This window comes from Phycisphaerales bacterium (genome assembly GCA_016716475.1).
GTDB lineage: Bacteria > Planctomycetota > Phycisphaerae > UBA1845 > Fen-1342 > JADJWG01.
Genome location: JADJWG010000001.1, coordinates 1672473 through 1787815, shown reverse-complemented (window position 1 = coordinate 1787815; position 115343 = coordinate 1672473). Strand labels below are relative to the sequence as shown.

Genomic DNA, 115343 nt, shown 5'->3' with positions numbered 1-115343 from the left:
TGGCGCAGTCTCGCGGAACATTTCGGCACCGCCGGCCCACTGACCGCCCTGCAGGCGGAATTTCCCGGTTACGACCCACGGGCGGTCCGTGGCCTGCCGCGCCGCGGCTTCCTGAAGCTCATGGCCGCATCGCTTGCGCTCGGTGCCCTGGGGTGCCGCCGCTGGCCTGAACGTGACCTGGTGCCATTCTCTCGCCGCCCCGAAGGGCACCGACCCGGTGTCGCCGAATATTACGCGACACTCAGCACACGCTCCGGCGTTGCCACCGGCATCGTCGTGAAAAGCGTTGACGGTCGACCGATCAAGATCGAAGGTAACGCGCTGCACCCGTTTTCCGGCGGCGCGGCGGATGTGTTCGCTCAGGCCACCGTGTTGTCACTGTATGATCCCGATCGCAGCCGCACTCCGATCCAGCGACTTCCTACCCAGAACGGGCGCGACACCCGCACCGTCGCACGCACCTGGAAAGACTTCGACAGCTTCGCACGGGTCCATTTTGACGCGCTTCGGCAGCAAGGGGGGCGCGCGTTCGCGGTCTTGGCCGAGCCCACCGCAAGCCCCACGGTGCTGCGACTCAAAGCCGAATTCCTCCGACTCTTTCCCGCGGCGCGGTGGTACACCTGGGAACCGCTGCACCGGGACTTCGAAATCGAAGGCACCCGCCTCGCATTCGGTCGGCCGCTGCGCCCGCAATACCACCTGGACCGCGCCGCTGTCGTTGCGTGTTTCGGGGCGGATTTGCTCGGTTCGCATCCGGCGCACCAACGTCACGCGCGGGATTGGGCACAACAAAGACGTAGTGCCGATCGTGGCAGGATGAGTCGGCTTTACATGATCGAGCCGCACTATTCCATCACCGGGTCGGTTGCGGATGTGCGACTGCCCGTGCGGCCCGCGCGCGTTGGTGAAATGCTGCGCGCTGTCGCCAGCCGGCTCGGGGTACCGGGTCACGTACCCATTCCTCTCAGTGAGGCAGAAGCGCAGTTCGTCGACCGGTTGTGCACGGACCTGCAAGCCCAGCGCGGCGCCGCGCTCCTCGCCGTCGGCCCATGCCAGCCGCCACACGTGCATGCCCGCGCGCACGCCGTGAACTGCGCACTCGACGCCTGTGGACAGACACTGACTTTCACGCCGGAACCCCTGGGCGATGAACCCGGCTGCGTCGCCGGACTCGAATCCCTGGCCGAAGCCCTCCCGCGCGGTGATGTCCAGACGCTACTGATCCTCGGCGGCAACCCGATGTACGACGCTCCCGCCGACCTGGCACTCAACCTCTCCGGCCGCGTCGCCCGCGACATCACCCGTATCCACCTGAGCCCATACCACAATGAAACCTCGGCGCAGTGCCGCTGGCATCTGCCGATGGCTCACGAGCTGGAGTGCTGGGGTGACGGTCGGGCCTGGGATGGTACCTACGGCGTACAGCAGCCCCTGATTCTGCCCCTGTTCGAAGGGCGGTCGACGGCCGAGCTTCTTACGCTGCTTGTAGCAGACCCCTGCCAGACCGGCCGGGACCTCGTGCGCGCGACGTGCCGGGAATTGCTGCCTACCGACGATTACGAGTCTGCGTGGCAAACGCTCCTTCACAACGGCGTGCTCGCCGGAAGCGTCTGGCCGAGCGTCACACCACCGGCCCCGGCAATCCCACCCTGGCCCGAACCGGTCATCGAACCGGCGCACGGCTTCGAAGCCCTGTTTGTCCCCGATACGAAGCTGTATGACGGGCGCTTCGCCAACAGCGGCTGGCTGCAGGAACTGCCCGACCCTCTCACCAAGTTGACATGGGACAATGCGGTGCTCATCAGCAAGGCCGACGCCGATGCGGCTCACGTTCGCACCGGCGATCTCGTCACCCTGGAGCGTGCCGCTGGCAACGGTCACCGTACACGCCTTGAAATCGCCGCATTAATCGCCCCCGGCCTCGCATCCGGGACATTGGTTCTGCCGCTGGGTTACGGTCGTACGATGGCCGGCCGCATTGGCAACGGGGTGGGCTTCGACACCTACGCCCTCCGCACCAGCTCGGCCTCTTATATTGCCGCCGGCATGGTGTTGTCGCGCACCCGTCGCCGCCACCGCCTCGCCATGACGCAGGAACATCACCTGATCGACGCGGTCGGCATGTGGGGCCGTGAAAAACGCATCGGCAAACAGGGCAGCTCGGGCTACTTGATCCACGAGGCGCCACTGGACGAGTATCGCGCCGACCGCAACCTGTTCCGGCGAAACACGCATGGCGGGGCGGCGCTCCCACTTTTCAACCCCCCGCACGCGTTCAATGAACCACACGCCTGGGGCATGGCGATCGACCTCAACACCTGTACGGGCTGCGGCGCCTGCGCGGTCGCCTGCCAGGCCGAGAACAACGTGCCCATCGTCGGGCGCCAACAGGTCGCGAATCGGCGTGAAATGCACTGGCTCCGCATTGATCGCTACTTCAAGGGCCCCGTAGAGAACCCCGACGTGGTGCATGTGCCGCTGGCCTGTGCGCATTGCGAAACCGCCCCCTGTGAACAGGTCTGTCCCGTCGCCGCCACCGTACACGACACCGAAGGCCTCAACGTGATGGTCTACAACCGCTGCGTAGGCACGCGCTACTGCTCCAACAATTGCCCGTTCAAGGTGCGCCGCTTCAATTACTTCGATTACCACGCGACCGACCCGCGCGGCCGGCCGCAGCCCTGGCTCAACATCCCGGATGCGCAGCAGCGCGGCGCCATCGACGAGATCAGCCGTTCGCGTTTCAACCCGGCGGTGACCGTGCGGATGCGCGGCGTAATGGAGAAGTGCACCTACTGCTCGCACCGCATTCAGGAGGCCCGTGTACGCGCCAAGACCGAGTGGGCCGCGGGCCGGCGGGCCAGCGAGCGCGTGCTGGACGGCGAGGTGCAACCCGCCTGCGCCGCGGCCTGTCCCACCGGGGCCATCGTCTTCGGCGACCTCAACGATCCCGAGAGCCGGGTTTCGAAGCTGCGCGCCGCCCATCGTGCGTACGCGATGCTCGACGACTTGGGCTTGCGGGCCCGCACCCAGTACCTGGCCAAGATCCGCAACCCCGCTTCAACCGCGAAGGATGCATGATGGCCACGATCCCGACGTCGGGAAACGTCCCCCCCGCGGATGCCGCCGCGAACCTCTCCGAGGATCCGCGCAGCCGTGCACCACTCGTGCTGGGCGGGCACGACTTCACGACGCTGACGGACAAGGTGGTCGGACTCACGTTCCGACCGACTCCCCCGGCGTGGTATCTCGCCTTCGCCGTAGCCCTCGCCCTGCTGTCGCTGCTGTTCGTCACCGTGGGCTACCTGCTTACTACCGGCGTCGGTGTGTGGGGCAACAACAACACCGTCGGCTGGGGCTTCGACATCGTGAACTTCGTCTTCTGGGTCGGCATTGGCCACGCCGGCACGCTGATCTCGGCGATCCTGTTTCTGCTGCGGCAAAACTGGCGCACCGGCGTCAATCGGCTGGCAGAGGCGATGACGATCTTCGCTGTGATGTGCGCCGGCCTGTTTCCCGCGCTGCACGTCGGACGCGTCTGGCTGGTGTACTGGCTGGCGCCGTATCCGAACCAGATGGCGGTCTGGCCCCAGGCCCGCAGCCCGCTGTGGTGGGACGTGTTCGCGGTAACAACCTACGCACTTGTGTCGGCGATGTTCTGGTACGTCGGCATGATCCCGGATCTTGCGACACTGCGCGACCGCGCCCGGCGGCGCCTCCCGCAAATCATCTACGGCCTGCTCGCGGTCGGCTGGACCGGCTCAAACCGCCACTGGCTGCGCTTCGAGCGCGCCTACCTGATCCTCGCCGCACTCGCCACGCCACTGGTTCTTTCGGTGCATAGCGTGGTGTCGTTCGACTTCGCCGTGTCCCTGCTCCCCGGATGGCACACGACGATCTTCCCGCCCTACTTCGTTGCCGGTGCCGTCTTCGGCGGCTTCGCGATGGTGCTCACGCTGGCGATCCCCGCCCGGTTGTGGTTCGGCCTCCAGGATCTGATCACCATGCGGCACCTGGAGAACATGTGCAAGATCATGCTCGGCACAGGGCTGATCGTCGCCTCGGCCTACGCAGTCGAGTTCTTCACCGCCTGGTATAGCCAGCACCACTTCGAGCAGTTCGCGTTCCTCAACCGCGCGCTCGGACCCTATGCCTGGGCATTCTGGACCATGATTGCCTGCAACGTCTGCATCCCGCAGTTGCTCTGGTTCCGTCGCATCCGTACCAACGTCTGGACCATCCTGTGCGTCGCAATGGCCGTGAACATCGGCATGTGGTTCGAGCGCTTCGTGATCGTGGTCACCTCGCTGCACCGCGATTTCGTGCCGTCCAGCTGGGCGCTGTTCAGCCCCACCTGGGTCGACATCGGCATGTTTGCCGGCAGTTTCGGCCTGTTTTTCACCCTTTTCCTGCTGTTCTGCCGCTTCCTCCCGGTGGTGGCCATGGCAGAAGTCAAGACTGTTATGCCACAGGCCCGCCCCACGCACGGGCCGCAGCGTTTCGACTATCAGCCCGACCCCGATACACCACCCGAATTGCGCCGCGGTAGCCCGTGGACGTAACACCACCACCATGAGGTGCCAGCGATGACCGCCGGTCCGAGCCCCCCGACATCTGCCGCCCCCGCAACCTCACTACCGCGCCCCTTCGCCATCGTCGCAGAGTTCTCCAACGTTGACGGTGTGATGACCGCCGCCGAACAGATTCGTGATCTGGGGTTCGAGGTGTGGGACGTTCACAGCCCCTTCCCGATCCACGGCATCAATAAGTCGATGGGGCTGCGCCCAACCATCCTGCCCTGGATCGCCCTCGTCCACGGGGGGATCGGTGCCTTGCTCGGATTGCTGCTGGTCGGGTGGACGAACGCCACAACCTTCCCCGGCGTACCGACCCCTTTCCAGGGTTATGAGTACCTGGTCAGTGGCAAGCCACGCTTCAGTCTCGCGGCGAACATCCCCATCATCTTTGAAACCGCCGTCCTGCTCGCCGCATTCGGTACCGTACTGGGGCTTTTCGGCCTGAACAAACAGCCCATGCTCAGCAATCCGCTGCTGAAAAGTACGCGTTTCCTGCGGGCCACCGCGGACGGCTTCTTCGTGGTCATTGAGGCGGAGGATCCTAGGTTCGATCCGGTCGAGAACCGTGCTCTGCTCGAATCCCTGGGCGCAATCCACATCGAGGTGGTGACGGACTGAGGGTGACGCTACCGAAACGCTGAGGAATCCATCGTGCGACGTTATCACGAAGAACGCTTCCCTTTTCCCTCACCTTTGCGGTTGCAGCGCGAGTTGCGTCTCCCGCGCCCCCCGGCTTGGATGATCGCCGCGCTGCTCGTCCTCCTCATCGTCGCCGCAATTCCGCCTGTCATCCTCCTTGTCCAGCGCGGGCGCATTTCGCCTTTTCCGCGCATCCAGCCCCTCCAGGATATGGCTAACCAGCCGCGCTATGGCCCGCAGGCCGCCAGTACCGCATTCGCTGACGGCCGCGCCATGCGCCTGCCGCCACCCGGTACCGTCGCGCGTGGCCGGCTCGCCATCGACGACCATTACTTCCGTGGTTTCGCAATCCGGGCCCAGCCGCAGTCCGGGACGCAGGAACTCCACTTTTTCGACGGCCTCCCCGCCCAGATCAAGCCCGACCTCGAACTACTCGAGCGCGGCCGTATCGCTTTCAACATCGCCTGTGTCGTCTGCCACGGCGAAGACGGGACCGGCCGCGGCCCGCTCCATGTGTGGGCAGTGCAGAACAACCAGGCCCGTTGGGTACCGCCCACCTCACTGCTGAGTAACGAGGTGCGCGAGCGACCCGACGGTCACCTGTACAACACGATCCGGCAAGGCATCCGCAACATGCCGCCACACGCAGACCAACTCGACGTCCACGACCGCTGGGCCACGGTCGCCTATATCCGCCATTTGCAGGCAACCGTCGCCCCCGGGCCGCCAACCTCACCCGCTTCCGGGGAGTAACCCGATGGATCACACCACGCAGGGTGACCGGTCTCTCGCTTCGCTGCCGCCCGCCGCACCGCCTGGCCGCCGCACTGTGTTCGCGCTCATGCTGCTTGGTGCCGCGGGGTTCACGGCCGCCGGCCTGCACGCCGCGTTTGTCTCCGACCCCTGGCCGCGCGTCATGATGGCCTACCTCGTCGCCTTCGCGTTCGTCCTCAGTCTGTCATTGGGCGGGCTCTTCTTCGTCATCATGCAGCACCTGACGCGCGCCGGATGGTCTGTGTTGATCCGCCGCCCCGCCGAGATCCTGGCGGCGAATGTCGTAACCGTCGGTATTCTGTTTATCCCGATCGCGGTCTCCGTGCTGCGTGGTGGAGGCGAAATTTACCCCTGGGCACAACCCGACTCCACCGCCATCGTCCACGACCACACACCCATACCACTTCTTGCTGACGACAGCGGAGGCCACGCGGAGATTGATCCGGCCCAGACGGCCAACACGGCTGCCGCACCGGGATACGAACATCGCCAGCTCGACGCCTTCACGCTCAAGAAGCGCCCGTGGCTGAACACGCCGTTCTTCCTGTTGCGCTGGGCGCTGCTGCTGGCGGTGTGGAGCTGGCTGGGACTGCGCTACTACCGCGACTCGCTGCGGCAGGACGCAACCGGCGACATCGCGATCACCCAGCGCATGGAGCGGTCCGCCGGTGGCGGCGCTCTGCTCCTCGGTCTCACGCTCATGGTCGGCGCCTTCGACTTGCTGATGTCCCTCAACCCCCACTGGTACAGCACCATTTATGGCGTCTACTACTTCGCTGGCGCCGCCGTCGGCACCCTCGCCACTCTCGTACTGGCCGTCTTCCTGCTCCAGCGCCGCGGCCTGCTCCCGCCCGCCATCGGTACCGAGCACTACCTCGACCTCGGCCGGCTGCTGTTCGCCTTCCTGTTCTTCTGGGGCTACATCGCCTTCAGCCAATACCTGCTGCTGTGGTACGCCCATATCCCCGAGATGGTCGGCTGGCTCCGCATCCGCGGCGCGAGCACCGTTCCCGCAGACTTCGGCCCCTGGACCGTCGTCCTCCTGGTCCTGCTGCTGGGCCACTTCCTGATCCCCTTCCTCGGCCTCATGACACGGCATACCAAGCGCCGGCCGGCAGTGCTTGCCTGCTGGGCACTGTGGCTGCTGGCGATGCACTACCTCGACATCGTCTGGCTGGTGATGCCCGAACTCGGTCCGACACTCAAGCTCGGCGTGATCGAGCTCGGCCTGCTACTCACCGTCGGCAGCATCTATTTCCTCGGCGCCCTTTTGCTGACTGCCGGGCACCGGCTCGTACCGATTGGTGATCCGCGGCTGCCACAATCCATCCAGCACGAACCCGCATACTGATTGTGAAATGCTGCGTTAACATCATTGAAACTCGAGATCGGTGAGTTACCGATGCTCCCCATGAATCACCCCCATGCCAGAGTGTGGATTGCGCCCCCGAGGGGCCGACTGGTCAAGGTGGCCCGAGAGCGGTTGCGCGGCACCTGTTCACGACCCGCCGAGCACGCTCCGTACACATCCGGCAGAATTTCGTCGACACCTACAGGTTGGGCGACTATTCTCTCCACACTTCGGGTCGCGCTTCGTCCTGGCCGCCCTGGCGGTGTGAGCGGATATGCGGATCACAGAGCGCGTGATTCATACCTTGGTCGTGGGGCTGGTGCTCGCGGTCTGCTCGCATTGGTTGTGTTTCACCCACGGTCATGCGGACGATGGGCATGGCCACCTGCACCTGCATATCGGCTTCTGGCACTCCCACGCCCACGTGCCATGCCCCGGCAGTTCCACGGATTGGCGCGAGCAGCCGTTGCCTTGCGATCAGCATGCCTGCTGCGTGGCATATGGCGGCCACACCCATGTGATCTTTGCTCCCCCGCCGCGTGAATCGCGCCGGTCCACCGTCGGCCCGCAACCGGCATTCGGATTCGCGTTGACTTTGGCGGCGAGTCCGACGGATGGACACTGCACCGCGCTTGAACGACCACCTCGGGTAGCGCCTCACCACGACTCCTGCCCACTCCTCCGGACGATCGTGCTGTTGATCTAATCGACGGGTAGCAAACCCGTTGTGTCGTCGCTGCGCGGTGACAGATCTATTGGCACACGTTTCCGGAGTTTCACAACTTGCACATCATGGCTTGGCCTGCTGCGCGCGCCGCGCGGTCGCTGCGACCCCGGGCGGCAAGATCTATCCCCTTATTCCCGAGCCGACGGCGGTTGGCGCCCGGTACTGGGGTGCTGACGACTCTGGTGCTTGTCGGCCTGACCGGTGGTTGTGTTTCGCTCGATACCGGGCCTGACATTCAACGCTCAGCGGCAGAAGTCGAGCGCGCGGTTGGGATACCGGCGGAATTCCTCCTGCACGACGTGGCGACTGCGGCTGAAACTACCGAGGAGCTGCTCGCCGACGGTTTGACTGATGGCGAGGCCGTCCAGGTTGCCCTGCTCAACAACCCGAACGTGCGCGCGGCGATGCTGTCGATCGGCGTCTCCCGCGCGGAATTCGTCCAGTCAGCGTTGTACTCCAATCCGACTTTGTTCCTGTCGCTGCGGTTCCCCGACAGTGGCGGCTTACCTGATTTCGAAGTGAACCTGGCGCAGAACATTGCCGAGTTGTGGTTGGTACCCGCACGCCAGGAAGCCGCCCAGCGGGATCTCGACCGGGTGGTGCTTGAAGCTGCACGCTCGACGGCGTTAGTCGTCCTCGACGTGCGGCAGGCCTACGTGCGGGCTGCTCTGGCACCACTGCGGGTCGAATTGGCAGCGGACGGGGTCGAAAGCGCGACCCAACTGGTGGAAATCGCCGAGCTGCGTCAGCAGGCCGGATCCGGGTCGGAGGTGGACCTGAACCTGGCACGGGCCACGAAGCTGCAGGCGGTGGCGGACCTGCGGAACGCGCGGCTCGCTGCGGTGGAAGCCAACGCGGCGCGCTGTGTGAACTGCTCGGCCTAACCCGGGATCCCGCCGGACTGGTGCTCGCTGATGTTCTGAAAGTCCCCGCCGCGTGGGATGTACCTGCGGAGCGGCTGCAAGCGATCGCGCACTCGGCACGGCTCGACTTGCGCATGATGGAAGATTCCGTCGCAATGGCCGAAGCGCTGGCCAAGCTCGAACGCGTTCGCTTCCTACGATCCGTAGAGGTCGGTTTCGCGTTCGAACTGGCGGAACGACGCTCCCGCGGCGACCGGAAATGGCTGGCCGAAGCGTTCTTCGACTCGCTGCAATCAGGGGCTCCGACGCCGCCCAACTTCCTGCCGCGTGAACCGCAGGGCATCGACACGTTGGCCGGGCCGACGCTGTCGGTGGAGTTGCCGCTCTGGGACCAGAACCAGGCACAGATCGCCAAAGCGGATTACCTGCTCGAGCAGGCCCGGCAGCGTCGTGATGCGTTGCGGGTGACCGCGGCACAGGACATTTACGCGTCTCTGGCGCGCGTCCGGACAGCGACGGAGAATGCCGAGTTCTATCGCCGGGAGTTCGTTCCGACCGCCGAGCGCAACGTAGCACTCGCTCAGGAGGGCTACCGCATCGGTCGCGTGGCATTCCTGTCGTTGCTGGAGGCGCAGCGGGCCTACCTGGCGACGCGGGCGAGCGAGCTCGATGCGTTACAAGCCGCCGCCCTGGCCGAAATAGAACTAGAACGCGTCACGGGACGACCGGCGGACGTGTTGCGCAACACGGCGCGAACGACGGTTGAATCCACTGAAGAATTGACACCTGGTTCGAGGACCGAGGAGTGTGCCTCATGAGCCGCATCCTACTGCTCTCGTTACTCATCACTGCGTTCCCACTGGGTGGCTGCCGCAATTCACCCGACGCCGATCCGGAACATGCCCGCGCCGCAGCGGATAGCCCGACGGCTTCGACCAACCGCGTGGAGATTCCTCCGACCGTGCGCAGCAACCTGGGCATCACCTTCGCCCCGGTCGAAGTGCGGGATGTCGCCCGCACCATCCGGGTGCCGGGCAGTTTCGAACTGTCGCCCGAGGCGCGGCGTGAGTACCGCACCATGGCGAGCGGCCGGATCGAGCTGCATGTCGCACAATACGAGGAGGTGGAGCCCGGGCAGGCGATTTACACGCTCGACTCGCCGGATTGGCGGGAGTTGCAGCAGCGGCTCAATGAGACTGAACTGCAGTTGGAGCAGGCGCGCGCAACCGCCGACGCCATGGGCCCGTTGCTCACCGCACACCAGCAGCATCACGCCGAGCTTGAGCAGTCAGTGGCCATATGGACCGAGCGCGTCACGCAGCTCGAAGCGAGCCGCGCAACCGGCGTGGTGACCGACGAGGACTTCGCCCAGGCCCGCGCCACGCTGGCGGCTACGCGGGCGGCGCTGGCGGAGGCCCTGGAGAAAACCGCCGAGCTGAAGCTGCGCGCCGCGCAGAACCGCACAGAACTCAATGCACAGCAGGAGCGGCTCGATTTATCGTTGGCCAATGCGAGCTCCCTGCTCGCGCTGCCCGTCGAGACGCTGACGGAGATCGATCCCCAATCGCCGCAGGGGCACCCGATTTGGCGTGGCATCCGTCGCGTGGCGGTGCGGGCCGAGGACGTCGGCGTGGTGGAGCTGCTGGCGCTGACCAACGGCGCCTGGGCCGATCCGCGTGCGCTGGTACTCACCACCGTGCAACCCGCTCGGCTGCGCTTCCGAGCCCTGGGCCTCCAGGCGGATTTACCGAAGCTCATCAACGGCGGCAGCGCCCAGATCACGCCACCGCGCATGCCGGACCTGCGAATCAATGACAGCGTGACGGCCGACCTGCAACTTGGCCTGGAGGCCAACCCGGATAACCGCACCTTCACGCTCATCGCCCGCCCGGCGGAGCTGCGTCCCTGGATGCGGCCGGGCGTGTCGGCTTTCCTGGAGGTCATGGCCGAGAGCTCCGGCGGAAAGGCACTGGCGATTCCACGTTCGGCGATCGTGAAGGACGGGATCACGCATGTGTTCTTCCGCCGCGATCCCCAGAACCCCAACCAGGCAATCCGCGTCGAGGCGGACATGGGTGTGGATGACGGCCGCTGGGTTGTGATCCACAGTGGCCTGATGCGCGGTGACGAGGTCGTGCTCGATGGCGCGTATGAGCTGAAACTGGCAACGACTCAGAGTGGGGCCACCCTGAAAGGCGGCCACTTCCACGCGGACGGCACGTTCCATGGCGAAAATCACTAGCAAAGGAGGGGCTGGACATGCTGAAGAAGCTGATCAGCTTCTCGATTGACCACGCTTTACTGGTGTTGTCGCTCGGTGCCATGTTGCTCGTGTTGGCCGCCTATCAGTTGCCGCAGACGCCGGTCGATGTATTCCCCGAGCTGAATGCGCCCACCGTCGTGGTCATGACCGAAGCGCCCGGCCTCGCAGCAGATGAAGTAGAGCAGTACGTCACTTTCCGCATCGAGACCGCCGTCAACGGCATTCCCGGCGTACGCCGCGTGCGTTCGTCCAGCGCGATCGGGCTGTCGATCGCCTATGTCGAGTTTGAATGGGGCACGGAAATCTACCGCGCCCGGCAACTGGTCTCCGAGCGTTTGGACGCGGCGCGGGAGGACCTGCCGCCCAGCGCACACGCCGAGATGACACCAATAACCTCCATCACCGGCGAAATCATGTTGCTGGCCGTGTCGGCGCCCGAGGGAAACGTCAGCGACCTTGAACTGCGGGCCTACGCCGAGTTCGACCTGCGCAACAAGTTGCTGGCGATCCCGGGCATCGCGCAAGTCACGGTCATGGGCGGCGAGTTGCCGGAGTACCAGGTGCTCGTCGAGCAGGAAAAACTGCGGCTGTATGACCTGACGATCGCCGACGTCACGGATGCCGCGCGCGAGTCGCACAGCACGCTGAGCGCCGGCTACCTCGCGGATGTCGACTCGCTGGAGATGCCGATCCGCCAGAGCGGACGTGTCCGCAGCGTTGCTGACATCGCGGGGACGGTGATCAAGTATCAAAACGGTGCGCCGGTCACGATCGGTCAAATCGCGGAAGTACGGCTGGGACCTGCGCTGAAGCGTGGTGCGGGCGCGGATGCCGGCCGGCCGGCAGTCGTCATGACGGTGCAGAAGACGCCCGGCACCAATACCTTGAAGGTCACCGAGCGCGTGGATGCGATGCTCGACGCGCTACAACCCAGCCTGCCCGCGGGGATCCGGGTCAATCGGCAGATATTCCGCCAGGCCGACTTCATCAGACTCTCAGTGAACAACGTCGTGCATGCGTTGCGTGACGCCGGTCTCATTGTGACGGTCATTCTCATCCTGTTCCTGCTGAATGTCCGTTCAACGATCATTACGCTGACCGCGATTCCGCTGTCGTTGGCCGTGGGTCTACTCACGCTCAACGGCCTGGGCATGACCATCAACGTCATGACACTGGGCGGCTTCGCCGTCGCGATCGGCAGTCTGGTCGATGATGCCATCATCGACGTGGAGAACGTCTTTCGCCGCTTGAAGCTGAATGCCGCGCAACCCGAACACGCGCGGCGCTCCAAGCTGAAAGTCATCTTCGAGGCCAGCAACGAGATTCGGCCTGCCATGGTGTTCGCCACGATCATCATCGCGCTGGTGTTTCTGCCGCTGATGTTTCTCGAGGGGATCGAGGGCCGCTTTTTCCGACCCCTCGGGGTCGCATTCGTCGTATCGATCCTGGCATCACTGCTGGTGGCACTCACGATTACACCGGCCATGTGCCGCTATCTGCTGCACGCCAGGCCGAGCCAGCGGGAATCACAGGACGGCTTCCTCGTGCGCTGGCTGAAGGCCGCGTACGAGCCGACCGTGCGGATCGCATTGCGACGGCGCGGGGTGGTCCTCGGCGGCGCGGCGGCCGTGACCATCAGCACGCTTTGGCTCGGCTCGACATTCGGCACCTCGTTCCTGCCGGCGTTCAACGAGGGCACTTTCACCTTGTATCTGATGGGTCCGCCGGGGACTTCACTGTCCGCCAGCAATCGCCTGGCTCGATCCGTCGAGCGTCAATTGATGGAGATCGAGGGCGTCCGTAGCGTGACCCGCCGTACCGGTCGGGCGGAGCGCGACGAGCACGCGGAGCCGGTGAGCAACTCGGAAATCGAAGTCACCATCCAACCCGGCTACGAGAAGGAAGATGTGCAGGCCAGAATCACCGCGGTGCTCGCACGGATTCCCGGCATCACAACCAATGTAGGTCAGCCGATCGAGCACCGGCTGAGTCACATCCTGTCGGGTACACCTGCAGCCATCGCAATCAACGTGTACGGCGATGACCTCGATAAGCTCCGCGCGATCGCCAGAGAGATCGCGGCCGCGCTCAAGCCGCTGCCGGGCGCACGCGATGTCGCCGCGAACCGGGAGGTGCTGATCCAGTCGCTGCCGGTCGAGTATCGCCCGCGCGAACTCGCCGCCTACGGGCTGACACCCGCGTCGGCGGCCGCTCAGGTGCGCAGTGCAATCTTCGGGGTGGAAGTGGCTGAAGTCCACGAAGGTATCCGTCGTTACGCCCTTACCGTCCGGCTGGCGGAGCATGAACGCGACAGTGTGCGCGCTCTGCGGAACATCGTACTGCGTGGTCGCGGCGGTGCCTTCGTCCGCCTCGAAGAAGTGGCCGACATCGGCCCCGAGATGACTTCCAACCTTATCGCCCGGGAGAACGCCCAGCGCAAAGCGGTCGTCTCCCTGAACGTGGCCGAAGGGTATAACCTCGGACATCTTATCCAGCAGGTGCAGCAGCAGGTCGATCCGCTCGTCCAGCAGCACGGCTACACGGTCAAATACGGCGGACAGTTCGAGGCCCAGCAGTCGGCCAGCCGAACGATCTGGCTCTTCGGAGGACTCGTGGCCGTGGTGATGCTGATTCTGCTGAACCTGGCCATCGGCTCGTTCCCAGTCGCCCTGCTGGTGCTGGTCAACCTGCCGCTGGCACTGATCGGCGGCATTCTGGCGATTTTTGTGCGCGAGTCTCCCGATGTGCTCGGCAACACGCTGGCCTTGTTCGGCAGCGGTCACTACACCGCGCCGGTCATCTCGATCGCCAGTCTCGTCGGCTTCATCACGCTGTTCGGCATCGCCGTGCGCAACGGCATCCTGCTGGTCAACCACTACAAGCACCTGGTGGAACAGGAAGGTGCTACGCCGTACGAGGCGATCATCCGCGGCTCGCAGGAACGGCTGGTGCCGATTCTGATGACGGCGCTGACGGCGGCACTCGCGCTGGTCCCGATCGTCCTCAAGGGCGACAAGCCCGGCAATGAGATCCTGGCCCCGCTCTCGGTCGTCATTCTCGGCGGCCTGCTCTCGTCAACTTTTCTGAACCTGGTCGTCGTACCCGCCGGGTACGCGGCCATCCATCGCGTAGCCGCACCGGGCGGTGCGCGCGCAACTGAAACGGTCGGCCGAGCAACCGCGCCGACCACCCCCTGATGACTTGAATCGGAGACCCATTCATGCGACTGGTATTCACGACACTTGCGGTGCTGGTCGGTCTGTCTTTCGTCACTGCCTGCGAGCGCTCCCCTGAGCAAGGCACTGTGAAGCCCGCCGGCACGGCGCACACCGCTCACGATACGGACATGGCCACCGGCGACGAGCACGGCCAAGAACATGCCGGCGAGTTGAGCGAGAATCACGACCACGACCACGACGAGGTCTGGCTTGGCACCGTGACGATCGGCGACCTGCGCGTTGAACTGGCCCAGGGCCACGGCAAAGTCGAAGCCGGCAAGGAAGGTCACCTCGTTGTTAAGCTCCCCTACAACGACAACGGCGCGACCGTCGTCCGCGCGTGGATCGGCACCGAAGATCGCACCGTGTCACGTGTCGGGAAGGCGGAGTACGCCCCGTCACACGATGACTACGACGTGCATACCCTCGCCCCGGACCCCTTACCCGAGAACGCGCGGTGGTGGATCGAAATTGAGAAGCCGGACGGCATGAAGGTCGTCGGTTCCGCGCAGCTCCTCCAATAGCCCCGCGGCCGGAACCGCACTGACGTGGTTTCTCAGGCAGTTCGATTTCTGGCCCGCGCTGGCGCTCGCCGCGACTGCAACTTGCGTAGTGTACGGGCTTACACTCTGGTTGCTTCGTCTCGTGCGAATGCTGGAGCGCATGGGTTAGCACCAAGGTGGTGACGGCGCGCAGCCCTTGGCCCAGATCTCGGATTCGATGCCATTGAAAGTGATGCAGGAACCTGAATTCCCCGCAGTTTACGGGAATCATACCCCGACCCCAATTCGTATCCCAGCCGTCGCGAGAGATGGGCTGTGTTCGATCCCGGGCGGGCCGCGTGGACCCAGGGAGCCGGCGGCGGACATTTACCGGCGACAGCGCCCGCTGGTAAGCTGTGGCCGGTATGAGCCGCTCGACACCCGCCGTTGATTCTTTCTCCCCGCCCGCCGGCCGCGCGCGCCCGCTGAGTGATCTCCTGCTCGTGATGGCGATGATCGCGTTGCCGCTAATCGCGATGTCGCAATTCGTCGCCTTCTGGCGCACGGACGTAGTCGACGACCAGATGTTCGCGTACTTCGGCTGGCGGATCGCGAACGGCGCGACCGTGTACCTCGACGTGTGGGACAACAAGCCGCCAGGGATCTACTGGATCAATGCGCTGGGCATGTGGCTCAGCGGCGGGCACTACCTGGGCGTCACGGCCATGTGCACGCTCGCGCTGCTCGTGAGTCTGGCGGCGTTCTTCGTGGTGGCCGCCTCGGTCTACCACCGGGGCGGCGGCGCTCGCAACGGTCCTGGCCTCGTTCTTCATTACGCACGTGCGCTATACCGGAGGTACGAACCGCACCGAAGTCTTCGTCGTCGCCTGCGAGCTGGTCGCCCTGGCGTTCTATCTGCGCGGCTGGGCACAGGATCGCTGGTGGAAGTGGTACGCGGCGGGGCTCGCGGCGGGGCTCGGCTTCCTTTTCAAGCAGGTGGGGCTCGCGGCGTGGGGCTGTATGGGGCTGCACCTGCTCATCCTGATGGGGACGCGGGAACTGGGTCTGCTGGCCGGCGTGCGGCGCGGACTGCTGCTGGTGGCTGGCGCCGTGACGACGGTGGCCGTGGCGGCGGGTGTGCTGGCGGCGCAGGGAGCACTGGGGGAAGCGCTCTACGCAACCTTCGGCTTCAACCGCGCGTACTTTGCCACGGGCGACAGCCGCTTTCCGTACAACTTCGTCAACCTGGCGCTGCTGCGCAGCCAGATCGACGACGTGCTGCTGGCGCCACTGCTGATGGCGGCCGCGGCAACCCTGCATGCGTTCCTCTGGTGGCGCGCCCCGCAACATCGCCCGCCGGAAATCGAGACCCCGCTGCGGGCCCAGCGCCCAGTGTGTCCGCGGTACTTTCTGCTGTTCTTCCTGTGGGGTGTGGTCGCATTCTACGGCGCACTTCTCAGTCCGCACGGCTTCCGGCACTACCTCGTACCGTGGTTCCCGCCCCTGCTCCTGGTGGCCGGCTATCTCATCAACGTTCTGCGCACAGAAGTCAGTCTGCTGACACGCCTGCAGCAGCGCGCGTGGGTGGCGGTGGCGTTCGTGATCCTGGGCTACTTCTCCTATGGCGCGTTGTGGTGGCAGTACACCGATACGGCGCGGGTCTGGATGGAACGCGTCGAGCAGCGGGAAGTGGCCGAATGGGAGTACGTGGGCGCGGCCGTGGCGCGTCATACCCGCCCGGATGAGCGCGTCCAGATCTGGGGCTTCCTGCCGGGGGCCTACCTGACCGCGAAACGCGTGAATGCCAGTCGCTATTTCACGACCGAGAAGGTCGGACAGGTGGGCGCTGGGGCGCAGCACATCGTCGCCGAGATCGAGGCCACGCTGCGTGCCCATCCGCCGGCCCTGATCGTGCTGAGCAACGCCGAGCGCAACCGGATGATGGGCATCGCCCTGCCGCCGTCAGAGTTCACGATCTTCCCGTGGATCGAGACGCATTACACCCTGGCCGAGGAACTGCCGAGATTCGGCACCTACTACCTGTATCGGCGAATCGAATCACCGTCGGCTCATGGTGGCGCGCTTGTGCGGGGGTATGCCGGTCCCTAGACTCCCGCCATGGCACGCGAGCTTCGCGATCAGGTCATCGTGATCACCGGCGCCAGTAGCGGTATCGGTGCGGCCACCGCCGTGGCCTGCGCCCGCGCGGGCATGGACTGCGTACTCCACGGGCGCCAGACGGACCGCTTGGAACAGGTCGCCGCCGAGGTGCGCCGCTTCGGCCGCCGGGTCACGAGTCTCACCGGGGACGTCACCGAAGCGGGACTGAACGAGCGACTGCTCGACACGGCGGAACGTGAATTCGGGCACTTCGACGTGGTGTTCGCGAACGCTGGTTACGGATTCAAGAAGGCCTCACACGAATTGACGGACGCCGAACTGCGGCAGATTTTCGAAGTGAATTTCTTCGCGGCGACGCACCTGGTCTGCACGGCGGCGCGCCGGTTGATCCAGGCGGGGCGGCCGGGACACCTTCTTCAATGCAGCAGTGCGGTTGCCCGGCTCACGTTGCGGAACTTCGCCGCTTATTCGGCGACGAAGGCCGCGCAGCACCACTTCTGCCGGGCCATGCGGATGGAGCTGCGGTCGCAGCGGATCGAGGTCGCCTCGGTTCACCCCATCACAACCGCAACGAATTTTTTCAACCGCGCCGCACAGTACGGCCGCATGACCCCCGCGCCGGACACCGCGCCGCACGGGGATGCGCCGCGCTGGCTGGTGCAGCGTCCGGAGACCGTCGCGAACGCCGTGGTGCGGTGTCTTCGGCACCCTCGTCCGGAAGTCTGGACCAGCGGGGTGACCCGCTTGGCCGCCGCGCTGATGACGTACTTTCCACGTCTCATGGATGTGGTCGGCCAGCGCGTCTGACTGCGGCCTCCGTCTCCCGTTCCCACGCGCCTCCGCTCCGGCTATCCTGCGCCCATGGCGATCGAACGGTTCTTCACCAGCGGCCCTGCGGAGGATGAACGCTTCCTCACCTCGCTGCGGCCGCGTACCCTCGCAGAATGTGTCGGCCAGGAGGTTGTGCGTACACAGCTCAGCATCTCGCTGGCCGCCGCTCGCAAACGTGGCGAGCCGCTCGATCACGTGCTGCTCGACGGTCCCCCGGGATTGGGTAAGACCACGCTCGCCCACATCATTGCCGAGGAGATGGGTGCGACGATTCGGGTGACCAGCGGACCGGCGATCGCGCGGCAGGGGGACCTGATGATGCTGCTCACGCAGCTCGATCAGGGGGATGTGCTCTTCATCGACGAAATCCACCGACTCGCCAAGGTCGTCGAGGAGTTTCTGTATCCGGCGCTGGAGGACTTCCGCGTCGACTACACGACCGAAAGCGGCATTGGCGGACGAACGGTGAACTTCGCGCTCAAGCGATTCACGCTGGTCGGCGCCACCACGCGGGCCGGTATGCTGTCGGCCGCACTGCGCGACCGCTTCGGATTGCTTTTTCACCTGGATTTTTACAGCGAACCGGAACTCATCCGCATCCTCGCGCGCAGCGCCGCACTCCTGCGTATCCCGACGGATGAGCCCGCCCTGGAACGGCTTGCGGGGCGTTCGCGGGGTACGCCGCGCATTGCGAATCGACTGCTGCGGCGGGTACGGGACTACGCCGAGGTTCGGCATGATGGCACTCTGACCGTGCCCATCGTGGATGCGGCCCTCGACATCCTGCAGATCGATCGGCAGGGCCTCGACAACCTCGATCGCGGGTACCTGCGCGCCCTGATGGACCATTACGATGGCGGTCCGGCCGGTATCGAGGCCATTGCTGCGACCATGGGACACGAGCGCGACACGCTCGAAGACGTCGTCGAACCCTACCTCCTGCAGATCGGCTTCGTGATTCGCACTCCGCGAGGGCGGGTGGCCCGGCCACGGGCCTACGAACACGTCGGAAAGTCGCCGCCGCGCCGGCTGCCCGAGGATGAATCCCTGTTCGCGGAACCCGGCGGTGCTGGCGGGCCGCCGTAGCGCTGCCCAGCACCGGGCTCAACGATTGCGTTCCAGACTTTCGAGTTCCGTACGGGTACGCACCGGGTAGTAGTCCGCCTGCACCCCTGCGGCGCGCGGACTATCGGCGAGCCACGCCCCCACATCCGATCCGCACGCGAGCAGTCGCCAGGTACCGGCATCGGTTCGGAATTCCAGCACACCAACCGCCGCGTGCGCCACACCACCGCTGGCCCGCGCCGCCCACGCGGCCCGTGCAATCGGACCGCCGGGAAGATCGGCTTCCGAACTGTGACCCGGGTCGGCGACAAGCAGTCGCCCTCCCGGGAGCAGGGCGCGCTCGGCCCGGGCCACAACTCGGCGCGCTGCCCGCACAGATAGGGGCTCAGCACCCGGCACCAGTACGATGACGTCCCAGCGCCGAGCTTCCAGGTCCAGGTACCAGGCGCTGCGTGTTTTCGTCGAACCAGGGGCGACAGTCACCCACGCCACGCGGGCGCCGAGACCGTCGATCATGGCGCGCACCCCCGTCGGCACAATCATCTCACTCGCTTGTCCCGCACCCCACCCGCGGGCGCCACCAGCGGTGCGCTCCCATTCCCATGCTGCCACCGCCATCAGCCCCAGCACCGTCAGCACAGCCAGAAGTCCGGCACCACGAACAACTGGCAACAGTCCCCTCCGCAAACACAATCCCACGCCGGTCCAACCCACCAGGCCCAGACTCACCATGAGCAGCACCGAGGCGTGCGATTGCGCATCAGGCCACAGCATCGCACCGCATCCTGCGAGCAGCACGCCTCCACACACGGCCGCCGCGCGCGCGGCGTGTGAAGCTCCCGCGCGCCACATCGCGCGGTCCGCCTGACGGGCATGGCACACCAGCACGACACCCCCGGAGGCACCCACCACGGCCAGGGCACCGACCGCCGCTCCCGACCAGACCAACGCACCGGCAGCGGCACCAAGCAACCCAGGCATCCAGACGGCCAACCCCGCCCGAGACCATCCGCGCTGCAAAACCGTCCGTGCAAGCACGGCGCCACAGCCGAGGCCACCCATGCTTGCCGCGAGCATGGCCGCCATGGTAATTCGCTCGGTCACCCAGCAAGGGGCGGCATGGAGCACTGCCGCCGTGAGTACGTAGGCGGTTGCACCAAGCAGAATCCAGCGTGCCGTCCCGCGGTTCCGAGCTCTTGCGCCCAGCGGGACCACAGGGCCTCCGCTCATGGTTGCCAAGCCATGGACCGATCCTTCGGACCACCGTTGCCATGCCACGCCCGCTGCGGCCGCGAACACTGCCAGCAGCGCACCCACGCGCAGCAGTTCGTCACGCAGCGCCGTCGCACCCAGTCCCGCAGCCCACAATGCGCCCAAGAGAAGACCCGCCCAGAACAGCCCGATACGGGTGGAATCCTGCGTCCGTTGCCAACCGTGGATGGCCAGCACCGTACGTGCCCCGAGCGCTCCCACCAGCGAGAGTGTGAGCCATAGTGGAGCGGTCACAAGGGTAAGCAACATACCCCCAGGCAGGAGGAAGGCCGCCGTCAGTGCAGCACGCCAGTTTTCCAGTTGAGCGGCTACCAGTACGAGTACCGTCAATCCCAGTGCCGTCAGCGCCAAGAATGCACTGCCCAGCGCAGTGGCGAGTTCCATCTGTGTTCTGCCATCACCGACCGGGTTCCGGCGCCAGCGGGACAGCACTCCCAGCATCCGGTGTGGCAAGACCGTACCCCCAAGCGCTCCCACGGCAAGCGCCAGCAGCAGGCCCCCCAGTGCGCCACGCAACATTCCCGTTTGCAGCATGGCCTCGGTGAGCACCGTTTGCATCGCGAGCCCGATGCCCAATGTCAACAGGAAAGCAGCTCCCACAGGGTAGCACGAAGAAACAGTGCATCCTTGCCGCCCCCCCGTGACCGTACGCTCACCAATGGCCGACGACTGGCCGACTCCCTTGTGCTGCAGCGACAACTGGCTCGGTTCGCCCCGGTTCGCGCTCGATCGCCGAGCGCCCGTCGCATGCCGCTCGGCAGCGTGCGGCTTACCAGTCCCGCGTCGTCGTTTCCGCGGCAAACACGCGCCTCCCGCCCTCATCGAGCTCAACGATGAGGTGGCCCTCGTCGGTTACGTCCACGGCCGTGCCCGTGTACGTCCGGGCATCATGGTGCAGTGTAACACGCGCGCCTACATCGGGGCACCTCATGCGCCAGGCCCGCCAGAGCGCCACAGGGCCTTCCGATGTTTGAGACACCTCGGCGATCCAGGCATCGAGTCGAGCAAGCAGCGCCGCGGCGATGGGGCCGCGCTCCACGCGTTGCGTGCACTCCAATTCGAGTGACGTCGCTTTCGTAGCCAGATCTCCGGCAAAGTGCCCACGGTGCTGCAGGCAGTTGAGCCCGATCCCCAAAACGAGAGCTCGCTTCCTGCCAAGAGGGCGCGACTCTGCCAGCACCCCCCCCAGCTTGCGCCCGTCACATACCACGTCATTGGGCCAGCGAATCTGCGGCTCACATGTCGTCGCAGCCGTGACGGCTTCACAGGCCGCAACGGCGGCGAGCAGCGCTGCCGGGGTCAGTAGCGGAGAATCCGGCGGCTCGATCAGGAGTATGCTTACAAGTAAGGAGGAGCCGCGCGGTGCTTCCCATCGCCGTCCAAGTCGGCCGCGGCCGGCGGTTTGGTACTCTGCCGCGACCACCGCGCCGTCACCGACGCTCCCGGCCTCGGCCAGCAGGAACGCATTCGTGCTCGGCAGACTGTCATGGAGGTACACATGCTGCCCCACGCGCCGCAGCGGGCCCTTGGGAAGCAGATCCGATGGCTTCAGGGGGCGGTACGGCATCGTCAGTCGAGCGGCCCCGCTGTCGGAAGGTCATAATCGAGCAACTGGTCACAGGCCAGGAGCGCATCGACTTCCGGATCAACGAATCCGCCGATGGTCAGCGGATCGAAAATCTCCGGTCGCTCACGCCCAAACCGCAGCAGTGCCTGGCGCGCCAGCCGCCGTACCTCGCGCGGTACTTGCGCCGATACGAGCACGAGCCGGGGTGGCAAGGCGACGGTCCGTGCCACCACCAGCAACTGCTCCGGACGCGGCCCGGAACCGGGCGGCCCCGCCACGAAGCGCTCCCACTCGAGTTCATCGATGAAGCCCGCGATCACAGCACCTGTGGCAACTGCCCGCAGCACCTCGGTCGCGCGCGGCAGGTGGAGCAGTTCGGCCCCACGGACACCGACGGTACGTTCCTTCGCCAGGTCAACCGCCCGCACTCCGGCATCCGCCAGCAGCATGAGGGCGGCGTGATGCGTCAGTGCGTCACCTTCAGGGCCGAAGGCCACCCGGTGTCCCCTTACGGCCGACACAGTCGAGACGGGTCCACCCTGCGCTGCGACCAATACCGCGGCTCGGGAGGGGCGGCTTTGTTTGTCCACGGCCGTCACGAGCACATCCAGCGGTACATGCGGGTGCGACGAGCGCACGAGCTCGGCATACTGCACGGGCGTCAGCACGACAAAGTCGTACCAGGCCTCCTTCAGGCCGGCAAATACCTGTTGCGGATAGCATGCCTCGATCGCGAGAGGACGGTTCAAAGCCGCAGACAAAGCTTCCTGCAGGGGTATGTACTCATCGAACGGATTGTCGGCCTCAGCGGCCTCGGCCGTGCGGGACAGCACCAATGCCACATTCAGCGGCTCGGCTTCGCCCCGCAGGCGCATACCCTGACCGTCCGGTGAATGACAGCCCCCCCCTCCAACGCAACAAACACAGAGGGTGCTCCCCGCTAGCAGCACACCGGCCAACGACCCTGTGTATCTTCGCATCCAGCCACTCGCATCCGCGCGCTGCATGAATCATGCACGCTCGGCGTCCGCGTAGTCGAGCAATTCATCGCGTTCGAAGACCGGCCCGTCGCTGCACGCCAGGGCCCAGCGCCAACCGGCCGGGTGATGTTCGTCGCGCCGGCGCACCACGCACGAGAGGCAGGTACCGACGCCGCACCCCATCGGTCGTTCAATGCACAACTGGCACGCGAATCCCAGCGCGCGCGTCTGCTTTGCGACGGCGTGCAACATGCCCTCCGGACCGCATGCGCACACCAGCGTGCCGCTGGCGGTCGCGCCACGCAGGTCGTGCCAGCGTGCCAGGCCGGTGGTCACGCGCCCTTGCAGACCGATCGAGCCGTCGTCACTCGTGATGATCGTATCGTAAGGGGCTGCACCTGGCAGCATCACACAGGGGGTGGGGGTGCCATCCTCCGCCGGTGGGGTGACAAGGTGAACCGCGAGCAAATCGCGCGCAAGCGCACCGAGCACCAGGGTTACATCGCGGTGGCCAGCCGCCCAGAGCTGCCGCGCAAAATATAGCAGCGGCGGGATACCAACACCCCCACCGATCAGCAGGAGCGGAACATCCAGAGCGGGGATTCGAAACCCGCGTCCGAGCGGACCGGTGATGTTCAACTCGTCACCTTCCGCAAGTCGGTCGAGCCAGCGTGTGCCAACTCCGATCGCGCGCGAGATAATCACCAGGTGGGTGGCACCCGCCGCTGTATCCCACCGATCCGCGATGCTGAAAGGACGTCGAAGATAGGGTCGCACCTCCGACACATCCGCGTTATGGAGCGACGGAAAACCGTCTGCGAGCCACTCCTGCTCACATTCCTGCCCCGCGCTGTCCTCCTCACGACAAAGCAACTGGAGAAATTGTCCCGGCACGCTGGGTGGAAATTCCGGCAGGGCACACTCGATCCAGACATGCTCGCGGCAAATTGCCTCGCGACGTACAACTCGCGCTCCGCGCGCACACTGCGCCGTCCCGGCATTGGGAGTGGCCTGCATGGAATCCTTCACCTGCTCAGCGCCGCCGCTGCATTCTGTGAACGCGCTGCACACGCATGCCCACACCGCACTCCACGACGCCGTGCGATCCTAAAAAAACTTCCGGGACCGAACCCGAAGGCCGGTCCCGGAAGCGCGCCACGGCTAGAACAGCCGCAAAATCGTGTCCGTTTCGGGGGGGCCTCATGGGCCGCCGACTCCCGGGACTATAACACATCGCCTACCCCCTGTCTACAAAAACCAGCGGGCGGCTCCCCGCCCACTCAATTATGCGTAACATGTTTTTAATAAAAGAGATACACATTCGTCGATTCTTGCCGATCCAGCCCGAAACAGGGTTCGTGAGCGTTCCCGTTTTCCCTCGATAATTCGTGTTTTTCCCCTCTTCACAACCGGCCGGGTATCCACAAACAGCCGCGACCCAGCCACGCACCTTCAGGCGCCGTTGCGCTGCGCATACAACTTGCCGGTGTGCATCGCTCTTGGCGACCACACGAATGTTCGCAATCATGCTCGGCACCATGGCCGACGGCAGGTACCAAGCCGGTCCCAAGTTCGTGCACCAAGTCGCACTCGCGCTGGTCCATCGTGATGACCTCTGGCTCGTCGCGAAACGACATGCCCATGCCCACCTGGGTGGCCTGTGGGAGTTTCCTGGTGGCAAGTTGCACCCCGGGGAGTCGCCCGAGGAGTGTGCCGTTCGTGAACTGGTGGAAGAATGCGGCGTGGTGGCAACCGTCGAACACACTCTGCCCACAGTCGTCTGCGAATATAACGACCGCATCGTCCACCTCGTCCCTGTCATTTGTCGCTGGGTGCGGGGCGAGGCCCAGCCGCTCGCTAGCGACGCTTGCCTGTGGGTGACGCGGGATCAACTCCTCCGGCTCGACATGCCGGCTGTGAATGCGGGCATCATTCATACTGCAATGGACGATTCCAGGTAGAGTACCCCGCATTCCAAGATTCCCGGATGCGGCGCACTATCAATTTCACCCCTCAGTCTCGCTATTACGCCGCTTCCGGCTGGTACTTCAACTCCCCGATTCCGACAGACAACCAGGAGCACAACACCGGGGTCGGACATGCCAGAAGTTATGACGCTCCTATGATCCGGACACCGTACGGGCTGGTCAGAGCCCGAGGAAGGAGTGCGCCGATGTCTCAACTGGGTGCCATGATCGTCGCCCCGGCTCGCCTGGGAATCCGCTACGCGGAACGCCTGCTTGTCGGGATCAGCCCGCAGAGCGCCGCCCGCTACCCGCGCCCCGGCGGAGAAACCATCGTCACGAACCACGCGTCGTTTGTACTGGGGCATTTGGCCCTCTATCCCGGCAAGTTGCTGGCGTTAATGGGTCAACCGGCGGGGGACGCCGCTTGCCCCGCGGAGTGGGTGGCACTGTTCGAAGCCGGGGCCGAGTGCCAGGATGATGCCGCGGGCACGGTATATCCGGGGCTCGCGACCCTGCGGGAGAAGTTCTTTGCCGGTTATCACGCAGCATTTGCGGCGGTGGCCGCGGCGCCTGATGAGCTCCTGCTGCGACCGCATCCCGACGAGGCCCGACACGAGAATTTTCCGACGCTCGGCGCAACGGCCGGTTTCTACCTGGGGGGCCACGTCATGACACATCTGGGTCAGCTCAGCGCCTGGCGCCGGGCCATGGGGCTGCCCGCGGCGTAAACCACTACCCACTGCCGCCCACAGCCGCGCTCCAGCGCGGCTGTGGGCCGGCGATCCGGTGCGCGATCCTCGGCTTACGGACAAGTGCTGCTGCACTGGGGCGGGGGATTCTTGAGCAGCGAGATGAACGGCGAAATGTCGGCGAAATTCACGGTACCGTCGCCATTCGCGTCGCTGTTGCGATAGGGACCCAGGCCCGCGGCCAGGTCGCAGGTCCAGTTGGTGGCACTGCCGGCCTTGATGGCCGCAATGAAAGGTGAGATGTCGGCGAAGTTCACGAGCGTGTCACCGTTCGAGTCGCCCGGGCAACTCGTGACCGGGCGCGCGATGAAGGTGGCCGCCGAAAACGTGCCGCTGCCGGTGAACGGGGACGGCAGCGTACCGAGCAGCGCGCCGGTGCCGACATCGTAGACGTAGAAGAACGCCTGGACGTTGTTGGGACCGTCGGTCACGTAATAGGCGATGCGGTTGTAGACGGCGAGGCCGTCTATATCGGTTTCGCCTGCGGGGTAGGGTGCCAGAAAGGTCGTCGTTTGGGCGGCGATGTCGAGCTCGTAGAGCCCGCGGACCTCCCCGGCGGGGGCGGTATCACTCAGCCCGTACAATTTGCCAGTGGCGACATCGTGTTCGAGCCCCCCGAAGTCAAAGGACGAACTGTACTGATAGACCAATGTGGCTTGCAAGGTGGCCGGATCGATCTCGTAGACCGCTTCGGTCGCGATGTTCCGCGTGCCGTAGAGTTTACCGTTGTAAAAGGAAAGTGCGACGAAGTTGATCGTGCCGGCACCGTAGGACATCGTGCCCAGGTTGGTGGGTGTCAGGGGTGTTCCAAAGGGCGAACTGAACAGCACCGAGCCGTTGTTCCAATACAACGTGTTCGTGGTGCCGTCATACGCCATGCCCCAAGGCTTCGCGCTGCTGTCACTGGCGGAATAGAGCGGCGTGGCGACCCCCGTGATAACGTTGACCTCATAAATGGTGGCAACGCCCGATTGGTCATTACCGACAACCAGTTGCGCCTGCGCCACGGAACACAGGGCGCACAGGATCCATGCCAGTGCGAGGGTTCTCATCTGTTCTCCTCCAAATCAGTCAACCCGAACCGAGCCCGAAGATGTGCGGCGCCGTCGCTTGCGCGCGACTGGCCCGAGCGCCGTTGGACGGAACGGGGCGAAACTGTCGAGCAGACGCGGCTGGGCCCGCGGTTCGGCCGTTGCGACCGAATGAACTGCGACCGTCGGACGCCCGCGCCACCAGCGTACAATGACGGCGTTTGCGCAAGCAAGACAAGTTTTGTCCAGGCAATCTCGTGCGCGGTTGCGGGGAGCGTTGCCGAAGCCGTTGCGTTGGGCAACGGCTGGGGCTATGCTACCCAATCTGTAAACCCCCCGGGAGGCCCGGTAATGTCAGTGGATCGTTCGCTACGTTTGAAAAGCAATCTGGAGCGTCACCGCAACGTGCTGAGTCGCGCGGAGCGGGTCGAGCGTCTCAAGGCGCTTGAGGTCTGGGATGAGAATGGCGACAGCCCGCTTGGGTTGCCGAAAGTCGGCCATCGCAAGCCGAAGGCCGGCGCCAAGAAGAAGGCCAAGGCCGAAACGGAAGAAGTCAAGAAGTAGGTTCACCGAAGGTCGGCGCCGCACGGTGTACCACCCGTGGGTGGTGCTGCGCGGGCGCCGGTCGGCAACGCGCGGGCCGGAAAAATCCAGCGCAGCGCGAACTCGGCCCCGCACCCAGCCGTATCAGGCACGTACTCCGGCAATTCCGTCCTGCTGCGATCGCTCGTAACCACACCATTGCAAGTGGTTTACGTTTCCGCGGCTGACCTGGAAATCGGCTGTCTCCGTGCTTGCGGAGCGCCGGCAACGCGGTGAGGCATGGGACACCAGCATCTCTCGACGCAATCGGATACCGGGCGGGCTACGACCAAACTCATCGCGACGCTGCTCGGCGGCATGCTGGTGCTGGCGTCCTTCGTGGCGGGCTGGTTGCTGGACCCGACGGATGAGCGTGGTAAAGGGTTTTACAGCCAGTCGCTTGCCTTGCTCGGAACGCTGTTTCTGGCGGTACCATTGTGGTGGCACTCCATCAAGTCGCTGATCAGCGGCAACCTGCACATGGACGAGATCGTCGCCCTGGCGATACTAGCCGCCGTTGCGGGCGGAATGTACCAGACCGCGGGCGTGGTGGCCTTCTTCCTGTTGCTCAGCATCCTGATCGAGACGCGGACGGCGCTGGGAGCTCGGACGGCCATCGAAGGGCTGATGCGGCTGACGCCGACCAAAGCGCGACGGCTGGATGAGCAGGGGAGAGAAGTGGAAGTCGAGGCCCACAACCTGCGGGCCGACGACTTGGTATTGGTACTGCCGGGCGACAACGTTCCGGCCGACGGCACGATCGTAGATGGCAACTCGACCATCAATGAGGCCAATATCACCGGTGAGTCGCTGCCCGCGGAGAAGTCTGGGGGCGACGAGGTCTACGGCGGCACCACGAACGTCACCGGTGCACTGAAGATCCGGGTGACGAAGGTGGGTGCCGACACCACGCTGGGGCGGGTGCAGGATCTCATTCTCGAAGCGGAACACACCAAGCTGCCCATCATGCGGATGATCGACCAGTACGCCGGGTGGTACACCCCGATCGTGCTGATGATCACCGCGCTGGTCTGGTTCCTCTCCGAGTACAACACGGCCAAGGCGATCGCCATGCTGGTCATCGCGTGCCCGTGCGAACTGATCGTGGCCACGCCGGCGGCAATCGTGGCTTCGCTCTCGGCGGCAGCGCGGTTGGGGGTTTACATCAAGGATGTCACGAACCTGGAAGTCGCGCGCCGTATCACGGCGGTCGTGCTGGATAAGACCGGAACACTGACCACGGGGCAGTTGTCGGTTTCGCGACTGGTACCAGCGCCGGGGATTGACGCCGCGGAATTGCTGCAGATCGCGGCCTCGGTTGAGCAAAACAGCCGGCATCCGGTGGCCCGTGCCGTGGTGGCTACGGCGCGGCGGGCCCGCGTGCCGCTCTCTGCGACGACGGGTTTCGAAGAGGTCTCCGCCAAGGGTGTGCAGGCCCACTTGGGCGGTGAGCAGATCCGCATCGGTCGGCGCATCTGGGTGGAACAGATGGGGGCGGACCTCTCACTGCTGAGCGGGCCGGAGTTCGTTGAACCCGAGGGGCTGAGCACCCTTTACGTCGTTCGTGACGGGCGTTGCATCGGCTGGATCGGGCTCGAGGATCGCACGCGGCCGGAGGCCCAGCAGGCCCTCGAAGACCTGCGCGAACTGGGGATACGGGATCTGATCATGGTCACGGGGGACCGCTGGTCGGTGGCGCGGCGCGTGGCGGCGGAAATGGGCTGCTCGGACGTGCAGGCGGAGGTCCTGCCGCAAGACAAGCTTGCGATCGTGGATGCACTCAAGAAGCGCGGGCACCGGGTGGCGGTGGTGGGCGACGGGGTGAACGATGCCCCGGCGCTGGCGGCAGGTCACCTGGGGATTGCCATGGGTGCTGCCGGCAGCGACGTGGCGTTAAATTCCGCCAGCGTGGCCCTGATGAGCAGCGACCTGCGAAAGCTGCCGTTCTTGATCGGTCTGTCGCGGGCGATGACGAACGTGATCTGGCAGAACCTGATCTTTGGGATTTCGTTCATCATCGTGATGGAGATCATCATCGTTTTCGGAGATTTGTCGCCCATGCTGGCGGCGCTGCTGCACACGGTGGCGTCGGCGATCGTCATCTTCAACAGCGCCCGGATGGTGCGCTACGGCGAGCACCTGGAATGGGAAGGTCCGGGGAAAGCGGTCGAGGCGGATGAGCCGGGAGCCGGTCAGGGCCACGTGGCATTGCAGCCGGTGGCCGGGTAGCGCGATGTCGATGCGAGTGATGCGAACCTGATGGATGGATTGCACGGAGCAGCGCGAGCGCCCCACCGAGCGAGCGCCGGTGCCCGACCGGGCCCGCGGTACTGGCGTCACCGTGTGGGCTTGCCGCTACCCAACTTCGCGGGTCTGGAAGAACGCCACGCCCACCGCCAGAATTCCGAGGGAGTAGCCGCACGCGTACAGCGCAACCTGGGCAACCTGCGCAGCCGGGATGATCTGCTCTTGCGTGAGGGCATCGCCCGTCCAGAAGAACTGGAAATTGGGCACGATGGCGTAGACCACTTCGTACCACCAGGCCGTGCCGGCGGTGGCCGGGCGGCCGAAGAAATGGTCCGACAGCAGTCCGGTGACGTACACGACACAGCACAGCAGCAGGGTGACAACCTGGGTGAAGCGCGTGGCGAGTGTCACGGCGAACGCGGTCAGGATGAGCACACCGCAGAAGGTCATCAGTACGGCGTAAAGGATCTGGCGGTCGCCGAAGTCCGTGCCGAGGGCCTGAAGTTGCCACTTGGGCGAGATGATCAGAACCAGCAGCAGTGCCACCGTGGTGAGGGGTACGACCCAGCGCAGCAGCGTGCTGGGGAAGTGAGTGCCATGGACGTAGTTGCCCCAGCCGGCCGTGGCGAGCGCGATGAGCAGACCCACGAGTCCAAACACCAGCACGGGTTGATCGGGTTCGTTCCAGGCCGCCGAGAGCACGCCGTGACGGATGGTCAGCAGGAACACGAGCACCAGAAAGTAGTAGCCCACCAGCACCGCGCCGCAGACGCCGAGGTACTTGCCGAGGAGAAAGAGCGGCCGGCTGACGGGTTTCGATACGACTGTCAGAACGGTCTGACTTTCGATCTCGCGGGTAATGACGCCGGTAGCGCTGAACACGGCGGAGAACAGGCCGTAGAGCAGCAGTGTGGCCAAACCGACGTCCATGACAATCTTGATGTCGCCCTCGGCGTTGCCGAGCGAGAAGCCTGCAATGCTGGGATTGAGGATGAGCAGCCCAACACACACCCACAGCAGCACGTTGAAAAGTGGCTGGCGGATGGTTTCGGTGAAGGTGTTGCGCGTGATGGCGAAGAGCTTGGAATACATGCTGGGCTGCATATCCGGGAGTTGGCGACGGACCGGCGTGAGCCCGTTGCTCACCGGCGCGGGATTATGGCGGTCATCGGAGCCGCAAACAAGCGATTATACGCCCGGAAGCGCGCGGGGGTTCGTCCGCGCGATGCCCGGGCCGGAGTGAGGTGAGCCGTGACCGATACCCCGTTCACCCGGGCGCGCTGGACGGCCGTCAGCGGTCTCGTGGTCCAGATAGTGGCCGCGGCAGCCCTGCTGGTGCTGGCGCTGTACACTTCCTCACGCGGGATGGCGAACGTCGCCTGGTTCGTGGTCGGGGGCTTGCCGCTGTGGTTCGTGGCCCATCTGGTCTTCCGACAGCGGGAGCAGGCCGCACTCGAAGCGGCGGATCTGGAAGCGCTGCGGCGTGAGAAGCAGTCCGTCGGGGCGGGCGACTCGATTTTCGCGGACGAGCAGGATCCGACCGGACTCGGTTACCGCGTGGCCGCGATGCGGCTGAATTGGATGCAGAAGTGGCTCGTGCCGGCGGTCGCGCTGGTGCAGGCGCTTTACCTGCTCGCGATGGGTGGACTGCTCTGGTACTTCCAGAGCCGCGCCGGGATGCGGATCGGCGGCACGGACTGGCCCGAGATCCGGTTGGCCGGTCTGAGTCTGGCGATCCTGTCGGTGCTGATGCTGGGGACCTTCCTGTTGTCGCGGTATGCCTCCGGCATGGCGCGGGTGAACGAATGGCAACTGCTGCGCGGCTGCGGCTCGTACCTGCTGGCGAGTGCGGTCGCGATCATGACCCTGGTGGCGGCATTAGGGCTGCTCGAATACGGCAAAATGCGAATTTGGGAGCAGATTCTGGCCTACGCGGCGCCGATTGCCATGGTGCTGCTCGGGCTGGAAACGCTGTTCAACTTCGTGGCGGATTTCTACCGGCCGGTGTCAGCGCGCCAGGAGCCCCGCGCGGCATTCGACAGCCGGCTGCTGGGACTGTTCGCGGAACCGGGCGGCATCGCCTCGTCCATAGCGGATGCCTTCGATTACCAGTTCGGCTTTCATGTCTCACAGACCTGGTTCTACCAGTTGCTGCAGCGTACGCTGGTGCCGTTAATCCTGATCGGGGGGGTAACGCTCTGGCTGATCACCTGCATCGTGATCGTGCGGCCGTTCGAGCATGTGATCATCGAACGCTTCGGCACCCAGTTGAACGCCGAGGCGCCGTACGGCCCCGGCCTGCGTCTCAAGCTGCCCTGGCCGATCGACGTCGCGAAGCCATACGAAACCGGGCGGCTGCACGAGGTGCATGTCGGATTCAAGGATTTTGATCCATCGCCCGACTACGACGCCTCGGTCAAGGTGCTGCAGTGGACCGACACGCAGCACATGCGGCTCGATCACTTTGATTTCCTGATCGTACCGCCTGCGGATGCGGGGCCGGTGACGGCTGAGCGAACCGTGTTCGGCGAAATCGAGTCGGAATCCCAGCGTGTCCCGGTGCACTTGCTGCGGATGGACGTCGCTGTGCAGTACACCATCCGGCCGGACCGGCTGCACATCTACACGCGGACGATGCGCGATCCGCGCCAGCACCTTGTCAACGCGGCGTGGCAGGAAGTCAGTCGCTACATGTCTTCACGCACCGCCGAGGAGCTGCTCGAAGCGCGCATCAACGAAATCGGCCGGATGCTGCGGCAGCGCATCGCGGAACGCGTCGCGGACGCCGGACTGGAGGTCGTGTTCGTGGGCATCACGAACATCCATCCCGAACGAACGGTGGCGGAGGCCTATCGCAAAGTCGTGCAGGCCGATCAAGAGCGCGTGGCGGAGATCCGCAGGGCGCTGGTCGAGGCGGATGAGCGGCTGGCGGCGGCGGCGGGCAGCGGGCGTGGTGCCCGGGCGCTCGCGATGCGAATCAAGCAGCAGACGGATGCGACGAATCTGTTGTCGTCGCGGGCGCGGCGGCTGGCCGAAGTCGATGCGACGCGGCTCGCGGCGTACCAGGCGCGGCTCGAGCTGCTTGCGCCGTATTACCGCGCGGTGGCTGAGGGGCACGCGCTGGTGTTGCAGCGCGCGGAGGAACTGCGGCAGGCGGAGCTGTACTACGAGCTGGGTCTGGATGAAACCCAGGCCTCGGTGGCGCTGCGGGGCGACGCGCTCCGGCAGGCCGAGGCCCAACTGCTCGAACGGCGCGCCGCGGCCGAGACAGCGGCGGCCGCAATACGGGACGAGGCAACGGCCGAGTTCGGCACGGACTGGGGCTATGCCTTGATCGAAACGGCCGAGGCGGCGGCGGCGAGCAAGTTCTGGTCGGAGCGTCTGGCCGAGGGCTTCGCGCTGGGACGGACGGAAGGCGAAGCGGCAGCGCTGCTGTCGGCGGCCTTCGCGGAGCGCTGGTTGACGGAGACGCGGGCCTGGTCGCTGTGGAACCGGGCGCGGTTGGAGGGCGAAGCGTTCCGGACGATTCCAGATCTGTACCACGCGCGGAACCTGGTGACTGCGCTGGTCGAGGAGCTGACACCGGCGCGAAAATTCTTCCTGGCATTCGACCCGACGGGCCGCGAAGTGCGTGTCCGGCTGGTGACGAACGATGACATGCGCGTCCGACCGGAGGACGTGGCCACGGAACGGCGGGAACAGTAACGAACGCGGCCTGTTGAGGTCGCCCTCGCGGGCGATGGTGCAGGCGCTGGTGCGAGGAGCACGTATGTCGAAAATCTCAATGCCCACGCTGCTGACGGGCCTGCTGTTCGTCGTGATCCTGGTGGCAGCCGGCACCACCTTCCAGGTGGGCTTCAACGAAGTGGCGATCCGGGTCCTGCTGGGCCGGGCGGACGAGACCAGCGTGGTGCGTGAGCCCGGGCTGAAGTTCAAGTGGATTCCGCCGATCGAAACCGTGCAGAAATACGATACGCGGCTGCGCACCCTGGATACGTTCGAGACGGAGTTCAAGACGAGCGACGGCAAGAACGTGATCATCGGCGCGTACGCCATCTGGACGATCGAGGACCCGCTCAAGTTCTATGTAAAGGTCCGCTCGGAAGGCGCCGCGGAACAGCAGATGCGTTCGCGTCTGCAGGGTGCGAAGAACGCGGTGGTGGGGCAGAGCACGCTGGCCGATTTCGTGAATCGGGACGCCGAGACGAAGGATGCAAGCTACAACCGCATGCTGCAGGAGATCGCGGACACGGTTCGGCCCGGTTTGCTCACGGATTACGGCATCCAGGTACGGCAAGTCGGATTCCGGCGCATAGCGCTGCCGGCGGAAACGACACAGCAGGTGTTCCAGAGCATGATCGCGGAGCGGAATCGCCTCGCGAGCGCGGCCCTGACGGAAGGCACTTCGCGGGCGGCCACCATCCGGCAACAGGCCGAGGCGGACGCACGCTCGATCCGGGCGTTTGCCGAAGCGATGGCGGAGGAGATCCGGGCCGCGGGGACCCAGGCCGCCACCATGATTTACCAGCAGGTCGCGCCGGAAGATCAGCCGCTGCTGGTGTACCTGCGTTGGCTCGAGGGTCTGCGGGCAATCTTCGCACCGGGTGGGACGGTGGTCATCGACCAGCAGTCTCCGCTCTTCGCCCCCTTCGTGAACCCGCCGATCGTCCGGGACGCCGATGGACAAGCCCGCATCCGGCTCCCCATTTCCACGCTGCCGAATCTGGGCGGTGCGCCGGCGCTGCGTCCCGCCGCGGAAGATGCCGTGCTGCAGAGCGGGGGCGTCTCGAACGAGGATGACGTGCAGCGCGGCGCGCGGGCCGCGGGAGAGTAAGGTATGAGCACCGATCCCAACCAGAGGCCGAGTGCGGCGGGGTCCTCCGAGGCCCCCGCGGACAAGGTCGATCCCGGGCAGGCCTCGCTGGCGGGTGCGCTGCGGGCGAGTTTTCGTGTCCTGCAAGGGCTGATGCTCGTACTGGTCGCGGTCTATGGTCTAAGCGGCCTTTTCCAGGTCGAGCAAGGCCAGCGCGGGCTGGTGACGCGTTTCGGTAAGCTGCGCGTCACCCAGATCGAGGGGCGCGAGACAACCGTGTTTCCGCCGGGTTGGCACGCAACGCTGCCACCACCGTTCGACGAGAAGCTGCGCATCGATGTCCGCACCCAGCGCTACCATGTGTTGACGTTCCTGTTCGCGCTGGAGAAGCCCGAGGAGATCGAAAGCAAGACGCTGGAAGAGTTGGGACGCAATCGCATGGCGATGCAGCTCGACCCGGCGCGCGACGGGGCGCTGTTCACCGGGGATCGGAACCTCTCCCACGGCGTCTGGACGGTGGAGTACGAAGTTGCGAACCCGGAACTGTTCGTGACGAACGTGGCGAGCCGGGTGCCCGAAGCCACCGATCCCCCGCTGCCCCTGCTGCTGCGGCTGACCGACAGCGCGGTAATGCGCGAGGTCGCGGGGCGGACCGTGGAAGAGGTGACGCGCCGCGCCGTCGAGGCGGTGGCGGACGGTGTGCGGCGGCGCCTGCAAGCGCAGCTCGATGAACTCGAGACCGGGATTCGCGTGGTCAAGGTCGTGGCGCGTACCACAGAGCCCTCCGCGGTGCGGGAAGCCTTCCTGAACGTGACCCGGGCGGAACAGGAAGCGGAACAGATCAAGCAACAGGCCCGCGAACAGGCCAACGCCACGCTCCGGACGGCAGCCGGGGATCAGGCCGAAGAGTTGATCGCGCTGATCAAAACTTATGGGGACACGCAGGCCCAGCGGGCCGAGCCCGCCGTCCAGGAGGCGGCCCGCCAACAGATTTACGCGGCCCTGCGGCAGGCCCAGACCCGGCGATCCGGGCAGGTTGCGCAGCTCTTGAACGACGCCGAGCAGCAGGCGAATGCGCTGGTGCAGGTGGCGCGCAGCGAGCTCGAACGTGTCCAACGGCTCAGCGAATTGGTGGCCCAGAACCCGAGCGTGGCCCTGCTGGATGTGTGGAACCGGACGCGCGAGGCCGTGCTCGAAAACCGGCGGGTCGAGATTTTCTATATCCCGCAGGGCACGGCGATCGAGATTTTGATTCCCAGCGACGAGCAGCGCAAACGGCAACTGGGCGAGGAGCTGATTCGCGATCGGCAACGCCGCTGAGCGCGTGCGGCTGTTTAGACCGCGCCACACTACACTCAGGCAACGCACGGGCCGCGCGGCCGCCGTGTGAGACAGACCCGTACGGCGCCCCGGCGCCCTGTTGCACCGGCCCCCGCGGGGCCATCAGGTGAGCATGCAACCGGTCATCAAGGCAGTCGGACTGACGAAGATCTTCCGCGATTTCTGGCGGCGCGCCCGTGTACGCGCCGTCAACGATGTCGATCTGGAAGTGCAGCCGGGACAGGTGTTCGGGTTGCTGGGGCCCAACGGTTCGGGCAAAAGCACGACGATCAAGATGCTGCTCGGGCTGCTCTATCCGACCCGCGGGCGGGTGACGATCTTCGGCAAACCGCCGGATGATGTGCAGACCAAGACGCGGATCGGGTACCTGCCGGAAGAATCGTACCTGTACCGATTTCTGAATGCGCGCGAAACGCTGGATTACTACGGCAAGCTGTTTCAACTCAACCGGATGGAGCGGCGGCGGCGTATCGAAGAACTGCTCGACATGGTGGGGCTGCGGTCGGCAGCCCGGCGGCCGGTGGGGGAGTATTCGAAGGGTATGGCCCGCCGCATCGGGCTGGCGCAGGCGCTGGTCAACGACCCGGACCTGCTGATTCTGGATGAACCCACCAGCGGGCTCGACCCCATCGGCTCGAAGCTGGTGAAGGACATCATCCTCCGGCTCGGGCGGGTGCACAAGAAGACGATTCTGCTGTCGAGCCACCTGTTGTCCGACGTGGAAGAAGTGGTGGACGAAGTGGCGATCCTGTACGGCGGCAAGGTGCAGGAGAGCGGCAAACTGGAAACGATTTTGAGTCGGCGGGACAAGCTCCAGCTCACGACCGATGCCCTCAGTCCGGAAACGCTCGCGGAGATTCGGCGGATCATCGAGGAACGGGAGGGCAAACAGCTCGAGATCTCGACGCCGCGCGATCGGCTCGAAGCGTTGTTCCTGCGGATTGTGGATCGGGCGCGGGAGCAGAAGGTCGAAACCTCCGGCAGCGAGCGTTCCGGCGAAATCGCCGGGTTCCTGGGCGGGCAGCAGGAGCAGGAGGCGCAGGTCTATCTCGCGTCGCTCGTGCAAAAGGAGCCCGTCGGGGCGGCGCCGCGGGTCGAACAACCGGCACCGGCGGAGCATGTCGATCAGAACCTCCTGGCGGCACTTACCCGTGAAACGCCGGCCCAACCGAAGCGGAGCGACGGCGCCCCGCCGAGCAACGCTGGGCAGCCGGAGGGCCCCGTGGACACGCCGTCGCTGGACGAGGTGGACCGCAATCTGCTGGACGGGCTGACAGGCGGTGAGGAGCGCAGGCAGCGATGAAGCAGGTGTGGGCGATCGCCCGGCTGACGCTCGCAGAAGGCATCCGCATGCGCGTGGTGCTGGTCTGCCTGATCGTACTGCTGCTGCTCATCGTGCGCATGCCCTTCGTGCTGCGCGGCGACGAGACGGTCGCGGGCCGGCTGCAGAATTTTCTCTCCTATTCACTGGCGGCGCTGGGCGCGTTCCTAAGCGTGGCGACGATCTTCTTTTCCTGCGCGACGCTGAGCAACGAATTGCGGGACAAATCGCTGCACATGGTGGTGACAAAGCCCGTCTCCCGGTTGCGGATTTTGCTCGGCAAGTGGCTGGGCGTGAACCTGCTTGCGCTGCTGGTGCTGGCGCCGTGCGGCGCGGCGATTTACGGCTTCGCCCAGTACATCCGCACGCGGCAGGTGGCCTTCGAACGCGATCGACTGCAGGTGCGCGACGTGGTCTGGACGGCCCGTACCGCGGCGAATCCGGTGAAACCCGTTGACGAGTTCATGACGCAGGCCGAGTCCTGGGTGAACGAGCGGCAGCGCACGGGCCTCGTCTCGGAGGACCAGAAGCGCAATGTGCTGATGGACCGTCTGCGGCAGATCGAGAACGAGTGGCGGGCGGTACCGAGCGGCGGCACGCGCGTGTACGAGTTCGCGCGCCTCAAGCCGCCGGAGGGCGACGATACGGTTGTCCAGATTCGCTACAAGATACGCGGCACGCCGCTGCCCGAAGAAGAACTGGTCCCGGTGTACTGGGCTTTTCTGCATCCCGAGGAGGGCTACCCCCTGCACGAGCCGGTGCTGACCCGCGAGCGCTCAGGAGACCGGCACCAGTTCCTGGTGAACGCCCGCGCGATCATCCAGGAGGGGAAAGCCATGCTGGCGGTGATTAACCCTCCGAACCCGATGCTGACGGACCCGACCCACCAAACCATCATCTATTTCGACGGCGACGACAGTCTGCAAATTCTCTACAAAGCCGGCGACTTCGGGGCGAACTTGTTCAAGGCCCTGCTCATCATCGCTTTTCAGATCGCGATGCTCAGCGCGCTGGGAATCTTCTTCAGCACATTCGTCTCGTTCCCGGTGGCATGTTTGTGCGGGTCGGTGTTCTACCTGATCTGCCTGGCGATGCCGTTCGTGCTCGAGGCGACCGGTGCCAATATGGACCCGCAGGTCGTACTGCCGAGCTATGATCCTTACGGCGTCTTCGGACCGGCGGTCCGGACGGTGCTCGTGCCACTGCTCTACTTCGGCTTCCCGGATTTCACCCGGTACAGTGGCACGAATTTCGTCGTGGACGGGCGCTACATCCCGCTGGAGATGCTCGGGGAAGCCGGCGTGCGGTTGCTGCTCTTCGGGGCAGTTCTGCTGCTGGTGCCCGGGTTGTACATCTTCCAGCGCCGCGAGATCGCCGAGGTCACGGTCTGACCCGCCACCACCGAACGCCGGCGAGCCGAGGAAAGGTGTCCGCATGAACCGCTCCCGCGGAATACAACTCGTAGCGCTGCTGGCAGCGGCCGTACTCGTGCTGGCATCGTCGCGGACGATGTCGGGGATCAATGCGGGTCGCAAACAGCTCAACATCATGGGGCAGGAGAACCCCATCGAGAACACGCCGCCGGAGTACGTGTTCTGGATCCAGGCGCTGGGCGCGTTCCGCGGCCTGATCGCTGATATCGCCTTCATCCGGGCGGATCAGCTCAAGCAGGAAGGGCGCTACTACGACGCGATGCAGCTCCACAAGTGGATCTCGGATCTGCAGCCGTACTTCCCGGCCGTATGGGAATACAACGCCTGGAACATGGCGTGGAACATCTCGGTCACGACCTTCACGCCCCAGGAACGGTGGAACTGGGTCTACGCGGGCGTGAAACTGCTGCGCGACCAGGGGATCCAGTTCAATCCGCGGGCGGTGAACCTGTACAAGCAACTCGCGTGGACGTTCAACAACAAGATGGGCGCCACCACCGACGAATTTCACTACGCCTACAAGTGCGAGTGGGCCTGGCGCATGCACCTCGTGCTCGGACCACCGCCGAACCCGTTCGAGCGCATCGACTTCGAAGCCCTGCGCGAGGCAGGCACGGACCGTGCCCGGGCGAACCGGCTGGCCGAAGCCGCCCGGCTCACCTTCCTCCAGAATGCGGAAAAACGCCGCGCCCGCGGGCAGGAGGTACGTGAGGCCGACTTTGCACTGCTGACGGCCGAGGGCCAGCCGCGCGGCCTGTCGGAGTATCGCATCGCGCAGGAGGCGAGCGCGGAGGACATGCGGGCGATCCGTGACGCCGCCCCATCGCTCGACGAGCTTTATCGTCGGCATCCGGAGACGCGCGAAATGGTGCGTGCGCTGCGGAGTCTGGGGATCGGCATCAGCGATGCGGTGCTGACCGAAGACACGTACTGGCGTGAAGATGGACTGGCGTTCACGTTCTTCAAGCCGTACCGCGCGCTGGTCGACCGCGGCGGCGCACTCCAGCGACTCATGCGGCAGCAGGCGACGAACCACGCCGATCAGGCCCGCATGCAGAACCTGGAGCAGATTCTGGGTGTATCAACGGGCAACGAGGCCGGTGCCGCCCTGGTACGTTTTCTGCAGCGGAAGGTGCTGTTGGAGGTGTACAAGAATGACCCGGCGGACATGGTTTTCCTGATCGAGGAATTCGGGCCGATCGATTGGCGCGGCGTGAACGCGCAGAGTCTCTACTGGACGAGCCGCGGGCTCACGGCCGGGGGCGAGACCGTCAATCGCTTCGATAACGACAAGACCAACACGGCCCGCATCCTGTTCTTCAGTCTGCACCAGCTCTGGGTGAACAACCGGATCAAGTTCGAACCGCAGCCCGGGGCCATTCACCGTTCCTACCTGAACACGACGCGCGATCTGAACTTCATCGAGCCGATGCAGCAGGCCTTTCTGAAGTACGCGCCCCTCTTCGATCCGTCGACCGAAGGGCCGGGCGCGGGCGACACCTTCCGCTCGGGGCATTTCAACTTCCTGTCCGAAGCGGTGCGGATGCTCTACATGGCCGGCCGGGAGGCCGATGCGCGGCACTATTACAACTACCTGCGGGAGGCCTACGCCCTCACGAAGCAGGGGGAACCGAATCCGGCGGTGCAGAAGTCGCTGGACGACTTCGTGATGGAGAGTTTCCTCGAGACGGATGATTCTCCATCGTTGCGGGACATCATGATTTCGCTCGAGGGGTGGCTGCGGATGGCTTTCATCCGGCTGGCGGATGATGATTGGCGGTCGTACGACCGGCTGATGGATGTCGCCCGGCGCTACCACCGACGTTACGTGGAGGAGAATGCGGGCATCGCGGAAGCACGCATGTGGATTCCCTCCTTTGCCGACTTCCAGCGTGACGTTTTCGGCGAACTGCTGGCCACACCGCCCGCGGCGGAAGGGCAGGTGCTCGACAACGTGCGGCTCTGGAACAACGCCGACCTGCGACTGCGCCAGGGGGTGTACGACGAGTTGCTACCCCTGTTCGAAGCGATCTGTAACGCGATGGGCTTCGACCTGGCGCGGGCCTTCCCCGAACCCGAGGGCATGGCGGAGTACCGCGCGAGCGAGGAGCTGCGCGGCCGGCCGACACGCGACCGGAGCGCGGAAACCCCCGCGCAGGTTCCGGGGGGGTAACGCTTTCCCAGAATTCCGCCGCAGGTGTTGGCGCGGTTGGGAGAGAGTCGAGATCCGCTCAAAACCGCCCCTCTCCCAACCTCTCCCCAGGGGTAAAAGGGCAGCGGTATGAAAACATATACCGCCGCACGATCATTGCGGCCGATGCCTGAGTGTGATTGCGCCCAGCGCCAACAACCCGATCAAACCCGACGGTTCTGGAATGATCGCCATCCATGCTTCACGCTGCCCGGCCGGGTTGAAGCCGGTACCTACCAATCGCAAGCCGTCGTCGGACACAGCGTGGCAAGATTCGAGTTGCCAGGCACCGATGTCGAGGCCGAAGTCGGTCAGCAGCAGTTCCCGCAACGAGCGCATCCCCGCGGCCGACGTCCAGACAAACGGTTCGGCGGCAGTACCATCGTCACTCCAACCGACCACGACTCCGCCGTCCGCCGATACCCCGTGCGCGAGACTCGCAATGGCACCACCCGGCAGGTCTCCTAACAGACGGGGCACTCCGGCTTCCCAGATTGTGGCGAACTGTCCGGTACTGGTGAGTGTACTGCCCACAATCACGGTCCCATCCGCAGAGACATCCGAAGCGTAACTGTTATGGTGTGCTGGGGCGCTGGGCAGCAACTCCACCTGCCCGTGCACCCACCGTACCGCCCGATCACGGCTGAACCAGGATGATCCGACCACCACGCTGCCATCCGCAGACACGGCCAAGCCCGTACTCTGGGAATCGCCCGTGGCCGGTGGCAGAGCCGTCACGGTCTCTGTGTGCCACACCACCGCGCGGCTACCCAGAGCACTCGACGAGGAACCCACAATGACTGTGCCGTCCGCTGAAACATCGCGTGCGAAGCTCCAGGAATTGCCGCCCTCCAGGAATCCCAAGGGCGTGAGGGTGCCTTTCGCCCAACGGAACGCCTCGAAGCGTGTGTAGCCCGATGCGAAGGAGCTGGCACCCCCGACGATGACACTGCCGTCGTCCGTGGCCGCATCCGCTTGCGCTCGACGCGCGCCGCCGGGCAAATCACCGATCTCGATGACCGACCCATCGAGCCACGCAAGGGCGACCCGGTCGCCGTTGGCTCGCAGGCCCCATCCGGTCACCACCGTGCCATGGCGGGAAATGGACACTGCGGCACTGCCGATGTGCCCAGGAAACTGGCCCAGCCCGCGAAACTCTGCCCCACGCGCCGCGAGTCCCCCCAGGATGGTGAGCGACAGCGCGACGCCACTTGCCAAACGGGACATGCTTTTTCCTCCACGACCCACCGCTGCCCCTCGCATAGATCAGACTACAAAGTGGACCAGCCGAAGTCCAGCAGTATCCGGCAACGTGGTGTCGCGGTCGGCTGCCGGGCAACTCAACTCGCCTGGGCGCGCTCGCGCTGTACGTGCAGGCGCAGCCGCTTGATGCGGCGCGGCTCGGCTTCGACGATCTGCACGTGAATGTTGCCGTGAACGAACTCCTCGCCGGCCGCTGGGATCTTTCCAAGCGTGGCGAAAACAAAGCCACCAATGGTCTCGTAGTCTTCTTCCTCCGGCAATTCAATATCGAGTTCAGCGTTGATTTCGCTGATGTGGACGCGCGCATCGACCTCCAGCGTGGTCTCGTCCAGCCGGTTCATGGCGGGTGGCGGGCTCTGGTCGTACTCGTCGTCGATTTCACCGACGAGTTCTTCAAGGATGTCCTCGATCGTGCAAAGGCCGGCCGTGCCACCGTACTCGTCAAGCACGATGGCGATCTGTACCCGCGTAGCACGGAACTCGTCCAGCAGCGCGTCGATCGTCTTGGTTTCCGGGACGTAGGGCGCCGTGCGCATGACGGTTCGCACATCGAACGGCTCATCGGAGTTGAGCCGGAGGAGATCCTTGGCGTAAACCACCCCCACGATGTGGTCGATCGTGCCCTCGTACACCGGGATCCGCGAGTGTCCGGTACTCAGGATCATTGCCCGCACGTCGTCGTAAGTCGCGTTGGCGGGCAGGGCGTGAATGTCCGTCCGCGGCGTCATGATCGCGGTAACGGGCGTCTCATCGAGTTCGAAGACGGACTCGATCATCTCCTTCTTCTCTTCATCGACCGCACCGTAGGCCTCACCCTCGGACACGGCATCGAGGATCTCCTGCTCGACGCGCTCACTTTCCTCCTCATCGTTGAAGTCGGCCTTGCCGAGCAGTCGCCGCACGACGAACTCGACGCCATCAAAGACGCGCCCCATGGGCCAGAAGATCCATCGCATCACCATCAACAGGTGCAGACTCGCCGCGAGAATGCGTTCGCCGGCATGCACGGCCAGCGCGTGCGGTACGGCGATGGAGAAGATCGCCAACACGAGCAGTGTGACGGCCCCACTCTCCACCCCCAGCCAGAAGCTGGTCTCCCGGGACAAGTGCGCGACGAAGAGATGCAGGACGAAGCCCAGCATGCCCAGGTGCAGACTGAGTCGAAACAAGCCGAGAACCGTCTGCAGTTCCCAGTCCACCCGGTCAAGCCAGGTCAGCCAGCGCTCGCGATGACCGTTGGTCAACAACGCTGCCAGCTTCGACCGTGAAAACGTTCGAATCGTGTAGACCAGCGTCGAGACATACAGCGTCAGACCCAGCAGGGCCAGCCCGAGGACGCCTATCAAGTACACACTCCCAAATCCACCCGTATCCGCCGCCCGGACCGCATTGGCCGGGCCTGGACGAACACGCGAATCTTATGCTAGCCGCAGCCGCGCGCCGGCCGCAACCGGAATTCGCACGTCGCACGTGGCCGCTTCAGCCGGAATCCTGTGACGTTAATTCTTTCTCCAATAACCAGTTAGGATCGGCTAGCCGCATGGCGACGACCTCCGAAAACGCTGCGGGCGCGTCGAGTTCCCGGGACTCCGGACACAGGACGGTGGCCAGTTGGTTCCGCAAAACCTCCAACCCCAAACCGATCTGCGCGGCCGCCACAACAGTCCGGGAGGCCCAGGCCGGCGGGAGCAAGGCATGGCAACGTGCAGCATGGTCTTGAGTCCCACACGCATCGGCCTTGTTCCAGACGACGGCGGCCGGCGGGGGGCCGGCATATTCCTGCACGAACGCGGTCGTTACCTCCGCGGCTTCGGGGCGACCATCAAGTACAACCACGACAGCGTCCGCCCGCGCCGCCAGTTCGCGGGTCCGTGCCATGGCGACCGCTTCGAGCGCATCATCCCCGGAGCGCAGTCCAGCCGTATCGATCCACTCTACCGGGAAGCCCGCCAACTCGGCCTCAAAGCCGATCCAGTCCCGGGTTGTCCCCGGGCGGTCGGATACGACCGCAACCGGCCGATCGGCCAGCGCGTTCGCGAGCGTGCTCTTGCCGGCGTTGGGGGGGCCGGCGAGGACCAGCCGCAGCGGCTGTTCGAACCGGCGAGCGATGTGCCGCCGCGCAGCAATCGCAGCCCACTCGGTTTGGGCCATGTCCGCAGGCAGTGTGCGCAGTTGATCGCGTGCCTTCCGCAGTCGGGGGGGTTGCGCGAGCAGCCAACGAACACCGCGGAGCGTGCGCATACCGGGTAAGGACCGGATGGCTTCGACCTCCAGGAAGTCGGCCGCGTTCCACAGTGCGGGGGCAACTGCAGGCCGCGCGCTGGGCAGCAAAGACCGGACGCGTGCCACCAGTACAGGGTTGCCATGCAGGTGTACGCGAATTTCCGGTGCTTCCGCCGACCCATGGAACGAGACGAGGATGTCGTCGAGTAGCTCGTCCCCTTGCACCAGCCGCGCCCGGACCACCTGGCCGGCGGGACGCCAGGCCAACGGGGTTCCAAGCGAGCTTTGGAGATGCTGCTCACGAAAACAACTCGCCGTCGGGCCCCAGATCCGGAAGATAGCGATCGCGGCCGGGCCGGCGTCGGTCAAGAGTTCAGCACCCCCGCCATCCGCATTCACGGCTGTCCCGCCGCCTGGCGATAGGCGAGTGCAATGCCCATGAGGCACAGGTCGGGGACCACCGCGTCGACAAAATCGGCGAATTCGGCGACGAGTGGCGCGTTGCCGCCGGTGATCACCAGCCGGGGCCATTCGCGCAGTTCGGTCGCATAGCGCTCCACGATCTCCCGCAACGCTCCCACGGCGCCGTAGACGATTCCGTTTACGATGGCATCGTGCGTGTTGCGACCGAAAACCGCGCCCGGTCGTCCCGGTTGGATCTGTGGCAGCTCGGCTGTGCCTTCATGGAGTGCGTCGCAGCCCATCTGGAAACCCGGCAGGATCGCTCCGCCGAGGAAATGACCGGCCGCTGACACGCAATCCACGGTAATGGCTGTTCCGAACGAGGCGACCGCGCAGGGTCCGCGGAGGCGTTCGTAGGCGGCGGCGGCGGCACAGACACGGTCGACCCCCACCTCGGTTTCGTTGTCCACGTCCACCGGCAATGGGAGGGGGAGGTCGTCCCGGACACGCCATGGCGTCTGATCGGTGAGTTCCTCCACAAGTTGTTCGACCGCGATGGCACTGCGCGGTGCGACACTGCCAAGGACGACCGCGCGCCGTTCGCCCTGCATCGTGCTCCAGGTGGCCTGGAGCGCCGTTCGGAGTGCGTCTTCATCGTGGGCGCGCACGCGCTGCGCATCGTGCAGACCGTCACCGTCCCAGATGCTCACGCCGACGCGCGAGTTGCCGATGTCGAGAACAAGCAGCGCGTCAACAGGCGCCACGATGCGGGCTTGATGCATAACATTGCTCACTGCGTGGCCGCCGACCATCGTTGCGGCCTGAACCCATCGGGACAGGTCTGTCCCTGCGACCCCCTCCGACACGATCTACGCCTGCGCACGGTACCGCGCTAGCTCTCCGCGTCAACGGTGAGGTGCTGGGCCGTGCGGCCGCTGGGAAGTTCAACGGTACGGAACTGTGGGGGGCGCAGATGCGCGCCCCCGCGCGCACGCGGCTGCATTCCGATCATCGCATCGGCTACACTGCCGCCATGAGCAAAACCGTCCGTACCCGGTTCGCCCCGTCCCCCACGGGCTACCTCCACATCGGCGGCGCGCGCACCGCGCTTTTCAACTATCTGCTTGCCCGAAATGCCGGCGGGCAGTTTCTGCTGCGCATCGAAGATACCGATCAGACCCGCAATATCGCGGCAGCCGATGCCAAGCTCCTCGACGACCTGCGCTGGCTCGGGCTGCAATGGGACGAAGGCCCGGAAGTGGGCGGTCCGTGCGGACCGTACCATCAAAGCCAGCGGCTCGACCGCTACGCGGCGGCCGCGCAGCAACTTCTCGCAACCGGCTGGGCTTACTACGCCTTCGAGACCCGCGAAGAACTCGAAACCATGCGCACTTCCGCCCAGAAAGCCGGGCAGCGCGGCTTCCGCTATCCGCGCCCGGAGCGCTTCCCCAGCGCAGCCGAGGCGGACGCTGCCCGGGCAGCCGGGCGGCCCGTGGTCGTACGGTTCAAGATGCCGCAGCGCGACATCATCGTGAACGACGCCATCCTCGGTGATGTGACGATCGCCGCGACCGAATTGAGCGATTTTGTGCTGGTCAAGGCCGACGGCTGGCCAACGTACCATTTTGCGGTCGTCGTCGACGACATCGCCATGCGCATCACGCACGTGCTCCGAGGGCAGGAGCACCTGATGAATACACCGAACCATATTGCCCTGTTCGAGGCCTTCGGCGCACCGCTGCCCGTCTTCGCGCACCTGCCGATCATTTTCAACATGTCCGGCACGAAGATGAGCAAACGCGAGAAGGACAAGGTCGTCCGCGACGCCGTCCGCCAGCGCGGCCTCTCCACGGATCAGCTTCGTACGGCCGCCGGCTTCAAACCAACCGACCGCAACGCCGACGAGACCCTCGCGTCCTGGCTGGCGGGTGAGACGCAGCTCGAGTCCGACCGCCTCCAGCGGCTCGCGGCCGCGCTGCACCTGACGCTGCCCGAGATCGACATCCACGATTTCCGCCGCAGTGGCTACCTGCCCGAGGTGCTGCTCAACTTCATCGCGCTGCTCGGCTGGTCCCCTGGCGACGACCGCGAGAAGTTCACCCTCGATGAACTCGTGCAGGCCTTCTCGCTCGAGCGCATCGGCAAGACCAACGCGCGCTTCGACCGCGACAAGCTGCTGGCCTTCAACACCGCTGCGGCCGCCGCTCTCCCGTCCCAGCGGCTCGTACCGGCCTTCCGAGACTTCGCCCAGATCAACGAACTGGCCACCCTGGCCGCGCTCGACGATGCCGCGCTCGCGCACGTTCTCGAGCTCTGCGCGGCTTCCGCACATTCGCCGATGTCGTGCTCAAGTGCGGCCCGCTGTTCGAGCCCGACGACGCCTATCCCTTCGATGACAAAGCCGTGCAGAAGTGGCTGCTCAAGGGCGATCCCAGCGGCGCCGCCGTCCTCCGTGACCTCCACCCGCGGCTCGCGGCCCTCGTCGACTGGCAGCCGGCCGCAATCGACGCGGCGATCCGCGCATTCGCCGAGGCGACCGGCCTGGGTCTCGGCAAGGTCGCCCAGCCCCTGCGCGTCGCGGTTACAGGCACAACCATCAGCCCGCAGATCTCCGACACGCTGGCCCTCCTCGGCCGCGAACGCACCCTCCGCCGCGTCGATCGTGCTCTTCAGACGGAAAAACCGTAAATGCACCCCGGGCAACATCGGTTTCCCGCCGGTGCCAAGCGCACGCGTGGGAGAGTCCCTATGATCGACACCCGCAGTCGCACCCCTTGGATCGCGCGGCCGATTGGCGGATGAGGACATCCACATTCCCCCTTACCGCTTGCCCCCACCGCCCCGGCGCGTTACACGACATCCGGCGCCGCCCCTTCGCACCGCGACGCCGCCGAGGAGCCCGCATGTTTCGTGCCACCCATCACCCCCGCACAATCTACGGATTATTCCTTGCCGGGTTGGCCGCCTGCACGGGCTGTGCCGGCGCCATCCACGGCGAATGGCACCTCGTCCGGGCCACGCCCAGCCGGCAGGTCTTCGCAGTAGACAACGCCGTCTTTCGCGCTAACGGCACTTACCAGGCGGTGGTGACGTTCGAGGGTGTTACCACTGCTCAGGAGGGGACGTACGACTTTGACGGCACGAAGCTGCGCGTGCGCTTTGCCTCCGGCGGGCAGCGCACCTGGGTGGCGAACGCCCGCCCAGGTCAGCTCCAGATCAACGACGGAGATCGCCGGGTGATTCTCCAGCGTGGCCAGCGGGGCACACGCTGAAGCCCCAGGTTAACAGGCCCCCAACTCCGGGTTGCACCCCAGAAACTAGGTCAGTCGCCACCGCACCCCTGACTGGCGCGCTACGGATGGTAAACCGTACCACTCCCGCCCCTTCTATGTGCCGCGAGACCCCCTCGCCACGTTGGGGACGAACACACAATCACAGCTTGGTCACATGGAATCCCCGCGCAGATCAACCCTCTCACCCGAAACCTCCTTGTTTCGGGTGCGGGCGGTATCCCGCACGACGCTCACCGATCGGCGACGGCTACAGGAACAGCAGCGAAATCGCCAGCGGGAGCAACAGGATGACCACGGTCGCCACATCCATGGGTGTCTGCTCGTCGGGCCGCCACCGGAAGATGGCGAGTCGACGGGCCGGGCCCGGGACCGTGCTTATCGGAACTTTTCTCCGCGCCATGGCAGAATTGTACCGGCCGGCCGCGCCCCTGTGAACCCCCGCCAGAAGATTAATTGATATTGGGGTATTGATGACCCTGCAACCCGTCGCTGGCGCAAGATCGCGGGCGGGCAACGCCACGCGTCACCCGCCCGCATCAAGATCATCCCTAGAGTGGCGGCCGGTCGCAATCAGCGCGGCGGGTCACACGTCTTGATGTTCACCTGGTAGAACCAGGGATGGGGGCGGGTCACGCCGAACTTGTACACCCAGTCGGGGTTCAGGCCAGCCCAGCCCGGACCGCAGTAGCCGCGTGTGTCGACGAAGCGATGTTCCGCATGTCCATCGATAAAGCCCATCGAGTGCCGCCCGAACTTGCCATGCCAGCCCTGTGTAACGGTCCGCGACGCCAGGCCACTGTTCATGGGCGCTTCGAGGAACATGACGTACGTGCCTGCGTACTTCGTAAGTGCCACGCGATGCAACGCCCGCACAGCGGGATCCCAAAGCGGATAATTCTGCGTCACAAGCTGGCTGGGCGTCTGGTAGTACAACTGGAAGATGGACTGCATGTTCCAGAAGTAGCTGGTGCCGACGGCCTGATACGTGCTGATGCTGTCCGGAGCGACAGGGGTGCTCTCCATGATGCTGGCCGTCCGGTCCGACGGGCAGCGCAACACCGGAACTTCCGTGTATCTCTCAATCGTGCTCCCGGTCATCACATCGGGCTCGGGATCGGCGCCCAGGAGGTAGCGGTTGAAGGGGCGCGTCTGGACCGGGGCATGGAACAGACCCTGGTTATACGTTCGCCAATACTCGTGCGAGGTGCGTCCTCCGTAGGCCCACGGGCACAGCCCAATCCAGTTCGAGGTCGTCGTCACGAGATAGGGGAACGAGTCTTTGGACTCGACGAAATACAAGTTCGCGGCCTGCATCACCGTGCGGACCTGCGCAAGGCAGGTTGCCACCTTGGCCTGTTCTCGCGCGTCACGCAGTGAGGGCAACAGAATGGAGATCAGCAGGGCAATGATCGCCACGACCACCAGCAATTCGATCAGCGTGAAACCACGCACAGCCATCGCCCGTCGACGGATCATCATTGGACTCCGTTTTAGCCCCAGCACTTCCAACTTGGCGGTCCAACCACCCAGCGTAGCCGACCGACCACACCGACCGCCGATGGGCCGGAGTGTAACGAGATCTTCATGTGTGCATTATACACCCCCCATTACTGCCCGGCACCAGATTTTGGCGTGATCCGGTTCGAATTCCTAGGTGGCTGGCCACAACCGCGCGGCGGCGAGTTTGAACCGGTTCAAGTTACCGTCTTATAACTTTTCAACGCCCTCACCAATCCCCGCGTCCGCGCATGCGCATGCGCCGCCCGCCCGCCCCACACATGCGCTCTTTCCGACCTCCACCGCCGACCCACGATACTACCGCGGGGGGTCGCAGTTCTTCCGCTCCCGCGTCGGTCCGCCATTCGAGACGCTGTACGCAATCGGCGCGGGCTTCGGCGCCTCATTCAGCCCGATCTTGTACACCCAACTCGGATTGATCGCCGTCCAGCCCGGTCCGCAGTACCCCCGCGTATCGGCGACGGTGTACGCTGCGTGCCCGTCCAGGTAGCCGGTCACATGTTTGTTGAACTTGCGGTGGTAACCAAAGCCCGGCTGCAGCGCCAACACATTGTAATTCATCGGATCTTCCAGAAACATCGTAAACGTCGAGGAGTGCCGCGCCAGCACGTCGCGCGTCAGGCGGCGGAAGAACTCCGGCCAATATGGAACTCCGGCCGAGCTGTTGAAGGCGATGTTGTTGTAGCTCGAACCGAAGAGGGCCGTCAGGTTGTAGTGGTAGCTCGTACCCACGTCGATGTAGGAGGCCACCGGATCCGGATTCGGGTCGGCCGTCGACCGGTTTGCGCTGGAGAATGTGTCCGACGGGCACCGCAACTGCGGCACCTCCGAGCGTTTCGAAATCACGCCGTTTATCACCATGTCCGGCTCCGGGTCGGCCCCGAGCAGGTACTTGTTGAACGGACGCGTCTGTACCGGCAGATAGTAGATGTTCGCTGGCACACCCGCGAAGCCGGTGCGCCAACGATCGGAGGCCGTCGCTCCGCCGAAGGCCCACGGGCAGACCGCGTAGGTATTACCGATGTTGCTCACCATCGCCGGGAAGTTGTCATTGTGCTCGAGGAAGTACTGCACCGCAGCGGTGGTGAGGTTCTTGAAGTTGCCGAGGCAGCGGGTGACCTTTCCCTGCTCGCGGGCCTCCTGCAAGGCCGGCAGGAGGATGGAGATCAGCAGGGCGATGATCGCCACGACCACGAGCAGTTCTATCAACGTAAAAGCCCCCCGCAAGTTCTGCGATTTGATCATCGTGCATACTCCTCAGGCGCGCCCAGGATCGGAAGACGCGGCGCCCCGGCCGGGCTGCGCTGTGGCTGGGTCGCCATGCATTGCATTCGCCGGGTGACCGGCAGTATTCGGGGAGAAAGCTCGCCAGAAACGGACAGTCCACGCTGCGAGCGTGTGCGGTTGCGCCTGGGCGGCAGCCCGTCCCAACACACCGGCGCAGCACCCTTCGGCCGCAGTCACTGCCGGCAACAACTCTTTGCCGGCACATCCAAACAAGAGCGTGGAAATGGGCCCCCGGTGACATGGGTGCAAGGTGGCGGTGGGATTCGAACCCACGAATAACGGATTTGCAATCCGCTCCCTTAGTCCACTCGGGCACGCCACCACGTGCAGTACCACCAGGCGCGGGTGGGAAACACCCGGCACACCAGCGTACGCAGCCGTCCCTGCCCGGCGGCCAGCCCCTCGTACGAAGGATGCTCGCCCTGTAACCACTCCGCGCCGCCTCCAGGGGATACCCCGGGCGACCAGCGCGGGCCGGATGGCACGACTGCGGCAGCCCAGAATGGTATCCCAAGGGTTGGCGCGGGTAAAGGCCCGCACTCACGCCGATTCGGGGGAGAATTCGCTGCTGGACTGTGGTTCCGTGTGCGTTGAGGTGTGTTCATGTCCGCGCTCCGATTGTGGACCGGAAAGTGCCCCCCCCCCCCCCGCACCCCTTGTCCGGCCGCGGCTTGCTCGCGGGCTGGGGTCGGTTACACTCCGCATCACTCTCGCCCGGCCGCTGGGGGCGTTGCGGGTTGCTCGCGGGCTGGGGTCGGTTACACTGTGACAGAGCGCATACAGCACGTCACACAGGTTGCGGGTTGCTCGCGGGCTGGGGTCGGTTACACTTCTGACCCAGCGCTGGGCTGACCAGTCCGAGTTGCGGGTTGCTCGCGGGCTGGGGTCGGTTACACTTCGCAACGGGGACGGGGTGGTCGATCTGCAGTTGCGGGTTGCTCGCGGGCTGGGGTCGGTTACACTGCGCGTCGCGTCGCTGACGATCACCGGCAGTTGCGGGTTGCTCGCGGGCTGGGGTCGGTTACACTTCGCCGCCCGCACGGCCGTCAATACCCGTTGTTGCGGGTTGCTCGCGGGCTGGGGTCGGTTACACTCACGGGGACGATCGAGACCGACGACTCGTAGTTGCGGGTTGCTCGCGGGCTGGGGTCGGTTACACTCTGGCGGCGATGGGGGTGATGCACCTCGCAGTTGCGGGTTGCTCGCGGGCTGGGGTCGGTTACACTCCGCGGGACTGCGGCAGTCGTCGTCGACCAGTTGCGGGTTGCTCGCGGGCTGGGGTCGGTTACACTACGACGGCCGCGACACCGACGAGGAGGAGCGTTGCGGGTTGCTCGCGGGCTGGGGTCGGTTACACTGCGCGGGCCTACGGAGCGGATGCCCGCCGAGTTGCGGGTTGCTCGCGGGCTGGGGTCGGTTACACTTCGACCACCCCGTCCCCGTTGCGATCCATAGTTGCGGGTTGCTCGCGGGCTGGGGTCGGTTACACTCGCGGCCGTCGTCCTCGTACAGCTCGGCCAGGTTGCGGGTTGCTCGCGGGCTGGGGTCGGTTACACTGCCCGCAGCGCGGACAGGTCGCAATCCGCCGTTGCGGGTTGCTCGCGGGCTGGGGTCGGTTACACTTAGATCGACTGAATTCCGGCCACGGTGACCGTTGCGGGTTGCTCGCGGGCTGGGGTCGGTTACACTGCTCGGTTGACGCGATGTTCGCTGCGAACAGTTGCGGGTTGCTCGCGGGCTGGGGTCGGTTACACTGACTGCTGCGAAGGCGCACAGAGCGCACTGGTTGCGGGTTGCTCGCGGGCTGGGGTCGGTTACACTAACGCCCCGTGTCTGTGTAACCCGCTTGGGGTTGCGGGTTGCTCGCGGGCTGGGGTCGGTTACACTGAGTGCCAATCCATGTCCTGCGATAGTTCGGTTGCGGGTTGCTCGCGGGCTGGGGTCGGTTACACTTTGCGACGGCGCCGGTACTGTGGCTGTGTAGTTGCGGGTTGCTCGCGGGCTGGGGTCGGTTACACTCGGCCCGGGAACCCGCCGCACTCGCACAAGGTTGCGGGTTGCTCGCGGGCTGGGGTCGGTTACACTCTCCGCGATGGACGCCTTGGCAGTCCTTGAGTTGCGGGTTGCTCGCGGGCTGGGGTCGGTTACACTCTGCCCCCCCGCGCCCCCGCCCCCGGTGCGGTTGCTCGCGGGCTGGGGTGGTTACACTCCCGGTTGCGATCCGACGTTTGCGGGTTGCTCGCGGGCTGGGGTCGGTTACACTCCTGACCCTGTAACTCGCGGCTTCTGCGGCAGTTGCGGTGAGAATGCGCTAGAAAAGTTCGAGTTGGGCCGGGGCCGGTTCAGCCGGCTTACGCAGTTTCCCCCAGAAAATGCGCATCCGCTCGAACTGCTTGTCGGTGATGGACAACAGGCGCACCTCCCCATGATCGGGCAAGACGCGCTGGACGCGCTGCGCATGCACCTCATTGTTCTCCTCGCTGGCACAGTGGCGAATATACACTGAGAACTGCATCCGGGTGAAACCGTCCTTCAGCAGCGCTTTGCGAAACTGGGTATATGCCCGCCGCGCCTCCCGGGTGTCGACGGGCAGGTCGAACATCGCCACCAGCCACATACAGCGGTACCCGCTAATCACAGGATGGGCTCGGTGTCCGCAGCACTCTCGGCGGCCACAGGGATTTCAAGCCGTTTCGCATTACCTTCCAAGCAGCGCACCAGCGAAGCCACGTAACCGGGCAGCGCCACCAGCAGAGGCCCGTGCTCGCCGCCCGTGCGGACCCTTTGCACGAGGACTTCGAGCAGGGCGCGCTTCGCCCCGGGGTGCAGCTCCGTTTCACCGGCGCGCACCAGTTCCCGCACGCGGGCATCGACCAGCGGGCGCAGCGGCTCGAGCAGATCATCGGCGAGGCAGAAGTAGTTCGCCCGGTGGCTGTGCTTCAGCCCGATGGCCGGGAGCAGCCCGCCCGAGACGACGGCGCGGGCCACGGCGGCGCGGACGACCGCGTAGCCGTAATTGAGCAGGTTGTTGGGCGGCGGACCGTCCCGCAGCCGGCGAAACCCGTCGGCACACTGAATGTCCGTCAACCACGCCGCCCAGTAGGCCCGGGCCGCCTGGGCCTCGACGTTGGTCGGATCGCCCGAACGCACCGCGCGGGCCTGCACCTGCAACCGGGTGCGCGCGGCCGAGCCGCGCGGCAGGTTCGCGGCCTGGGCCCGGACCTTGGCCGCCACGATCTGCTTCCACAGCCCTTTCCGCCGGGGGGCGCGGATCGCAAGCTGGAGGCGCAGGCGCCGCACCACTTCGGCGTGCTCGCTGAACGGCAACAGCATGCCGGCGGGAAGATGATCCTGGCCGCAGATCACGGTCGCGACGCCACAGCGCAGAAGCTGCACAAGCGCGGCGTGGGAGTAGGTGCAGCCAGTGTGTTCCACCAGCAGAACGCCCAGATCCTCGCAGGGGATCGCGGCCACGAGCTCGGGGGGTTGGGCGGGCAGGCGTTGGGGGGGCTCGTCCTTGCGCAGGATGAGCAACTGACCGTCGCGGACCGTCAGGTGGGCAGGGTGCTGGGAGATTTCGACGGTGCGTTTGATCATGGTGACCGCCACCCGGCGCCGGGATTATCGGCAGTCACACGCGCTTGGCTTCAGTCCCGGTTCAGAATCTGCACGTTCCCCAGCGGCGTTACCCGAACCTTCACCGCGTGGTTGTGGTCTGGTGGAGCAAGTGACTGGAGATCCGCAGGCGTTACAGCAAACTGGTTGCGTTTGGAGTCGGTAACTTTCCTACCCTCAGCGTCTTTACGTTCCGTCGCGGCACGTGCGTCCCAATGCGGTACCAGCACAATGCGATCAGAGCCTGATGCGCTCCGGTCGAGCTTGGCGACTACGAAGTAACCGACTTCGCCTGTTTGCTTGTGCTTCATGAAGAGCATCTCACCTTCGCAGAGACTCATCACGAATTGACCGCCCATGGCGTCGTCATAACGCCGGTCGACCAGCGGATGGGAGAGTTCAATTGCACGAATCTGAGATCTGAATTTCCTTCGGTCTGTTACGGACAGATTTCGAAGCTCGCACGATTTGGGGATGCCCGCATCCCGCAAAGCTTGCAACCGGGCGACATTGCGTTGTGAAGCTTCAAATGCAGAGACTACGGCACCGGACCACTTCCCCGTGGCGCTAACGCGAATTTCGATATGATGGTTGTTACCACCAACGTAGGCACGCAACGAGGAACAAGTTTCGTCCTTCACCATGTGCCCAGTCGTGTAATCCGGCCGCTTGCGAGCCACGACGACGGGATTACTCATGGTGCGCAACAGAATCACGGAACGAATGGGAACTCCTGATTTGTGGCAGAGGGGCCACTTCCTCTCATGACCTTGGTTCCTATTGTCTTCAAGAATCTTCTTCAATTGGTTAGGTGTGAAGTTGTCAGGATCGAGCTTGGCTTGTTCGAGACATTCCCGAAGTCGGGCGCGCAGGGCGCGATCTCGGATAATACCGCTCTTTTCCGGAGGCGGATCGACCAGCGCCGGACAGAAGCCGGCAGATGAAACTACGTCCCGTGCCCACTTGCGGGCCGTTCGCTCGTTAACGCCCTTCTCGCTCATTCGCCGGTTTGCGAGCCGTTTGATCGCCTCCTCTTCGGTCTCCGGCCGCGGCATACGCAAATGATCTGGCTTAAGCGCGAGCACACTCTTCCTCGCTGTGAATGTGCCCGTCAGCTTCCCTGTGCGGTCAAGGACAGGGCCGAATAGCGTTTCTTCGTGCAGAGCACCAATCAGCTTACGTTTCACTGGCCGGTGGCATACCGGTCTCTCGCTCTCATTGTTGCCGAAGACCGTCGTTCGAATGACCTCCCGCAGTTCCTCGCGGGACTTGAACGGCCTAGGCAGGTCGAGCGGACACAGGCGCCGATATTGATCCAACGCCTGCTCGTCCGCTGTATTGACCCCGTCTCGGTCGGCAGTTTTCTCGCGCTCTTCCCATGCGATCTGAACTTGGCGCGTACAGAGTGCGATGACAACGGCGTCGATCGCGTGGTGGCGGTGGTCTCCGCGATCCTTCTCCTTACGAGCATGCTCCTCGTTACTTCCAATTCCATGAGTGCGTTTGGAGTGAGGGTCAAAGAACAGCCCCCACTCACGACGCAAACGACTCGTCCAGATTCCGTCAGTCGCAAAGATTCTCCTAGCATTGTCAACCGACATGCTGCCCACACTGCGTTCCGGAAGCCCTTTTCCACCATAAAGGGCATCCGCAATATAGCTCATCATTTGGCGCGTCGCGTACTTCGTGGCGGCCTCCTGGCGAAACGTCATTTCCTGGATATCTTTAATGTCTTTCTTGAACTGCTCGATCTTGGTTACGTCATCCCTTTTTGTGAAGTAGCACAACCAGAGCGCAACTCCCGTCGTGCTCCTCAATTCGGAGTACCGGGGACGTTCGATATCCCGGTAAATTCCCTCAATCCACACCAATCCCTCATCGAGCCCGTTCGTGAGTGTGGACGCCCAGAACTCCCGCGGCGTCCGGCGACCCATGTCCCGATTGCATTTGGTATGGGCGAGTACGATGTTCGCGAGCCCGTTGTGTCCCCCGCTGCCACGAGGAATGATGTGCGCCACTTCGCAGTCATCACCAACAGATGCCTGGCGTGGCGTGAGCCCGGCCTTTCCGCAAAGGGGACATACGCCGCCCTGCTGAACACACAGGACTACTCGACTGAGTGCAGCGCGTTGCTGCGTTGATGTCTGGGCATCCAATCCGAACTCGTGGACGATCTCATTGCGTATGCGATTGCGAAGTCGGTTTCTGAAAAGAAGACGATCGGCATTCACCTTCCCCATGCGCGCCTCACGGGCAAGCTCGATGTACACCTCGTCGGGCCTCTGACGAAAAACCATCAGGTACTCGACCAAGTGTCGGCGCACCTCATGAATCGCTTTGCGTACCACCGGGTTGCTCACGAGCGGGGCAGGCGGCGGTTCAGCAAGCGGCTCGCCATTTTCGTCGCAGATGCTACGACCCTGCGCGTCTTTAAGCCAGTGCTTCTCCTGGCGAATGTAATAGCGATCGCTAGCCGTAGCCCCTTTCGCGCCCGTGGCGTAGCGGCGGCGCGTTGTGTCGTCCAATGGTTCGCCTGTCGTAACGTCCATAAAATCAGGGGCTTCCGCAATCAACATGCGAGCTTCGATCTGCGTCACCCAGCGATACCCTGTCTGGCTTCTCGGGTTCGGCCACGGCTCAGGTCGATCCATGACCTCGAGCAGATTCCGAACGGCACGGCGGCTCATGCTCAGTCGCTTGGCATCGGGTTTCGGGCGGCGTCTCCACGCCGCAACAAGTGCGTCTGCCTGGGAATGACTGAGGCCGGCCCAGTTCATTGCGCCCGCCGCAAGTCGCGTCGCGTCCTCCTCCTGAGCGGGGTCGAATTTTAGGATGGCGCGGTTCAGGCCTTCGCGTATCGTGTGCGGCATCAACGCCCACACATCTGACGTCACTACTCCATGGATGATCTCACGGCTGAACCAGTCCGTGTTGATTGTTCGCTCCTCGTCATTCTCAATGTTGAAGCGGAATTGGGCTGTCTTGGAGATCCGCCCCCAGCCCATTATATCTCGCAGGGCGGTCACGCTGACCGTCCGCTTGGGCCGGTCGGGCGGCGGCGCGGTATCGCCCTTTCTCTTACGGCCCTTCTCCGTTCCCAGCGGGCCGCTGAGATACGCCTTGATCTTCTCGCGCTCCTCGGGGAGTCAGTGGCCGCGCTTCCTTGCCGCGCTCGATGACCTTGAGGTTGTTCACCGTTTCGACGACAAGGTAGCGAGAAGCGTACATGTCCGCGTGCGGGACACATCTATCCTCCGGGTGTAGCACGCAACGTCCCAGTGTTCCGAGATCCCATGACTGACGACGTTGACCGAACAGAAGCCCTCTATGACGCCAGTGCATGTCACCAGATTCGTCGTCAAGCGCCTTTCGCAGGTCTGCCGTCAGGAGCTTCGCTGTTTCGCCACCGAGTTCACACTGGCGGTCCCACAACCGCGCGAACTCGTCACGAATCATCATTCGGTCAGCGCAGTGCTCGTAGGAGGCCGCCCTGTTCCGAACAGGTTTCCGCCACTCTCGTGGGCCGTTGCGCATGCCTGCCGGACGTTTGTCATCGGTGGTAATGGGCGTGACCCGTTCAGCGCGCACCATTGCGATGAACTCACCGAAGGTACGGGCATTCTTGCCAAGCATCTGCGTCCTTACTCTCCCAATGCCCTGCTTGACCTTCCCCTCGTCCCCCTCGTCGTTATCTGTCGACTCATCACCCAGTTCTCCTGCACTTATGTTCAGGCCGAGCGCCCCACGCCTCTGCGCGAGGTGCAGCAATGCACGGCCAAATTCAAATGGCGTCAGCGGGCTGTCGAGGCCCTTGCGCCGAAGCTCCCAGGGATCCGACTTCTCGAGTAATGCCCCGAACTTGGCCACGGTTATGGGTAGGAGGCCGGCTTCGATTAGCTTCAGTCGCAATAGCCGCTTACGTTCGGCCCGGCGAGCAAGCGTAATCCGCGCTCGTCGACACATGCGCCGTTTTGCATTTTTCGGATCGCCGCGCTTCTCGTCGGATTCTTCCACACCAGCAGGGAAGACCGAGATCCCAGTGACCACCCGACCGGTCTCACGGTCGATCCACGCTGAACCAACCGAATTTGAACCGATGTCAAATCCAAGAACATGCCGTTTCATCACTGTGACCCCTCTTGGCTTGATGGCCCCAAGTCTCAGGGTTATACTAGATACAGTGTAACCGACTCCGGCCCGCGATTTCACGCAACAAGAGAAATCGCAGGCACCGCCGAAAGGCGACCGCCGCAGCCCGCACAAACGGCCTGCGGCTTTTTTGTTGTTGGACTGTCAATATTGGATGACTTCGTGCACTACCCGTCCCACTGTGGCGGGCATATTGTGTGAAAGAATTGGTGTCTCTGGTTGGCCTAACAAGTTGTAAACAATCGACTTACGGGTTCGATGTCGGTGGCGACACGATCAACCCGGAGCTGACTGGCCCCGAAAACCGCACGACGCCGGTCGCGATCCGGCGCCGGCTCGCAACCTGTTTGGGAGACAAGCGTGAGCGGTAAGGCGAAGAAGTGTGTGCTGGCGTATTCCGGCGGTCTGGATACCTCGGCCATGGTGCCCTGGCTGGCCGAACAGGGCTACGAGATTCACTGCGTCCTCGTGGACGTCGGGCAGGAGGAAGACCTCGCCGGCCTGTGTGCCAAGGCCCTCCGGTTCGGCGCTGCTTCCGCGTGCGTCCGCGATGCGAAGCCGGCGATGTTCGAGTCGCTCCTTCCGCTGGCCATCGGCCTCGCGGCGACCTACGAAGGCACCTATCGCCTCGGAACCGCCCTGGCGCGGCCCTTCATCGCCGCCGAGCAGGTGCGACGCGCCCGTGAGCTCGGCGGGGCGACGCTGGTGCACGGCGCCACCGGCAAGGGCAACGACCAGATCCGGTTCGAGTTCGGCTATCGTTCACTCGCGCCCGAGTGTCCGATCCTCGCACCGTGGAAGTCGTGGCAGTTCGGCGGGCGGCTTGACCTCGTGAATTACCTGAAGAGCAAGGGCTACGACGACAATTTCGCCGTGCAGAAAGACTTCAGTCTGGACGAGAACCTCTGGCACCTCAGCATCGAAGGCGGCCCGCTCGAGCGCCCGGACGAATTCGTGCCCGTCGACCAGGTGCTCGCCGCGGTCGCCGGGACGTTTGCGTGGCAGAACCGCTACGGCCCGGGACCGGCGACCGTCGAAGTGACTTTCGCGGGAGGCGTGCCGGTGGCACTCCACGGCGCGCCGCTCGATCTCCCGGCCATCCTGGACCAGCTTAACCACCAGTATCGGCGTGCCAGTTGGGCCTGGGACCTGATCATCGAAAACCGCTTCACCGGTGTGAAATCACGCGGGTTGTATCTCAATCCGGCCGCGAAGCTGCTGCACCTGGCGGTCGACAATCTCGCGCGGACGTGTCTGAACAAGCCGTCCTACGATCAGTATGTCCGCCTCGGCGAGGCCTTCGGCACCGCGATTTATCGCGGCGAGTACTTCTCCGACCAGTGCCGGATCCTCGCGGCCGCCGGCCGGGCGGTGATGGCCCTGCTGAACGGCACCGTCACGATCCAGCTCGAGCCGACGCCGCATGTCGTCCGCATCGTGAACCCGGCGTCGATGTTCACAAACGAGATGGCCACCTTCGAGGCCAGCAGCTTTGACCACGCGGACGCCGGCGGATTCATCCGGCTGAGTTGGCTGTCCAACATCGGTAAGCCAGAGAGTATTCCGTCCCGGGTTGGCATCGTGGCAGCCAAGGATCGGCCGGCGGTCGATGTCGTCGCCCCTGATGGGGCTCGTGCCGTCGGGTGCAGCGCGGCCGCCCTCGAAACCGGGGCGCGCTGAACCGCAGCGCGCCACCATCCCTGCCGACCGCACGGCGGTCGCGCCTCCTCCGTACAGGGGGGCTCGGCTACACTGCGCCCTCATGGTTACCACGCCGCTTGTCGCCGCAACTGCGCCCCCCGCGTCCGAGCGGCTCGCCGCCCTGGACGCATTCCGTGGACTGACGATCGCCGGGATGATACTGGTCAACAATCCCGGCAGTTGGCGCCATATCTATGGACCGCTCGGGCACGCGCAGTGGCACGGCTGGACCCCGACCGACCTCGTCTTTCCCTTCTTTCTCTTCATAGTAGGCGTCGCCCTCACTTTCTCACTCCGCCGCCGCACCGCGGTTACTCCCGACCGAAGCGCTGTGTGGATGCAGATAGTGCGTCGCAGCGTTCTGATCTTCCTGCTCGGCCTGTTCATGGCGGCGTTTCCGGACTTCCGCCTGCTGAACAAGGTTCGCGCCGGCACGACCGAGGCGTCGTGGGTGCTCGTCGCACTTTCGCTTTTCCGCTTAGCGCTGCCCTACATTCTTGCGATCACGGGTATTGCCCTGGTCGCTTCCGCCGGTGCGCGCCAGGCAGCGCCGCACACAACCGCTGGCGGGGTGCGGCGCATCTCCGGCTGGGCGCTCATGGCACTGGCACTTGCCGCGTTCGTCTTCGACTTCGCTTACTTCCGGGAAACCGGTCTGCGGATTCCCGGTGTACTGCAGCGCATCGCGCTCTGCTACTTCTTTGCCGCGCTGGTGGTACTCCTCTGCAGTGTGCGCACCCAGGTCGTGCTCTCGGCTGGGTTACTGCTGGGATACTGGGGTGTGGTCACGTGGGTGCCGCCTCCGACTGGATTCACGGCTAAGGTGGAGGGAGCGGAGGGGCTTCTGCATGAATGGCTTGATTCACAATTTCTCGCCGGGCACCTCTATCGCGACCGGCCAGATCCCGAAGGGCTGCTCAGCACGCTCCCCGCGATCGTCACCGTGCTTTGCGGCGCGCTCACCGGCCGCTGGCTTCAGACCACGCGCGACACCACGTCCAAGCTCGTCGGCCTCTTCGTAGCGGCCAACCTGCTGCTGCTGGTCGGACTGTGGTGGGGTCTTTCATTCCCGATCAACAAGAAGATCTGGACCAGCTCCTATGTGCTGCTGACCGCGGGATTGGCGCTGCACTTTCTTGCGATGGGCATCTGGCTGGTGGACCTGCGCGGCCGGCGGGCGTGGACATGGCCGCTTGTAGTGTTCGGCAGCAACGCCATCGTGGTCTACGTCGCATCGAGCGTGGTCGCCAAGATCCTCGGCGGCGTACGGCTCGCCGACAACCAGACCAGTCTGAAGGCCTGGTTGTATGACCACTTCTTCGCAAGCTGGGCGGGGCCGCTGAACGGTTCACTGCTCTTCGCGGTCGCGTATGTCGCGGTGTGGTTGCTACCCATGATCGTGCTGTACCGCCGCCGGATCTTGATCAGGGTTTGAACATGAGCAGAGGGATGATCTTGGTTTCACAAGTGCGGATGTGTGGTGTGCTGCTCACACTGCTCGGTCCGCTGGGTGGCTGCGCGGCGCCGGCATTCCGCACGAAGCAGATTCCGGCCACGGTAAACTGGACCTTTGACCACGGCGCACCGGTCCGTGGTGACGTCACCGGGAAACAACTCGCGCTCGTCTTTACGGGTGGCCATTACGGCGAGGGAACGGCGTCCATTCTTGACACACTGCGGCAACACGCCGCACCAGCGGGGTTCTTCCTCACCGGTGACTACCTCGCCCAACCAGAGTACCGCGCGCTGGTGCCGCGCATGCTCCGGGAAGGGCACTATGTCGGCCCGCATTCGCACGCCCATCTGCTGTACTGCGCCTGGGAGGACCGGGCAAAGACGCTGGTGGAGGCGGCGGATTTTCGTGCCGATCTGTGCCGGAACATCGCGGATTTGCGCGCGTGTGGCGCGCTGCCTGCGGGTGAACCGATCTTCTTCATTCCACCCTACGAATGGTACAACTCGGACCAGGTGCGCTGGGCAAAGGACGCCGGCATCATCCTCTTCAACTTCACGCCCGGAAGTGGCTCCAATCGGGACTGGATTCCGGAAGATCACCCCCGCTTCGTGACATCAGCGCAGATTCTCGCCGACATTCTTGCCTACGAGCACCGCGACCCGCATGGTCTCAACGGATTCCTCCTGCTCCTGCACCTTGGATCACAGCGTGCGGACAAGCTGCATCCGCAACTCGATCCGCTGCTTGTCGAGCTGAAGCAGCGTGGGTACGAGTTCGTGCGGGTGGATCGGTTGCTGTCAGCGGCCGACGGCGGGTGACCCGTCACCGTCTCTCAAACACCAGTCGCTCCCAACCCTTTACCCGCTGCCGGCGCTGCCCATATCGGGCCGCCAACTGCCGTCCGTCCCACGTCACTTCGACTTCCTCCCCGCGCACCCGGCAATTGCGCAGCGCAAAATGCTTCAGTCCGAACTGCAGCGGTTCGATCACCAGGGCACCGTCCGCCTGTGGTCGCAGGCCCACGACGTAACGAATCACCAGGTCGATGAGATAGCTGTGCATATAGTCGTCGGTCGCACGAAAGAACGGTGCCTGCCCCGTCAGCGGGTTGTAGTATTCGTAACTCGTCGGCTTCAGCAGATCGCGGTCCACGAACAGCATATGGATCGTGCGCGTCAGGAACGCCGCCGCGTAGGGCTCCAGGGCCGGGTCGAGCGTCAGCGCAGCATGCGCCAACACCTCGGCGATGTGTGAATTGGTCATCAGCCACGTACGGCCGTTCCATGGACAGTTCATCCGCTTGCCGCGCCAGCGGCCGTAGGCGTCCGAGAGCTTTTCGTCCAGCGCGCTCGACGGTGCCGGCCACTCCGTCCAGAAGGCCTTCGGATTCAGCAGGTGGTCATAGATGGCCGGCAGATGGTGGATGCTCGCCAGGTCGCACAGAAACGGGTAGAAATCGGTCAGTGCGCGCGCCGGGCTGCGCCGCCCGGACTGCGCATGCACGTCGCAGAATTTCCGCCGCTGCGGGTCCCACATTTTCGCGCGGACCGCATCGAGCGTCACTGCCGCCCGCGCCTGCCAGTTCTCGGCTTCCTGCTGTGGACGACCGAGCTCCTGTGCCATCCAGGCGAGCGCCCGTTTGAGCAGATACACGTAGACGGTCGCATCGACCCCCTTCAGTCGGAACGTCCCCCATTCGTCCGCCCGGGCGTCGGCGAACAGGTAACGACTCATGTATTCCTGCCCGGTCTCCGCCTGCGAGCACACGTCATACAGCCCCGTACGCTCGGCGTCGCGCGTGCGGTCGAACCATTCCGCATGCGCAGCGAGTCCCTCGTAGCATGTGGCGAGGAAACTGCGATCGGGGTGCAGCTCGTAGACCAGGCGCGCTGCGCCGCCCCAGTCACAGTGGTACATGTGTTCGGTGCGCCAGTTCTCTTCCGCCCGTTCCGGCAGCAGTCCGCCACCGATGAAACCGTCCGCTCCGCGCGTCGTCAGGAAGTTGAGAATACAACCCTGCGCAAGTGTCGGATCGTGCAGCCAGCGCAAATCCTTCGGCAGGACCTGGCTGCTGTACGAGATGGCATGCCGGAACCAGCCCGGATTGATCCCCTCAAACACGCACGGTTGGGCGAGCGGAGCCCGGCCATGATCGATCGTGTTCAGCCGCAAACCGAACAGGCGATAATCGAAATACCGCTCGAGATACGGATCGGAGCACAGAAACTCCGGTGCTCCGGCGAAGTAGCCCTCCCAGCCGGGAACGCGCGCTCGGGCATGGCCACCGTCACGCGGAGCCACACGGCAGCCCCCACCCACTGAAACCGCCTTGCCCGGTCCAACCCGCACACGCCGGTGCAACGCGAGAAAAACGTGCCGTTTCAACGGCCGACCACCGTGCCGTTCATCGATGCCACCGAACCAGTGGCCGGTGTCGGGCAACTTGCCATCGAACAGCTCGTAAAACGGCGTGAGTCGCCAGTCGGGCTGGGTGCCGGAATACTCCGATGTCTGCACGCACCATGAAGTTGCGGCGGTCGCCTTACCCCGGCTGTCCTCCAGCGCCCATGACAAGGTGAGGTTGTGCCGCACACGGCCGTCCGCATCGTGCGTACTGTAGTGCCCGCGAATGCCCGCGACAGCCCCGCGGACATCCGCGAATCGCACTTCGCCGATGTCCGTGGCATCGACACGGGCCCACAGAATCACGTCCAGGGTGCGCGCGACCCGGCGCGTATTCCGCAACTCGAGCACACTCGCGAACGTATCGTCCGGCCGCACGCTCTTCCGCTCGGTGGCATTGATGCCGGCCGCGGTGAACTTCGTCGTAAGTACGTCGGGTTGCCAGTGTCGCGCACCGGCCACCCAGGGAAGTTCTTCCCCACCATCGAGCAGGGTCCACGTCAACAGGCCCTCGAGCTTGTGCTCGAGGTACGTGCCCGGATCCCAGAACCCCGGCTGGTGCAGGAAGAGCGGAAACTCCGGTGCCCAGAGAACACGCCGACCACCCCCAAGTGACCATTTGTGAGGCGTCGCAAGCTGCGCAAGACGATGGGAAGCGGCGGACACACGCGGCATGATGCGATCCCTTTGCATGGGTCGAGTGGCGCAGGCCGGCACGGGAACGTCCATCCGCACGGCCCCCGCGCTGCGCAGCATGGTATGCCGTTCCGTTGACACCGACCAGCCATTCAGCAAAACAGGGGACGTCGCCGAAGCGAACGTCCCCTGCAGGAGGAGGGAGGTAGAGATTCAATGTCGGTCACGGCGGCGAACGACCGGCGTGCGGGTCAGGCCACCAGGTCGCAGGCCGCGTCTGCAAAACGCGCCCGCAACTGCTCCACGATCTCCGCGTGCCGCTGGCACACACGTGACTCACTCACCCCCAGCACGGCGCCGATCGCCGCCATCGTCAGTTTCTCGTAGTAGTAAAGGGTCAGGATCAACCGATCCTGCTCCTTTAATCCGCGGGTGATGTAATCGCGAATCAGCTCGCGCTCGGTTTGATGACTGGGCCCCGGACTGGGATCGGCGGGCACGAGCGTGTTCATGCGACTGTCGTCGTTACGGTCGCTTGAGAATTCAAGTGGCACATTGTGTGACGCGGCCACCGTCTTACGCATGCGCAGGAACTTGGACAGCGACATGTCCATCCGCTGAGCCAACTCCACCGCCGTCGGAAGCCGGCCGCACTCGGCTTGGAAACGCTCTTCAGCATGATTCATGGTGCGTTCGAAATTCCGCCCCGAGCGCCCCAGGGGATCCACCTCGCGCTGCCAATCCCGAATCGCACCCACGATCCGCTGTCGGCAGTAGGTCTCGAACTTCACCCCGCGATCCTGGTCGAACGAGGACACCGCCGCGATCAGGCCATCGTAACCCGCGCTGGCAAGTTCGTCCGCGGTCACGCGCGGCCAGAGTCGCCGAGCCATGATCTCTGCGATCTTGTTGACGAGGGGGAGGTAATGCTCGATCAGCCGGTTGCGGGTGTCTACGGATCGAGTGCGTCGGAACGTGCTCCAAAGCGTGGCCACTCGTTCCTGCCGTGTCCCTGTTTTCATGAACGGTCCGCTCCTGCCTCTGTGCCGGATCTCCGACTCCACCAAATCTCGCAGCGTCACGGATGGAAGTGCGATGTGCCGCCGCCGCGAGGACTCCTCTCTCTGTTCAGTCGCTGTGCCTTATCGAACCGTGTACTTCCACATCTTAAAGCATTTCCAGAGCGTGACCGCGCACGTTTCTTATCTATTTTAACATTCTTGACCCCTTTTTCGGTAAATAGAGAAAACGCAAGGGGTTAAGCCCACCAAAAATTCGTGCAGAACCTGTCAATTCCGCCGGGGCAGGCACCACTGCATGGGTTTCAGGACGCGTAAAAACCGCCCCTGACGCCCCAAAAAAACCGCAGTGAAACGGTTCTGTATCCGCCCCCACCACCCGCTCTCCCGCCGACAGGCCTGTCAATTGCCGATTCGCAATCAGGACCCGCGCGCTGTTAATTTGGGTAATTTACACCCCACCTACTCCGCACGCCAGAAACGGGGCGCTCGAGCACCTCACGGACCGCCGGTTTCCCCGCCGAGCTCACTCGGCGACAAGCACAGCAGTGCTTCCAACTGACCTGGCTCGGTCAACAGGCACGGGCGCTTGTACTGTTCGGCCGTACCGCGGCGCGCGGCCGCCAGCCGCCGATCCATCGCTGCGATCGCATCACACGGAATGTGATGGGCAATCACCGGCCCCAAGCGACGCGACCCGCGCCGTGAGTCGTATTCTCCGTTCTGTTGTCGCAGGGCAGTGTCCACCGCGTCTGTGAGCCCCGCGACCGGCGATCGCGCCGCATATAGCTCGTAGTACGGGGGATCGGCCCACGCCGGCGCCAGGACAAAGTCGAAACTTGGCAGCCCGAGCGCTGCACACGCTGCACGTACAGCGGCCACAACCTGGTTCTCCGTGAGTTTCTCGCCCGCCACCGACGCCACCCGTCCTGCGCGGTACATGAACTCCACCCGCGGCGTGCGGCCGTCCCATCCCCGCACCTTGACCACATCGTCGAGCCGGTAGCGCGCTAAGCCCGTCGTATTCGTCAGCACGACGATATAGTCCTGCCCAACTTCCAACTCGTGCGCCGCCAGTGTGCGCGGCTCTTCCGTGGCGGCTTCTTCGCACGGGATAAATTCGAATGCCGCCGCCGTCACATCCAGCACCCCGGACGATTCCCCATCCGCGAGAGGAATGCTGACGCGCCCCTCGCTCGCCAGCAAACCGATATCCCGCACCGGTACCCCACCCCACCACTCACCGAGCCGTTCCAGGTAATGTCCCATGCTTCCACCCGTCCAGCAGGCGAGGAAGCTCAACCGCCAGTAGTCCCGCGGGCGCAGTGCGCCGTGCGCGGCACACCACCGCTCCAACTCCCGGGCGCGCTCGGGCTGTGGACGCACGCCTGCAAGTAGCGTAGCACGCAGCTCTGATCCTGCATCCACCCACTCCGCGAGCGTGCCGTCATGCACGTCACGGATCAGCGCAGCGCGGTGCTCGTTTGCAACGCGCGCCATCTCGATCAGTGTGCCGGGACTCGCGGTGATGGCCCAGGCGACATCCCGCACGATGGCCAGCCGCATCAGTGCGTAGTACCGCTGCTGCGCCCCCCGCAAGTAGGCAACTTCCGGCCGCCCGACATAGAGCCGCCGCACGAAGCGCTTCTGCATCTTCGCGAGCAGCCCCGTGATCGCCCCAATCGGAATACCGGTGGCCGTGTGCTCCTCGTCGTATCGGCCGGTCGAAGGGAGAATCGCGCGAAGAATCGCGTCATGATGGTCATCCAGGACCTTGAGCCCGAAGGTGTTCCAGCCGCGGCGATAGTCCTTCACGAAGGACCGCGTCACGGGGATGCGTTTGGGCAGTGCGGTCGTCCCGCTGCTCGTGGCGAACATGAGGATCGGCTCACGCCGTGCGAACAGCGCGGTATGCTCCCCTGCGCAAACTCGTTCGATATAAGGCCGATACTGCTCGTAGTTTCGTATGGGCAGCGCGCGCCGCAGATCAGCGAGGTTCCGCACCCGGTGCAGCGCATGCTCACGCGCAAACGCGCTTCCACGCGTAACATGCAGCGCGCGGCGGAGGGCCTGCTGCTGCTCGTAGACGGGCCGCTCAAGGGCCCGGCGAAAGCGCCGATAAACCCAGGTGGCATGGGTTCCGGCGATCTCCTTCGCTAAATACTCAAAGAGACTCGGCATCGGCGAATGCGGGCTGCGAGGCCATGGGGGGGGCGACCTCCGGTCTTGCCTCGGCGACCGGTGCCACACCCGCGGGCATCAGGTAGCGGTCATAAAAGTTCAAAGTCAGGGCGTGATACCGATCACGGTGAACGATCACGGCCTGATTGTGCCGTGCGCCGGCCGCAATCCAGAGCGCCTTCGGCTGCGGCGCCAGGGCGTAGAGCCGGCGACTCTGCTCAACCGGGAGGTACGAGTCCTTCTCTCCATGGATGAATAGAATGGCCCGCGGCGTCATCCGCCGCAGCGCCTTATGCACAGACGGGAAACGGCACTTGAATTCCCGCCGTGCAAAATGGAACATCGCCCACCGCAGGAATCGCCAGAACACCGGCGGGTGATTCTCGTACATGAATCGGATGCGTGCGAAGATATAGGCCCAGCGCCGCATGAAATACTCGACCGTGCTGTCGGTGCTGAATCCGCCGTCCGACACAATGACCCGCGCCTGCGGGTTGTCCGCCGCCAACAGAATCGCTGCACAGGCCCCACGCGAGATTCCGAACAGCCCGTATTCGACCGGATAATGGTGGGCCAGCAGCCATTGTTCCACATATGCGGCCGCCCCCCGCATGTCGTTCATATCGTGGTCGGTGATCCACTGCCGCGGGGTGTAGTCCGGCTCGCATTCACTCTGTCCGTGCCCGCGAAAATCGAACGTGAAAATGTCATAACCATGCTCGTGCAGCCCGCGGCAGTACCGTGCCCAGGAGTACATGTCTGCACAGAACTCGTGCACGAAGATGATCATGCCACGGCGCGGCACATGGACGGGAGCACGCAACAGCATCCCTTGCAGGGGGAGGCCATCCAGCGCTGGAAAGAACACCGGTTCCCCCAGGATACGGTCGAAATCGAGCGGCGCCCGTGACAGCGGCGGCTTCGTAGTCCGCATGATGTTCAGCGAGATGCGCACGTAGTTCATCAGTACGCACGCCGACACCACAACCAGCGTCAGGATCGTGACCGCAATGGCCACCAAGGCCCAATTCCGCGCAAGCGCATCGAGAATGGACCAAGCCAGGAGCATCCTGTGGCTCTCCGCGTCAGCCAACGACCGAGTGGTGCCCAGTGGGCCACGCCGAGCCCTTCGGCCGCAAAGCTCGGCACCCGCTCTTAACCGGACGCATGGTATCGCGGACCCTGGCGATGGTCCAACGTTGGGGGCGTCCGATCAGGTCAATCGCTCAAGTCGGCACGGCTTCGCGGCGAAGCACTCTTATTCCGAAAAGGGATCGATACGCGCTCGCAGAGCCCCGTGTTCATCCAGGCACCCGGCCAATTGTGCCAGCTCGCCGCGTACCGGCGTACCGTCGAGTCGGACATCCTCGAGCTGGTTCCAGGCGATCTGCGGCATCATCATCCCGTAGCTGTAAATCAGGTCACTCTCCGGCGTGTCATCACTCCGGCCAGTCTCGGCGTTGTAATTCTCTCGCAGGTAGCCATGCTCCAGCCATTCCTGGCGAAATGTCTCGATGCAGCCGCGCGCCAACTCCGCGGCCGCGACCTCCTCGCCACACTCCCGCAGCGCGGCATGCACGAGGTAGGTCTGTCCCGGCCACACCCGCCCGCGGACGTAGTACTGCTCCGGGTACGCCGCGTCGTCCCGCGGCGTAACCGGCATGACGTAGCGTCCACCGAAGCGCCGTGGATTACGCAGGTGCTCGTCGATGGCGCGCCGCCGGCATGCCGCCGGTGTGGTCGGCAGGAACAGCGGATAGAAGCAGCAGGGCGATGCCCGCAGGTTCCACGTCCCATCCCAGTCCCGCGACAACCACAGTCCAAGCGCATCATTCCAGAGGTGTTCGTGAATCAGTCGTCCGATTTTCTCGCTGTACGCGCGGTAGCCGGCGGCATCCCGCGATCGGCCCAATACCTCCGCCATGTATGACAGGCACAGCGCATCCAGCGCATGCAGTGCGGACAGCCCTACATCGGTCTGTTCCTGCGTGTTCGTTGTCGCGTTGAAACGAACCCCATCCCACATCGGATGATTGTCCATGCCGGTCTCGTAGCGGCTGGCCCAATACGTATGCGCCTGCCACTGGGGATGCGGTGGCGGCACCGGGTTGCTGCCCCATTCGAGCAGTCCGTCGCCGTTGCCGTCCCGGTTCCGTCGCCACCAGTGGTGGTAGGCGCAGAGCCGGTCGTAATACCGCTCCACGAAGCTGCGATCATCGGTGAGCCGGTACGCCTTCAGCAGACCCAAGCTGGCATCCGGCGGCATACCGCGATCCCCACTGATCCCCAGCGCGCTGGCGATGCCCGGCACGAGTCCTGCCGGCGTCTGGACGGCCAGTTGTGGCCCGGCCACTACGTGAGCCAACTCGGGATCGAAACGCGCGGCCATCGGTACCAGCAGGAACTGATCCCAGTTAAACAGCACCCATTCGCCGTAGTTGCCGTGGACACACCAATCCCGGCTGCATACCACCACGGGTTCCCTGCGGTCGGACGTCCAGATCACATTCCACCCCAGGCCACGCGGCACCGCATCATAAAACCAACGTAACGTGTCGGGCACGTAACGCAAACGTCCCAATTCCGCATCCCGCGCCTGCGCAAACAGGGCGGCTGCCTCTTGTTCTTCGTTCGCCAGCGGGGCATCCGCCGGTGCCACGCTACGCGGATGGACATCCCGTTCCTCAAGCCGGCCGATTTCGGAAACCGGCTCGATCAGGGCGTAAAACGGCCGTGCCAACGGTCCCAGGAGCGTCGTTCCGCTGCGCTGCGTGGAAGGCGAGAGCGGTGTGATGCGCCAAGTCCGCGCACGTTGCGCCAGCACTTCGTGCTCACGCGACACGATCCGCGCACCTGCGGTTTGCGCCATGGTTTCCAAGTGGATTTGCATGCCTTCCGCGGCTGCCGGATTCAAACAGCGCACCCGCAGGTAAGTCCGCTCTCCGACCGCCGCCGCCTCGAACGACCAGCGGACGTCCAGGAAGCGGAGCGTGATCTGCGCGTATTGTCCATGGAACGCATTCGGCCCGAGCCGCGCGAGTGCCGGCCAGCGGAACTCGGTTTGATAGACGCTCCGCAGCGGATCCGAAAGGGCCACGCGGACGAGCAGATCTTCCGGCCCGTTGACGACAGCGGGCAGTGTGGTGCGTTCCCAGCAGCGCCAGGGGTTTACATGCTCCCATGCCATAAACAACTCCTCTGTGGCGGTAGGCCCGACATCGTACCCGCCTCCCCTTTCGCGGACACAGCCCGGTCGCTCCAGTCCATCTGCCCCTTTCCTCGGAACGAAATTCGATGGACTCCCGTCCGAGGATACTGGTATATTGCAAGTACGGGCTTCGTGCGACAGACGCGGGCACTTCTCGCTCGCATACTGCTCATCACATCTCAGGAGGAAGACAGAATGAACCTGCGCATTATCCTTTCCGCATGGGTTGCCCTCATCACCTTGCCGCTGACCGCCAGCGCACAGTACGTGATGATGCCCGACTCGACTAACAGCCGCATCGTCCTGTTCGATCCCTTCGACGGTGCTCTCGTCGACGGCGACTTCTTCGCCCTGCAAGGCGGAACACCGGTTCACGCGATGCAGGTTGGCAATGAGATCTGGGTCTCGGAGCAGGTCGGCGACCGCATTTCCCGCTGGGATCTGCGCGGTGTCCCGCTCGGCCAGATCGGCGGTCAATTCCCCGGAGGCGGACTCGACAATGTCCGCGGCATGGGCCTGATTCGCAATGTCGTCTATGTCACGAACTCGGGTACGCAGAACGGTGCCCCCGGCAACGCCGTGGTCAGTTACGATCTCGCCGGCAATTATCTCGGCGCATTCTCCACCGTCGGTCTCGCACCGAGCCCCTTCGGCGTACTCGAACATCAGGGCGCCATGCTCGTGTCGTCTTCCAGTGCCAACGACGACATTCATCGTTTCGCACTTACGGGAGAACCGCTCGGCACCTTTCACAACAGCACGGCGCTCAATTTCGTCGAGCAGATGACCTATGCGACCAACGGCGACATTCTTGCTGCGTGCTTCTCTTCGAACAACGTCGCGCGGCTGGATGCCAACAGCGGCGCGCTCTTGTCCTCGTTTTCCGCCTCTGGCGCGCGCGGTGTCTACCAACTCGGCAACGGTAACATCATGTGGACAAACGGTTCCGGTGCGCACGTCTATGACGTGAACGCCGGAGCGAGCGCGCTGATCTACTCGGGCGGTGGCCGCTATCTCGATTTCCTGCAGGTGGCGCCGCCGATTTGCCCCGGCGACGCGAATGGTGACGGCGTGGTGAACTTCGCGGATATCTCGCCGTTCATCGCCGCCCTCAAGGCCGGCAGTGCAACAAACTGGACTTGTGACCTGGGCGCGGGGCAGGGGCCCTACCTCAACAGTGACGCAAATGGCGACGGGGCGGTGAACTTCGCGGACATTTCGCCGTTCATCGCATTGCTCAAGGATCCGCCGCCGCCCTGTGTCAGTGTTTGCCCGTAAGCACTACCCCTGGGGGTAGCACGACGTCCCGACGGCGCGGCATCCGATGCACCGCCGTCGGGACGCGTCGTCCCCCCCGTAGATCTCATGTCTCACCGTTCAGGCGCTTGGAGCCACAGCGGTCTGGCATCTCACGACCAGCACGGTTGCCCAGCACGCCAACGCCTCCCCGCGTCCGATCGCGTCCAGCCCCTCGTTCGTCGTTGCCTTCACCCCTACCTGCTCCACCGCCACCCCCAGCAAACCCGCCACCTGGGCCCGGATCGCGAGTTTGTGCGGACCCAGCTTCGGCCGCTGCGCGTGAATCACCATGTCCGCATTACCCACCTCGTACCCGCTCGCCCGCACGGCCCCCAGGGCATGCTCCAGAAATCTCCGGCTGTCGGCTCCCCGCCACTGCGGATCCGTGTCCGGAAAGTAGTCACCGATATCCGGCAGTCCCACTCCGCCCAGCAGCGCATCCGTCAACGCATGCAGTACCACATCCGCATCGCTATGGCCCAGCAGCCCCACATCAGAGGGGATCGTGATCGCTCCCAGGATCAAGGGGCGGCCGGGCACCAGCCGGTGCAGGTCGTAGCCGATGCCGATGCGAAAGGGCGGGGGGGGAGTGGCCATCGTATTCCTCCGGTGCGGGTACCGGCTTGTGGGTGCCGGCTTGTTCAAATGTCTATAATCGCAGAAGTGATGTGGCGGCGAAAGCGGGCGCTCACGCTCGCGGAATACCGGGCGGCTCTCGAACGCGAAGGCGAGATCGCGATCGGTGCCTACGCCCGGGCGCAGCGCCGCCAGCGCATTCTCATGGGGTTGTTCGGCCTGCTGCTGCTCGCTGGGGCGGTCTTCATTCTCGTCATGTTGTGGCCGAGGTCCGACGCCGGCACACGCGACCTGGTGCCCGTTGTCGTGGATTGCGCGGCCGAGGGCTGCGACTTTCGCGGTGTCGTGCAGGTGCGCGCGGATGGGGAGTTTCCCGTGCCGTGTCCCGCCTGTGGACAGCGCTCCGGCTACAAAATGTGGCACTGCCGCGAAGGGGGCTGCGGAGCGATCTTCGTGCCGAAGGCGGGGAACGGTGAGATCCGCTGCCCGCGCTGCGGCAGCCGGCGCGTCGGCACCGCCACCGAGATACCGTCCCCGCCGGCAGAGTGATGAACTCGGTCGCAAGGTGCAGGGCGCTCCGGTCGATAATGGAAGGCGTCGCGCCCTCGGGATGGCCGATTGACTCGGACCGTGGGCGTTCATAGCATCAGGTCGCCCGTGGCGCTACCGGGCCGGCGGGCCGCTGGCAGCGGTTGCGGGGCGGTTTGGATGCAGAGCCCGAAGACCCCTCGTTCCGCCTCCGCGGCGGGGCGGGCTTGCGGAGACCAGCCGATGTCGTCGATCGACGAAATCCTGTCCGTAATCGACCGCCACCTCGACACCCAGCGCTTCAAGCAGCAGCACTGGGAAGGCGGCTTCTCCAACTACCTTGAAATGGTGATGCAGACGCCGCGGGTGGCCCGCAACGCCTTTCAGCGTGTTTTCGACATGGTTCTGCATTTCGGCACGGAGCGCTACCGCTACCTCAAACAGGACTACGTCCACTACAAGTTCTTCGACGACCCCTTCGACAACGGCAAGGACGCCATTTTCGGGCTCGACGCCGCGCTCATGCGCCTGGTGGATTTCTTCAAATCCGCCGCCCAGGGCTACGGAACCGACCGCCGCATTCTGCTCCTGCATGGCCCCGTCGGTTCGAGCAAGAGCACCATCGCCCGGCTTTTGAAAAAGGGCCTCGAGGTCTACTCCCGCATGGACGAGGGGGCGCTCTACACCTACTCGTGGAAGCTGACCAACGAGGAGGGCGAGGAGGAGCTGCACCCGTGCCCGATGCACGAGGAACCGCTCAAGCTCATTCCACGCGAACCGCGCAAGGAGATCCTCGCACGCCTCAACGCCGACCTGCCCGAAGACAAGCAGATTCGCGTGGATGGCGACCTCGACCCCTTCTGCCGCCGCACTTTTGAAGATCTGCTGCTGCGCTATGACGGCAACTGGCGCAAGGTACTCGACCACGTCGTGGTCCGTCGCCTGATCCTGTCCGAGAAGGATCGCGTCGGCATCGGCACTTTCCAGCCGAAAGATGAAAAGAACCAGGATTCCACCGAGCTCACCGGCGACATCAACTATCGCAAGATCGCCCAGTACGGCTCCGACTCCGACCCGCGCGCCTTCAACTTCGACGGCGAACTGAACATCGCCAACCGCGGCGTGTGCGAGTTCATCGAAGTGCTCAAGCTCGACGTCGCCTTCCTGTACGATTTGCTCGGCGCGTCGCAGGAACACACCATCAAGCCCAAGAAATTCGCCCAGACGGACATCGACGAGGTCATCCTCGGCCACACCAACGAGCCGGAATACAAGAAGCTCCAGAGCAACGAGCTGATGGAGGCCTTCCGCGACCGTACCATCAAGATCGACGTGCCGTACAACTGCCGGCTGAGCGACGAGATCAAGATTTACGAGAAGGATTTCTCCAAGGAGAAAGTCCGCGGTATCCATATCGCGCCGCACACCATCGAGGTGGCCGCCATGTGGGCCGTCCTGACGCGCCTGGAAGATCCCAAGAAGGCCGGCCTGACACTGCTGCAAAAGCTCAAGCTCTACGACGGCAAGAGCATTCCCGGCTACACCGAGGACTCGGTCAAGGAGCTGAAAGAGGAGGCCCGTCGCGAGGGCATGCAGGGCATCAGTCCACGCTACATCCAGGACAAGATCTCCAACGCCCTCGTCGGTGAGCAGGCCCAGGTCGACCGCTGCATTAACCCGTTCATGGTGATGAATGAACTCGAGAGCGGCCTGAGCCACCACTCTCTCATCACCGACGAAGAACAGAAGAAACGCTACAAGGAGCTGCTGAGCGTCGTCCGCGAAGAGTACGAGGACACGCTCAAGGCGGAAGTGCAGCGGGCGATCAGCGCAGACGAGGACGCCATCCAGCGGCTCTGCACGAACTACATCGAGAATGTCCGGGCCTACACCCAGCACGAGAAGGTGCGCAACAAGTACACCGGCCGCGACGAGGAACCGGACGAGCGCCTGATGCGGTCAATCGAGGAAAAAATCGACATCCCCGACAGCCGCAAGGACGATTTCCGCCAGGAGATCATGAACTATATCGGGGCGCTGGCGCTCGACGGAAAGAAGTTCGAGTACAACACGAACGCGCGGTTGTACAAGGCGCTCGAGCTGAAGCTCTTCGAGGACTCGCGCGACACGATCAAGCTGAAGAACGTGGTGAGCGGCGTGATCGATGACGAGACGCAGGCCAAGATCGACGTCGTGAAGCAGCGGCTGATCAAGTTCTTCGGCTACAATGAGACCAGCGCAACGGATGTACTGAACTACGTCGCGAGCATCTTCGCGCGCGGCGATACGAAGCGCGAGGACTGATCTACCGCCGCCGCTCGCGAGAACAACGGCAATTCCCCCCGGCGCGCCGTGCCTGGGCGTGTCCCACTGCGCGCTGCGCAGCCCCATACCACCGGCCGGTCAACGCCGCAGAGCCGAGGTTACAGCACGCTAGCCACGCCCCCCGAGGGGACGCACGACCACCGCATCCCCTGTCGCCACCCACTTGCCGGCCGGGGTCTGCTGCGTCTGCAGGTTGATGATCGCGTTCGCGCCCTTTCCGGCAGCCAACGCCTTCGCATGTTCCACCGCGCCTGCCGATGAGGGCTGTCCCTCCGAGAATACGGCTTCGACCTGCCGCAGGACCGTAAATCCGGTGATTCGCCCCGTTGAACTCGTGGCCAGAATTTTCGTGGCCGCCCGCAGGATTTCCTCGCGCTGCTCTTGCAGCACGGCATAGCTCGCACGCAACTGCGTATGCAGCCGCGCCGCCTGACGGGCCTGCCGCCAACGCGACCACCACGCCATCAGCAGTACGAAAACCAGCAGGACGACCGCCGCGATTACGATCAGCCGCACCGTTGGATCTTCCAGCAGGGGCGGCCACCAGCCCTCCGGCGGCACGAACGATGGTGTCGGGAGCGCGGCCGGCAGCTCGCGCATACGAATTCACCTCCGGACGGGTGCACAACAGGTGCTTGGCAGCACCACACCCGCAGCGATACCGTGGGTGCCTCTGGAAGTCACGCCAACGCGACCCAGTATAGCCGCAGGCAGCTCCCCATTGCTCCCTGCACCGCACATGCTATACTCTGCCCGGGTCCGAACACTTTGCGAACTTCCACCGGAGGACGGCCTCGTGCCTGCTTCACCCCAGCACCGCTTTCGCATCGTCGAGACTTCAGCCGGCCCCGCGGCGTTCGTGACGACGTCCGCCGGGGTGTGCCGCGTCTATTTACCGGCTGGCCCCGGCGATGTCCTGCGCGCGACCGTGTCGCGTGACTATGCCGCCGCGAGTGCGTGTGCCACACTGCTCCCGGAATTCGCCGCAGCGCTCAGGGCCTATTTCGCGGGTGATTTCGTGGAGTTTGAAGTCGCGTTGGACTACACCACGGCACCGCCATTCCATCGTCGCGTGTGGGAAGCCTGCCGCACCGTGCCATACGGTCAGACCACCACGTACCGTGAACTGGCGGTGCGCGTCGGCGTCCCCGGGGCGGCCCGCGCCGTGGGGAACGCCATGCGGACCAATCGCTTTCCACCGGTTGTCCCCTGCCACCGAGTGCTGCGCAGCGATGGCGGTCTGGGTGGTTTCTCCGGTGGCGACGGCGTTCCCTTCAAGCAGCGGCTGCTCGAAATGGAGCGCGCGGGGGTAACGGAACTCGTCCCGGTCTAGGCCAATCTTGGATGCTGCCAGAAGTGCAGGCGGTAATCACCGGCTGTGCGTGACGAGCGCATGTGCCGCGCGCGCCGGCTCGGGCAGTCGATAGCGCCCGAGCGCCGCCAGGGTCAGATCGACCGCGCCCGCCACGTCGCAAAGATGTCCCGGGCTTACATAAAGCGGCTTCACCTTCACCCGAGTGCGCAGAACCGTGCCCACTTCCTCGCCTCCCAGCCAGAGTGGCGTACGCGCGCCGCGCACCGGCCCGGGTTCGGCATGTGCGCCGCACAGGCGCGACTTCGCCACGCCCACGGTGGGTACCTGTAACCATAAACCAAGGTGGCAAGCCAGTCCGCAACGCTGCGGGTGCGCCCGCCCGTGCCCATCACACAGCACGACATCCGGTGTGCCCTGCAATTGCCGGAAGGCCGCTAATACCGTTGGCAGCTCGCGAAAACTCAGCAGACCCGGCACATACGGAAACTCGACAGGCCCCCGCGCGACACGCTGTTCCACCACCGCATGCGTGCAGGTATCCCAGAGTACGACTCCGGCCACAGCCACACGGCCTGCACGTGTGAACGCCACATCCGCTGCCGCCAGCCAGCGCACCTGCACGGGCAGCGGACACATCTCCACGGCCGCCGCCAACTCGATTTGCAAGGCACGCGCGGCCACCGGGTTGCGCGGCCAGCGATGCAGCCGCGCAAATTTCACGCCGCACGCACCGTACGGCACAGTTCCGCAAACACGCCGATCGCCTGCTCGATCTGGGCGGTGGACACGTCGAGGTGTGTGACGGCGCGCAGGGTGTGCGGCCCCGTCGGCAGGAGCCAGACCCCGCGCTCCTTCAGCTTCATCGCAAACTCCGGCGCGGAACCGAGCGCCGGAGCGATGCCGAAGATCACGATGTTCGTTTCCACGCGCCGCACGTCGAGTTCGATTCCCGGAAGTGCCGCGAGCGCACCCGCGAGTCGGCGGGCGCGCGCATGATCTTCCGCTAAACGCTCGACATGGTGGTCCAGGGCGTACAGTGCCGCCGCCGCCAACAGCCCGGCCTGCCGCATCGCGCCGCCGAACATCTTGCGGAAGCGCTGACAGCGCTCGATCACCGCAGCCGGACCGGCAATAACCGATCCCACCGGTGCTCCCAACCCCTTGCTGAAGCACATGGACACGGTGTCAACCGCCTGCGTGTAAGCCGCCGGAGCGACCCCGGTGGCCACACAGGCATTCATCAACCGAGCGCCATCCATGTGCACATGCAGATTGTGCCGCCGTGCCGCCGCCGCCACTTCCGCCACCTGCGGCACCGGCCAAATACTGCCACCGCCGCGGTTGTTCGTATTCTCGATGATGACCATGCGTGAACGCGGAAAATGCGCCGAAACGGCCCGCACCAACGGCTCAACGTCGGCCGCACCGAAAAGGCCGCGCTCCGTGCGAATCAGGCGCGTTCCGACGCCGGAGAGCGCCGCGGGACCGCCGGTCTCGTAGTTGTAGCTGTGGGTGGTCTCGTCGATGATCAACTCATCGCCGGGTTCGCACACGGCGCGAATCGCGACCTGGTTCGCCATCGTTCCGGACGGCACGTACAGCGCTGCTTCCTTGCCGAGCAAGTCCGCGGCGCGGGCCTGCAAGCGCAGGACCGTCGGGTCATCGCCCAGCACATCGTCCCCCACTTCAGCGTTGGCGATCACCGCCCGCATCTCGGGCGACGGGCGTGTCACCGTATCGCTGCGCAGATCAACTACGGTTGTCATGTTCGCTCCGCCAGCGCTGCACCGCCCGTTCCACCGCCTGGTTCAGACGATCCAGCTCCTGGGCCCGCACACGCTCGTTGGCATTATCGAAAAAGCGTTCGGGTTTCGGCTGCGGCAGCTTCACAATGCGGGTCACCGCCCGGTACATTCCGTACTGAAATGTGGCGGGGTTCTGCAAGTCGGGCAGCATCATCTCGGCCGCCAGCGGGTTGCTGCGCTCCAGCGCCGTCAGCGCGCCGGCCTCACCGGCCTTCGCCAATTCAATCAATTTCACCATCGCCGGCCGCGTTGAAAGTGCCCCCAACGCACTCAGCACTTCCGAACGCACCGCCGCGTCCAGACCCTCGCGCTCCAGCATGGCCAGCAGGTCGCGGTCTGCGAAGGTAATCTCGAATTGCAGGATCGTGGCAATCGCCGCCCTTAACTCCACCGGGGTGGCCGCTTCGTTCTGCAACACGGGCTGCAGTTCGGCACGGTACATCCGGTTGCGATATTCCTCGAACGTCAACTCGAGCTTGCGGTACAGGGCCTCCGCCTCCGCGACGCCATTGGCGCCGAGATCGCCCAGCTTGGATCCGTCCGGCGCCACGAAACTCATCATCATGTTCGCGCTCTCGGGCAGATGAAAATCGCCCAGCACATCCCGATTGGCGCTGCGCGACAGGCGCAACGGGATGAAGCGTTGCGCTGCCTGCAAGACACGCGGGTCGGCCAGGGCACGCCGCTGTCCGCGCTCCAACCGGTCATCTCGGTCCGAAGTCGAACCAAGCACGTAGACCATCAGCGGCAGTTTCGCCCGCTGCGCCTCGGAAACAGCCTGTCGAGGATCCGTCCGCCACTGAATCTGCCGTTGCTGCGCGAGGACCGTCTGACCCGCGAGCGCGACGAGTACCCATGCTGCGACCGCCTGCCAACGATTCACGCCATGACCTCCTGGAAACCCCGATGCACCGGCACCGGACCCCCCAACCACGCCCCGCATGCGACCACAAGCGTACGTCGATTGTGGCCCGCGGACCGTATGCCGAAGGTGGGACTCGAACCCACACTCCCTGACGGGAACGGGTTTTTGAAACCCGCGCGTCTGCCAGTTCCGCCACTCCGGCGCCCATGCCACTCCGCGAAGGGTATTTTAGGCGCCCGCCCGCCGCCCGCAAACAGTCGACACCACCGACCCTTGCGCCTCCGACAGTTGCACCGCAGCCAACCCCCCGACTTCGCCGATAAGCCCAGCGGGACATGCCGACCAACCGGTCACCGGAGCCGGCTCGCACAACGGAGTGTGCCTGCGTCCATGCGGAGCATAACCTCTATCCTTTTAGCACTTTACGCTGCTTCGGCGCTGGGCGCGGCGCCCGAGCCGGTGTTTGTAGCCAGCCGCCAGATCGCGCTTGATTTCGCGGCGGACACGACCGTGACCGCCGCCTTGCTCTATGTTTCGACCGACGCCGGCCGAAACTGGCAACAAGCCGCCATCAGCCCGGAGGGACGACCTCCACTGCGGTTTGATGCACCTGAGGACGGCCGCTACGAGTTCTTTGTCGTGCTTCGAAACGCCACCGGCGACTCGGCTCCACCCCCCGCTCCCGGGACCCCCCCCACACTCAGCGTCGTGGTCGACACCGTGCCCCCGCTGATGCAGGTTCACACCGCGCGCGTGGAACGCGGCAACGACCTCGACGCAGGCACCACGCCAACGGTCATGCTGGATGTGACCTTGGTGGACGAATATCTTACTTCGGGTAGCGTTCGCATTTTTTTCCGGACCTCTCCATCTGAACCGTGGCAGGATGGCGGCTCTCCGATCGCCAATGGGCGCTTGCTCCACTGGCACCCCCCCACTGAACTCGACGGGATGATCTCGGCTCGCTTGATGGCCGTCGACCGCGCCGGCAATCGTGCGACCGCCGATGTCCCGCCGCTCAACTTGGGTCCGGCAGGCACCACATCGAAAAACACCGCCCCACACGAGGTATTTGGTGACCTGGACTCACCAGTCTCGGCACTCGAACTCGACCCGATGGATCCCGTCGCAGCCGTCGCGCCCCTTCCACTCCCCCCCCTGACAACCATGCCGCGCCCGGCCCTTGGAACCGATGAACTTGCGCAACTACGCGCCCTCGGCACGCAATTCATGGCCACCGGCCGGTTCGATCTCGCGGCCGCACGCTTCGCCGATGCGGTGGCACGCCAGCCGGAGAACCCCGACCTGCTCGTGGAACTTGGCAGTGCCCTCTACCGCCTGGGGCGATTCGAGGAGGCCGACGCGCGCTTTGTTTCCGCACTGTCACAAGGCACCGAGCATCGCGGCGCACTGCGCGGCCGGGCGCTGGTCGCGGCGACGCTGCGACGCTACCCTGACGCCCGCGGGTTGCTCGCGCGGTTGCAGATCCTCGAGCCCGCCGACGGCACCGTCTGGCTGCACACGGGCGATGTGGAGCACCGGCTCGGCAACCCGGTCGCGGCCGTTGCGGCTTGGCGCCGTGCGGCTGAACTGGCAACGAATGACGCGGCGCTGCGCTCTAAGATCGAGCGCCGCCTCGAATACTTCGGCACAAACGGCGCCCCGAATACGGCCCTCGGCGAGAGCGACCCTGATTCATGGCCCGCAACGCTACCGACACCCCGGCCATCGTCGTCATCTTCGGCTCCGACGAGCACCGCAAGCGGCAAGCGCTAGCCGAAAACCTTGACCAGTTGCTGCCACCCGAAATCGATCGCAGTCTCGCCCTCACCGAGTACGACGCCGGCAAGTCTTCTGAGTCAGGACCACCGCCTGTACACACGGTGCTCGAAGATCTCGCCACGCTTCCGTTTCTGTCGGATCGGCGGGTTGTCGTGATCCGCGAAGCAGATGCCTTCGTGACTATGCACCGGCGCACACTCGAAACTTATCTCGAACGCCCCGCCCCAACGGGTACGCTGGTGCTCGAGTGCCGCACTTTTCCCAAGACGACGCGCCTTTTCAAGATCGCTGCAAGCGTGGGTGGCATCAGCGAGTGCGAGGGCCTGCGGGGTGCCGCCCTGCTCGACTTCGTGGTCCGCCAGGCAAGCGACCGCGGAAAGCGGTTTCAAGCGGGTGCCGCGGAGCGCCTCATCGACCTTGTCGGCAACAACGCCGGACTCCTGTGCGGCGAGACAGAAAAGCTCACGCTGTACGTCGGGGAGCGTCGGGATATCACGCCACAGGACGTTGCCGACCTGGTCGGGCTCTCGCGAGAAGAGAAGATTTTCGCCGCCGTGGATGCCGCCGCCGCCGGACAGACGGCCGATGCCTTGCGACTGTGGCACCACGTGCTGGCAACCGAACCCGCGGCAATCTTCATGGTTCTGGGTGGTTTGGCTTTCAAACTCCAGCAATGGCTCGAAGTTCACGAGCAGATTGCGGACGGCGCTGCCGCCGGATCGCTCGCATGGAAGGCCGGTTACGGCGGCCGACCGGGCGAGTTCCAGCAATTTCTGCGGCATTTATCCCCGTCCAGACTGCGTCGCGCACTCGCCGCCGTGGCCACCCTCGATGCCCAAGTCAAAGTGGGTCTCCGGTCGATAGAGACCGGCGTGGAGCTGCTGCTGCTCCGGCTGGCCGCCGCTGCGCGGTAGCTGCAGGGCTCCCATGACCGCACCTGTGAGCGGTCCGTTCACGGCTCGGATTCCACCGGCGGACGGTGCCGCCGCAAACGCCCTGGAGACCCCGGCATGGATGCCGCCAAACTGCCGCCCTACCGCCGATCCGCTGGCGCGTTGCTGCTGGTGTCGCTCCTACCGCTCGCTGGCTGCCAGCTCTTCGACGCCAGTCCAGCCGCCACCTCCACACCTGTGGAAACCGTCGAGCCCGAGCCGCCGCAGGTCGTCAGCACCGACCCCGAGGATGACGAAGTACTCTCGGAGGTCGCGGAATATGTGCAGAATGTCGAGCGCGCCAACGCCGCGCGCAGCACCGATGCGCAATTGGCGGCCGACTCGAGTCCGCCCGAACCCATTGACCCCGCCCGACTGGCGCCGGTTCTGCCGGCCGACCCGCGCATCGAGATCATCCCCGAGCCCGCCCCAGACGTGATCATGACGCCACCCGCCGCCGCGGAACCGGAACCTGTCGTACCCATGAATCCGCCGGCACTCGTCTCCGCACGGGTTTACAGTGCTGCGGACTTCGCAACCGGAGTTCCGGGCATCTTCCCGGAAACCGCCATCAACAGTGCGCTCTCGGCGCAAACGCTCCCGACCAACCTCCGAGAATGGCTCGACCGGCTTTCCGAATCCGACGAGGACACCTTCAACGCGCAAGTACGGGTGCGCATGTTGAGAGCACTCGCGGGGGATTTTTCCGGGGCACGCGAGCCACTGAAACTTGTTCCAGCCGAGCAACAGACCCTGGCCACCCGCTTTATCGAGGCGTGGATCGGGATCCAGGAAGCACCAGGTGGCGACCCCGCGACGGCCATTTCGGCGGCAGCGATCGAGATTGATCGACTGCTGGAGTCCCTGCGGCACATGAGCGCGCTGTCCATCCCCGTGGTCGCACTTTGTTCTGAGGTGCGGGGCTTCGGCCAGTACGACGAACTTGAGCCCGCCCAGTTTCTGACGGGACTGGCCAACGAATTCGTGCTCTACTGCGAAGTGCGCGATTTCGTCAGTGAGCAGGGGGCCGACGGCTGGTGGCTGACCCGTTTCGATCTGACCACGACCATCCTCAATCATGCCGGTGACACCGTGCTGGAACTCCGCGACAGCGACATCACCGACCGCTGCCGCAACCGCCGGAACGACTGCTTCATCCCTCGTCTCGTCCGTCTTCCCGCAACCCTCGCGCCCGGTCGCTACGTGGCAAAAGTCACGATCGCGGATAAACTCGGGGCAAAGGTCGCTCAGCAGGCGACCCCGTTCCGGATCATCGCCCGGCCCTGAGGCGTGCGGCTGCCCACGGCAGTGCTGCGCTTCGGCCGCCCGGCGGCAGCGCGGAGTCGCCCCAACTTGAATGTCCCCCGCTTCCTACGTCGCCTCTTTCGAGCCCCTTTTGACGGTCTGCGCCACTACGGCGTCGTAGCCGAGGGGGTGCTCTATCGTTGTGGCCAGCCAACGCCGGCAGAACTCGCCGACCTGATCCGCAAACTGGGGTTGCGAACGATTGTGAGCTTTCGCGGGCAGCGGGACAGTGATGACCCGGATGGCTGGGAGGTGGCCGAGCGGGCGGTGTGCGACGAGCACGGGGCGGCTTTCGTCACCATCCCCTGCAACCACAAGAATCCGCCGAGTGCTGCGCAGGCAATGCAGTTTCTCGAACTGTGTCGCCGGCCCGACCGGCAACCCGTACTGGTACACTGTCGCCTCGGACAGCAGCGCACTCTGCTCTTTTGCGCACTGTATCGCGTGCATGTCGATGGACTCGCACCCGAAGCAGCGGAAGAGGAGATGGATCGTTTGGGGTTCGGTGCCCACAAGCGGCGCCACCAGAAGCTGCTCGCGGCATTTCGACAACTTGCGCGGCTGCCGCTGGCAGAGCACACCGCGCCGGTGGCGCGCTGATCAATTTTCGCCCGCCACCAGCACGATCGCCGTCCGCGGGGGCAGATAGATTTGGACACTGTACCCACGGTGGTCCCACGGAAGCGGCTGCACCGGGTAGATCTGCGGCTCCACGATGTGGCCGTGTCCGCCGAATGCGGGGTTGTCGCTGGAGAGCACGAGGCGGTAGTCACGCGGCTCCGGTACGCCGATGCGGTGGCCCGTGACGGCGTCCGTCGGGTGGAAATTGAACGCGCACAACAGCGGACCGCGCCGGAAGGCGAGCACTTTCTGCCCCTCGTGGACGTGCAGTCTCTCCAGGGGCGCCGCCGTCAGCACGCCGTACCGCCCATCCAGCACAAGCATCGCGCGGTCAAACTCCCCCAGCGCGTGGTAGCGCAGATCCGGATCATCGGCGAGGGACCACTGGCGGCGGGCGTACTGGTACGAGAAACCGTTGCCGGCGCGCGGAAAATCTACCCACTCCGGGTGCCCGAACTCGTTACCCATGAAATTGAGATATGCTTCCCCACCGGCCGTGAATGTGATCAGACGGATCAGCTTGTGCAAGGCGACGCCACGCTCGATCACGAGGTTGCGGCTCGATTTCGTCATGTGGTAGTAGATGTCCGCATCCATCAGCCACATGGCAATGGTCTTATCGCCGACGAGCGCCTGGTCGTGGCTCTCGGCGTAGGCCACGTGCGCCTCACCCGCGCGCCGGTTGGTCAGCGTGTGGTACAGCGTGTCGAGCTGCCACTCCTCGTCGCGCTGCTCCTTCAGCAGCTTGATCCAGTAGTCTGGAATGCCCATCGCGAGACGGTAATCGAATCCTAGTCCACCCTCGCAGACCGGCCGGGCAGTGCCCACCATGCCACTCACCTCTTCTGCGATTGTGACCGCGTCCGGTCGCAGTCTATGCACCAGCTCATTGGCGAGCTGCAGGTAGACGATCGCATCCTCATCGACGTGCGGAGGAAAGTAATCGTCGTACGAGCTGAAGGCCCGGCCCATGCCATGATCGCGGTACATCATGCTGGTCACGCCATCGAAGCGGAAGCCGTCGAAACGGTACTCCTCCAGCCAGAAACGCACGTTGCTCAGCAGAAACTGCAGGACCTCGAGCTTGCCATAGTCGAAGCACAGGGAATCCCACGCCGGGTGCGCGCCGCGGTCGCCGGCGTGGAAGTATTGATACTCCGTGCCGTCAAAATGATTCAGCCCCTCGTTGAGATTCTTGACCGCGTGGCTGTGCACGAGGTCGAGCAGCACGGTCAGACCCAGCTCATGCGCCGTATCGATCAAGGCCTTCAATTCCTCCGGCGTCCCGAAACGACTCGACGCGGCGTAGAAATTGCTGACCTGGTAACCGAAAGAGCCGTAGTACGGGTGCTCCTGAATGGCCATGACCTGGAGCGCGTTGTAGCCACCGGCGGCAATGCGCGGCAGCACGTCGCGGGTGAACTCCGCGAAGGTGCCGACGCGCAGCTCCTCCGTGGCCATGCCGATGTGCGTCTCATAGATGCGCAGACCGCCCGGCCGAGGGGGGGCGGCATGTCGCCATGCATAGGGCGTCTCCGGCTGCCAGTATTGCCCGGCGTAGTCGCGCGTGTGCGGATCGGCGACGGCGCGCTGGATGTACGTCGGAATACGATCGCGTGGACCGATCGCGCTGTGCACATGCACCTTGACGCGGCTGCCGTGCGTGAGCGACTCGGCAAAGTCGTCGTCGGGCAGAAAACGGCTCCAAACACCGGCGGGGCCCCGGTGCAGGGGATGCGCATAACGGTCCCACTCGTTGAAGTCACCGATGAGCGCGACCGCGATCGCGGCCGGTGCCCACTCGCGGAACCAGACCCCGGGCTGGCCGTTGTGCACGCCGCGCTGAAACCCAAAGTAGCGATGCCCCGAGGCGAATGCCTCAAGCGAGCCGCTGTGAGCCAGAATGTGTTCGAGCTGGCGCTGGTAGTGCGACCAGCGCGTCCTCAGGCGGTCGGCATAGGGTTCCAGCCAGGGGTCGATCGCGATCAGCCCGGTTCCATCGGTGCGCAGTTCAGCGGCCATGCACGTTCCTCCATCGCAACTCTAGCCGCTCCGGGGGAGAAGGGGGAGGCGGGCGGGATTCGGGGAACCGGTAGAGCCGGCAGATCCCGGAGCACGTACCTTTCGCACCTTGGCCGGGATGGCCGCGGGCTGTAGACTGACAATCCTGGCGAAGAGGGATTGCCTGATGCACGCGCCGGCAACCGCATATTCCACGGGGTAAGTCTCGGATGGGCACTCTGAACGGCTCTTTGTCCCCACTGCAGCCGCTCGTTGAGCGGGAGTTGGAGGCGGGCGAACGGCTGATCTGGGCCCATCGGCCGCTTGTGCGTGTGCTGTCGCTGAGCATGGTTCTGCCACCCCTTCTGGCACTGCCCTGGGTCGCCCTCGGCGTCGGGGGCCTGTGGTTCAGCATGCGGGTCGGCTCGGGTACCTCCGGCGGCTTCGCGGCAACTCTTGCGGTGGTGTGCAGTCTGCCCGCACTGCTGATCGGGGGGCCGCTGCTGGCCGCACCGCTGTGGGCTGTGCGCCGGGACCGCCGCACGTTGTACGCAATCACGGATCGGCGCGCCATCGTGCTCGTAGCCGCATGGCGACTCGTGGTGCGCAGCTACTACTCCGAGCACCTGCGCAACCTGAAGCGCATGGAACGTCGCGACGGTTCGGGCGACATCGTGTTTGAGCGTTTCACAACGACGGACTCGACCGACTCAGCCCATCCTGAGCGGCGCGGGTTTCTGAGCATCCGGAATGTGCGACAAGTTGAGGAGTTGCTGCGCGACGTGGTGAAGCGGAGCGGCTGACGAAATGCACCCGGATGCCTTCGCTCCACATGATCAAGCTGCGGGACCTACGCGAATTGCACGGAACGTGAGGGTGCCCACCGCACCCAAGCTCCGGGACAGGCGATGACTCCGAGGCCAACCACCCCTATCCGTGCGTACGTCTTGCGCGGCATGATCCTCGGCGCAATTGCAGGCGCCGTCGAGCCGATGTGGGCGGCTCTTGGCGAGCCGAACTACTGGAGGTGTGTTGCAATCTATTATTCCCAGTTCGGAGTTGCAGGGTGGGCGATTGGCGGCATATTGGGGTACATCGTCGGGCAGCGCGTCGCGCGAACGCGGGCGCGCCGCTACGCAGAGGGCTGCTGCATGCGCTGCGGATACAATCTAACCGGTAACGTGAACGGGCGCTGTCCGGAGTGTGGGGCGTCCGTCCCCCGCGCCGTAGATGAAACCGTTGGCAGCTCGTAGGACGACCAGCTCGCGCCGATTGGAGCCGCCTCTACCTCCGCGGTGCGCCTACTCCCCCGACCGTTCATCGCACCCATGACAGGTGGTACTCGGGGTCCTCCAGCGCCGCCGCCTCGGCGGTGAGTTGCAGCGGCGGATAGCAATCGCACATCACCGCGAGCTCATCCGTGCGATGCACGCCGATCGACGCCTCATACGTGCCGGGGTGCGGCCCGTGCGTCACCCCGGCCGGATGCAGACTGATGGACTCGGAGCCCACCCCTTTGCGCGAGGTGAAGTTCCCCTCGACGTAGTACAGGATCTCGTCCATGTCGACGCTCGCGTGCGCATAGGGGCAGGGAATTGCCTGCGGGTGATAGTCGAGCACGCGCGGCACGAACGAGCAGATCACGAATTCCGGCCCGGAGAACGTCGTGTGAATCGTGGGCGGCAGGTGCACGAGTCCGGTCTTGGGCTGGTAATCGTGGATGTTGAACGCGACGGGATACAGGATGCCGTCCCAGCCGGCGATTTCGTGCGGGAAGTGCTCGTAGCGGTGCAGCGTCAGTCGGTCCGAGCGCTTCATGACGATCTCGAACGGCCCGGCTCCGTGGACATCCGGACGGTAGCCGAGCAACTCCTGTGGAACGCGGAAATCGCGATGCGAAAAGGGAGCAGAGTCGCTGAGCTGACCCCACGCGTTCCGATACTCCTTCGGGATGTTGATGTAGGGCCGCCCCTCGAACACCAGCAGCGTGGCGGGTCCGTCGCAGTGCAAGCGATAGGGCGTGCCCTTCGGGATCAGCAGGTAGTCGTGGGGACGGAAAGGCAGCACGCCATAGACGCTTTCGAGCGTGCCGGCGCCATCCTTTACAAACCAGCACTCGTCGCCGTCGCCGTTGGAAAAGAAACGCGGGGTGACCCCGGCGGGCTTGCACACACCGATCTGCAGGCAACTGTTGACCAGCAGCGTGCGGCGCCCCGTAAGAAAGTCGCCCACCGGTAAGAGTTCCTGCGACAGGATGTGCCGCCGGCGCAGGGGTTGATCCGGAAGGGTGCGTACCGGGCAGAAACCAGGCAGTTCCAGGGGATCGACCGAGATTTCATCCGTCGGTGACCGGCGGAAGTACAGAATCGAAAACGGCCCGTGGAAGCCCTCGCGCGTGACCATCTGCTCCATGAGCAGCTTGCGATTCTCGTACATCGCCGTGTGCGGCTTAGCTGGGAACTGGCCGAGGGCGTAGCGATGGATCATGGTCGCGATCCTTGCGGATGAGGAGCCCGAGTGCGGAAACGTGCAGGAATTATACCGGGCGAAGTCGGCCACTGCCCAGCGCCCGCGACCACGGAAGCGGGCGCAGCAGTCCAAGGGAGGGCGGCGCATCGCACGGCAAATTCAAGCGGTGGCGGGCTCGAAAACCACGACCTCGGCGAGTCCGGAAGCAGGCAGTTCTCGCAGGAAGCCGCGGATGAGCGCGTCCTGGCGCTTGTCATAACCGAAGAGGACGAGGGGGTGCAGGGCCTTGCCGATCCGTCGAACTAGGCGGCAGGCCACCCGGCCCCAGCCACTCTGCGCGGCCGCCATGCGCCATTCGACGTTCTTCTGGAGGACCGTCCAGACATCCTCGCGGAGTCGCTCGGGCGTGCCGAACGCGCCGCAGCAGGCGGCTTGGCCGGCCCGAATGCTGGCAAAGAGCTCCGCAGGAGTGCGCCCCTCGGAGAGCGTGTAGCTGGTGCCGACGCGGAACGTGTGGGAGTCACTGCCGGCGACAAGGACCTTGCCCCGCTCGCGTGTCGCATGCCAGGCGAAGGCATTGTGGGCGTAGCTGCGCGCGCCGTTCAGACCTTCGAAGACGTCGAAGAGCTCGAGCATGACCTCGAGCTGCCAGGCCTTGAGCACGCGGTGCTGCTCCGTCCAGGTCATATGGTTGAGGACGAAGAGCTTGTCGATCCGGCGGAGGTAGGCGCAAAGATCGTAGATGTTGTCACGGAGGCGCTGAATCTCGCGGTGCTGGGCCTCGTCGTGATCGAAGACGTTCACGTGGACGATGGTGCCATCCTCGGGGAAGCGGACGGAAATCTCCTCCCCGATGAAGAAGTCGGGCAACGGACCGCGCTGTTCGAGCAGCGCCAGACAACCGGCGATGGTGTCGTGGTCGGTAATGGTGACAAAGTCCATGCCGCGGGCCTTGGCGAGGTCGTAGACTTCACCGGGCGTCATGAGCGGGTGGTACACCATGCCTGGGAGCCAACGCAGGCGCTCGTCAGAGAACGTGGAGTGACAATGGAAGTCGACGCGCACGCCCGGACGCGCGGCCCAGCGGGCGCGCGGCTCGTTCCCGCAATGGGCGGCATATTCCACGATGGGAGTTAACAGGTCATGCATTTCATCATTTCCTCGGATCGCTCGGTGTGGTCGCGGGCAGCATCCCGAGGGTGTGTTAAGGTTCGCAGCCGCGCTCGGTGAATCTTAGGTTAGATTCCGCGCAAACCACCGTCGGGAACCAAGTTCCGCGCCCGGACCGGGTCCGGGAATCACGACGGTACCACCACCGCCAGCTTGGCCGCGTGCCCCTCGACCTCGACCGCGGTGGCCGGGATACCGGCCGGAGGAGCGCCGAATACGAGTTCATCGGCCAGGCACTCGGTCGCCAGCGTGGCACGAAACGCCGTGGCGATGCGTTCGAGGGCGGCCGGGGCCTCCAGGAAAAGGTGGATGCGGGCCTCGTACGCGAGGTTCTGCTCCTTCCGCAGGGCCTGCACATGGTGGATCAACTCGCGGCAAAGACCTTCGTCGCGCAGTGCGTCCGTCAACTCCGTCTTGACGACCACGACTCCGGCCCGGCCCTGCGCCGCCGACCAACCGGGCTTCGCTTCGAGTCGAATCTCGACGTCTTCCGGATGGAGCTGAACATCTTCTCCGCCGACCGGGACGGTCAATCGGCCGGTCGTGTCCAACGCGCGGCGGGCGGCGGCCGCATCGAGCTGCTGCAAGGCCGCTGCGATCTGCTTCCCGCGCGCGCCGAAACGGGGGCCGAGCGATTTGAAGTTGGGTTTGATCTGGTAGGTGACATAGTGATCGGCGGCGGTGGCGAATTCGACCTGCTTGATGTTGAGTTCTTCGGCGATCAGGGCACTGTGGGTGTGCAGCCAGTCGGCGTGCTCGGGGCGGGCCAGCATGATCTCGACCAGCGCGAGGGGCTGGCGCACCTTGAGCTTGGCAGTTGTGCGCGCGGCGCGGCCGAGGGAAACAATGTCACGCACCAGATCCATCTCCTGGGCAAGGGTCTCGTCGATGAGGGTCGCATCGGTGTCGGGGTAGTCGCACAGGTGGACCGATGGAGGATGGGGCTGGGAGCCCGCGGGCTTCAAGGTTTCCGGATCGTCGGGGTTGAGGCCGACGAGATTGTGATACATGACCTCGGCGAAAAACGGGGTGAACGGGGCAATCAGACGGCTGAGCGTGGAGAGCACGCCGTAGAGCGTGTGGTACGCGTCCCACTTGTCCTGGTCTTTGGCGCTCTTCCAGAAGCGGTCGCGGCTGCGGCGAACGTACCAGTTACTGAGCGCGTCGACGAATTCATTGAGGCGTTGAGCCGCGGGGAAGTTCTCGAAGGCGTCGAGCTTCGCACGGACGAAGGCAATCGTGCGGTACAACTCGCTGATGATCCAGCGATCAAGCTCGCCGCGCTCGGCGGTGGGGCGCCAGGGCGAGCCGTCCGTCGGGTGGGCGACGAAGCCGTCGAGATTGGCGTAGATGTTGAAGAAGCTGAAGACGTTGTACAGCCGGACAAGAAATTCACGGTGCGCATCGCGGATACTGGCCTCGACGAAGCGCGTGCTGGTCCACGGCACCTGGGCGCTGAAGAAGTACCAGCGCATGGCATCGGCGCCGAGGGCGTCGAAGATGTAGTTGGGCTCGCGGTAGTTCCTCAGACGCTTGGACATTTTGTTGCCGTCCTCGCCCATCATGTGGCCGAGCACGATGCAGGCGCGGAAGGGGAGGGGAAAATCGCGCTCCCCAAACAACAGCGTGCTGATCGCCAGCAGTCCATAGAACCATCCGCGCGTCTGGTCGATCGCTTCGCTGATGAAGTCGGCGGGAAAGCGCTGCGCGAATGCCTCCGTGCTGCCCGGCGCGTGCGGGAAACCCCATTGTGCGAAGGGCATGCTACCCGCGTCCCACCAGCAGTCGATCACTTCCGATACGCGCCGCATCCGCGCCCCCGCGGTGAACGGGCTGTCGTATGTCCACGCGTCGATGTACGGCTTGTGTACCCGCAGGTGCTCCGGCAGCGCCGGGTCCTCAGCCAGCTTCGCCGACCAGAAGCCCTGCGGAAACTCCTCCGTCGCATCCGTGGCCCCCGGCTTGGCCACCAGCTCCGCCAGCGACGCCACCGCCTCCATCCGCCCGGTCTGCTCACACACCCAGATCGGCAGCGGCGTGCCCCAGTACCGCTCGCGCGACAGGGCCCAGTCGACGTTGTTGCGCAGGAAGTCCCCGAATCGGCCGTCGCGGATGTGCTCCGGCAGCCAGTTCATCTGCGCGTTGTTCGCGAGGAACTGCTCCTTGAACTGGCTCGTGCGGACGAACCAGCTCCGCCGCGCGTACTGGATCAGCGGATCGTCGGGCGAACGCGGGCAGAACGGGTATTCGTGCTCGATCGTCTCCTGGTGCAGCAGCAGCCCGCGCTCGCGCAGCTCGCGGATGATGTCCTTGTCGCAGTCCTTGACCCACCGTCCGCGATACGGCGGCGGGGCCTCGTCGGTGAAATTCCCGTCCGGCCCGACGGCATTGAGGAGCGGAATCGCGTTCAACGGGTCGGTGAAGCGCTGCCGCTCGGATTGGAGCAAATCAAAATCGACTTCGCCATACGCGGGGGCCTCGTGCACCAGCCCCGTGCCACTCTCGAGCGTCACAAAGTCCGCCGCCGTCACACGCCAGCCCATGGCGTCCACGCCGCCACCGGCGAGCGCTGCCGTTTTGTCACCGAGCGTGCGATGGTAGACGTCGAACGGTGGCAGATATCGAAGCCCGACGAGGGCACGGCCCGGGCACTGGCCGAGCACGTGGAACTCGCGTTTCAGTTTGGTCGCGATCGTGTCAACCAATGCGGCAGCAATCACGAGGCATTCATCGGCCGCCGGATCATGCACCAGCGCGTATTCGATCTCGGGATGCACGGCGGCAAAGTGGTTGCTGATCAGTGTCCACGGAGTCGTCGTCCACACGAGCAACGCCGCAGGCTTGCCCGCGGGAATCGCCTTCAGAAGCGCCGTTGCCGTCGGCGTAGCCGCGACACCATCACCGCGCAGCGAGAATCGCACATACACCGACGGATCCTGCACCGTCCGGTAGCCCTCGCCGACCTCGCCCGCCGACAGCGCTGTCCCGCCCTGCGCCCACCACCACACCACCTTGTGGCCCTGGTACAGCAATCCGCGCTCGAAGAGCTGCCGCAACCCCCACCACACGCTCTCCACGTAGCTCTGGTAGTACGTGACATACGCCTCGTCCAGGTTCACCCAGAACCCCAGCCGCTTCGTGACGTGCTCCCACTCCTTCGTGTAACGGAACACGCTCTCGATGCACTTGCGGACGAACTTCTCCAGCCCGTATTGCTCGATCTCCGCCTTGGTGTGGATCCCCAGCTCCTTACACACCTCGACCTCGACCGGCAGCCCGTGCGTGTCCCACCCGGCCTTCCGCTCGACCAGCTTGCCGCACATCGTCTGGTAACGCGGAAACAGGTCCTTGATCGCCCGCGTCAGGCAGTGCCCCGGGTGCGGCAAACCGTTCGCCGTCGGCGGCCCCTCGTAGAACACGAAGCGCGGCGCCCCCGCCCGCCGCCGCAGCGACTGTCCGAAAATGTCGTGCTGCTCCCAGAACGCGAGGATGCGTTTCTCGGCTTCGGGAAAGCTGAATTGCGGTGGCAACGGCTCGAACATGCGTCGTCTCCGAGCGACGGAGGGCGGCCGAATCGGTGAAAACCATAGAGGATAACGGCTGAACGGGGGAATCGGAACAGGACACAAGGGCGTGGTTCGGCCGCGGGAGAGTGGGGGTCACCCCTCGGGCGCGGCTGCGATCGGCATCCGTCGCCCAAAGCCGAACGCTCGCGACGTAACCTTCAACCCGGGTGCCGCCTGCTGCCGCTTGTGCTCGCTCCGCCGGATTTTCCGCAACACGTCGGCCACGACCGCCGCGTCAAAACCTGCCGCCACGATCTCGTTGGCGGTCTGCATCCGGACCTCATACCGCTCAATGATCTCATCCAGCACCGCGTAGGGCGGCAGTGAGTCCTGGTCGGTCTGGTTCGGACGCAGTTCCGCCGACGGCGGCTTCATCAGCGTCCCCGCCGGAATGATCTCGCGCCCGGCCACGGCATTCAGATGCTGCGCCACGGCGTAAACCATCGTTTTGGGCACGTCGCTGATCACCGCCAGCCCGCCACACATGTCGCCGTAGAGCGTGCAGTATCCCACCGCCAGCTCACTCTTGTTCCCCGTGGTCAGCAGCAGGTGGCCGAACTTGTTCGACAGCGCCATCAACACAACCCCGCGGGCCCGGGCCTGCAAGTTCTCCTCCGTGACGTCCGCCGGCCGACCTTCGAAACGTGGCTGCAGCACCGCTTCAAAAGCCGCATGGAGCGGCTCGATCGGCACAACTTCGAACTGCAGACCCAGGTTCGTGGCGAGGACACGAGCATCGGTGACGCTGTGCACACTACTGAAGCGGCTCGGCATTGCGATCCCGTGGACGCACTCCGCGCCCAACGCATCAACCGCGAGTGCGGCAACCAGGGCGGAGTCGATCCCGCCCGACAAGCCGATCACGGCCGAGCGGAAACCGCACTTGCCCAGATAGTCTCGCACGCCCATCGCGAGTGCGGCCCGGACCGCAGCAGGCCCTTCCGGCATAATCTCCCGCCGCGTGGCGGCCAGGTCGTCCAGATCGACGATCAGCAAATCCTCGGTGAACGCCGCGGCCTGCCCGACCAGGCGCCCTTGTGCGTCAGTTACGCAGGAGGCGCCGTCGAACAGGATCTCGTCGTTCCCCCCGACCTGGTTCACAAACAGCAGCGGACGGCCGTGGCGCCGGGCATGGTCCGTGAGCAACGCTGTGCGCAAGGCGGGTTTACCGAGGAAGTACGGCGACGCGGACACGTTCAGGATGAGGTCGGCACCGGCCACCGTCAGGTCGGCGATCGGGTCGGCCTCGTACAGCGGAAGCCCGAGCATTTCTTCGCGCGACCACATATCCTCACAGATCGTGACGCCCAGGCGCAAGCCGCCGAACTCGACAATCGGCTGCGGACCGCCGGGCTCGAAGTAGCGCACTTCATCAAAGATGTCGTAAGTCGGCAGCAGGCGCTTGCGCCACGTGGCGCAACACCGCCCCCGATGGAGCAATGCGGCGGAGTTGAATACCGGGCGACCAAAGCGGGCCGTATTGGGCTCAGCAAAGCCGACCAGGGCGGCAATCTCCCCGGTGTCGGCTGCGATTTCGGCCAGCGCGGCCTCATTGCGCGCGATAAGATCGCGACGCAGCAGCAGGTCGCGGGCCGGATAGCCCAGAATGGCCTGCTCCGGAAAGACGGCGAGGGCGGCACCGGTAGCGCGGGCCCGGGCCAGTCCGGCCCGGATTCGGGCGGTATTGCCGGCCACGTCGCCGACAATCGGATTGAGTTGCACGAGCGCGAGTTTCATCGCGGTACAGTGTAGCTCCGCGCGCTATGCTCGGGTAAGCCGGGGGGGCCGGCAGACGGGTACCACCGGCCGGGCGGCCGAATTCCGAACGAGGTGCTGCGCATGCAACAGGACAGGCGACAAGCGTGCCACAAGGAGCGCAACGCGCGGTGCCGAAGTGCCGCCCGCGCTTGGACGACGTTGCTGGTGCTCGTGCTCCTCGGACCCGTACAGGCGTTTGCTCAAAACAGCGCCGAGGTCTTTACCTACACCCTGCGTCCGCGGATTGAAACCGGTGTGCTCGAAGTTGAGCTACGCTGGGAGACACGCGGCCGCACGAGTTCCCGGCTGTGCATTTCTCCCCGTTACGGCTCGGTGGCGAACGTCCCCGCGCTGCTGCGCGACCTGACCTTCGACGGGGCGGTGGAGGTCCGCCCGGAGGGTGCCTGCTGGCAAATTCAGCACCGCCCTGGTGCGGAGCTGCGGGTGCGGTACACCGTTGACCCCGGGACCCGTACGCTCGAGTGGGACAACACACACGCGCCGGTCACCACACGCCATTTCTTCCACGGCATCGGCAACACCTTTATGCTCGCACCACCGCCGGGCTGGGGGCACCCGCACGAATTCGAGTTTATCGTGGTGTGGGACATCCCGCGCAACTGGCGGGCAGCGTGCTCGTGGGGCTACGGCCGTACCATCGGCGGACGCATCAGCGCGGACGAGTTGCGGCATGCGGTGTATCTCGCCGGCGAGCTGGTGACACACACTTTGCCGGTCGAGGGGGCTCGGGAGCTGCGCGTCGTGATGGTGGATGCTTTTGCCTTCGATGCCGAAGCGTTCGCGACGCGGGTCGCGCAAATTGTCCAGGACCAGGTCGCATTCATCGGGGACGCCCGGTTCCCGCACTACTTCGTGACTGTCGTCCCGGTGGGTCCACCGCTTGCAGCCGGCAACGCGCGGCTAGCGGGGGCCGGGCTCGACCAGGGATTCGCGCTTTGGCTCGCACCTCGTTCACCCTTGGGCCCGCCCGTGGATCACCTGTTTGCCCACGAGCTTTTCCACCATTGGAACGGTCGCGTGCTGCGGGCAGCGCACCCCGGCGGGGAGGGTGCGCTGGCCTGGTTTCTCGAGGGCTTCACGGAGTACTACGCACTACGGCTACTGCGCGCGGAGCAGCGCTGGGACAACGCGACGTTCGCGGAGTGGATGAACCGGCATGTCCGGGCGTACGCCGACAACCCCGCCCGCAATGCCTCCAACGATGAGATCGCGGCCCGCTTCTGGAGTGATCGCCAGACTTACGGCGAAGCGGCGTACCAGCGCGGCGTCATGCTGGGTCTGCGCTGGCACCAACTGGCGCGCGAACGCGGCCGGCCGGAGGGGGTGGATGCGTGGCTGCGGGCGCTGCTGGCGAAAGCCGGCGATGGAGTATTGGAGCTCTCCAACGAATTGCTGCGCACCGAGGGTGAGCGTGCTCTGGGGGCGTGGTTCGGCGCGGAGTTCGACCGCTACGTCGTGCAGGTGGCGGATGTCGAGGTTCCGTCGGACGCACTGGAACCCTGGCTGACGGGGCGCGTCGGACCGGTCTACGCTTTCGAACTCGGCTTCGACCGCCAGGAGTCGCTGGCAACTCAGCGTGTCACGGGTCTCCTGCCGGGGTCCGCGGCCGAGCGGTCGGGTTTGCGCGACGGGGATGAACTTGTAGGATGGAACTTGCACGACAACCCGGATGAAAGGATCCAGTTGCAGGTGCGACGCGGTGCACAGGTGCGAACGATCCGCTATCTGCCGCGGGGCGAATCGCGGGATTTGCTCCAGTTTCGACCACGTGATTGAGCGCCACGGGTCGCCCTGCCTTGGGGATGCCGCCGCATCCACAGGCAACCCGGTACCGAGGGAGCGAACGTGTCCGATCTGTCCAAACGCGCGTGTGTCCCTTGCCAGGGCGGCGTCCCCGCGCTGAAAGGCGACGAGATTCTTCCACTCCTTAAACAGCTCACCGGCTGGCAGGTCGTGGAAGAACACCACCTTGCGAAGTCGTACTCATTCCCCGACTTCGCCACCGCACTCGTCTTCGTGAATCACCTCGGGGCACTCGCGGAGAACGTCGGCCACCATCCGGATATCCAGTTGTCATGGGGCCGCGTGCACATCGAGATCTTCACGCACAAGGTGGATGGCCTGACAGAAAGCGATTTCGTCCTGGCTGCCCGTGTCGACCAATTGCCGCGGTAGTCCTCCCGTGGTTCCGCCTTTCAGCGCGCCATTGCCGTCGTGCCGCCGCGCGCCCATACTGCCGAGACCACACCGAGACACCGGATCATGAGCGGTCACCCCTATTGCAGTCACTGCGGTTACACCCTGACGGGTCTGACCGATTCTGCGCGCTGCCCGGAATGCGGCCAGCCGCTGGTCGAGATCCTCACGCGCGGCCCGCAGCCCGCGGCGCGCGGCTATCGCTTCGTTTCCGAGCGGCAATGGTTCGGTCTGCCACTGCTGCACATCGCTTTTGGACCGTCCGGGACCGAGCGTCGCGGTTGTGCCCGTGGCATCGTGGCCATCGGAGACCTCGCATATGGTGTGGTGGCGGTCGGCCCCATTGCCTGCGGCATCCTGGGTTTTGGCGCCATCGGTGTGGGCTTGCTCGGTGTCGGGGGTCTCGGCGTGGGCCTGCTTGCATTGGGCGGCGGCGCGGTGGGCGGACTGGCATTCGGAGGATTGAGCATCGGCATTCTGGCGGTCGGTGGCCTGTCGATCGGCTGGATCGCGCAGGGTGGACTCGCCATCGGTTACTTCGCACAGGGCGGTGCAGCCATCGGCCCGTACGGAGTCTCCGGTACCCGCCAAGATCCTGTGGCGATTGCGCTGTTTGAGCGGTTGCGGTGGCTTCTCGGCCAGACGGGCCGCGGTGGACTTCTCAGCGCCGCGATGCGCGCGATCAACGCCACGCTGTATACCGCCTTCGCGCTGTGCATCCTGATCTGGCTCGGAAATCGATTCGCGCGACGGCGGCAACTCCCCCCCGAATAGTGCCACCCGGCGTTACTGCCGCACACCCTCGACGGCCACCGTCAGCCGGACCTCATCACTCAGCCCTTCCAGCATCGTGGTCATGCCGTACTCGCTGCGCTTGATCGTGAAGGTGGTCTCCCAGCCCGCGCGGTACTCCCCACGCATGCCCGGACCGGTGCCGGTGATCTCGAGCGGCACGGTGATCGTCTTCGTGACGCCGTGCAACGCGAGTTCGCCGGTTACGTCGAAGGTCTGTTCGCCCGTTTTCTTGAAGCCCGTGCTCTTGAAGGTGATTTCAGGGTACTTGTCGGCATCGAAGTAGTCCGGACTGCGCAGGTGACGGTCGCGACCTTCGTGGTTCGTGTCCACGCTGGCCGTCTTCACGGTAACCTCGATCCGGTTCTGTGAGGGTTCGGCCGCGTTCAGCGCAAACTGGCCCGACAAGTCGTTGAACCGCCCGTAGAAGTAGGCGACGTTCAGATGCTTGATGCGAAACACGTTCGACGAATGAACAGAGTCGATGCGGTAAACATCCGTCTTCGCCTCGGTCGTGCCCGATTCCTGCGCCTGGACAAGCGTTTCCTGTCCCACGACAGCCAACGGTACGGCAACGAAAGCCGCCAGCACCAGGCCCACCAGCCCATGACTCTTCTTCATGCGATGATTCCTTTCGCGATTCAATGGAGTGCCTTGCGACTGCCATCGGACAGCCACTCAGCGCGCTGGGGGACATGTCGGCCAACCGCGCCAACACCGCCCGGTCGCGCAACAACCTAGATGGAGGGTAGTATCCCCGACCCCGCTTCGCCCAGTGTATCGCGCTGTTCAGCGCCGCAACCCGGCCACCACGACATCACCCAGGTACTCGGTGGGGCTCGGCCCAGATCTCCGCCGCAGGGTCCCTGGCCGAGCCGTCGCCCGGGCCCGCTCATCGTCTCCGAATTGCAGTGGGACCCCCGCGTCCACCTCGAAACGGACAGCGATACGGCTGGTCACCGGGGTCACGTGATCCAGGCGCACCACGCGGCCAAACTGCGGCAGCGGTGCAGCATCTTCGCGCACAAACCGGTCTCGGACCGGCATCTCCGCGAACTCGAGCCGGTCCCCAACCGCGGGCAACCCGGTGGTCGGCGCGATGAACGCAGCGCCCCCCGCGGACATGTCCAGCATCCACCCCCCACGACGCTGATGGGCCCGGCCGCCGGGGCCATACCAGAAGGCGAACGCCTTCGGAACCCGTGGATCGCGACGACGCTCCAGCCAGTGGGGGGCTTCCGGTTGCCGCACGTGTGTTCTTCCCTTAGAACGACCCGGCAGGAAATGCGCACCCTCGTGCGCTCCGCTAGGTAGGAAATCGGCACGGTTCCGGTGCCCCTCCAATAGCCCCGCCGTCAGCGCCGGGCTCTGGGGATCGTGCTGGTGGGACGAGGCACGGCACCCCCCGCTGTTCGAAGGAGTCCACCGCCTTGAGCCCTCCGACCGTGGCCGTCGATCCGCTCCTGCTGGCGCCCGGCTTCACCTGGGACCAGCTCTTCGAACCCGCGCGTCCAATCGAGGTTGAGATCGGCTGTGGCAAGGGCGGCTTCCTCCTGCGACGCGCCAAGAACTGCCCCGAGCGGAGCTTCCTCGGTATCGAATGGGCCAACGAGTTTTATCGCTACACGGTCGACCGAATGCAGCGCTGGAACATGGCGAACGTCCGCGTCGCACGGACAGACGCAAGCCACTTCATTCGACTCGCGTGCCCGCGCACGAGCATTGCTGCGCTACACATTTACCACCCTGACCCTTGGCCCAAAAAGCGGCATCATAAGCGGCGGCTCTTTCAGCCGGCGTTCGTCGATGCCGCCGTCGCGTGCCTCGTACCCAGGGGACGACTTTCGATCCAGACGGATCATGCGGAGTACTTCGAGATCATCTCCAAGCTGGTTGACACTCAGCCGGGGCTGCAGAAGGTCCCCTTTTCCGCACCGGAATATGGGGTGGACGAAGAAGGGGTCGCGACCAACTTTGAGATCAAGTACCGCCGCGAGGGCCGCCCGATCTACCAGCTTGCGGCTGAGCGCATCAACTGACACCGACTAACGTAACGCGGCCTCAGAGCCCGCCCTGCAAGCACCCGAGACCCTCGTCCGCAACGCGCTGCAGTATCTCGGGCAACAGTTCACGCTCGGCCAGCCCTACCCGCGCCGCCAACCTTTCAATTGTATCCCCTTTCTCCACAGCAACTTGTCGCTGCGCAACGATGGGACCATGATCGTACAGGTGATCAACGAGATGCACGGTGCAACCGCTCACGGACTCCCCCGCCGCAAGTACCGCGGAGTGGACGTGTGCTCCATAGAAACCGCGGCCGCCGAAACGGGGTAACAGTGCGGGGTGGATATTGAGCACCCGCCCATCGTAGTTCGGTGGGAATTTCCAGAGCCGGAGAAAGCCCGCCAGCACCACCAAATCAACTTGGGCAGCATCAAGATGCGCGGCAATTGCCGCGGAAAAACCCTCATCATCAAGGAAGTCTCCCCTCCTGACGACCGCCGTCGGCAACCTCGCGGCCACCGCGATCTCCAGACCACGCACGCCCGGACGCGAACTGACGACCTGGTGGATAGCCACACCACGCAGACGCCCGTCGGCGATACGCTGAATCAGGTTCTCCAGGGTTGTGCCGCCACCCGAAATCAACACCCCAAGCCGTAGCGGTGGCCGACTCCAAGCACCGTCTCGTTCGTCGGGCGGCATCGCGATGGGGTCTCCCGGGAAGCGGCCATACCCCCATTCCGGCAGTTGGGGCACCGCAGACCAGCCGATAGAATACCGACGCTCGGATTACCGGGCGAGCCGATTCATAACTGGGCGACCGGAAGCCAGCTCCGCTTCCAGCGGTGCTGGCTCCTCAGGGGTCGTTGGCCGCAGAGGACACCAAACGTGGCACGTACTAACGAGATCGAAGGGCAGGCCGTGCTCAGTTTGTGGCTCGGGCTTGCGGGGTTCGTCGCGTTTCTGGGCGCGGCCTTTCTGCTGATGCGTAACCTCGACATCGCAACACTGATGGTGACCTATCGCAGTTCAGCGTGGTTGTTTTTGTTGATGGGTGGGCTGCTGGCGTCGCTGGCACTATCCGCGACAGGGTGGGTGCTTGCTTTCAACACGGCCGGGCACCGCCGCAATTCCAAGTCGGGCCTGTCCTGGATGTGCTTTTTTCTGAATGCCGGCGTGCTGCTGCTGGCAGCACTGGCGGGGTTGTTCTTCTACTTCACGCGTCAAGCGGCCTGAGCCGAACTGTGCTTGGCACTCAGAAGAGCCGGATTGCCGCCATGTGCACAACGTAGAACCCGGCCGCAATGAGTACCATGCCCACGATGATGCTGATAAAGGCGAAGATCGTCGGCCGGATCAGACCCTGCAGATCGCGGGCACGCGTCGCCCGGTAGACCACTGCGACACACGCCACCAGTGGCAGCAGCATCCAGAGGCGCGCATGCGGCGGGAGGGTCGCCGGTTGCACAAAGAGCCACGCCACCAGCAGGTCGGTAGCGATCATCGCGCGGCCTCCGCCGGGGGAGACTTCATGTCACGATGGAAGGTGGGCAGGCCCGTCTGGGCCCGCGAAACAGCATCGAGAATCACGAGCAGATTGAGCAGGCCAGCCGTCGCCAGATAAATCTGGGCAATGTCCGACTCGGGGAAGAACGACATGTAGCGGCGCTCGGTTGCGGCTTCGACAAACGCCGCATACTGCACCGGTTCGCGCATCTGGTCGGGGACACGGGTGAAACCGAGGTCATTGAGGACATTCTGCTGCAGGCCGCGGCTGGCGAGGGTGAGGGGCAGCGTGTATCCACCGACACCCAGCTCCGCGAAGTACAACCAGCGGTTGAGTTGCGGATTGACCGATGACAGGACGCCACCGTACGCCAGGCCGACCATGTAGGGAAAGCTCACCGCGACGAGAAGCACGACCGCCAGTCCGCGTTGGCCCAGGTACCAGTGGCCAGCGCCCGGCACCAACCACGATAGCACTCCAGCGAGCACGCTGCGGTTGGTGGTCTCGGTGTTAGGTTTCGCCACTTCGAGGGATTCCAGGGCTGGGAAGAGGCCGTCTCACCGACGCCACGGGTGCGTGAACAGGTCAATCCATCATGGGGCAGGAGCCGTTGGGGTCTCCACAGCGACCACAGCCCCCGCGCGGTTGTGGCTGCGGAGCACTTGCGGCGTGTGCAGCGAAGACACTGGGCTGACGCTGCACCTTACGCGCCCCGCAGGACGGGCAGCGCACGTCCGCCGCCGCGCTCGGGGAACGCAGCAGCTCCTCAAAGCGATGTTGGCACGCCGGACACTCAAACTCGTAGATCGGCACGTCTCCGCCTCCACCAGGGTCGCTTTTCCAGCAGTATAGGAGCCAACCGCAACCCTCGCAATGAAACCGAAACCACGCATCCCCGCCGAAAGGAGCCGGCGGGCACGTCGCGAAGCACGCTTCCTTCGGACAGAATACCGTCCCGTGAGCACCAACCCGACGGCAGCACCGACTGGCGAAACCAAGCTGGCGACCTTTCTGGGGCGCCTGCTGGCGGCTCACACCGCGCGCCCCGCCGAAGGCCGGCCGCTCTCCAACGATCCCACTATCACGCTGCGGCTCGCAGAAGCAGCTCTGCGTTATGCCGACAGCCCCGTCCCGCGCCCCCGGCAGTTCGCCGTGCTTGGGCCGACTCAAACAGGCAAGAGTACCCTGGTAAACGTACTGCTCGGCCAGGGTGCGGCCGCAGTCAGCCCGCTGGCCGGTTTCACGATTCACGCGCAGGGCTTCTGGCTCGACGGCGAGCACGATAGGAACGACACACCCGCCTGGATCACCGCACTATTCCCCGGCTACACACACGGCCTTCCCAACACGCTGACACGCACAGATCTGGCTGCGTTCTCACTCGCGCGCCTGCCCATCGTAGCCGACGGCGACACGCTCTTCGCCCGCACACCTCTGGTGCCGACGCCGGCCGTTGTCTGGGATACACCGGACTTCGATTCCCTTGCGGCGCGCGACTATGTGCGCGGTGTGCTCGAGACGGTCGCACTCGCCGACCACCTGGTGCTGGTGGTGAGCAAGGAGAAGTACGCAGACCTGACCGTCTGGCAGATGCTGGAATTGCTCGCGCCCCTGGGCCGCCCGCTGACCTTCATCCTCAACAAGCTCTCGGCCGACGGTGAGGGACCGATTCGAGCGGCGCTGGAGCGGCGCCTGGCCGACCGTGGGACGGTGTGGGGTGTGGTTCCGATCATCGCCCTGCCCTATGAGCCGGGACTGGCGGGGGGCGACGGGACCACGTCACACCTGATGATTGCACACGAATCCACGCGCACCACCTTGCGGACGGCCTTGGCCCGGGCAGCGCCATTACCGCACTTGCGACGATCCGGCGTGGCGCGGCTGCTGCGAACGCACTGGGACACCTGGCTCGCCCCCGTGCGGGCTGAGCACGAGGCCCTGGGCGCCTGGCAGGATCTGGTGACGGCGTTTGCATCGGACTTTCTGCGCGCGTATGAGCGCGACTACCTCAATCACCCCGAACGCTACGATGCCTTCCGCCGTGCGACCGTGGAACTGCTTGCCCTGCTCGAGTTGCCCCGTATTGGTGGGCTCATGCTGCGTATGCGACAGGCCGTCACGTGGCCGGCACGACAGGCGTACGCTTGGTTGCGCACTTCTCGTCCGACCGCCGCCGGACCACACGGCGCGGTGCACAGTCTCGGCGCGGAAGCCGGTGTGCTGATTGATACACTCGATACCCTGCTGCTGCGTCTGCAACGCGAGCTGTTGCTGCGCTGCCAGCCCGGGGAACCCGCGTCCGCAATCTGGCGCGCCCTTGAGCGGACACTGGAGAACGCCCGCGGCGCATTGCTCGCACAGTTCAGCGTCGCCATCCGAACGCACCACGAGCACGTTCAGGCCGAAGTGCGTGCGGCCGCCGGTCGGTTGTTTACCGAACTCCAGAAGCACCCGGCCCGGCTCGCGGCCCTGCGCACGGGGCGCGCCGCAGTCGATCTTGGCGCCCTCTTGCTGGCCGTGAAAACAGGGGGCCTGACCCCGCTCGACCTGATATGGGCCCCGGCAACCTTCGCCCTGTCCAGCTTCCTGGTCGAGGGCTCGGCCGGGCTGCAGATGCAACAGGAGGCCCGCGCGATTCGGCGCCGACAACGGGTGGCCGTGGAGAATACCCTGGTGGCGGGCGTGCTCGTACCCCTGCTGGCCGATCTCACGAACCAGCTTGCACCGGAAGCCTGCTGCGGGATCAATCCGGACGAGGTCACCGCCGCGACAACCGCCCTCGCAGAGTGGGAGGAAACCCATGCCTGAACGCGTGGCGAACCTGCTGGAGCGCTCAAAGCAGTGGGCCGCGCAGGCGGCCGCCGGCGGCTGGCTCCCCCCTCCGGAGATCGCTGCTCTGGAATCCCTCGAACACGCCACGCCCGCGGACCTGTTTGTCCTGCCGGAGCGCCGTCCGCTCGTCGTGGCGCTCTTCGGGGGTACCGGCGTCGGCAAGAGCAGTCTCCTGAATCGGTTGGCAGGCGCACCCCTGGCGCAAGTCGGGGTTGAGCGTCCGACCTCGCGCGAGGTCACGATCTACGTACACGAGGACATCGAACTGGCGGAACTACCCGCAGTCCTGCCGTTGAACCCACAACGCATCTGCCGCCATCGGCGCGACGAGTACCGCGATGTGCTCTGGCTTGACGCTCCGGACATCGACAGTGTTGAGCCCGAGAACCGCGCGGTCGCGCTGGCCTGGTTGCCACACGTGGACCTTGTTTGTTACGTGGTGAGCCCAGAACGCTACCGCGACGATGCCGGGTGGCGCGTGCTCTTGGCGCGTGAACATCGCCATGGTTGGCTGTTCATCATGAACCAGTGGGACACGGGCGATGTGCGGCAGATGGATGACCTGGCCAGCATGTTGCATGCCGCCGGATTCGTGGAGCCGCTGATCCTGCGAACCTGCTGCCTGCCAATGGCACAGAAACTACCCTCTCCGGATGAGTTTGAGGATTTACAGCGTCTGCTCGGCAACCTGGTGACCGCCCATGCGGTGCGTGAACTGGCCCGCCGCGGAGAAACCGCCCGGCTGCGCGACTTGCGAGCGGCACTCCTGCACGCGCTGCAACGCTGCGGTGCCGATTCCGCCTGGGCTCGGCTGCGCGCCACGACGCTGGAACGTTGGGGAGAGACGGCGGGGAAGATACTCACGGGAATCTCCTTCGCCAGCGCCGGAGCAGCGGCCCGGCTTGCAGACCGGGTTGGTGTCTGGGTCCACGTGCAATCCACGTTGTCCCACCTGGCGCGGGAGGTCGCACCGCTCCGTAGCAGAGCCCCGACGAACATCCCGCTCACACCCGGCCCCGAAGCGAACGAGGTCGATGCCGTATGCCGTAGTCTGTGGGACGAATGGACACAATCCAAGCTACAGGCCACGATCGACGGTCTGGAGGTCGACACCCAACACGCCGGACTCGCCGCCCAACCGTTGCGGAACCGCCTCACCGAAGTCGCCGAAGGTGCGGCAGAGTGGGTCGCCACAGAGCTTGGCGACGCCGTTCGATACGCGCTCGCACGTCCCGGAACCGCTTGGCAACGTGCGGCGCGGCGGGTCACGGGCTTCCTGATGGTATTCCTGCCCGCAATGGCGCTGGTAGCGGTCGGTTTCCAGGTGGTTTGGACCTATTTTGAGGCGGCGACCGGACGGGCTGCTTTCCGGGGGGTGGAGCTCGCGATTCACAGCGCGCTCCTGGTGTTGTTTGCGTGGGGGGTGCCATTCTGGTTCGACCGCCTGCTTCGTCCGTCCATTGAACGTACTGTGGCCGTAGCTCTGCAAGGGGCTTGGAAGAGTGCCTTGGCACGACTGGAGGATGCGCTCGCACAGGCCGTCGACGAGGTGGCCGACACGTCTCGACAAGTAGCTGCCGGAGGTCGTGAATTGGTGGCGGAGTGCGATCGATTGTTGCGAGCTGACCTGGGGGGCGAACCACCGGAACCTATCCGGCGATTGCTGAGTACGGAATCGGTGGCGCACGCCACCAGTCCTCGATCAGCAAAAGTACGCTAGATCTGGTAGTGTGCAATCATCGCTAATACCATGGGATCGAATCAATTGGCACCTGCGCAAAATTCAACCATGCCACCTGCCGAACTCGGACCCACCCAACATTGACGGGAATCCGTCCACAGTTGCATACCCAACCCTCAAAAAACCCTTGCGTTCAGACGGCCTGGTCGCCTACCATTTGCCCGTTCTGACAGACGGTATCTGGGTGCGGCCTGCCGGCGCGGCGGTCCGCAGAAAGCGCGGCCTGTCTGGTTGGAGCCCATGAACAAGACGACATCACCCTCCACTGCACAGGCAGGGAGTGTTACCAGCGTGCTCGAATTCGAGAAGCCCCTCGTCAAGATGGAGCAGGAGATTGCCCGTCTGGAAGCGGTCCAGGCCGATTCAGGTCGGGATTACTCCGAAGTCATTGCGGGCATCCGGGCACAGCTTCAGACTCTTCTGCACCAATCGTATGCCAATCTGACCGCATGGGAGAAGGTCCTCGTGGCCCGGCACCCTCGTCGGCCACTCGCGCGGGACTATATCCGCATGCTCGCCGATGACTTCTACGAGTTGCACGGGGACAAGCTGTACGGCGATGACCACGCGATCGTGTGCGGATTCGCCCGGCTGGCGGGCCATCGCGTGATGCTCGTGGCGAATCAGAAGGGGCGGGAAACCCGTGAAAAAATCGATGTGAACTTCGGCTGTGCCCACCCCGAGGGCTATCGCAAGGCGCTGCAGAAGATGCAACTCGCCGCGAAGTTTCGTGTGCCGATCGTATCGCTCGTGGACACCCCCGGCGCATACCCGGGCGTCGAGTCCGAGGAACGTGGTATCGCCCGGGCAATCGCTGTCAGTCTCATGGAGATGTCCCGCCTGCCAACGCCGATTGCCGCCTGTGTCATCGGCGAGGGTGGCAGCGGCGGCGCCCTCGGCATCGCCATCGCCGACCAGGTGGCCGTGATGGAGCACGCGTATTACTCCGTCATCAGCCCCGAGGGATGCGCTGCAATTCTTTGGAAGGAAGGAAGTTACGCTTCGCGCGCTGCAGAAGCGCTGCGCCTGACGCCCTCAGAACTCAAGCGCCTTGAACTGATCGACGCGATCGTCCCCGAGCCCCTCGGCGCCGCCCACCGCGATCCCGAGGGTGCTGCCCGGAATCTTGAGGATTGGCTGGGCAAGACCCTGCGTGATCTGAAGCGACTCAAGCTCGACACACTGCTCAAGCGGCGCTACGACCGCCTGCGGAAGCTCGGCAGTTTCATTGTCGACACAAGCCCCGAAGCCGAAGCGCCGACCGCCAAATCGGTCGGGCGTCGCGCACCACGGTTCCGCAATCCTGCACCGGCTGGCCCGAAGGCCTAACCAACCTGCTGAGCCCCCCGGGATGGATGGCGACGCAACACGGCCGGTCGAGATAGAGCTTCAACGGCCGTCCACCCTGCGCATGCGCTGGGCAGACGGCCTGGTCGGGGTGATTTCCCTGCCCGTGCTACGGCGCGCGTGCCCCTGTGCGACCTGTCGGACAGAGCGGGAGGAGCGTAACGAGGGTGCATTGCCGATGGTCCCTGCGGGGGGGGCCGCCCAACGAATGACAGCCATTGAGACACTTGAATTGGTGGGGCATTACGCGCTGCGACCCACTTGGGCAGACGGGCACACCAGCGGTATTTACAGTTATGAACTGCTGCGGGCCTTGTGCGTAGAAGCAACAGGGACGCAGTCCGCGGAGCAGACTCCGTGACCGCGCTCGAATTCTCGCCCCGGAGCTTTTTTCCTAGGTCGTCTCCAAACCGTGTGCTATACTCGCGTCCGTTTGACTGGATCAGCTAATTCTGAAAGGGTACTTCCTTGCCGGACCACGCGATGAACAACACCGAAATGAGCAATGCGACACTGCAGGCCGTCGACCTGCATTTATTCCTGTTTGAGCGCCCGTTGCATCCTGAACTCTTTCAACGGTATGCCACCTTCCGAGTAGAGCAAGGTCGTTATCATGCCGACATTTGGATTATCGGTCTAAGCCACGTGCTCTCACTCACGATTGGCAGCAAGTGTTTGACCGAAGTGTTATCGCGGGAGGGCGATGTTCCGGCTTCGCGCGGCGTTGTGACGCGCTTCCGGCTGAAGGGGGAACGGGATCACGAGCGCAGCACGCCCGACGGGTGGAATTACATGGTCAGCACCCAGGTCGAGACCATGGACGAAGCGCTCTACAAATCCGTCCACAACGATCTTTTGCGCCACACCGAGAAGCGCGGCTGGTTCCAGGCCTACGAACACATGGCCGACGGTGACCTTGTGCCATTCACCTACATGGATCACGAGGCCCGCGATCGCGAGTTCCACCTGCATGCGTTCCACGCCTTCCCGGCCGAACGCACGCTGGTGAAAACCCAGTCGATCATCGAACTCCCCGGCTAGCGTCCCTGCGTATCGGCAACACCCCACACGGAACTGGTCCGCTTCCGCCGCCCGCGGCCATGGGTCTACGCTGCGCCTCCGCCCAGATCGGCTGCCACGGTGTGACGCGCGCACCTACAATGTCAGGCCCATGAGCAAGCGCACCCGCCGGGTTTCGATCGAAGCTCCCACGCCGCTTCCGCCCGCGGCAGACGCCGGTGCGCCTCCCGCCGAGAACGTGCGTGATGATCGCTCTTTCATTCATGTGAACGGCGCGCGCGAACACAACCTCCGCAACGTTGCACTATCTCTGCCAAAGAATCGCCTGATCTGCCTGACGGGCGTTTCCGGCAGCGGGAAGAGCAGTCTCGCGTTCGACACGCTTTACGCCGAGGGGCAGCGCCGCTACATCGAGTCGCTCAGCGCCTACGCCCGGCAGTTCCTCGGCCAGCTCCCCAAGCCCGACGTCGATCAGATCACCGGGCTATCCCCGTCGATTTCGATCCAGCAGAAAACCAGTGGCTGGAATCCGCGCAGCACCGTCGGCACCATTACCCAGATTCACGACTACGCTCGTGTGCTTTTCGCCCGCGCCGGCACGCAGCACTGTCCCCAGTGTGGCGACACGATCAGCGCCCAGACGCGCGAACAGATGGTCGGTCGCGTGCTGGCTCTGCCCGAGCAGACCCGCTTGCTGATCCTCGCGCCGAAGATCCGTGCACAAAAGGGGGAGTATCGTGACCTCTTCCAGGAATTGCTGCACACCGGTTTCGTCCGGGCGCGCGTCGACGGCCAGATCATCGAACTCGCCGAGCCCCCCACGCTTGACCGCTATCGTCGCCACGACATCGAAGTGGTCATCGACCGGCTCACGGTCCGCTCCAATGCCCGCAGCCGCATCGCCGAAGCTCTCGATCTCGCTCTCGAAATCGGGTCTGGCACGGCCCTCCTGCATGTTCTCGCCGATCGCGAAGCAACCACCCCACGACGCGCGGCGCAGCATGACGGGCACGACATCCTGCTCTCGGCCGGTTTTGCCTGCACCCGATGCGGGCTGGGTTTTGAGCCGCCGAGCCCACAGATGCTGAGCTTCAACAGTCCGCAGGGCATGTGCCCGCACTGCGACGGATTAGGCACCCGTTTCGATTTTGATCCCGAGCTGCTCATCACCGATCCGACCAAGAACCTGCTGGCGCCATGCATCGCCGCACTGCGCCACAAACCCGGTCGCTGGGCACGGCACTTCTACGAAGGCGTGGCACAGCACCTCGACTTCGATTTGCGCACCCCGTGGAACAAGCTATCCAGCGCAGCCCGGCGTGCGCTGCTGTACGGCACCGGCGATGCACACATCACGTTCGAATGGCGCGGACGCGGGGGGTCGTGGAAGCACGGCGGCAAGTTCGAGGGCATCATCGCCGATCTGCACGCCCGCCACCGGAAGTCCGGCTCCGCCCTCGTGCGCCGTTTTTACGAGCAATTCATGCGGCAGGCACGTTGTGCCCGGTGTAACGGGGGGCGCCTGATGCCTCAGGCCCTCGCCGTCCGTCTGACCGGGCATGCCGACGGACCGGACCAGCCCCCCGCCGCGCTGAATATCGATGAGGCCTGCCGCCTGCCGATCCGCCGGGCATTGACCTACTTCGAGCATCTCGTTCTCGACGAGGTTCAGACCTTGATTGCGGCTGAGCCCCTCAAGGAAATTCGGGCACGTTTGCACTTTCTGCTGGATGTCGGCCTCGACTATCTCACACTCGATCGCCCCGCACCCACACTGTCCGGTGGCGAATCGCAGCGGATCCGACTCGCCAGTCAGATCGGTTCGGGCCTGGTGGGGGTGCTCTATGTGCTGGATGAGCCCAGTATCGGCCTGCACCCACGCGACAACCTGCGGCTGCTCGCTTCGCTTCAGCGGCTGCGCGACATGGGCAATACGGTCGTCGTCGTAGAGCACGACCGCGACACGATGACGGCGGCCGACTTCGTCGTGGATTTCGGCCCGGGGCCCGGGTCGCGCGGCGGCCTTGTCGTGGCCAGCGGTTCGGTGGCCGAAGTAGCGGCACATCCGGACTCGCTGACGGGAGCGTTCCTCTCCGGCCGAGAAGCGATCGTGGTCCCAGCGACGCGTCGGCCGATCACCGTACCCGCGACGGCGACCGGCACTCCGTCCACCGCGCGCTCCCGCCGGTTACAGTCCCCCCCGCCGGCGCGTTGAGCGGCGAGTTCGTGTCACGCGCTGAGAAACAGGTACGGCCGGCCCGAGCCAGGGGCCCGGGTCGGCCGTGCGCTGGTGCGGTCAGGTGTCCCGCTACGCAGCGTCAAGGGAGAACCGTCGTGCAGGGCTCCGGATTCGCCTTGATCTGGGCGATGAAACTGGAGATGTCCGCGAAATTCACGAGTTCATCACCATTCGTATCGCCGTTCAGATAGGCACAGACGCCGGCAGCGGGGTCGTACGTCCAGTTGTCGGGGCTGCCCGCCTTGAGAGCCGCGATAAAGAGCGAGATATCCGCGAAGTTGACCAGCTCGTCACAGTTCATGTCGCCCGGGCAGTACTGTGCCGCGACGTCGCTGGTGAACGTCCGGCCGACAACGGTCAGGTAGAACATTCCCGGAGGGGTTCCACCGAACCAGAAATGGCGTTCAACCGCGGTCGGTGGATCGGCAAACGGACCATCCACATCGTAGATCCAGTAGCCGTTGATGTTGGCGTCGGGGCCCTGCGTGATACGCCAGCCGTTGTTCGTATTGGGATTGTCAAGTGACAGCCCCAGCATGAATCCGTGGTAGCCGGCCGAATGGGTGCTGTTCAGGGGCACGGTGAAGAGCGGCTCGTTTCCATCACCACTCGTGATGAGCCACAGACCGGTCGTCCCGGTTGCCGGAAACAGCCCCGAGTCGAACGTTTCGAACGGGACATCGAGAGCCGTATCCGGCGGAACCGTGCCGGTCGACATCGAAGCATAGTAGAGGTTGGCATTGGTGGCCGGGGCCGGGTTCGCCCGGAAAATGCCATACGTCACCCGCCACACCTCCAGCATGTCGTCTCCCGGGTTGATGCGTGCGTCGGGAATCATGACATCGTCGAAGGCAACCCGCGGCGTTCCCTGCACTCCGTTGCCGGGGTGAAATCGAAAAGTCGTTTCATTGGTGTTGGAGTAAAGTGTCGCCGGAGACCCGGGCAGGCACCCCCACCGGGCGAGGCGGCTGGCAGCAATCATCCCGGTAATCTGGAAGGAACCACCCACGTAGATCGCGGGGCCGATACCATCCTCAAAAAGAGCCAGTGCTTCCGGCGGCTGATTGACGCCCGTATGCAATGGCGACCATGCCGTACCATTCCAACGGGCAATCCGCGTGGCCGCCTGGCCCCCTGCCGAAGTGAAGAATCCACCGGCGTATAGTGCCGGGCCCGACCCATCGTCGAGCGTCGCAAGGACGGTCACCTGGCTATTCACCTGGGAACTTAGCGCCGACCAGGCCGAGCCATTCCAGTGCGCAATCCGCGATGCCGAGAGTCCGCCCGCCTGGGTAAAATGCCCCCCACGTAGAGCGCTGCGCCGGTACCGTCGTCAAAGACGGCCAGCGCCGTGACGAACGAATCAAGGCCGCCACCCAGCGGAGACCACCAGAAGCCGTTCCACCGCGCAATGTTCTGCGCGTTGCCGCCGGCTGCCGAGAAGAAAAATGAACCCGCCGCATACAGGGCCGGACCATTGCCGGAGTCATATACGGCCAGTGCCCGAATCACGCCGCCGGTCATCGAACTTGTCAGTGCCGACCAGGTGGTGCCGTTCCAGCGGGCAATGTTGCGCGCCGGCTGGCCGCCCGCAGTGTCGAATTCTCCCGCCGCATACAAGGCCGGGCCACTACCGTCATCGAAGACCGCCAGGGCGTTCACTTCGGCATTCACAAGCGTACCGACAATGCCAGCACCGAGGGGAGCCCACGCGGTTCCGTCCCAGCGCGCGATGTTGTTCGCCGGCTGTCCTCCGGCCTGGTCGAACCGCCCACCGACATAGAGCGCCGGGCCACTGCCGTCATCAAAAACAACCTGAGTATTGACCCAGCTATTTCCTAAGCTATAGGACAGTCCACCGTCCAGCGCTGCCCAGTCTGTGCCGTTCCAACGGGCGATACTGGCGCAGGGCAGGCCGCCGGCATGGTTGAGCAGGCCGCCGACATACAATGCCGGCCCGGTACCATCATCAAAGACCGCAAGCGACCTTACCGTAGCATCCACACCCCCTCCGACTTGGCGCCAGAACTGCTCACACTGACCATGAACCGGAACCGCGAGCTGGCCGATGAGAACCAGGGCCAGAACCCCACCCATTACTCTGCTTATACGTTTCAACATGATCACACTCCCTGGTGCGCTTACGGATTCAGACGCCATACGCTCCGACGCTACGAGCAGGACCACCCCACATGGGGCGGCTGAAATCGCGTACGAGTAGACGTGCCACAATCCACAATGTGGCGCCACAGCCGTCCGCCACAACGAGAAGGCGCACAAGGTACTGATGCCAAGCACCGGTCTTGCTGATGGGCGGCGATTGGGGTGCTCTGCAAACCGTCGGTCCGAACGAGACTTGCCTCACCCATTAAGGGCGCCGGGTCGAACCCCGGCGCAACGAACAATCCCCCGACCTGTCGGGAAGTGACGCGGGCAGGCGTTCGAACGCCGGTAGCCGCTCTAACGCGGACCACGAGGATGCCCCCGCCCGGGACCGCGAAGCCCTGACCAGCCCAAGAACCCCAAGCCACTCGGCTGTCGAGCACAACAGCCCCACAGGATAGGATGCCACCTGGTTGGTGGTAGGCGTCGGCTAGAGCCGTAAGTCGTCCGTTCGGATGGTGAATGAGCAGTCATGCAGACATGCAATTCTTGAACCACGGGTCGAAGACCGTCGTGTTGCGGGAGTACGCGCCGCCCAGCATCCGGCGCTTGCGCGAGTCCCAGAGCGCGATTCCGGCACTCGCCAAGGACGAGGCGGCCGCCCGCGAGATCGAGGCGGTCTTGCCGACTCTCCCGACCAGCCACGTGCTGCGCCGTGCAGACGCGCGTGAGCTGGATGATCTGCCGGACGAGAGCGTACACCTCGTCATTACGTCACCACCGTACTGGACGCTAAAGCAATACAACGACAGCGCTGGACAACTCGGCAGCATGCCTGACTACGATCGGTTCCTGGCCGAGCTCGACCGGGTATGGCACAATTGCTTTCGACTGCTCGTGGCCGGTGGCCGACTGATCTGCATCGTTGGCGACGTGTGCCTCTCCCGGCGCAAGAACGGCGGCAGGCACACGGTAGTCCCGCTGCATGCCTCGATTCAGGAGCATTGTCGCACAATCGGATACGACAACCTCGCTCCGATCATCTGGTACAAGATCGCGAACGCGACGCTCGAAGCGTCGGGCAACGGGGGCGGCTTCCTCGGTAAGCCCTACGAGCCGAACGCCGTGATCAAGAACGACATTGAGTTCATCCTGATGCAGCGTAAGCCCGGTGGGTATCGCAGCCCCAGTTTCCTGGAGCGGGCTTACAGTGTCGTTCCCGATGCGTTGCACAAGGTGTGGTTTCGGCAGATTGGGGCTGACGTCCCCAGCGCTTCAACACGCGATCATCCGGCGCCGTTTCCCGTCGAGCTTGCCATGCGGCTCATTCGCATGTTCAGTTTCGTCGGTGACACCGTCTTCGATCCGTTCCTGGGGTCGGGAACAACCAGCTTGGCAGCGTGGCAAACCGGCCGAAACAGTCTCGGAGTTGAGATCGACAGCGAGTACCTCGCGCTTGCCGCCCGACGGTTCCGCCAACATACCGGAACACTGACAAGCCGCCACCATCTCAGCGTCGACCTGTAGGGGATTCGATGGGCCTGGACCTGTCCGCACTCGAACGCCTGCTGCCCATAGCCATCCGGCATTTCTGGGGCGCGCGGCAGTTGGCCGCCGAGAGCCAGAAACTGCGCGGCCTGGCGGACCAAGGGAATCGCGCTGGAGTAACGGCGGGAAAGAACCTCGATGGCTTTGTCACACTGGTCCGCTAGCTACCTCACCAGCCCGCAACGATTCGCTGCTACGTTGGCCGGCAAGATTGCGGCAGCCGCCGCCGAGAGATAGGATCGCGGAGTTCGGCTCCTCACCTGTTCAACCCGGTGCCGTCCCAACGCCCGCCGGGGAAGTCGCCTGCGCTGACGGCTCCCCGGGCCCGCAGAGGAAACACCATGGCCACGATCACCGAGATTGCTCCGAAGATTTACCGCATCAGCATCCTGTATCGCGAGATCAACCTGCAATTCAACCACTTCCTTGTGCTGGATGACGAACCGCTGCTCTATCACACCGGCATGCGTCGCATGTTCCCGGAGGTGCGCGCGGCTGTGCAGCGACTCCTCGACCCGGCGCAGCTCCGCTGGATCAGCTTTGGCCATTTCGAAGTGGACGAATGTGGCTCCCTCAACGATTGGCTGCAGATCGCTCCGCAGGCCCAGGCGGTCGCGGGGGTGGTCGGCACGCTCGTCAACCTCACCGACTACGCCGATCGTCCGCCCCGGGCGCTGCACGCCGACGAAACGTTCAGCACCGGCCAATTCCGTTTTCGTTATCGTCCCACGCCCCATCTGCCGCACGGCTGGGACGCAGGCGTGCTCTTCGAAGAGACAAACCGCGTGTTGTTCTGTTCCGACCTCTTCACTCACAATGGCGACGTGGAGCCGTTGACGGAATCGGACATCCTCGGGCGCGCGCGACAATCACTCGTCGAGTTTCAGGCGGGACCACTGATGGATTACATGCCCTAC

Annotated in this window: 90 protein-coding genes, 2 tRNA genes, 2 pseudogenes and 1 CRISPR repeat array (2 of these 95 cut by a window edge); of the genes and pseudogenes, 52 read left to right on the top strand and 42 right to left on the bottom strand. The window is 64.7% G+C overall.

What is annotated here, in order from left to right; all coding sequences use genetic code 11:
• The 14 genes from IPM18_07305 to ruvB form a co-directional block, all read left to right on the top strand.
• Nucleotides 1-3081, top strand: partial view of a TAT-variant-translocated molybdopterin oxidoreductase gene (locus tag IPM18_07305; protein MBK9119396.1) — the 3' portion only. Its footprint begins 66 nt before the window's first position; 3081 of the gene's 3147 nt are visible here — the last part of the coding sequence; its start codon lies beyond the left edge, outside the window; the stop codon is at nucleotides 3079-3081.
• The gene (gene nrfD, locus IPM18_07300) at nucleotides 3081-4562 is read left to right on the top strand and encodes a polysulfide reductase NrfD (GenBank protein MBK9119395.1); all 1482 of its coding nucleotides are present in this window, start codon (nucleotides 3081-3083) and stop codon (nucleotides 4560-4562) included. Before IPM18_07305 ends, nrfD begins: the two co-directional genes overlap by 1 nt.
• 24 nt (nucleotides 4563-4586) lie before the next feature.
• The gene (locus tag IPM18_07295; GenBank protein ID MBK9119394.1) at nucleotides 4587-5195 is read left to right on the top strand and encodes a DUF3341 domain-containing protein; all 609 of its coding nucleotides are present in this window, start codon (nucleotides 4587-4589) and stop codon (nucleotides 5193-5195) included.
• Nucleotides 5196-5228: 33 nt separating this feature from the next.
• A complete protein-coding gene (locus tag IPM18_07290; GenBank protein MBK9119393.1) occupies nucleotides 5229-5969 on the top strand; it encodes a cytochrome c in 741 nt (246 codons plus the stop codon).
• A gap of 4 nt (nucleotides 5970-5973) precedes the next feature.
• Complete coding sequence (locus IPM18_07285) at nucleotides 5974-7341, top strand: quinol:cytochrome C oxidoreductase (GenBank protein MBK9119392.1); 1368 nt, start codon at nucleotides 5974-5976, stop codon at nucleotides 7339-7341.
• A 274-nt stretch (nucleotides 7342-7615) separates the two neighbouring features.
• On the top strand, nucleotides 7616-8047 hold the full coding sequence (locus IPM18_07280; GenBank protein MBK9119391.1) for a hypothetical protein: 432 nt from the start codon (nucleotides 7616-7618) through the stop codon (nucleotides 8045-8047).
• A 188-nt stretch (nucleotides 8048-8235) separates the two neighbouring features.
• Nucleotides 8236-8952: a TolC family protein gene (locus IPM18_07275; protein MBK9119390.1), complete on the top strand. Its 717-nt coding sequence runs from the start codon at nucleotides 8236-8238 to the stop codon at nucleotides 8950-8952.
• Nucleotides 8953-8972: 20 nt separating this feature from the next.
• A complete protein-coding gene (locus IPM18_07270) occupies nucleotides 8973-9749 on the top strand; it encodes a TolC family protein (protein ID MBK9119389.1) in 777 nt (258 codons plus the stop codon).
• Entirely contained in the window at nucleotides 9746-11173 is a 1428-nt protein-coding gene (locus IPM18_07265; GenBank protein ID MBK9119388.1) for a hypothetical protein, read from the top strand. The genes IPM18_07270 and IPM18_07265 overlap by 4 nt, the downstream gene beginning before the upstream one ends.
• Nucleotides 11174-11190: 17 nt before the next feature.
• Complete coding sequence (locus IPM18_07260) at nucleotides 11191-14391, top strand: efflux RND transporter permease subunit (protein MBK9119387.1); 3201 nt, start codon at nucleotides 11191-11193, stop codon at nucleotides 14389-14391.
• A 23-nt stretch (nucleotides 14392-14414) separates the two neighbouring features.
• Entirely contained in the window at nucleotides 14415-14936 is a 522-nt protein-coding gene (locus IPM18_07255) for a hypothetical protein (GenBank protein MBK9119386.1), read from the top strand.
• Nucleotides 14937-15710: 774 nt separating this feature from the next.
• Nucleotides 15711-17003, top strand: a complete 1293-nt coding sequence (locus tag IPM18_07250; GenBank protein MBK9119385.1) for a hypothetical protein — start codon at nucleotides 15711-15713, stop codon at nucleotides 17001-17003.
• Nucleotides 17004-17012: 9 nt separating this feature from the next.
• Complete coding sequence (locus IPM18_07245) at nucleotides 17013-17822, top strand: SDR family NAD(P)-dependent oxidoreductase (GenBank protein ID MBK9119384.1); 810 nt, start codon at nucleotides 17013-17015, stop codon at nucleotides 17820-17822.
• A 54-nt stretch (nucleotides 17823-17876) separates the two neighbouring features.
• A complete protein-coding gene (gene ruvB, locus IPM18_07240; protein MBK9119383.1) occupies nucleotides 17877-18932 on the top strand; it encodes a Holliday junction branch migration DNA helicase RuvB in 1056 nt (351 codons plus the stop codon).
• Nucleotides 18933-18950: 18 nt separating this feature from the next.
• Here ruvB and IPM18_07235 read toward each other — a convergent pair whose 3' ends face one another.
• The 4 genes from IPM18_07235 to IPM18_07220 form a co-directional block, all read right to left on the bottom strand.
• Nucleotides 18951-20765 carry a hypothetical protein gene (locus IPM18_07235; protein ID MBK9119382.1) on the bottom strand — a complete coding sequence of 605 codons (1815 nt, stop codon included), beginning with the start codon at nucleotides 20763-20765 and terminating at the stop codon, nucleotides 18951-18953.
• A 187-nt stretch (nucleotides 20766-20952) separates the two neighbouring features.
• Entirely contained in the window at nucleotides 20953-21750 is a 798-nt protein-coding gene (locus IPM18_07230; protein ID MBK9119381.1) for a biotin--[acetyl-CoA-carboxylase] ligase, read from the bottom strand.
• A 2-nt stretch (nucleotides 21751-21752) separates the two neighbouring features.
• On the bottom strand, nucleotides 21753-22625 hold the full coding sequence (locus tag IPM18_07225) for a PhnD/SsuA/transferrin family substrate-binding protein (GenBank protein MBK9119380.1): 873 nt from the start codon (nucleotides 22623-22625) through the stop codon (nucleotides 21753-21755).
• Nucleotides 22626-22760: 135 nt separating this feature from the next.
• Nucleotides 22761-23747, bottom strand: coding sequence for a hypothetical protein (locus tag IPM18_07220; GenBank protein ID MBK9119379.1), 987 nt, complete (start codon nucleotides 23745-23747; stop codon nucleotides 22761-22763).
• 482 nt (nucleotides 23748-24229) lie between these two features.
• Between IPM18_07220 and IPM18_07215 the strand changes: the two genes are divergently transcribed.
• Together IPM18_07215 and IPM18_07210 are read left to right on the top strand one after the other, a co-directional pair.
• The gene (locus tag IPM18_07215; GenBank protein ID MBK9119378.1) at nucleotides 24230-24691 is read left to right on the top strand and encodes a (deoxy)nucleoside triphosphate pyrophosphohydrolase; all 462 of its coding nucleotides are present in this window, start codon (nucleotides 24230-24232) and stop codon (nucleotides 24689-24691) included.
• Nucleotides 24692-24903: 212 nt separating this feature from the next.
• Nucleotides 24904-25425, top strand: coding sequence for a DinB family protein (locus tag IPM18_07210; protein MBK9119377.1), 522 nt, complete (start codon nucleotides 24904-24906; stop codon nucleotides 25423-25425).
• Nucleotides 25426-25499: 74 nt separating this feature from the next.
• On the opposite strand, the gene IPM18_07205 is transcribed toward IPM18_07210, so the two are convergent.
• Nucleotides 25500-26498, bottom strand: a complete 999-nt coding sequence (locus tag IPM18_07205) for a hypothetical protein (protein ID MBK9119376.1) — start codon at nucleotides 26496-26498, stop codon at nucleotides 25500-25502.
• A 330-nt stretch (nucleotides 26499-26828) separates the two neighbouring features.
• On the opposite strand from IPM18_07205, the gene IPM18_07200 reads away from it, so the two are divergent.
• Both IPM18_07200 and IPM18_07195 read left to right on the top strand, forming a co-directional pair.
• Nucleotides 26829-27041: a small basic protein gene (locus tag IPM18_07200; protein ID MBK9119375.1), complete on the top strand. Its 213-nt coding sequence runs from the start codon at nucleotides 26829-26831 to the stop codon at nucleotides 27039-27041.
• A gap of 258 nt (nucleotides 27042-27299) precedes the next feature.
• The gene (locus tag IPM18_07195) at nucleotides 27300-29288 is read left to right on the top strand and encodes a cation-translocating P-type ATPase (GenBank protein MBK9119374.1); all 1989 of its coding nucleotides are present in this window, start codon (nucleotides 27300-27302) and stop codon (nucleotides 29286-29288) included.
• Between the two features lie 126 nt (nucleotides 29289-29414).
• Here IPM18_07195 and IPM18_07190 read toward each other — a convergent pair whose 3' ends face one another.
• A complete protein-coding gene (locus tag IPM18_07190) occupies nucleotides 29415-30398 on the bottom strand; it encodes a hypothetical protein (protein MBK9119373.1) in 984 nt (327 codons plus the stop codon).
• A 159-nt stretch (nucleotides 30399-30557) separates the two neighbouring features.
• Between IPM18_07190 and IPM18_07185 the strand changes: the two genes are divergently transcribed.
• The 6 genes and pseudogenes from IPM18_07185 to IPM18_07160 all read left to right on the top strand — a co-directional run bounded on the left by IPM18_07185 (nucleotide 30558) and on the right by IPM18_07160 (nucleotide 40387).
• Nucleotides 30558-33011, top strand: coding sequence for a hypothetical protein (locus IPM18_07185; protein MBK9119372.1), 2454 nt, complete (start codon nucleotides 30558-30560; stop codon nucleotides 33009-33011).
• Between the two features lie 64 nt (nucleotides 33012-33075).
• The gene (locus IPM18_07180) at nucleotides 33076-34140 is read left to right on the top strand and encodes a protease modulator HflC (protein MBK9119371.1); all 1065 of its coding nucleotides are present in this window, start codon (nucleotides 33076-33078) and stop codon (nucleotides 34138-34140) included.
• 3 nt (nucleotides 34141-34143) lie between these two features.
• Nucleotides 34144-35439, top strand: coding sequence for a hypothetical protein (locus tag IPM18_07175; GenBank protein ID MBK9119370.1), 1296 nt, complete (start codon nucleotides 34144-34146; stop codon nucleotides 35437-35439).
• Nucleotides 35440-35572: 133 nt separating this feature from the next.
• Nucleotides 35573-36424, top strand: a pseudogene (locus IPM18_07170) (ABC transporter ATP-binding protein).
• A 335-nt stretch (nucleotides 36425-36759) separates the two neighbouring features.
• Nucleotides 36760-38172 carry a hypothetical protein gene (locus IPM18_07165; GenBank protein ID MBK9119369.1) on the top strand — a complete coding sequence of 471 codons (1413 nt, stop codon included), beginning with the start codon at nucleotides 36760-36762 and terminating at the stop codon, nucleotides 38170-38172.
• A gap of 43 nt (nucleotides 38173-38215) precedes the next feature.
• Nucleotides 38216-40387, top strand: a complete 2172-nt coding sequence (locus tag IPM18_07160) for a hypothetical protein (protein MBK9119368.1) — start codon at nucleotides 38216-38218, stop codon at nucleotides 40385-40387.
• 132 nt (nucleotides 40388-40519) lie between these two features.
• Here IPM18_07160 and IPM18_07155 read toward each other — a convergent pair whose 3' ends face one another.
• The 4 genes from IPM18_07155 to IPM18_07140 all read right to left on the bottom strand — a co-directional run bounded on the left by IPM18_07155 (nucleotide 40520) and on the right by IPM18_07140 (nucleotide 45075).
• Nucleotides 40520-41632, bottom strand: coding sequence for a PEP-CTERM sorting domain-containing protein (locus IPM18_07155; GenBank protein ID MBK9119367.1), 1113 nt, complete (start codon nucleotides 41630-41632; stop codon nucleotides 40520-40522).
• Nucleotides 41633-41745: 113 nt separating this feature from the next.
• Entirely contained in the window at nucleotides 41746-43014 is a 1269-nt protein-coding gene (locus IPM18_07150; protein MBK9119366.1) for an HlyC/CorC family transporter, read from the bottom strand.
• Between the two features lie 133 nt (nucleotides 43015-43147).
• On the bottom strand, nucleotides 43148-44158 hold the full coding sequence (locus IPM18_07145) for a 50S ribosome-binding GTPase (GenBank protein ID MBK9119365.1): 1011 nt from the start codon (nucleotides 44156-44158) through the stop codon (nucleotides 43148-43150).
• A 128-nt stretch (nucleotides 44159-44286) separates the two neighbouring features.
• Nucleotides 44287-45075 carry a type III pantothenate kinase gene (locus IPM18_07140; GenBank protein MBK9119364.1) on the bottom strand — a complete coding sequence of 263 codons (789 nt, stop codon included), beginning with the start codon at nucleotides 45073-45075 and terminating at the stop codon, nucleotides 44287-44289.
• A gap of 992 nt (nucleotides 45076-46067) precedes the next feature.
• Between IPM18_07140 and IPM18_07135 the strand changes: the two are divergent.
• Together IPM18_07135 and IPM18_07130 are read left to right on the top strand one after the other, a co-directional pair.
• A pseudogene (locus tag IPM18_07135) lies at nucleotides 46068-46469 on the top strand (hypothetical protein).
• 727 nt (nucleotides 46470-47196) lie between these two features.
• Nucleotides 47197-47565 carry a hypothetical protein gene (locus IPM18_07130; protein ID MBK9119363.1) on the top strand — a complete coding sequence of 123 codons (369 nt, stop codon included), beginning with the start codon at nucleotides 47197-47199 and terminating at the stop codon, nucleotides 47563-47565.
• Nucleotides 47566-47833: 268 nt separating this feature from the next.
• Here IPM18_07130 and IPM18_07125 read toward each other — a convergent pair whose 3' ends face one another.
• From IPM18_07125 to IPM18_07090, 8 genes are all read right to left on the bottom strand, one after another.
• Entirely contained in the window at nucleotides 47834-47986 is a 153-nt protein-coding gene (locus IPM18_07125; GenBank protein ID MBK9119362.1) for a hypothetical protein, read from the bottom strand.
• Between the two features lie 170 nt (nucleotides 47987-48156).
• Nucleotides 48157-49065, bottom strand: coding sequence for a prepilin-type N-terminal cleavage/methylation domain-containing protein (locus IPM18_07120; GenBank protein ID MBK9119361.1), 909 nt, complete (start codon nucleotides 49063-49065; stop codon nucleotides 48157-48159).
• 336 nt (nucleotides 49066-49401) lie between these two features.
• A complete protein-coding gene (locus tag IPM18_07115; protein MBK9119360.1) occupies nucleotides 49402-50349 on the bottom strand; it encodes a prepilin-type N-terminal cleavage/methylation domain-containing protein in 948 nt (315 codons plus the stop codon).
• A gap of 290 nt (nucleotides 50350-50639) precedes the next feature.
• Nucleotides 50640-50713 (bottom strand) — tRNA-Cys (locus IPM18_07110).
• Nucleotides 50714-51056: 343 nt separating this feature from the next.
• Nucleotides 51057-52654: direct repeats of the CRISPR family, unit length 34 nt; unit sequence TGCGGGTTGCTCGCGGGCTGGGGTCGGTTACACT.
• Between the two features lie 48 nt (nucleotides 52655-52702).
• Nucleotides 52703-53008, bottom strand: a complete 306-nt coding sequence (cas2, locus tag IPM18_07105; protein MBK9119359.1) for a CRISPR-associated endonuclease Cas2 — start codon at nucleotides 53006-53008, stop codon at nucleotides 52703-52705.
• A gap of 17 nt (nucleotides 53009-53025) precedes the next feature.
• Nucleotides 53026-53988: a type II CRISPR-associated endonuclease Cas1 gene (gene cas1, locus IPM18_07100; protein ID MBK9119358.1), complete on the bottom strand. Its 963-nt coding sequence runs from the start codon at nucleotides 53986-53988 to the stop codon at nucleotides 53026-53028.
• 50 nt (nucleotides 53989-54038) lie between these two features.
• Complete coding sequence (locus tag IPM18_07095; protein MBK9119357.1) at nucleotides 54039-57032, bottom strand: HNH endonuclease; 2994 nt, start codon at nucleotides 57030-57032, stop codon at nucleotides 54039-54041.
• A 52-nt stretch (nucleotides 57033-57084) separates the two neighbouring features.
• The gene (locus IPM18_07090; protein ID MBK9119356.1) at nucleotides 57085-58131 is read right to left on the bottom strand and encodes a hypothetical protein; all 1047 of its coding nucleotides are present in this window, start codon (nucleotides 58129-58131) and stop codon (nucleotides 57085-57087) included.
• Between the two features lie 384 nt (nucleotides 58132-58515).
• Between IPM18_07090 and argG the strand changes: the two genes are divergently transcribed.
• The 3 genes from argG (at nucleotide 58516) to IPM18_07075 (ending at nucleotide 62130) form a co-directional block, all read left to right on the top strand.
• Entirely contained in the window at nucleotides 58516-59835 is a 1320-nt protein-coding gene (gene argG / locus IPM18_07085) for an argininosuccinate synthase (protein MBK9119355.1), read from the top strand.
• Nucleotides 59836-59917: 82 nt separating this feature from the next.
• A complete protein-coding gene (locus tag IPM18_07080; protein MBK9119354.1) occupies nucleotides 59918-61291 on the top strand; it encodes a DUF5009 domain-containing protein in 1374 nt (457 codons plus the stop codon).
• A gap of 14 nt (nucleotides 61292-61305) precedes the next feature.
• Nucleotides 61306-62130 (top strand): polysaccharide deacetylase family protein, encoded by an 825-nt coding sequence (locus IPM18_07075; GenBank protein ID MBK9119353.1) that lies wholly within the window; start codon nucleotides 61306-61308, stop codon nucleotides 62128-62130.
• Between the two features lie 4 nt (nucleotides 62131-62134).
• Here IPM18_07075 and IPM18_07070 read toward each other — a convergent pair whose 3' ends face one another.
• From IPM18_07070 to IPM18_07050, 5 genes are all read right to left on the bottom strand, one after another.
• A complete protein-coding gene (locus IPM18_07070) occupies nucleotides 62135-64390 on the bottom strand; it encodes a hypothetical protein (GenBank protein MBK9119352.1) in 2256 nt (751 codons plus the stop codon).
• A gap of 212 nt (nucleotides 64391-64602) precedes the next feature.
• Nucleotides 64603-65373, bottom strand: a complete 771-nt coding sequence (locus IPM18_07065; protein MBK9119351.1) for a sigma-70 family RNA polymerase sigma factor — start codon at nucleotides 65371-65373, stop codon at nucleotides 64603-64605.
• A 495-nt stretch (nucleotides 65374-65868) separates the two neighbouring features.
• A complete protein-coding gene (locus IPM18_07060) occupies nucleotides 65869-67551 on the bottom strand; it encodes a GH3 auxin-responsive promoter family protein (protein ID MBK9119350.1) in 1683 nt (560 codons plus the stop codon).
• The gene (locus IPM18_07055) at nucleotides 67535-68620 is read right to left on the bottom strand and encodes an alpha/beta fold hydrolase (GenBank protein ID MBK9119349.1); all 1086 of its coding nucleotides are present in this window, start codon (nucleotides 68618-68620) and stop codon (nucleotides 67535-67537) included. Before IPM18_07055 ends, IPM18_07060 begins: the two co-directional genes overlap by 17 nt.
• 189 nt (nucleotides 68621-68809) lie before the next feature.
• A complete protein-coding gene (locus IPM18_07050) occupies nucleotides 68810-70738 on the bottom strand; it encodes a hypothetical protein (GenBank protein ID MBK9119348.1) in 1929 nt (642 codons plus the stop codon).
• A gap of 216 nt (nucleotides 70739-70954) precedes the next feature.
• Between IPM18_07050 and IPM18_07045 the strand changes: the two genes are divergently transcribed.
• The gene (locus IPM18_07045) at nucleotides 70955-72037 is read left to right on the top strand and encodes a hypothetical protein (protein ID MBK9119347.1); all 1083 of its coding nucleotides are present in this window, start codon (nucleotides 70955-70957) and stop codon (nucleotides 72035-72037) included.
• A 99-nt stretch (nucleotides 72038-72136) separates the two neighbouring features.
• Here IPM18_07045 and ispF read toward each other — a convergent pair whose 3' ends face one another.
• The gene (gene ispF, locus IPM18_07040) at nucleotides 72137-72655 is read right to left on the bottom strand and encodes a 2-C-methyl-D-erythritol 2,4-cyclodiphosphate synthase (protein ID MBK9119346.1); all 519 of its coding nucleotides are present in this window, start codon (nucleotides 72653-72655) and stop codon (nucleotides 72137-72139) included.
• A 69-nt stretch (nucleotides 72656-72724) separates the two neighbouring features.
• Between ispF and IPM18_07035 the strand changes: the two genes are divergently transcribed.
• Both IPM18_07035 and IPM18_07030 read left to right on the top strand, forming a co-directional pair.
• The gene (locus tag IPM18_07035; protein MBK9119345.1) at nucleotides 72725-73183 is read left to right on the top strand and encodes a hypothetical protein; all 459 of its coding nucleotides are present in this window, start codon (nucleotides 72725-72727) and stop codon (nucleotides 73181-73183) included.
• Nucleotides 73184-73405: 222 nt separating this feature from the next.
• A complete protein-coding gene (locus IPM18_07030; GenBank protein MBK9119344.1) occupies nucleotides 73406-75466 on the top strand; it encodes a serine protein kinase in 2061 nt (686 codons plus the stop codon).
• A gap of 129 nt (nucleotides 75467-75595) precedes the next feature.
• Here the strand turns inward: IPM18_07030 and IPM18_07025 are convergent, their stop codons facing one another.
• Nucleotides 75596-76087, bottom strand: a complete 492-nt coding sequence (locus IPM18_07025) for a hypothetical protein (protein MBK9119343.1) — start codon at nucleotides 76085-76087, stop codon at nucleotides 75596-75598.
• Nucleotides 76088-76283: 196 nt separating this feature from the next.
• Between IPM18_07025 and IPM18_07020 the strand changes: the two genes are divergently transcribed.
• Nucleotides 76284-76820 (top strand): methylated-DNA--[protein]-cysteine S-methyltransferase, encoded by a 537-nt coding sequence (locus IPM18_07020; protein MBK9119342.1) that lies wholly within the window; start codon nucleotides 76284-76286, stop codon nucleotides 76818-76820.
• Between the two features lie 36 nt (nucleotides 76821-76856).
• Here the strand turns inward: IPM18_07020 and IPM18_07015 are convergent, their stop codons facing one another.
• The 4 genes from IPM18_07015 to IPM18_07000 all read right to left on the bottom strand — a co-directional run bounded on the left by IPM18_07015 (nucleotide 76857) and on the right by IPM18_07000 (nucleotide 79674).
• Nucleotides 76857-77438, bottom strand: coding sequence for an endonuclease V (locus tag IPM18_07015; GenBank protein MBK9119341.1), 582 nt, complete (start codon nucleotides 77436-77438; stop codon nucleotides 76857-76859).
• 80 nt (nucleotides 77439-77518) lie between these two features.
• The gene (locus IPM18_07010) at nucleotides 77519-78568 is read right to left on the bottom strand and encodes an aminotransferase class I/II-fold pyridoxal phosphate-dependent enzyme (protein ID MBK9119340.1); all 1050 of its coding nucleotides are present in this window, start codon (nucleotides 78566-78568) and stop codon (nucleotides 77519-77521) included.
• Nucleotides 78552-79490 (bottom strand): hypothetical protein, encoded by a 939-nt coding sequence (locus tag IPM18_07005; protein MBK9119339.1) that lies wholly within the window; start codon nucleotides 79488-79490, stop codon nucleotides 78552-78554. The genes IPM18_07010 and IPM18_07005 overlap by 17 nt, the downstream gene beginning before the upstream one ends.
• Before the next feature lie 100 nt (nucleotides 79491-79590).
• Nucleotides 79591-79674 (bottom strand) — tRNA-Leu (locus tag IPM18_07000).
• 188 nt (nucleotides 79675-79862) lie between these two features.
• Here IPM18_07000 and IPM18_06995 point away from each other — a divergent pair.
• From IPM18_06995 to IPM18_06980, 4 genes are all read left to right on the top strand, one after another.
• On the top strand, nucleotides 79863-81248 hold the full coding sequence (locus IPM18_06995) for a tetratricopeptide repeat protein (GenBank protein MBK9119338.1): 1386 nt from the start codon (nucleotides 79863-79865) through the stop codon (nucleotides 81246-81248).
• Nucleotides 81170-82168, top strand: a complete 999-nt coding sequence (gene holA / locus IPM18_06990; protein MBK9119337.1) for a DNA polymerase III subunit delta — start codon at nucleotides 81170-81172, stop codon at nucleotides 82166-82168. Before IPM18_06995 ends, holA begins: the two co-directional genes overlap by 79 nt.
• A gap of 96 nt (nucleotides 82169-82264) precedes the next feature.
• Complete coding sequence (locus IPM18_06985; GenBank protein ID MBK9119336.1) at nucleotides 82265-83473, top strand: hypothetical protein; 1209 nt, start codon at nucleotides 82265-82267, stop codon at nucleotides 83471-83473.
• A 66-nt stretch (nucleotides 83474-83539) separates the two neighbouring features.
• A complete protein-coding gene (locus IPM18_06980) occupies nucleotides 83540-84091 on the top strand; it encodes a tyrosine-protein phosphatase (GenBank protein ID MBK9119335.1) in 552 nt (183 codons plus the stop codon).
• Here IPM18_06980 and IPM18_06975 read toward each other — a convergent pair whose 3' ends face one another.
• The gene (locus IPM18_06975) at nucleotides 84092-86134 is read right to left on the bottom strand and encodes an alpha amylase C-terminal domain-containing protein (protein MBK9119334.1); all 2043 of its coding nucleotides are present in this window, start codon (nucleotides 86132-86134) and stop codon (nucleotides 84092-84094) included. It lies immediately after the preceding gene.
• A 230-nt stretch (nucleotides 86135-86364) separates the two neighbouring features.
• On the opposite strand from IPM18_06975, the gene IPM18_06970 reads away from it, so the two are divergent.
• Nucleotides 86365-86916, top strand: coding sequence for a hypothetical protein (locus IPM18_06970; GenBank protein ID MBK9119333.1), 552 nt, complete (start codon nucleotides 86365-86367; stop codon nucleotides 86914-86916).
• Between the two features lie 514 nt (nucleotides 86917-87430).
• On the opposite strand, the gene IPM18_06965 is transcribed toward IPM18_06970, so the two are convergent.
• The 4 genes from IPM18_06965 to IPM18_06950 form a co-directional block, all read right to left on the bottom strand.
• Complete coding sequence (locus IPM18_06965; GenBank protein ID MBK9119332.1) at nucleotides 87431-88600, bottom strand: homogentisate 1,2-dioxygenase; 1170 nt, start codon at nucleotides 88598-88600, stop codon at nucleotides 87431-87433.
• Between the two features lie 141 nt (nucleotides 88601-88741).
• Complete coding sequence (locus tag IPM18_06960; protein ID MBK9119331.1) at nucleotides 88742-89731, bottom strand: PHP domain-containing protein; 990 nt, start codon at nucleotides 89729-89731, stop codon at nucleotides 88742-88744.
• 149 nt (nucleotides 89732-89880) lie between these two features.
• A complete protein-coding gene (locus tag IPM18_06955; GenBank protein ID MBK9119330.1) occupies nucleotides 89881-93294 on the bottom strand; it encodes an isoleucine--tRNA ligase in 3414 nt (1137 codons plus the stop codon).
• A 117-nt stretch (nucleotides 93295-93411) separates the two neighbouring features.
• A complete protein-coding gene (locus IPM18_06950) occupies nucleotides 93412-95055 on the bottom strand; it encodes an NAD+ synthase (protein ID MBK9119329.1) in 1644 nt (547 codons plus the stop codon).
• Nucleotides 95056-95157: 102 nt separating this feature from the next.
• On the opposite strand from IPM18_06950, the gene IPM18_06945 reads away from it, so the two are divergent.
• From IPM18_06945 to IPM18_06935, 3 genes are all read left to right on the top strand, one after another.
• Nucleotides 95158-96873, top strand: a complete 1716-nt coding sequence (locus tag IPM18_06945) for a hypothetical protein (GenBank protein ID MBK9119328.1) — start codon at nucleotides 95158-95160, stop codon at nucleotides 96871-96873.
• Between the two features lie 69 nt (nucleotides 96874-96942).
• Nucleotides 96943-97272: a 4a-hydroxytetrahydrobiopterin dehydratase gene (locus IPM18_06940; protein MBK9119327.1), complete on the top strand. Its 330-nt coding sequence runs from the start codon at nucleotides 96943-96945 to the stop codon at nucleotides 97270-97272.
• 87 nt (nucleotides 97273-97359) lie between these two features.
• On the top strand, nucleotides 97360-98067 hold the full coding sequence (locus IPM18_06935) for a hypothetical protein (protein ID MBK9119326.1): 708 nt from the start codon (nucleotides 97360-97362) through the stop codon (nucleotides 98065-98067).
• Nucleotides 98068-98079: 12 nt separating this feature from the next.
• Here IPM18_06935 and IPM18_06930 read toward each other — a convergent pair whose 3' ends face one another.
• Together IPM18_06930 and IPM18_06925 are read right to left on the bottom strand one after the other, a co-directional pair.
• Complete coding sequence (locus IPM18_06930; protein MBK9119325.1) at nucleotides 98080-98706, bottom strand: YceI family protein; 627 nt, start codon at nucleotides 98704-98706, stop codon at nucleotides 98080-98082.
• A gap of 168 nt (nucleotides 98707-98874) precedes the next feature.
• The gene (locus tag IPM18_06925; GenBank protein ID MBK9119324.1) at nucleotides 98875-99336 is read right to left on the bottom strand and encodes a PilZ domain-containing protein; all 462 of its coding nucleotides are present in this window, start codon (nucleotides 99334-99336) and stop codon (nucleotides 98875-98877) included.
• Nucleotides 99337-99515: 179 nt separating this feature from the next.
• Between IPM18_06925 and trmB the strand changes: the two genes are divergently transcribed.
• Complete coding sequence (trmB, locus tag IPM18_06920) at nucleotides 99516-100124, top strand: tRNA (guanosine(46)-N7)-methyltransferase TrmB (protein ID MBK9119323.1); 609 nt, start codon at nucleotides 99516-99518, stop codon at nucleotides 100122-100124.
• Between the two features lie 22 nt (nucleotides 100125-100146).
• Here the strand turns inward: trmB and purN are convergent, their stop codons facing one another.
• A complete protein-coding gene (gene purN, locus IPM18_06915; GenBank protein ID MBK9119322.1) occupies nucleotides 100147-100791 on the bottom strand; it encodes a phosphoribosylglycinamide formyltransferase in 645 nt (214 codons plus the stop codon).
• A 186-nt stretch (nucleotides 100792-100977) separates the two neighbouring features.
• Between purN and IPM18_06910 the strand changes: the two genes are divergently transcribed.
• Nucleotides 100978-101325, top strand: a complete 348-nt coding sequence (locus IPM18_06910; protein MBK9119321.1) for a hypothetical protein — start codon at nucleotides 100978-100980, stop codon at nucleotides 101323-101325.
• A gap of 19 nt (nucleotides 101326-101344) precedes the next feature.
• Here the strand turns inward: IPM18_06910 and IPM18_06905 are convergent, their stop codons facing one another.
• From IPM18_06905 to IPM18_06895, 3 genes are all read right to left on the bottom strand, one after another.
• Nucleotides 101345-101593 (bottom strand): hypothetical protein, encoded by a 249-nt coding sequence (locus IPM18_06905; GenBank protein ID MBK9119320.1) that lies wholly within the window; start codon nucleotides 101591-101593, stop codon nucleotides 101345-101347.
• Nucleotides 101590-102120: a hypothetical protein gene (locus IPM18_06900; GenBank protein MBK9119319.1), complete on the bottom strand. Its 531-nt coding sequence runs from the start codon at nucleotides 102118-102120 to the stop codon at nucleotides 101590-101592. Before IPM18_06900 ends, IPM18_06905 begins: the two co-directional genes overlap by 4 nt.
• Before the next feature lie 61 nt (nucleotides 102121-102181).
• Nucleotides 102182-102409: a zinc ribbon domain-containing protein gene (locus IPM18_06895; protein MBK9119318.1), complete on the bottom strand. Its 228-nt coding sequence runs from the start codon at nucleotides 102407-102409 to the stop codon at nucleotides 102182-102184.
• 144 nt (nucleotides 102410-102553) lie between these two features.
• Here IPM18_06895 and IPM18_06890 point away from each other — a divergent pair, with 144 nt between their 5' ends.
• The 6 genes from IPM18_06890 to uvrA all read left to right on the top strand — a co-directional run bounded on the left by IPM18_06890 (nucleotide 102554) and on the right by uvrA (nucleotide 110751).
• On the top strand, nucleotides 102554-104404 hold the full coding sequence (locus IPM18_06890; GenBank protein ID MBK9119317.1) for a 50S ribosome-binding GTPase: 1851 nt from the start codon (nucleotides 102554-102556) through the stop codon (nucleotides 104402-104404).
• Nucleotides 104397-106148: a GTPase domain-containing protein gene (locus tag IPM18_06885; GenBank protein MBK9119316.1), complete on the top strand. Its 1752-nt coding sequence runs from the start codon at nucleotides 104397-104399 to the stop codon at nucleotides 106146-106148. Before IPM18_06890 ends, IPM18_06885 begins: the two co-directional genes overlap by 8 nt.
• Before the next feature lie 261 nt (nucleotides 106149-106409).
• Nucleotides 106410-107498, top strand: a complete 1089-nt coding sequence (locus tag IPM18_06880) for an acetyl-CoA carboxylase carboxyltransferase subunit alpha (GenBank protein MBK9119315.1) — start codon at nucleotides 106410-106412, stop codon at nucleotides 107496-107498.
• 22 nt (nucleotides 107499-107520) lie between these two features.
• Nucleotides 107521-107877 (top strand): DUF971 domain-containing protein, encoded by a 357-nt coding sequence (locus IPM18_06875; protein MBK9119314.1) that lies wholly within the window; start codon nucleotides 107521-107523, stop codon nucleotides 107875-107877.
• A 122-nt stretch (nucleotides 107878-107999) separates the two neighbouring features.
• Nucleotides 108000-108557, top strand: a complete 558-nt coding sequence (locus IPM18_06870; GenBank protein ID MBK9119313.1) for a DUF2617 family protein — start codon at nucleotides 108000-108002, stop codon at nucleotides 108555-108557.
• A gap of 130 nt (nucleotides 108558-108687) precedes the next feature.
• Entirely contained in the window at nucleotides 108688-110751 is a 2064-nt protein-coding gene (gene uvrA, locus IPM18_06865) for an excinuclease ABC subunit UvrA (GenBank protein MBK9119312.1), read from the top strand.
• A gap of 103 nt (nucleotides 110752-110854) precedes the next feature.
• Here the strand turns inward: uvrA and IPM18_06860 are convergent, their stop codons facing one another.
• Together IPM18_06860 and IPM18_06855 are read right to left on the bottom strand one after the other, a co-directional pair.
• Nucleotides 110855-111982 carry a hypothetical protein gene (locus IPM18_06860; protein ID MBK9119311.1) on the bottom strand — a complete coding sequence of 376 codons (1128 nt, stop codon included), beginning with the start codon at nucleotides 111980-111982 and terminating at the stop codon, nucleotides 110855-110857.
• A 20-nt stretch (nucleotides 111983-112002) separates the two neighbouring features.
• Nucleotides 112003-112896, bottom strand: a complete 894-nt coding sequence (locus tag IPM18_06855) for a hypothetical protein (GenBank protein MBK9119310.1) — start codon at nucleotides 112894-112896, stop codon at nucleotides 112003-112005.
• Between the two features lie 522 nt (nucleotides 112897-113418).
• Here IPM18_06855 and IPM18_06850 point away from each other — a divergent pair.
• The 3 genes from IPM18_06850 to IPM18_06840 all read left to right on the top strand — a co-directional run.
• Nucleotides 113419-114405, top strand: coding sequence for a site-specific DNA-methyltransferase (locus IPM18_06850; protein MBK9119309.1), 987 nt, complete (start codon nucleotides 113419-113421; stop codon nucleotides 114403-114405).
• A gap of 8 nt (nucleotides 114406-114413) precedes the next feature.
• The gene (locus IPM18_06845; GenBank protein ID MBK9119308.1) at nucleotides 114414-114590 is read left to right on the top strand and encodes a hypothetical protein; all 177 of its coding nucleotides are present in this window, start codon (nucleotides 114414-114416) and stop codon (nucleotides 114588-114590) included.
• A 177-nt stretch (nucleotides 114591-114767) separates the two neighbouring features.
• Nucleotides 114768-115343: the 5' portion of an MBL fold metallo-hydrolase gene (locus IPM18_06840; protein ID MBK9119307.1), read on the top strand. 162 nt of this gene lie beyond the right edge of the window; the window shows 576 of its 738 coding nt (coding positions 1-576); its start codon is at nucleotides 114768-114770; its stop codon lies beyond the right edge, outside the window.

Coding starts and splice junctions, on each gene's coding strand:
- nrfD (MBK9119395.1), top strand. CDS start 3,081: ATGGCCACGATCCCGACGTCGGGAAACGTCCCCCCCGCGGATGCCGCC.
- IPM18_07295 (MBK9119394.1), top strand. CDS start 4,587: ATGACCGCCGGTCCGAGCCCCCCGACATCTGCCGCCCCCGCAACCTCA.
- IPM18_07285 (MBK9119392.1), top strand. CDS start 5,974: ATGGATCACACCACGCAGGGTGACCGGTCTCTCGCTTCGCTGCCGCCC.
- IPM18_07280 (MBK9119391.1), top strand. CDS start 7,616: ATGCGGATCACAGAGCGCGTGATTCATACCTTGGTCGTGGGGCTGGTG.
- IPM18_07265 (MBK9119388.1), top strand. CDS start 9,746: ATGAGCCGCATCCTACTGCTCTCGTTACTCATCACTGCGTTCCCACTG.
- IPM18_07260 (MBK9119387.1), top strand. CDS start 11,191: ATGCTGAAGAAGCTGATCAGCTTCTCGATTGACCACGCTTTACTGGTG.
- IPM18_07255 (MBK9119386.1), top strand. CDS start 14,415: ATGCGACTGGTATTCACGACACTTGCGGTGCTGGTCGGTCTGTCTTTC.
- IPM18_07245 (MBK9119384.1), top strand. CDS start 17,013: ATGGCACGCGAGCTTCGCGATCAGGTCATCGTGATCACCGGCGCCAGT.
- ruvB (MBK9119383.1), top strand. CDS start 17,877: ATGGCGATCGAACGGTTCTTCACCAGCGGCCCTGCGGAGGATGAACGC.
- IPM18_07230 (MBK9119381.1), bottom strand. CDS start 21,750: ATGCCGTACCGCCCCCTGAAGCCATCGGATCTGCTTCCCAAGGGCCCG.
- IPM18_07225 (MBK9119380.1), bottom strand. CDS start 22,625: ATGCGCCTGCGGGGCGAAGCCGAGCCGCTGAATGTGGCATTGGTGCTG.
- IPM18_07220 (MBK9119379.1), bottom strand. CDS start 23,747: ATGCAGGCCACTCCCAATGCCGGGACGGCGCAGTGTGCGCGCGGAGCG.
- IPM18_07210 (MBK9119377.1), top strand. CDS start 24,904: ATGTCTCAACTGGGTGCCATGATCGTCGCCCCGGCTCGCCTGGGAATC.
- IPM18_07205 (MBK9119376.1), bottom strand. CDS start 26,498: ATGAGAACCCTCGCACTGGCATGGATCCTGTGCGCCCTGTGTTCCGTG.
- IPM18_07200 (MBK9119375.1), top strand. CDS start 26,829: ATGTCAGTGGATCGTTCGCTACGTTTGAAAAGCAATCTGGAGCGTCAC.
- IPM18_07195 (MBK9119374.1), top strand. CDS start 27,300: ATGGGACACCAGCATCTCTCGACGCAATCGGATACCGGGCGGGCTACG.
- IPM18_07190 (MBK9119373.1), bottom strand. CDS start 30,398: ATGTATTCCAAGCTCTTCGCCATCACGCGCAACACCTTCACCGAAACC.
- IPM18_07180 (MBK9119371.1), top strand. CDS start 33,076: ATGTCGAAAATCTCAATGCCCACGCTGCTGACGGGCCTGCTGTTCGTC.
- IPM18_07175 (MBK9119370.1), top strand. CDS start 34,144: ATGAGCACCGATCCCAACCAGAGGCCGAGTGCGGCGGGGTCCTCCGAG.
- IPM18_07165 (MBK9119369.1), top strand. CDS start 36,760: ATGAAGCAGGTGTGGGCGATCGCCCGGCTGACGCTCGCAGAAGGCATC.
- IPM18_07160 (MBK9119368.1), top strand. CDS start 38,216: ATGAACCGCTCCCGCGGAATACAACTCGTAGCGCTGCTGGCAGCGGCC.
- IPM18_07155 (MBK9119367.1), bottom strand. CDS start 41,632: ATGTCCCGTTTGGCAAGTGGCGTCGCGCTGTCGCTCACCATCCTGGGG.
- IPM18_07140 (MBK9119364.1), bottom strand. CDS start 45,075: ATGCATCAAGCCCGCATCGTGGCGCCTGTTGACGCGCTGCTTGTTCTC.
- IPM18_07130 (MBK9119363.1), top strand. CDS start 47,197: ATGTTTCGTGCCACCCATCACCCCCGCACAATCTACGGATTATTCCTT.
- IPM18_07125 (MBK9119362.1), bottom strand. CDS start 47,986: ATGGCGCGGAGAAAAGTTCCGATAAGCACGGTCCCGGGCCCGGCCCGT.
- IPM18_07120 (MBK9119361.1), bottom strand. CDS start 49,065: ATGATGATCCGTCGACGGGCGATGGCTGTGCGTGGTTTCACGCTGATC.
- IPM18_07115 (MBK9119360.1), bottom strand. CDS start 50,349: ATGATCAAATCGCAGAACTTGCGGGGGGCTTTTACGTTGATAGAACTG.
- cas2 (MBK9119359.1), bottom strand. CDS start 53,008: ATGTGGCTGGTGGCGATGTTCGACCTGCCCGTCGACACCCGGGAGGCG.
- cas1 (MBK9119358.1), bottom strand. CDS start 53,988: ATGATCAAACGCACCGTCGAAATCTCCCAGCACCCTGCCCACCTGACG.
- IPM18_07090 (MBK9119356.1), bottom strand. CDS start 58,131: ATGAAACGGCATGTTCTTGGATTTGACATCGGTTCAAATTCGGTTGGT.
- IPM18_07080 (MBK9119354.1), top strand. CDS start 59,918: ATGGTTACCACGCCGCTTGTCGCCGCAACTGCGCCCCCCGCGTCCGAG.
- IPM18_07075 (MBK9119353.1), top strand. CDS start 61,306: ATGATCTTGGTTTCACAAGTGCGGATGTGTGGTGTGCTGCTCACACTG.
- IPM18_07070 (MBK9119352.1), bottom strand. CDS start 64,390: ATGCCGCGTGTGTCCGCCGCTTCCCATCGTCTTGCGCAGCTTGCGACG.
- IPM18_07065 (MBK9119351.1), bottom strand. CDS start 65,373: ATGAAAACAGGGACACGGCAGGAACGAGTGGCCACGCTTTGGAGCACG.
- IPM18_07060 (MBK9119350.1), bottom strand. CDS start 67,551: ATGCCGAGTCTCTTTGAGTATTTAGCGAAGGAGATCGCCGGAACCCAT.
- IPM18_07055 (MBK9119349.1), bottom strand. CDS start 68,620: ATGCTCCTGGCTTGGTCCATTCTCGATGCGCTTGCGCGGAATTGGGCC.
- IPM18_07050 (MBK9119348.1), bottom strand. CDS start 70,738: ATGGCATGGGAGCATGTAAACCCCTGGCGCTGCTGGGAACGCACCACA.
- IPM18_07045 (MBK9119347.1), top strand. CDS start 70,955: ATGAACCTGCGCATTATCCTTTCCGCATGGGTTGCCCTCATCACCTTG.
- ispF (MBK9119346.1), bottom strand. CDS start 72,655: ATGGCCACTCCCCCCCCGCCCTTTCGCATCGGCATCGGCTACGACCTG.
- IPM18_07035 (MBK9119345.1), top strand. CDS start 72,725: ATGTGGCGGCGAAAGCGGGCGCTCACGCTCGCGGAATACCGGGCGGCT.
- IPM18_07030 (MBK9119344.1), top strand. CDS start 73,406: ATGTCGTCGATCGACGAAATCCTGTCCGTAATCGACCGCCACCTCGAC.
- IPM18_07025 (MBK9119343.1), bottom strand. CDS start 76,087: ATGCGCGAGCTGCCGGCCGCGCTCCCGACACCATCGTTCGTGCCGCCG.
- IPM18_07015 (MBK9119341.1), bottom strand. CDS start 77,438: ATGTGTCCGCTGCCCGTGCAGGTGCGCTGGCTGGCGGCAGCGGATGTG.
- IPM18_07010 (MBK9119340.1), bottom strand. CDS start 78,568: ATGACAACCGTAGTTGATCTGCGCAGCGATACGGTGACACGCCCGTCG.
- IPM18_06995 (MBK9119338.1), top strand. CDS start 79,863: ATGCGGAGCATAACCTCTATCCTTTTAGCACTTTACGCTGCTTCGGCG.
- holA (MBK9119337.1), top strand. CDS start 81,170: ATGGCCCGCAACGCTACCGACACCCCGGCCATCGTCGTCATCTTCGGC.
- IPM18_06985 (MBK9119336.1), top strand. CDS start 82,265: ATGGATGCCGCCAAACTGCCGCCCTACCGCCGATCCGCTGGCGCGTTG.
- IPM18_06975 (MBK9119334.1), bottom strand. CDS start 86,134: ATGGCCGCTGAACTGCGCACCGATGGAACCGGGCTGATCGCGATCGAC.
- IPM18_06965 (MBK9119332.1), bottom strand. CDS start 88,600: ATGATCCATCGCTACGCCCTCGGCCAGTTCCCAGCTAAGCCGCACACG.
- IPM18_06960 (MBK9119331.1), bottom strand. CDS start 89,731: ATGCATGACCTGTTAACTCCCATCGTGGAATATGCCGCCCATTGCGGG.
- IPM18_06955 (MBK9119330.1), bottom strand. CDS start 93,294: ATGTTCGAGCCGTTGCCACCGCAATTCAGCTTTCCCGAAGCCGAGAAA.
- IPM18_06950 (MBK9119329.1), bottom strand. CDS start 95,055: ATGAAACTCGCGCTCGTGCAACTCAATCCGATTGTCGGCGACGTGGCC.
- IPM18_06945 (MBK9119328.1), top strand. CDS start 95,158: ATGCAACAGGACAGGCGACAAGCGTGCCACAAGGAGCGCAACGCGCGG.
- IPM18_06935 (MBK9119326.1), top strand. CDS start 97,360: ATGAGCGGTCACCCCTATTGCAGTCACTGCGGTTACACCCTGACGGGT.
- IPM18_06930 (MBK9119325.1), bottom strand. CDS start 98,706: ATGAAGAAGAGTCATGGGCTGGTGGGCCTGGTGCTGGCGGCTTTCGTT.
- purN (MBK9119322.1), bottom strand. CDS start 100,791: ATGCCGCCCGACGAACGAGACGGTGCTTGGAGTCGGCCACCGCTACGG.
- IPM18_06905 (MBK9119320.1), bottom strand. CDS start 101,593: ATGATCGCTACCGACCTGCTGGTGGCGTGGCTCTTTGTGCAACCGGCG.
- IPM18_06885 (MBK9119316.1), top strand. CDS start 104,397: ATGCCTGAACGCGTGGCGAACCTGCTGGAGCGCTCAAAGCAGTGGGCC.
- IPM18_06880 (MBK9119315.1), top strand. CDS start 106,410: ATGAACAAGACGACATCACCCTCCACTGCACAGGCAGGGAGTGTTACC.
- IPM18_06875 (MBK9119314.1), top strand. CDS start 107,521: ATGGATGGCGACGCAACACGGCCGGTCGAGATAGAGCTTCAACGGCCG.
- IPM18_06870 (MBK9119313.1), top strand. CDS start 108,000: ATGAACAACACCGAAATGAGCAATGCGACACTGCAGGCCGTCGACCTG.
- uvrA (MBK9119312.1), top strand. CDS start 108,688: ATGAGCAAGCGCACCCGCCGGGTTTCGATCGAAGCTCCCACGCCGCTT.
- IPM18_06855 (MBK9119310.1), bottom strand. CDS start 112,896: ATGTTGAAACGTATAAGCAGAGTAATGGGTGGGGTTCTGGCCCTGGTT.
- IPM18_06850 (MBK9119309.1), top strand. CDS start 113,419: ATGCAATTCTTGAACCACGGGTCGAAGACCGTCGTGTTGCGGGAGTAC.
- IPM18_06845 (MBK9119308.1), top strand. CDS start 114,414: ATGGGCCTGGACCTGTCCGCACTCGAACGCCTGCTGCCCATAGCCATC.